Consider the following 115,343-nt stretch of genomic DNA (forward strand, 5'->3'; position numbering starts at 1 on the left):
AAAGGGTTGTGTCGACAACTTCACTTTAGAGACCTGCTGGCCGGTCATGACTGCCTTGATGAAGCCGGCGGGCGCTACGCGCCCTTGTCTCCATCAAGGCAATGTGGCCCTTCAATAGGCCGCTTCCCAATGTGCTATGGCCCCGAGTTCGTCGCCCATGCGGTGCGTGAATGGCTGGGCAGGCTCGGCGTCACCACGCTTTACATCGAGCCAGGCAGCCCCTGGGAGAATGGTTACATCGAGAGCTTCAATGCACGCCTGCGTGATGAACTGCTCAATGGCGAAATCTTCTACAGTCTGGAGGAGGTCCGCTGCGTCACCGGCTGGTGGCGCGATCATTACAACCGATTGCGCCCGCACAGCAGTCTTGGCTATCGCCCACCAGCCCCGGAAACGATCAAAATGCCAGCCTGGCCGCTCGGCTCCGCTACGCTTCGCCTCCCGCCCAGGCTGGCATCAGAAATGCGGATCAGCTAATCATGAAACCGGACCAATCATCGCGGGCAGTCCACTAGCGGCGCTGATCGCGGAAGCGCTGTCCAATCCAAAGCGCTGGTTTGTGCTGACAGTGCTTGCGATCGGCGTGGTCGCGACATTCGCCCTCGGCTTTCTGGACATGAAGGCCCAGGCATCGGCCGAGCGCGTCGAGTCAGCGCGGTTCGGTGCCCTAACATCGCAAGGGGCGCAAACGTCCTCCGGTGTGGCCAAAGTTGAGCAGCGCGCCGTGGCCGTGGGTGCCGAGCTTGAAGACGCTCATGCCCGGCTTCGGCAGGTGCAGGCGGTCGCCGATACGCTGCGTTCGGATAACACAGCACTGATACGCCAGAACGCCGACCTTCGGGTTGATGTCGTGAACCTACGTCAGCAGCTACTAACGATGGAAGGCCAGATCAGTCGGGATTCGTCCGAGTTCAAGGCCGCTCAGGCGGCATTCGCGGAGGCCCAGCGCGAACAGACGAAGGCTGCGGTATACGCAGCGCGGCAGGCGCATTGCGAGACGACGATTAAGAGATACGATGGCGGCTACACGGAGACGCCGGCCGACCCGAACATCATCACGGAGGGGCGGTGCTTCCATGGCCGCTACTATCCGCCGGGAGAGTAAGACGATGGGCTTGATTGAAACGCTTAGAAGCGCGCTCGCCGGGCGTTACGTCACGCCGCCGCAGCCACCTAGCGCAATTTTCAAAGAATTTGTTCCGGAAAATGAGCCAGAAGAATTTATCGAGCCGGCATCGATAGCGCCTCGTCTTGAGAACATCGAAGGCGTCGCCTGCGCCATTTCCTATACCGACAGCGGAGGCAGAGTGTCGGAGCGAACGATCACCTGCAAGCGGTTGGACCGCAAGGGTGGCACAGCATACCTTTACGCTTGGTGTCACGTCCGTGAGCAGGTTCGCCAATTTCGAACGGATCGCATCCGGGAAGTCTACGACATCGAATCGGGGGAGGTTATCACCCCACACCACTTTTTGCGCGCTTTTCCGGATCAGATGGCGCTTCACCCACAAATCTGTGGGGACTTTCTGTTGCTCACCGCGCGGACCTGCTCGCCGGATTGAACATTCTGACATTCATTGCTCGTTGCGATCGGGACTTCCATCCAGACGAGTTGGAGACTGTGACGGACTATGTTGACGATTGGGCTGAAGCTCACCACTGTAGTGACCGACTTCCAGTTGATGACGTGTCCGATCATGTCGCCCGGCTGGCGCCGGACAGCGAACAGTTCGTAGTGTCACTTGAACGGGTTGTGGATCGCGGTGGCACAAACCTTGCCTTAATCGGTGATTATATGGACGCTGTGATAGCCGCTGACGGGGTGTTGCACCCAAACGAGGCGCATTGGGCCTATGTTGCTCGCCGCTTAATCTCTGAGGCCGGGTAACGCGAAAACTCGCAGGTGCATTAGATGCTGCCTCTTGCGTTCAAAACATTTCGGAAACGGAGGCAAACGTCACGAGATCGTCAGGAAACGCACGGGCTGCGGCCACTTTTTTGTCGTTAAGCTCCATCTGAGACGGCTCCCACGCCTCCGGGGACATCTTCGGCGCTTCCTGTACACACTGGCGTTACGTCTTGCATATCGCCGTTCGCTTGCACATTCTCTTGGTCCTGCGGCTTTCGTTTTTGCAGGCTTCAGAAGGAGGCTTCGTGGGCGACGAGGTCATTGATCTGCTGAACAAAGTTTCCGTCGAGCCCGAGCTTCTCCATGAGCTGGCGACGGTTACATGGCCTACCGCGGATTTCCTGGAGCCGAGCGTTGAGCGCAGCCGGCGCGTCTGCGAAGAGGTCTGGCAGTTCCTGGTTCAGCATGACCGCTGCGCGCCAGAGACCGACCCGATGGACATGGCGTTGGCGATCACGGCACGTATCTTCGCGCTGCACTGGTGGGTAGGTGAGCATAGGCCGGATGCCCGCTGGTACGGGCACGAGGCGCTCTTCAAAGCAGCTTGTACGGAGCCGTTGTGCCCGATCGACGGACAGGCTTTATTTGACCCCGAAAAGTTCGAGGAAGCTTTAGCGTTGAGCAGCGGCGCGCTTTAGCCAAACGCGAGAAATTCTGCATTCCTTCAGATATCGAGCCGTCCAGGCATCAGCTGCAAGCCCGGTTGAGGGCGGTGTCGAAACAAGACGTTGATTATGAGCTCAACACTTTCTGATTATCCCATAGTAGCTATGCGCGGGGATAGTACGGGTGTGGGTTGAAACCTTTTCATTTCAAACGGTTCGCCTTCCGACTTCCTTACGCCTTTATACCGCAACAATGTCGTGATCACTTTATCAACTGTTGATAAGATGCTATTCTCCCTGTGAATGGAGTCTCAATATGATTAGCGCGGATCTTGGAAAGCAGCTTGAAAATTTCGTCGCCAGCCTTGTCGCGACGGGTCGGTACAACTCAAAAAGCGAGGTTTTACGTGAAGGCGTGCGCCTAATTCACGATAGGGAAACTCGTCTCGCCGCTCTCGATGCCTCGATAACGCGGGGTCTTGCAGATGCGGACGCAGGACGCACAGCGCCGGCTGATCAGGTGTTCGACCGCCTAGAGGCCAAATATCGTGCCATGAGCGCTGGCAACGAATGATCGTCCATTTATCGGCTGAGGCCGAGTATGACCTCGAGACGATTGGTGATTATATCGCCCGCGATAATCCGGCACGAGCGTTGAGTTTCTTGGAGGAGCTACGTTCGAAATGCTCGGACTTGGTCGATATGCCGAAACGCTTTCCACTTGTGCCGCGCTATGAGGCGACCGGTGTGCGGCGGCGTGGCCATGGTGATTATTTGATCTTTTACCGGGTCGAGCCGGAAAGAGTGATCGTTATTCACATTCTGCACGGTGCTCAGAACTACAACACCATCCTCTTTCCATCTTGAATCGCCGATTTAGCCGTCGTTCCGTGTTGCGAACGTCTCCGTCGGAAGCTGTCGCAGTTCACCTATGGCGGCCGCTCGCTCGATATCGCGCGTCTCCGCCGCGCCGTCGGCGATCCGGACATCTGCGCAGTGACGTAGGGCTGCATTCCGGTCAACCTGTTCGGCGGCCCCGGCAGCATCACTGAAGCTATGCTGCACTCGATCACGTCGGACCGTTTCCGCGATGTCGATGCCGAGCTGAAGGCGGTGGTCGGCAACGTCACCGGCAAGCTGTTCGAACTGCCCGCCGGCGACGTCAATATTGCGCTGGGCACCGAGTACCGTACCGAAAGCTTCTCGCAGATTCAGGACAACGCACCGGAAAAGACGACCCCGACGCCGCCGTTCCTGCCGCCGACGCGGAAGATCTACGAGTTCTACGCGGAAACCTCGATCCCGCTGCTCAAGGAAATCCCGTTCATCTACAGCCTCGATGTCGAGGGCGCGGTCCGCTACTCTCACTACAACGCCTTCGGCTCGACGACGAACCCGAAGGTCGGCGTGAAGTGGCGTCCGTCCAGCGATCTTCTCGTTCGCGGTTCGTGGGGCACCGGCTTCCGCGCGCCGAACTTCACGGAGGCGAACAGCACGCAGTCGCGCGGCTACCGCCCGGTCACAGACCCCTGCTACACCGCCGCTTATACGACGTTGCCGGGATGTAACGGGCGCCAGCCCGCGACGATCCTCACCGGTACCTTCGTCACAACCGGCGGCAACCCCGATCTCAGGCCCGAAACGGCGGAGACGCTCACCGTCGGTCTCGTCTGGACGCCCGACTTCATCCCCCGCTTCTCGGCCACGATCGACGTCTACCGCATCACCAAGGCCGACATCATCGGCGCCGCTGACGTCGATTACATCATCATGCAGAACGCGATGGGAACGGCTTTCGCGGGCCAGGTGGTCCGCAACGCGAACAACGAGATCATCGACGTGTTCGCCACGCGCGACAACCTTCTGGACCAGACCATCAAGGGCATCGATTTCGGCCTCGAATACACCACGGCCGAAGCCTCGTGGGGTAGCCTCAACCTGCGCACGGACGCCACCTACATGGACACGTACAAGCTGTCCCCGGCGCCTGACACGCCCGCCGTCGAGCGCGTCGGCTCCTACACAACGGCGCTCGGCACGATCCCGCACTGGAAGGCGACGGGCCGCGTGACATGGACGTTCGGCGACCTGTCGGCGACGTGGGGCCTGCGCTACGTGGGGCCGGTTCGCAACGATGCCTCGCTGCTGGTCGCGGGGGAGCGCATGCGCGCCGAATCCTATCTCCAGCACGATGTCGCGGTCACCTACAACATCGAGCCGCTGGCGATGCGCGTCACCGCGGCGGTGGACAATCTCACCGACGAGATGCCGCCGTGGCTTGAAGGCAACTACTTCAACGGCTTCGACAATCTGACGTTCAACTCGCGCGGCCGGTTCTTCTCCTTCCGCGTGGTGAAGGACTTCTGATCGGCAGCGGGTTTGGTATCCCCCACAGCATCACCGGTGCGGCAAGCGCGGCGCCGGTGATGCCATTTCCGGGGGGCAGCGAGACAGGGGAGAACGTCAGATGAGGCAATTCGGAATCGCGGCGGCAGCCATCGGCCTCGCCTTGCTCGCCCAGCCCGTCGTGGCGGCCGCGCAGGACGCCGCCGCGCCCGATCCCGATGCTGAAGCCAAGGCGATCACCGCGCAGACCCGCAAGATGGGCGGCGTCATGCCCGCCGAACAGCTTGCATTGTCGTTCCAGCATCTCGACCTGTCGCTGAAGGTGTTTCCGGACGAGAAGCGCATCGAAGGCGACGCGGTCCTCACGCTGCGCGCCAAGTCGGCGGTGCCGGAGCTCGTCCTCGATTTCTATCCCCGGTTCCAGATCGCCTCGATCACCCTCAATGGCCGCAAGGTGGCGCCCGCCGATTACAGCAACCCCGAAGGGCAGCTTCGCATCAAGCTCGCGCGGCCACTCGCCGCCGGCTCGGTCACCAAGGCGCGCATCGTCTATTCGGGCACGCCGCCGCTCGCCAAGCGCCCGCCGTGGGAAGGCGGCACGACCTGGGCGAAGACGCCGGATGGCCAGCCGTGGATCGATACCTCGCACTGGGGCGGCGGGTGCGATCTCCTGTATCCCTGCATCGATCATCCCACCGGCAAGACCGAGGTCGCCGATCTTCACTACACGGTGCCCGCGCCGCTCGTCGCGCCGGGCAACGGCACCTTCATGGGCATGACCGAGAAGAACGGCTGGCGCACCTACAACTGGCGCGCGCGCAGCCCGCACACCTACGGCCTCGTGCTCGATGTCGGGCCGTTCAAGGTGCTGGAGGCGGACTACAAGAGCCGCTTCGGCAACACGATTCCGATGCGTTTCTGGTATCTGCCGGGTGAGGAGGAAAAGGCCGCCGAGCTCTTCAAGGAGTTCCCCGTCGCGCTCGATTTCTTCGAATCGCAGATCGGCCCCTATCCGTGGGGCGACCAGAAGATGGGCGTCATCCGCGTGCCCTTCTCGGGCCTCGAGAACCAGACGCTCAACGGCTACAGCATCGATTACACGAAGACGATGTACGGCTTCGATCCGCTGATGCACCACGAGTTCTCGCACGAATGGTTCGCGAACCAGCTTTCGGTCGCCAACTACGACGACCTCTGGCTGCACGAGGGCATCGGCTCCTACATGCAGCCGCTGCTTGGCCGTTATCTGCACGGCGACATGGATTATAATGCGCTGCTGAAGTCGCAGCGCGCCGGCATCCGCAACGAGAAGCCGCTGGTCAGCGGCGAGGAGCGGCCCGAGAACTGGGTCTATGCCGATCCCACCGGCCCGCGCGGGGATATCTATCCCAAGGGCAGCTGGGTGATGCACACGCTGCGCGGCCTCATCGGCGACGATGCCTTCTACGAGGTGATCCGCCGTGTCACCTATGGCCGTCCCGATCCCCGGCCCGGCAACTTCCAGCCGCAGTTCGGCACCAGCAAGGGTTTCATGGCCACGGTCAACCAGGTGACGGGCGGCGACTACGACTGGTTCTTCAACATCTACCTGTACCGCGCCGGCCTGCCGAAGCTGGTCGACACGCGCGCGGGCGACACGCTGACGCTGCGCTGGGAAACGCCGGACAACCTGCCGTTCCCGATGCCGGTCGATGTGCGCGTCGATGGCAAGACCGTCACTGTGCTGATGACCAGCGGCACGGGCACGCTGACCGTGCCGGCTTCCGCCACGGTCACGCTCGATCCGGGTGCGAAGATCCTGCGGCAGCTCGATTATATCGATCGCTTCCAGGCGTGGCGCGCCACCCAGCCCGATCAGGGCCGCCGCCGCTAGGCTTGTGCCCGGGGCGAACGAAAGGCGCCGGGTGCAAAGGAAGCATTGGAACCCACCGTGCGGCTCGGCCTACTTACGGGGCCGGACCTCGAAAGCCTGGCCTCCGCCGGCGTTCGCAGCACAAGGAGCAGAATCGTGAAAGCTGAGATGTTCATAGGCGCGTCGGCCGTGGTCGGCACCAACGGCCATGTTTCGGGCGTGAACCCGGCGACCGGCGAGACGCTGGAGCCGCCGTTCGGCGGCGCGACGCTCGCCGATGCCGACAGGGCCGCCGCGCTCGCCGACGCGGCGTTCGATGCCTACCGCGAAACCGCGCCGGAAGCCCGGGCGGTGTTTCTCGAAACCATCGCCGACAATATCCTCGCCATCGGCGACGCGCTCATCGAGCGCGCCATGGCCGAAACCGGCCTGCCGCGCGCGCGGCTGGAAGGCGAGCGCGGCCGCACCATGGGCCAGCTCCGCCTGTTCGCGGACATTGTGCGCGATGGCGGCTACCTCGGCCTTCGCGTCGATCCGGCGATGCCGGAGCGTCAGCCGCTGCCGCGCTCGGACCTGCGCCTGCGCCACATCCCGCTCGGGCCGGTCGTGGTGTTCGGCGCCTCGAACTTCCCGCTCGCCTTCTCCGTCGCCGGCGGCGACACGGCCTCGGCGCTCGCCGCCGGCTGCCCGGTGATCGTGAAGGCGCATTCGGCGCATCCGGGCACCTCGGCGCTGGTCGGCCGCGCCGTCCGCGATGCGGTCGCGGCCTGCGGTCTTCCCGAAGGCGTCTTCTCGATGATCTTCGACAGCGGCCGCGCGGCGGGGCAGGCGCTCGTCGCCGATCCGCGCGTCAAGGCGGTGGGCTTCACCGGCTCGCGCGGCGGCGGTCTGGCGCTGGTCGCGATCGCGCAGGCGCGTCCCGAGCCGATCCCCGTCTATGCGGAGATGAGCTCGATCAACCCCGTCATCCTGCTGCCGCAGGCGCTCGAGGAACGCGCCGAGGCGATCGGCAAGGGGTTCGTCGCGTCGCTCACGCTCGGCGCCGGCCAGTTCTGCACCAATCCCGGCCTCGTCATCGCCGTGGAAGGCCCCGCGCTCGACCGCTTCGTCGCCAGCACGGCGGAGGCGCTCGGGATGGTCCCCGCCGCCACCATGCTCACGCCCGGCATCCATGCCGCCTATGCGCGCGGCGCGGCGGCGACGGCGGACAACCCCGCGGTCGAGGTCGCCGCGCGCGGCCAGGGCGGCGGCGGATGCGCCGGGCAGGCGGCGTTCTTCACCACGAGCGCCGCCGCCTTCCTCAAGGATCGCAGCCTTCAGGAAGAAATGTTCGGCGCCGCCTCGCTGCTCGTGCGCTGCGCGGACGCGGACGAGCTTGCCGCCGTCGTCGCCAGCCTCGAAGGCCAGCTCACCGCCGCGCTGCATCTTGCGGACGGCGATCACGACGCGGTGCGGGCGCTGCTGCCGCTCCTCGAACGCAAGGCGGGGCGCATTCTCGTCAACGGCTTCGGCACGGGTGTCGAGGTGAGCCACGCCATGGTCCACGGCGGCCCGTTCCCGTCCACTTCGGACGCGCGGACGACCTCGGTGGGCGGTCTCGCCATCCAGCGCTTCCTGCGCCCGGTCTGCTATCAGGATATGCCCGACGCGCTGCTCCCCGATGCGCTCAAGGCGGCCAATCCCCTCGGCTTCGACCGGCTCGTCAACGGCAAGCGTTAGCCGTGATCTCGATGGTTCAGCACACGCTCTTCCTCCTGCTGATTGCGACTGAAGTTGCCCCGGCCGCCGCGGATCCAGGCGTGGTTGTCCGGTTCGAAACCTCGAAAGGGAATATCGACGCGCGATTGGCGCTCTCAGATGCGCCGGTTACCGTGTGCAATTTCCTGCGCTATGCGCTTGGCGCGCATTACGATGGCGGCCGCTTCTTCCGCACCGTCCGGAGCAATGAGAATGCCAGCAATCCTGTACCGATCGACGTCATTCAGCTTGAGGCGCGCGACGGTGAGGAGCACGACGCCTTCGGTCCCATCCCGCTGGAGCGCACATCGGTGACCGGGCTGACACACCGCACGGGCGCTCTCTCCATGGCGCGCTGGGGGCCGGATACTGCCACCTCGAGTTTCTCGATTGTCGTGAAGCCGAGCCCCGCCATGGATTTTGGCGGTACGCGCAACGGCGATGGCCAGGGCTTCGCTGTGTTCGGCTATGTGATACGCGGCATGGATGTGGTCCGGGCCATTCATCGAAGCCCCGCCGTCGCGGAAAAACTGCGGGAACCCGTGGCGATCAGGCGCACGGTGGTGAGTAATGCGCCGAAGATCAGGGAAAGCATACGGAAGACGTGCAGTTCGGTCGTTTCCACGAACTGAATGTAGTTGCAGACAGCACGAAAGCGAGGAGAGTTACGTTGGCCCGGGCAAAGCCAAAGATGTGTATCGTGAACCCGGAATTTGTTGCCGATATCGCACCCTTGACCGGATCGCAGACCGAAATCATGCGCTGTATTGGTATCAGTTGGAACAGCTGGATCAAGATATGCGCCGGACTGCCGATTCGCCTTTCGGTCGGGCGCCGTCTGCGGGACCGGCTACTTGCCGAGGCGCCCGAATCGGCAGGCTTGCGGGGCAGGTTCTCGCACATCGCATCCGGCATCGAAATCCGCAGGAGGGCGCGCGAGGTCAATTTCCTGCTGCCAGCGAACACAACAGACGAAACCTCCCGGAGCATGCCTCAGCTTCGCTCCGTCGGCCGTGCACTAAAGATGCTGTCGGCGAAACGATCCGGTCTTGAGGTTGGTGTCCATCCCTGATTGACGTCCGACCGGTGCGCGATCAGGCTCCGCCGGCAATTTTATCGCCGCGCTCGCTGACGATCCGCTCACCCGATTAAAGCGCGCATTTCTCGGATCCCGGTATTCGTTCCCATTGCCATGTGTGAACGACTTCTCCGCGTGGCAGATAGGATGATCGGAATAGTCCTCTCTCCGCGTCGAACGCTCAGCTTCAGAAACTGTGTCTGCTCACCTTGAATGCTGTCCTGAGGAACGGGAATCACGATCTCGTCGCCGTTCCGGAGACCCGCGATCGCGGCTGCGGTGGTCGGTGTGCCCGATCCGCTTTACGGCGAGATCGGCCATGCTTGGGTTCTGCCCGATGCGGCGGCAGGCGAGGCCACGCCCGACGCGGAGGCGCTTGAAAGCTACTGCCGCGACCATCTGACGAACTACAAGGTGCCCAAGCGGTTCCATGTCCGACCCAAGGGGCCCACTCTAATGACCGGACCGAAGATAATCGAGTGGGTGGATGTGTCATACATTCACAACCTGATTGCGACCTTCGGTGAGGTAGGGATAGCGCGATACCGTGGCCCTAATTTCCTTCATAACACCGGCGAAGTCGCCCCACTGCACAGTTACCGGGACAGGGTCAGACGCCGAACGGCGCGATATGATTGTCCATCCGTCGCGCGTTCGCGGTGAGTGGGGCTTCATCGAGAACGAGTGTTGGCGTCGCTAGGCGCGAGGAGATCGCGGAATGCGCAGGGGCGGGGCGCTGAGCTGCCGACGGAGTATAACGCAACGCGTCGACGTTAAAAAGTTAAGCAAATTCAATGTGATATTCATTTATATCGAAATCAAAATATATCTGTGTACAAACATATCGAAATAGATATAGTTTTAGCACTTGGTAAGCGTGCCGCCAAAAAAACGCAAAAATGCGGTAGGATTCTTGGGAGGGGAACGGATGAAAATTCAATCTTCGATTCGCTGCGCTTTGGTATCTGCAACCGCGATGGTGACCATTTCCGCCATCTCGCCGGCATGGGCGCAGGAGGGTTCCGACGACCGCCAGATCGGTCTCGATGAAATCGTTGTTACGGCCCAGAAGCGCGCTGAGAACCTGCAGGACGTGCCGATTGCGGTCAGTGCGATCAACGCCGCTCAGATCGAGCGGACGTTCAGTCGGAATATCTCGGAACTCGGCTCGATGGCGCCGAACCTCATCGTTGACACGATTTTCGGCGTGGCCACGCCTGCAATCAGTATCCGCGGCTTGCAGCTGAACGACGGCGAGAAGTCGTTTGATCCTGCGGTCGCAGTGTATCTCGACGGTGTCTACCTCTCGACCACGACCGGTGCTCTGCTGACGACATTCGATGCCGAGGCCGTGGAAGTCCTGCGCGGCCCGCAGGGAACACTGTTCGGTCGCAATACCATCGGCGGTCTCGTGCACGTTCGCCGCGCAGAGCCGACGGGTGAGCTCGGCGGCAAAGTGGCGGTGACCTACGGCCGGTTCGACCAGCTCGACGTCAAGGCTGTGCTCAACCTGCCGTCGATCGCGAATGGCGCCATTGCCGCCAAGGTCGGCGTGATGAGCCTGAATGGCGGTGGCTATTTCCACAACATCACGCGCGGCAAGCGCGAAGGTAACAATGACTTCATGATGTATAGCGCGGCGCTGAAGATCGAGCCCTCGCCGGACTTCAAGCTCAACCTCGCCTACGATTATATCGACGACAAGACCAATACGCGTCCCGTCACAGCGCTGACGTCGCCGACGGAAACCTTCTGCGCGATCACACCTGCCGGATTCCCGTGCGGACAGCCGGCAGCGAACGCTTCATATCACCGTCACCCAATTCAGAATTTCGTGCAGCCGCAAGGCCTAAAAGGGCACTCGCTGATTGCGAATGCCGAGCTGAACCTCGCCGAGGATCATGCGCTGTTCGCGGTTGTCGGCTACCGGGATGCGAAGGAATATTCGGTTCAGAAGTGGGATGGCATTCAGCTGCCGTACTTCTTCACCTACCGTCCGCAGAAGCAGGACCAGTTTTCCGCCGAGCTGCGTTATCAGGGCGAAGTCGGTATCGTGAAAATGGTTGCTGGCGCCTACTATTATGAAGCCGGCTACACCAACCACCAGCAGACGTTCTTCTTTACGAGCAATTTCCCGACAAACGCGTCGGAGAAAGAGGTTCTCGCGGGCATCCGCGCCGGCTGGCCGGGCGAAGTTCCGGGTACCGACACGGATCAGGACAGCAAGAACTATGCGTTCTTCGGTCAGCTTGACTGGGAAATCGTTGAAAATCTGAATGTGTCCGCCGGAGGCCGCTACACGAAGGAGACGAAGCACTTCTGCGGCGCGAACGCGCTCGGTCCTGTGGGTTCCCGCGTTGTCGTCGGCTCGTTCGGCGATTGCCCGGATTCCTGGCGTAGCCAGCCCACCTACATGCCGAATGCGGTCAATCCCACCACAGGAGAGGTTTTCGAGCAGACCGGCCGCGACAGCTGGTCCCGTTTCACGCCGCGCTTTGGTGTGGACTACAAGTTCGACAACGGCATGGTCTACGCGAGTTATTCGAAGGGCTTCCGTTCCGGCGGTTACAACGGCCGCGGTACGGACTCCTTTAACATGGGGCCCTATCAGCCCGAGACGGTCGAAAGCTACGAAGCGGGCTTCAAGACTCAGTGGGCTGACAACCGCGTCCGCTTCAACCTCAGCGCCTTTTCGATGAACTACTCGAACAAGCAGGAAGACGTCGTGTTCCCGGATCCGGTATCGGTGACAGTGACAGTCGTTCAGAACGCAGCGCGCGCCCGCATCCGCGGTTTTGAAGCCGAGTTCCAGGCTGTGCCTGCGGATGGGCTGACCTTTGGTGTGAACGTCGGTCATTTGAACGCAAAGTATCGTAACTGGCAGGATATCGGCTTCAACCTTGATCCGGCCACTGCGGCAGCAGATCCGTTCGTTACTATCGATAAGTCAAACTTCAAGCTGCGCCGCGCGCCGAAATGGTCGCTCGATGCCACGATGAACTACCGGCATGAACTTGAAAACGACCATGCGCTCGTCTTCGATGTCGGGGTGCGTCTGAAGTCCGATTACTACATCGTTGCCAACACGCTGACCCCAGCAAACCCGAACAATGGGCTCGTCAAGAGCTTCGCGCTCCTCGACGCCAGCATCTCTTATGATGCTGACAACTGGCGTCTCTCATTCTTCGGCAAGAATCTCACCAACCACGACTACTTCTCCCATGTGTTGGACGTTGGCACCAGCTACGGCGCAACGCCGACGAACTCCACGCCGGTGCCACAGCCCGGGCTGTTCACATACGGCTCGATTGCGCCACCGCGCACGTGGGGTATCGAGGCGCTGTTCAAGTTCTAGGGTTCCGCGTTGCGAGGGGGCGGGCTGCCGCAAGCCTCATCGCACGCACAGCAGGCGAAACGCAAATGGCTGTTTTCGATGCCAATATCGCGGTGGCGCAAAAGATGTACGACATCGTGCGCGCCGGCGACTTTTCGAAGCTCGATACCATCGTGACCGAGGATTTCGAAATTGTCGAAGCGGACGGCCTGCCATTTGGAGGTGCCTCCCGCGGGCGTCACGCTCTCCGCGAGCTGCTTGAGCGGATTATTCCTATCCTTCGTCCCAGTGACATCAAGTTGAAGTCTATCACCGCCAACGAGAACGAGGTTGTGGGTCTGCTCGACCTCATATTCGCTGACGGGGACGGGGAGTTCATCATGCCTGTCGCCGAGTATTTCGAGATACGTGACGGGCACATCAGTCGCATCGTACCGTATTTTTTTGATACACCCGGGCTTACGCAGTTCATCGCGCGCAGAGGATGAGGCCACCGGCCGGGTAGAGTGTCAATTCCAATGATGATTGCTACAGTCAGCCTCATGAACGTCCGTCGTCAGTATCTGCTGGGCGAGCGGGCGAGTGGAAACGTACTCAAGGCGGGTTACGGGGAGGCGTCGTGATGGCAAAAATACGTGTGCAGGTGAACGGTCGCGAGACGGAAGGCGAGGTCCCTGACCGTATGCTTCTCATCCACTTCCTGCGCGATGAACTGAGGCTGACAGGGGCGCACGTCGGCTGCGATACGAGCCAGTGCGGCGCCTGCACCGTGCATCTCGACGGCCAGGCTGTCAAAAGCTGCGCTGTGCTCGCCGTGCAGGCGGATGGGCGTTCCATCACCACGATAGAGGGCTTGTCTGCAGGGGGAGAGGCTCTCCACCCGATGCAGCAGTCGTTTCATGACAATCACGGCCTCCAATGCGGCTTCTGCACGCCCGGAATGGTCATGACCGGCATCGATATCGCGCGTCGTCACGGCAGGCCTGACGAAGCGACGGTCCGGCGTGAACTCGAAGGCAATCTCTGTCGCTGCACGGGCTATCAGAATATCGTGAAAGCGATTCTGGACGGCGCCGAGCGAATGGAGGCGGGCGCATGAACCAGCCGTTTCACGGAAAGACGTTCGGAAAATCGGTCAAGCGCAGTGAGGATGGACGGTTCCTTCGCGGTAAGGGGCGCTACGTCGACGATGTCATTCTTCCCGGCCAAGCTTATGCGGCGTTCGTCAGGTCTCCATTCGCTCATGCGCGCATCGAAAACATCGACGTGTCGGCGGCCTTGGCGATGCCCGGGGTGCAGCGCGTGGTGCTTGGTCAGGATATGGTCGAGGCAGGACTGCCGCCGCTTCCGTGCGGATGGATGATCCATTCCTCGAACGGTGAGCCGATGAAGGTTGGTGTGCGCCGGGCGCTTGCGGTCGATGCCGCGCGCTATGTTGGCGAGCCCGTGGCGCTCGTCATCGCAGATACGCGCGATCTGGCCCGCGATGCTGCCGAGGCGGTGCAGGTCGATTATGCCGACTTGTCGATCGCTGGGCAGATGCCTGATGCGCTCGCTCCGGGAGCCGTGCAGATCCACGACGACATTCCCGGAAACCTTGCGTTCGACTGGGAAATCGGAAACCGTGCGGCTGTTGATACAGCGTTTGCGAGCGCCGCCGTCACCGTCCCGTTGTCGCTTGAAAACAATCGTCTCGTGCCGAACGCGATCGAGCCGCGTGCGATCAACGCGCACTGGGATGCCGTCGATGAAAAGCTGACGCTTTACATGACGCACCAGAACCCGATCGGCATTCGTATGTTCCTTGCCGCTCATTACCAGTTGGCGGCTGAGCATAAGCTTCGGGTCGTTTCTCCGGATGTCGGTGGCGGCTTTGGTTCGAAGGCGCCGAACTACCCCGAGGAGGTCGCTGTCGCCTTTGCGGCGAAACTCGTCGATCGCCCGGTAAAATGGACGGCGGACCGAACAGAGGCGTTCCTTACCGATGCACACGGGCGGGATCATCTGAGCGACGCGGAACTCGCGCTCGATGCCCACGGCCGCTTTCTTGCGCTGCGCGTCGACACACGCGCGAACGTCGGCGCCTATCTTAGCGCATCGGCATCGCTGGTGCCGACCTACATGTACGCAACGATGCTGTCGGGGCAGTATGTGATCCCCGCGATCCACGCGCGCGTCCGTGCCGTTTACACGAACACCTGCCCGGTTGATGCATACCGCGGCGCAGGTCGGCCGGAAGCCGCCTATCTGATCGAGCGCATCGTAAATGTCGCCGCGGAAACCATGGGGATCGATCAGGCGGAGATCCGCCGCCGGAACTTCATCCGGCAGTTTCCGTATCAGACACCCGTCGTCTACGAATATGATTCCGGCGACTATGAAAAGACGCTCGATGCTGCATTAGAGCTGGCGGACTATTCGGGTTTCGAAGCCCGCAAGGCGGAATCCGCCGATCGAGGCAAGCTGCGCGGCATCGGTGTGTCAGCCTATGTCGAGGCGTGCGGCATCGGACCTTCGGCGAAACTCGCAGCGCTTGGCGGCGGGGCGGGGATGTGGGATTCTGCGGAGGTGCGTGTCCATCCCGCAGGTACAGTTGAGGTGCTGAGCGGCGCGCACTCGCACGGTCAGGGGCACCAGACGACGTTCGCACAGCTTGTCGCGGACCGCTTCGGGATTCCGTTCGAAAACATCAGCGTCGTGCAGGGCGATACCGACCGTATTCAGGCGGGGACGGGCACATACGGGTCCCGCGCGTCCGTGGGTATGTCTGCGGCTCTTCGGGCGTGCGACCAAATCATTGCCAAAGGCAAGCTGATCGCTTCGCACATTCTTGGCGTCGATGCCGATCGCGTTGATTTCGAAGACGGTATTTTTCTCAGCAAGGATAGCAACAGCACACTGAGCTTTGGAGAGATGGCTTATGCTGCCCACATGGCAGCTGCCTTCCCGACAACGGAAATTGAACCGGGGCTCGTCGCGACGAGTTTCTTCGATCCGCCGAATTTCACCTACCCGGCGGGCATCTATGTTTGCGAGGTTGAGATCGACCCTGGCACGGGTGTTGTCGACGTCGTTTCGTTCGCGGCAGCGGACGATTTCGGCTTCGTCGCGAATCCGATGATTGTCGAAGGCCAGGTGCATGGTGGCATGACGCAGGGGATCGGCCAGGCGCTTTGGGAACACGCCCGCTACGACGCGGAAAGCGGCCAGCTGGTGACGGCATCCTACATGGACTACGGCATGCCGCGCGCAGGCAGCGTTCCCAACTACAATCTCGTGTTCAGTTCGACGCCGTCTCCTGTCAATCCCCTCGGCATGAAGGGCTGTGGGGAGGCAGGCGCGATCGGGGCGCCACCTGCCGTCATCAACGCGATCTGCAATGCGCTTGATGTCCGGCACGTGGAGATGCCGGCAACACCTGAGAAGATCTGGAAGCTCTGTGCCGAGAAAGGTGTGCTCTGATGTACGACTTCACCTATCGGCGCCCGGCGAATCTTGCTGAAGCGACTGCGTTTCTGCGCGGAGCCGCCGATGCGCGGCCGCTGTCAGGGGGGCAAACGCTGCTTCCGGTCATGCGTGCGCGTCTCGCCGCGCCATCGGACGTGATCGATGTCTCGCAGCTGAGTGAACTGCACGGGATTTCGGAGCAGGACGGCAGGCTTATCATTGGCGCTGCGGAAACGCATGCTGCCGTGGCGTCGAACGCTGTCGTCCAATTCGTCGTTCCGGCGCTTTCCGAACTGGCTGGCGGTATCGGCGACGTTCAGGTGCGGCATCGCGGAACGATCGGCGGATCGGTTGCGAACAATGATCCGGCTGCGTGCTATCCGTCCGGTTGCCTTGCGCTTGACGCCGAGATCGTCACCGATCGCAGGCGGATTGCGGCGGCTGATTTTTTCACGGGCATGTTTTCCACCGCGCTCGAGCCCGATGAACTCGTAACAGCGCTCAGCTTCCCGAAATGCGACAACGCCTATTATCTGAAGTTTCACAATCCGGCGTCGCGCTTCGCATTGATCGGCATTTTCGCGGCGCACCTTTCGGGAGAAACGCGCATTGCCGTCACCGGGAGCGGGACGGGCGTGTTTCGCTGGCGCGAGGCGGAGGCGCAGATCGATACCGGCGGCGCGCGGGATTTCAGCCAGACTCCGCTCGATGCATCGCTGTTCACGGGCGATCTTCATGGCAGCGCCGATTACCGGCAGCATCTGGTCCGCGTGCTATCGGCACGTGCGCTCGATCATTTGCGCTAAAGCTTGTTGGGAAGGCTCCGCAGACAATGGATATTCGAGGCGATTACCTGCTGCCGTGTTCGATCGATCGAGCGTGGGAAGCGCTCAACGATCCGGAGATGCTGAAGGCTTCGCTCAAAGGGTGCGAAGTTTTGGAACGCATCGACGATCACAGCTTCAAGGGGACAGTTTCCGCCAAGATTGGGCCGGTGAGCGCCCGTTTCTCCGGCACAATGGTACAGAGCGAGCTGGATCCGCCGCGCTCATGTCGGATGACGTTCGAAGGTCAGGGTGGTGTCGCGGGCTTCGCGAAGGGCGGCGCTTTGGTGACCTTGACGCCCGAGGACGGCGGCACGCGCCTCGCTTATGACGCGAGTGCACAGGTGGGGGGCAAGCTTGCGCAAATGGGCGCCCGTCTCATCGAAGGTACGGCGCGCAGCATGGCCGATGATTTCTTCGCGAAGTTCGCTGCGGCCGTGGCCTTGCAAGAATCAGCGGCCCCAGCAGCGCCCGTTGTCGCTGCATCGCCGGAGCCGATGGCGGGCGATGGAAAACATGTTTGGCTGATCATTGCCGCGATCATTGCGGTCATCGCCGTCATTGTGGGGATATGGTTGTGATGCGCCGCAGCCGTATCGAGCCAGCCGACATTTTTCGCTGAAGTCCCGGCGTTTCAGACGCCGCAGGGGGCGATAGAAGTTGCAGATATATTGAAATCAATATAAATTGAAGATCAGGAGGGATGGAGACAACTGATGAACACAGGCTCGGCACAAATGATTCCGACACTGATCGAGAATGGCCGGGTCTTCGGCGCGGACACGCTCGAAAGCCGCGTGCAGCCGATCGTGTTCGCAGAGCGCATCGTCGCCACAGGTGCCGATGCATTGGCCTTTGCCGAGCAGCAGCCCGAGATTCATCGTATCGATGCATCGGGCATGACGGTCATGCCTGGGCTGATCGACGCGCATTGCCACATCAGTTTCGATGAACCGCACAGCAACGACGAATTGTTTTTTCACCGCCGCGAGGGGCTGGCGGCGATCGTTTCGGCCTATAACGCCCAAAAGCTGCTTCGTGCGGGCGTGACGAGCATTTTCGACGCCGATACCATCTTCAACGTCTCGCTCGATCTTCGAGACGCGATAGAGGCAGGGATCACGCCCGGCCCGCGCATGACGTGCGGTGGCAACGCACTGTTCACATCGGTCGGCGGCACGGCGGGAATGCTCGTCCCCGATGAAGGCGCTGTCGGCTATCTCAAGGTCACGCGGACGCGCGACGAGATCGTCACCGAAATTCGGCAGCAGGCGAAGCGCGGCGTCGACTGGATCAAGATCCACGTGACAGGCCTTATCCCGCGTCAGCGCGGAGAAGGTGAAATTCAGGTCTGGAATGCCGAGGAGTTGAAGCTCGCGGCGGACACTGCACATGAACTCGGCCTTCCCATCGTCGGGCATTGCCGAAACGCTTCAAGCACGCGCGATGCCGCGAACGCCGGTTTCGACATGATTCTGCACGCCACCTACATGGATGAGGCCGCGCTGGAAGCCGTGGTGAAGGCCAAGGTTCCGATCGTTCCCACACTGACGTTTCAGGCGGTGCTGGCCGATCATGGGCCGAAGGTCGGCGCAAGCGCATTCCTTCAGGATCTTTTCGCACGTGAGGTTGCGGAAAGCAGCAAGCAGCTTCGCCGCGCATGGGACGCCGGGGTGCCGATCCTCTGCGGATCGGAAAGCGGATTTTCCATCACGCCCTATGGTGAATGGCATTGGCGCGAGTTGCAGGTTCTCGTGGAAAACCTCGGTCTCAGCGCGCCGGAAGCGCTTGTCTGCGCGACACGCGAAGGCGCGCGCGCGATGCGCATGGCAGATCAGATCGGCACGTTGGAAGTCGGGCGTCTTGCGGATGTCATCGTGGTGCGGGGCGATGTGACGACCGACGTCACCTTGCTCGGCCGCCCGGACGGAATGGCCCATGTGTTCAAGCAGGGGCGCCGCATCGACATCGAAACACCGCTGCCGGAGCGTCTGCCGCTCCCGTCGTGGCGCGTCTCAACCTACTCGCAGATCGCGGCAACACGAGCCGCTGTGCAGGACTCGTGAAAGAAGCGGGGGAACAATGAAAGAGTACCACATCGCCAGCTTCGATGGCTGCAGCCATGCCTTGAAGCAGAACGATCTGCGGCAGGCGCTGTATGATCAGGCATCGCTGATGATGGAGCACGCGCTCGTCAATCTGCACGGTGCCGAACATCGCGCGCGGCGGAATGTCGAGGCAACCGTGTTCCGCAAGAACATCTTTCTGGACTACGAAAAGAATGTGCTGCCACGCACGCTCGACGAAACGCTCGCCCCGTTTCTTAAGATCGGTCACGGTGATCTCGTAGATATCGGCTACCGCATCATGATGAACCTGACGGCCGACTTCGCGGGGATCGATCGGCCGGAACGCAGCCCGGAAGAAACCGAGGAACTCGTCCGACTGCTGAAGGAGTTCAGCCTCGCGCCGGCGCTTGGGCAGTCGCGCCCTGAGGACGTTGCCGAGAAACGGGCGCGCATCGAAGCGGCGATGGCTGAGTTCAACGCGGCGTTTCTTGCGCCGTCGATCGCGCGTCGTCGCTCTCTGCTGGCAGAGCGTGATGCGGGAACGCGGGATGATGCCGATCTTCCTAAGGACGTGCTCACTGCGCTCATTCGCGAGCAGGACAAGCTTGCGATGACCGACGAGAAGTTTCTGCAGGAAGGCATTTTCTACGCGCTCGCAGGTGCCCACACATCAATCCATTCGCTCACACATGCGGTGAATGAGCTTCTGCAATGGTTGAAGGCGCATCCCGAAGACGTCGAAACGCTTCGAAGCGATCCGTTCTTCGTTCAGCGCTGCGTATTCGAAAGCGTACGACTGCATCCGTCGAGCCCGGTCGCCAAGCGTCGTGCGCTGTGTCCGATCACGTTGGCGGACGACATCAAGGCGGACGAAGGCGATATCGTGGTCGTTAATCTTCATGCGGCCAATCGGTCCAGGGATTTGTTCGGAGACGATGCGGACAGCTACAATCCCCACCGCGAAGTGGGTGGACCGCTCGCGCCGCACGGCATTTCCATGGGGCTCGGCATGCACGCGTGCCTCGGGCGCAATCTGGCAATCGGCGTCGAACCGCGCGCCGACAGCGAGCCCGAGACGCATCAATACGGGACGGTGCCGCTTATCGTGGAAGCGCTGCTTCGCTGCGGAATTCAGGCTGACCCTGACAAACAGCCTGCAAAGGACGAAGGCATCACGCGCATCACCTTCGCAAGCTATCCGATCGTATTCCGCCCTGATGAGGCGCCGATCGCATGAGCGTGCATCGTTTGGACGCGTTTCAAGCGTGCGAAAGCGCGCTGCGGAAACGGGATTTGAAGCAGGCCCTTTACGACGCGGGAAAGGTCGTCATGGACGGCGTTCTCCTGACGCTGCACGGCGATGCGCACGTGGAACGACGCGGGGTCGAGGTTCGTGTGTTCCGGCGGAATTTCTTCAAATATTACGAGAAAGAGGTTTTTCCGGTCACGCTTGAGCAGACATTGGCGCCCTACATCGCGTCGGGCGGCGGCGACCTTGTGGAAATCGGCTACCAACTCACCGTGAACCTGACGGCAGACTTCGCGGGTATTGATCGACCGCAGCGCACGGCGCAGGAAACCGAACGACTGATCGCGATTACCAAGAAGCTGAGCGAAGGCGCCACGATGGTGCACTCGACGCGCGACAAGGCTGAGTTGGAAGCGGAGGTCGGCGCGGCACTGACTGCGCTCGACAGTGAATTCCTCCAGGCATCCGTCGTTCGTCGGGAGGCCTTGCTGCGAGCAGTTGCAGCCGGCGAAATTGCCGATACCGAGTCGCCGCGTGATGTTCTGACCGTCATCCTGCAGGCACGCGACGAGTTGCAGATGGACCATCCGCAGCTCGTGCGGGAAATCGGCTTCTACATGCAGGCTGGCGCGCACTCGACCGCTAACTCCGTGATTCACGCGCTCCACGAGATCGAGCAGTGGGCAGGCGACGATGCTGACCGCTGGGCGCGGCTCGGTGATCCGATCTTTGTGCAGCACTGCGTACACGAAAGTCTCCGTCTCCATCCGGCAAGCCCGGAGGCTTGGCGCACGGCGACCTGTCCGATGCACGTCGGCGCTGATGACGTGGCGACCGGCGCCCGGATCGAGCTCGATCTGTTTCAGGCGAACCGAGACAAGTCGGTTTTTGGTGCGGACAGCGAAATCTTCGATCCCGACCGCGCGGTGCCCTCCAACGTATTGCGCTCGGGGCTCACCTTTGGGATCGGCCTGCATACATGCCTTGGCCGCGAACTCGACGGCGGTGTCGTTGCGAAAAAGGGCGCGGACATTGAATCCTGCCAGTTCGGCATTGTGACGCTGATCGTCATTCGCCTGCTCGCGCTCGGTGCCCGGACGATGCCCGATGATCCGCCTCAGCCGGATACCAAAACCACGCGGCCGAACTGGGGCCGCTTCCCCGTCACCTTCACGAAGGTTTGAAACACATGAAAACTGCGGTTGTAACGGGTGGCGCGGCGGGGATTGGCGCGGAAATCGTGCGCCTTCTTGCCGAAAACGGCTACCGTGTCGGCATTCTCGACGTTGACCCGCAAGCGGTCGCGACGGCATGCGCACCATATCCGAACGCTGTCGCAATGCCTGCTGACGTGACGGACGAGGCTGCGGTGGCAGCAGCGTTCGACAGGCTGGAGGGTGCGCCCGATCTCGTCGTCAACAACGCAGGAATCGTTCGCTTCGGAAAGCTCGCGGACCAGACAGTTGCCGATTTTCGCAAGGTCATCGAGATCAATCTCGTCGGCGTCTATATCGTGACGCGCGAGGCCGTGCGGCGCATGGCGCCCAGGGGAAGTGGTCACGTGATCGGGCTTACGTCGATCAATGCCTATGGGCCGGGGCCGGGATCGGGCGCCTATCCGGCCGCGAAATGCGGCGTCAAACAGCTGATCAAGCAGTTCGCGCTCGAATATGGCGATCAGGGACTGCGCTTCAACAGCATTGCGCCCGGCTTCATCGTTGGCGGCATGTCCGCCCCGATCTATGCCGATCCGAAAGTGCGCGCGGCGCGCAGTGCCGGTGTGCCGCTGGGCCGTCTCGGCACGCCTGCCGACATCGCCAACGCGGTACTCTTTCTGGATGGCGAGGGCGCGGGATATATCACCGGGCACGATCTCGTCATCGATGGAGGGGTGAGCCACGCCGTGCTGCGAAACCTGCCACGGGAATGAGGGCTAAGCCTTCCGCGCTCATCTATTCGGGCGGCTATAGCCATCCGTTCGCGGAGACGACGTCCGTCCTCTCCGGCTATGCTGAAATGTCGGGCTTCGCTCTAGTCGTTGAAGAGGATATCGACGCCGCCATCGCGCGTCTCGCAGAGGTCGACCTGCTCGTTGTGAATGCCCTCTACTGGGGGATGACGCAGTACGAACGATACGCGCCGCACCGCGAGAGGTGGGCTTATGTACTCCCGGACACGCACATGGCCGCACTTCGCAATTTCGTGGTGCGCGGCGGTGCGCTTCTCGTCATGCACACAGGAACCATCTGCTGGGACACGCAGCCGGACTGGATCCGGCTGATGGGCGGCGGTTGGTCCTGGGAACGCTCGTATCATCCGCCGCTTGGCGATGCGGTCGTCGAACTTACGGCGGAGGGACGCCGCTACAGCAATGGGCCGTCCCACTTCGCGCTGGTTGACGAGGTGTATCATCGTCTGGACCCTTCAACCGACTGCACAGTCCTTGCGAACGGCGATGTCGGCGAAGGGGCGCAGCCGGTTGCGTGGGTGCGGCGTGAAGGGGCGGGGCGAGTGGCGGTCGATGCGCTCGGCCACGATGCGCGTTCGCTGACCGCGCCCGGACATGCAGCGCTGATCATGGGCCTGCTTGCGTGGCTGCGTGTTCGAGCGACAGGGGAGGGTGAGGATGCGTGATCCGAAGGGCATGAGCGTGCTGATCACCGGCGGTGGATCGGGGCTCGGCGAGGCGACGGCACGCCATCTTGTGGCAGAGGGTGCGCGTGTCACGATAAGCGGCCGCAGGGCCGACAAGGTGAAAGCGGCCGCTGAAGCGATGGGCTGCGCCTGGGTCGCGGGAGATGTCAGCGTTGCGGCGGACCGCGAGGCGATGATCGCGGCGGCGCTCGCGCATAGCGGCCGACTGGATGCGTTGGTCAACAATGCCGGCAACATGTACCGCGGCCCAATCGAGAAACTCGAAGAGGCGAAGCTGCTCGAGATATTCCATACCAATGTCGTTGGCGCGATGATGCTGACCGGGCTTGCTGTTCCGCATCTGGAGGCAAGCGGCGGCGCGGTGATCTTTATGGGCTCTTCGCACACGCGGCGCAGCTTCCCGGGTGCCTCGCCCTACGCGGCGACAAAGGCGGCGGTGCAAACGCTGACACAGGTTCTCGGCGCCGAACTCGGGCCGCGCGGCATCCGAGTCAATTGCGTGATCCCGGGCGGGGTCGTCACCGAGATCAACGTGCGCGCGGGCCTCATGTCCGCAGACGAAGCTGCAGCGCGCCAGACGGCCATGCTGCCGATGCAGGCCATCGCGCATGCAGGCACGGGTGCGGACATTGCGGAGGCCATCGATTATCTGATCCGGGCCGAGTGGGTGACGGGCGCCATTCTTGATGTTGATGGCGGCCTCGGCCTCGGTGTCACGCAGGCCTGAAGCGTTCAGGCTCTGAGGAGCCGCCGCGCGTTGTCGGCAAGCGGAGCGTCGCAGCGCGGGCTTTCGAAGCGCTCGGGCGCATCCCAGCCTGAAAAGTTCGTGCCGTAAACGAGGCGCTCCGTGCCGACGCGCTCGACGAGCAAGTCGACCGCGCGGTCGTCGTGCACGTGGATGTCATACCAGATGCGCTGGAGCTCAGCGGCAAACGCGCCGTCCGCTTTCAGGTGGTCGGGCGCCCAGCGCCGCTTGTGCGCGGCATGTTCAAGCCGTCCCCAGAGCAGCGCGATTGCGCCGCCGCCATGGCTGATGCAGATGTCGAGTGTCGGATGCCTGTGCAGTACGCCGCCGTACACAAGTGTGGCGAGCGCAAGCGTTTCCTGCATCGTGAAGCCGGTGGTGATGTCGAGTTCGTAGCGCGACATGGCCGCGCTTGCCTTCGGGCCGTCGATCCCGGCGGGTGCCGGGTGGAGGAACAGCGGCACGTCGAGCGCTGTCACGGCTTCGTAGAAGGCGTCCATCTCGGGGTCGTCGAGGCCACGGATGCCATCGGTTCCGATATAGGCTGCGCGCATGCCAAGCTCGCCAACCGCGCGCCTGAGCTCCGCGATCGCCGCATCGATGTCCTGCATAGGAAGAGCCGCGGCGGCACCGAGCCGATCCGGATAGCGAGCGACAAGAGCAGCGAGCGCATCGTTGTGGCGGCGGCAGAACGATGTCGCCTCGGCGGCGGGAATGTAATGGAAATAGGTGAGCGGATTGGGCGACAGCAATTGCCAGTCGATCCCCGACCGGTCCATCGCCGCGATACGAAGGTCCGGGTCCATGAACGGGCTGCCGCGATAGCGCACGCCGCGAAGGCGATAGCCGCCGATGCGGAAAATCGGGGTTCCGTCGGCGTCGTCGTAAAGCTCGGGGCCATAAGCGCCTGCCGTTCCGAAGGTCTCCTCCAGAACCGCGTGTGCGTGAATGTCGATTACCTTCGCGTCGTGAATGCTCATGCGTAACCCTGCGTTATCCCGCCATCCACCGCGATCGCGGTGCCTGTGATGTAGCTTGCAGCTTCAGATCCCAGGAACACGATCAGGTTCGCGATCTCCTCCGCCTCGCCAATGCGGCCAAGCGGGATCTGGCGCGCGATATCCGCCTCGATATCGTCGGCGCTACGTCCGCTCGTCCCCGATTGCTGCGAGACGAGGCTCTCGACCCGCGCGGTGCGCGTCCAGCCCGGGCAAACGGTGTTGACGAGGATGTTGTCGGCTGCGACCTGGGCCGCAAGCGTCTTGGCCCAGCCGAGGACGGCCATGCGGATGCTGTTCGAAAGCGTGAGGCCGGGAACCGGCTGCTTCACGCCGTAAGACGATACGTTGACCACGCGGCCCCAGCGCCGCGCCCGCATCATCGGAAGCACTGCGCGCGTGGCCCGGATCGCGGACATGAGCGTGAGGTCGGCTGCGCGGTGCCAGTCGTCGTCACTCAGACTTTCGAAAAGCCCTGCGGGCGGCCCGCCAGCGTTGTTGACGAGGATGTCGATGGTGCCGAAATGTTCGGCAACGCGGGCAACCGTCCGCTCAATATCTTCCGCGATGAGAACGTCGGCCTGCAAAGCGAGGCATCTGGGCATACGCGCGGCGGCGGCATCAAGTCCCGCCTGAGAACGCGCGCAGATCGCGACATTCGCACCCGCGGCGCGAAAGCCCTCGGCAGCGGCAAGTCCGATGCCTTGGCTTCCCGCCATCACGAGCGCTGTACGCCCCTCCAGCCCTAGTCGCATCGATCAGGCTCCGCCGCCGCCGATACCGGCCGGCCATTGCGCCTGGTACGACGCGAGATCGAAATAATCGCGCCATTCGCAAATGAGCCCGTCCCGCACGCGAAATGTTCCCATCACCGGCAGAACGATGTCGTGCCCTGCGACCTTCATGCGATCCACTCGCTCAGTCAGGACATACTCCCCGGCCTCCGCGATGTGGAGCACATCCCAACGGCAGTCTTCGAAGGCAGCGGCGCCGAGCAGATAGGCGGAAACATCCGCCTTTCCGCTCAGCGGCTGCATCGGAATGTTGTGATAAAAAATATCGTCCGAAAGCATGGTGAGCGCGCTGTTGACGTCCGGCCCCGTCCACGCATTGCAGAACGCCATCACCACGTCGGTATTGCTCATCGTTCGCGGTCCTTTCGAAGGGAGCTCACACCCTAGACTCGCTGCTTGACATCAACGACCGGCTTTGTGAAGCATCGATTTCGATATAAATGCGGGGTGGTGAGGTGAATTGGCCTTTCAGCAGCGCGGCGCGGCAGCGCTTCGTTCAGAACGCCTATCATGTGGGCGATCTGGATGAGGCGATCATGCGCTGGCATCGCCTGTTCGGCATCGGGCCGTTTATCGTGCGCCGCAACATCGCACTCGGCAGCGTGCACTATCGCGGTGCGCCGTCCGAACTCCACATCAGCGCGGCGCACGCGCAAGCCGGGCCGGTGCAGATCGAACTCATCGTCCAGCATTGCGATACGCCGTCGACATTTCGGGATATGTACAAGGGCGGAGAGGAGGGCATTCACCACGTCGCGCTGTTTCCGGAAGATCATGACGCGATGGTCGCGCATTATGCCGCGCAGGGATGCGCGGTGACCACCGATATCGTCACCGCCGAAGGCCGGGGTGCATCCTATGTCGATTGCCGGCAGCAGATAGGCCACATGATCGAGATTTACCGTGTCAATCAAAGCCTCTTCGATTTTTATGACACGATCGCCGATGCCGCCGCCAGGTGGGACGGGCGCCAGCTGGTGATCGAATATTGATGAGCCGGATGCCTGCGGGCGGGATCGACGAATTGCTCGGAGGCTGGCGTCTGCTGATTGCGTGTGCCGTCGGTGTCGGGTGCAGCGCAATTGCGCTGCCTTATTATGCGATCGGCGCGCTCACGCGGCCCATTGAGGATGCGATGGGGTGGGCGCGTTCCGATATTCAGTTCGCGATCCTGTTCAGCTCGGGGGTCGGCGCGCTGTCGGCGCCCGTCACCGGCTGGATGATCGAAAAATTCGGAACCCGTGCGGTGGCGCTGCCCTCGTTCTTTGGCGTGTCGGCAGGCCTTTTCGTTGCGGCGAGCGCGAACACGATCAGTATGTTCTATGCGGGCTTCGCGCTCGCGGCGATCCTTGGCGCAGGGACAAACCCGGTGCTCTGGTCGCGGGCGATCGCAGGGAGCTTCGATAAGGCGCGCGGCACCGCGCTCGGGCTGGCGCTCGTCGGAACGGCGTTTGCCGCGCTCGCGCTGCCGAGCATGGTGACCGCGCTTGTCGAGGCAAGCGGATGGCGACATGCGCTTCGCGGTGTCGCGCTGCTGCCGCTCGTGCTCGCATTGCCGCTCGTCTTCCTGTGGCTCAGGAGCGGCAGCGATGGAGTGTCTGGCAGCGATGCAGTCGCGCACGTCGGGGTCAAGGTCGGCGAAGCGGTCAGCCATTATCGCTTCTGGCTTCTGGGCCTCTCGATCCTCGCGGGCTATCTTGCGATCTCGGGGTTGCTAACCGGCTTGATCCCGGCGCTTACCGACCGCGGACTGAGCGCAGCGTCGGCATCGGCCATCGTGGGTATGATCGGCATTGCGATGATCCCCGGCCGCATTGCGGTGGGCATCGTGATCGATCGCATCTGGGCGCCTGCGGTTGCCTGCGTGTTGCTGCTGCTCTCGGCAATCGCCTGCCTCGTCCTGCAGCAGACTACGGACACGGCGCTTCTTCTTGCCGCATGCGCGGTCTTGGGCCTCACAGCGGGTGCAGAGCTTGATCTGCTCGCCTTTCTCACCGCGCGCTATTTCGGTCTTACTCAGTTTTCAAAGATTTACGCATTGCTCTACGCCGCGCTCGCCACGGGGAGCGCTGTTGCGCCGGGGATGTTCGCGTTCCTGCGCGAGAAAACGGGCTCTTATGACCTTAGCTTCAGCGTTGCCGCTGCGCTATTTGTGGTCGCCGCGCTGCTCTTGCCGATGCTGGGCCGCTACCCTAATTTCACGCCTGAAAACCAATCAGCTCAACCAGAAAGCGCGTAACCCATGGCTGAACCGCTCGATTCAGATGCTCAGCCGATCCTGAACCGTGTGTCGTTCATGATGCACCGGATCAACGCGCACATGCTGCGCATCTGCAACCCTTATTTCCAGGATTGGGGGGTCGATCTGGTCACGTCGCGAATGCTGGTCGCGCTGCTTGAACGCGGGCCAATGTCAGCCGGCGAGATCGTGCGCATCATGGCGCTGCCGCAGTCGACGATTTCGCACCAGATCAAGCGCCTCGAAAAGCTCGGCTATCTCACGCGCACGGCAGGTTCCCAGGATTCTCGCATCGTCATCGCCGAACTCACCGATCACGGGCGCGACATCGCGAACCAGGCCAATGCGCTCAGCCGCCGCGTCACCGATACGTTGCTGCAGGCGATCGGGGACGACGAGGTTGAAACGGTGCGCGCCGCGCTGAAGCGAGTCGACCAAGCGCTTGAAGCCATGCGCTAAGTCACGGGCGGGATGCCCTTTATTGCAGGCCCGCAGCCATTTTTTGCGATGGCAGTGCCCTGCCGGGCTCGCAGTCGCAGCTCCGCGGCCATCGCCGCCTGTCGGAACGTGCTGAACACCTTGTAGAAGCGCAGATCAGTAACCTCGGGTATCCCATCTCTTCCAGACGGGCCTCGCGAGATAAGTGTCGTCCGGCAACAAATATTCCCGACGGGAGGCGCTAGCGTGATTGCCCAGGAGGTTGTCCTAGCGAACGACAATCCGATTCCGGCAAAAGCGGTTCTAGCAGGCTGTTGAGGCGGTCTGGGATCATTCGAGCTTCACCACCAACCGGGAGCGACTGCTTTCGGGAGAGATAGCGGCGAAGTTCCTGCGCCGTTCTGGCGCAACCGAATGTGAAGCGGCGGATCTCGAGCGATCATTTCTCAGTGGACGGCACGCTGATCGAGGCGTGGGCATCGACCAAGAGCTTCCGCCGCAAGGATGGGAGCGACGATGACCCTGAGGGGCCGGGCCGCAACGCGACACGCAACTTCCACAAGGAGAGACGCTCCAACGAGACGCATGCCAGCACGACCGATCCCGAGGCTCGGCTGTACAAGAAGGGCGACGGCCAGCCGGCCAGGCTTCGCCATATCGGCCACGTCATGATGGAGAATCGCAACGGCCTGCGCTACGCCCGGAGACCCGCCATACAGTGAGACAGGCTGTCCTGGAGAAGACCGGCGACTGCGGCGAATATTATGCGGTCAAGAAGCCCACGAACATCCGGGACGGCGGAAAGATGCTGGTGCATGTTGTGACAAACCACCCCGTTCCGGAAGCATGGCCGTCATTCTTGCGGTTTCGGCCGAACGGGCGGGCCTACTCGAACGACACCGGCGCTGGCCTGACCCGTCGCTGGTGTCTGGAGCAGGGCTTCGTGCGCGGCGAAGGCGATCACAAAGTGTCGATATGAGGCGTGCACGGCATCGAACGGCCAAGATTAGGGGGCTGCTGCTCTACGACCAAAGACATGCCAACGACGGGTCCCGGCGCGAGTGGATAATTGAAGTTCTGCGAAATGTCATGAGTTGGTCGAAGCGGTATCTTGCCGGGCTTGGCGCAGCGGCCGAGGTGCGACGTTGAGACTGGCGCCGATCATTGCGGTCCTCGCGGCGTGTATCGGCATGCCGGTATCGGCCGAGGACGTCGCGCCCAGCTTTGCCAGGGATGTTGTGCCGATCCTCAAGACGCGGTGCGTGGCATGCCATATGTCGGGCGCCGAACCGGGCAAAATGTCGCTCGTGCCTGCCAAGGCTTACGCCGCATTGGTCGGCGCGAAATCGACAGTTTCCCCGATGGTGCGCATTCAGCCTTCTGTTCCCGAGCGCAGCTATCTGCTGCACAAGTTGGAAGGAACGCATGTGAAGGCCGGCGGTTCGGGAACGCGCATGCCGCTTGGCGGTGCGCCGTTGCCCGCAGACAAGATTGCGCTGATCCGCAACTGGATTGTGGCCGGCGCGCCGAACAATTGATCGCGGGCGCCTGGAAATGGGGTTCGACCGCTTCCGCAATCGCTTCTGCACGATCGAAGAGCACGAATCCGCCTGCGTCGCCGAGGCTGCAGCCAGACTTTGATATGGAAACGCCACCGGCCCATGGGAAGGAGGGGCGGTGCCACAAGTGCTTCAGCGCGCCGCGCCGTCAGGCCACTACTTTTGTCCTGGCCTCTTAATCGGCAAGCGCCACGCCGTTTGTCATGCGCTGCACCATGCGATGATAGTGCTGGATGGCCGGCTCATTGCGACCGATCGTGAATGCCGTGTTCGCACCGGAATCCAGCCCGGACTGAATGCCGAACCCGATCGGATAATCCTCTCCATGCACCGCAAGCTTGGCCATCTCACTGAAGGCGACCGATCGGGCATGGTCTTCCGGCGTTTCGGGCTTTTTCGCAGAAAGGATGGTCTGGCGCGTCATCGTTTCACCGGCATTTGCGCCGGGCAGGATTTGACTGACCAGGCAGTGGTCACCGAGGATACCGGACAGCGACATGTTGGGGAAGATCGAGTGGATCAGGCGCAGGTAGGCGAGTGGCTGCCATTCGCTTTCGGGTAGTTCCTTCAGCTCTCCGAGGTTACGCCGGGCCATCGTCAGGCGCTGGTGCGGGCCGAAGGTATCGTGGACCAGCAGATTGCCGATGGTATGCAGGGCCAGCGTGTTCGCGTGCACATTGTCGTGATGGTAGGCTTCCAGATAACCGTCCATCGTGACCTTCCACCCCGGCCCGGGGATCTCCCGCTGATCGAACAGATGCCAGTTGTTGAGGTCCAGAGTTTCGAGTTCGGGGGCGAAATCCCCCAGCCATTCGTCGATATCAAACTCCGCGCCCGGCGTCAGGACGCCCCAGACGATACCCGCGCGCTCGGCACAAGGCAGGGCGGTCAGGCTCATATCGGCAGGGTCGATGTCACCGAAGCTGTCCTTGCCATACATGCCGACCAGCCGGCCCTCGCGGTCATAAGACCATGCGTGATACGGGCAGACAAAGCGCGGCGTCTTGCCGGACGCATCCTCGCAAAGCTTCGCGCCGCGATGGCGACAGACATTGAGGAAGATGCGAACCACGCCGTCCTTGCCGCGAACCATCAGCAGCGGCTTGCCGAGGATCGTGCGCGCGACATAGCTTCCGGCCTCCGGCAGCTCAACCGACAGCAGCAGACCTTGCGGCCTGCGCATGAAGATGGCGTCGAATTGACGCTTGAAAAGTTCCGGATCGGCATAGCTCTCCAGCGACAGCGGCAGCGTGGCTGGTGCCTGATCAGTCGTTCGGGAATCCAGATGGGCGATGGCCCTGCGCGCCAGATCAATTTCACGGGAAGTGCTGCGCACAACGTCTCTCCAATTCTCGCGTGACAGCCTGCAAATTATATCGATATCGACATATAATCAAGCGCGTAATTGTTGGTGGATGCTACGTCGTTTTGTGTTTATCTATCTGAAATTATTTGAAATTGCGGCAAAGATTGACCATCGGGCAAGTCCTGCCAAATGACTGAGACGCGTGCGTCGATGGTGATCGCGTCTATCGCGCTTTCCACAACGTTGCTGATGAGTCGGACGCCATCAGCGCCGTCCAGCGTGATGATCGCCGGCACGTAGGGAAGCGATTCTTCCATGCCTGGAAAGATCGCGCGTGAGACGATGGTGTAGCTGTATACCGAGCCGGTCCCAGGCAGTTTTACCCAATCGATCTCTTGAGACTGACAGGTGGGGCAGAACGGGGTCGGCGGCATGCGGAATGTGCCGCAATCGCTGCAGCGTGACGCGACGAATTGGTGACGCGCGGCGGCTTGCCAAAACGGCAAGGTCCAGACATTGGTCTCGATCTCCGCCAGCGGCAGCGGCGGACGTTTGGCGATCAGGCTCATGGCGCGCGCTCCAGCAACAGGCCGCTCACGGGGATGACGGAAGGGCCACCGGTAACCAGCGCGACGGCAGCGTCCGGCACCTGGTTCACTGCGGTTCCGCGCAGCTGTTCCACGGCCTCGCGCACATGCGTCATCCCCCAGGCATAACCGGCGGAAAGCTGGCCGCCATCGGTATTGGTCGGCAAGTTCCCGCCAAGGCCGATCGCGCCGCTGGAAACGAAAGGTCCGCCTTCGCCCTTGGCGCAGAAACCATAATCCTCGATCTGCATGATGACCTGCGAGGAGAAATGATCGTAAACCTGCAGAGTGTCGACGTCGGACGGTCCGATACCGGCGGCAGCGTAAAGATCGCGCGCCACCGATGCGTGCCCGGATGAAGCGAAGGTTTCGTCCGGCATGTTCATCCAGTAGATGGAGCGCCCCCAATCCCGCGATCCGCCCTGCGCGCTCGCCAGGATGTTTACCGGCCGCTGGCGCAAATCGCGGGCGCGCTCGCTGCTGGTGACGACGACGGCGACAGCGCAGTCGGTCTCCAGGCAAAAGTCGAACAGGCAATGCGGGTCTGCCAAAAGCGGCGCGGCGAAATAGGCGTCACGCGTGAGTGGCGTGCGCATGATCGCATCCGGATTCGCCAGAGCATGATTGCGGATCGTCATCGCGACATCGGCGAAATGGTCGCGGGTCGTGCCGTAGAGATGCATGTGTCGGCGCGCCAGCAATGCGAACATGTGGCCGGGGCCAACAAGACCGCTGGTGCCGAAGAACGCGTTCTCGGGTGTCAGCGGATAGGACGAGGTGATCGCGCCGAACCGCTGCGCACCCTGCTGGTTTCCGCCAACGCAAACGATCGTCTTGGCAAGGCCCGCATGGACGGCTGCGGCGGCAAGCCCGACCGCGCCTGCCGATCCGCCTCCGGTTCCGGTCAGTGACGCGGTGAAGCGCACTTCGGGAATGCCTAGCATCTCCATCAGCATTGGTGTGTCGAAGCCGCCTGCGAAATAGGCGAAGCCATCGACATCGCGAATGGAAAGGCCTGCATCTTCCACAGCGGCCAGGATGGACTTGCCCACCAATTCGTCCAGCGTCTGGGGAAGCGATTGCCCACGCTTGTAATAAGGCGTGTAGCCAAGTCCGGCGATCGCGGCGCTACGGCGCATGGTGCGGTCGTTCATTCAGCGATTCTCCTGCCGATCAATTTACTCTCCGTGAGTCGATTTTTACACTGTAAAAAAATAATTCTGATATAAGAATTTTCATCCTGAATTCTTGGAGAAAACGCCAGAATTATTCTGATACAAGAATAATAAACTATATTCAGAATAAATTATTTGTCGATTCGTATGCGTTGATGCACAAAGACGTCGATGCATGCTCGGCATGCGCAGGGTCAGGAGAGTGTCATGGATTTCCAGCTCAACGAACAGCAGGTGGAACTGCAGGAAGCCGCACGTCGCTTCGCACGCGAAACGCTGCCGACACTTGCGCAGGAACTCGAAAAGACGAACCAGCCCGTGCCGCATGAGATGGTGAAGCGGTACGGAGGCCTTGGCTTTCTGGGGATCAATGTCGATCCGGCCTATGGCGGGTTGGGCCTCTCCAATCTTGAGGCGCTGCTGGTGGTGGAGGAATTCGCCAAGATTTCCGGCGCGGTCGCGTTTCCGGTATTCGAAGCGTGCGCAGGGCCGGTGAAGGCAATCGAGCGCTTCGGCTCCGAAACGCTGAAACAGCGGGCGATACCGCCAGTCTGTCGCGGTGAGGCTATTATTGCGATTTCCATGTCCGAAGCGGAAGCCGGAACCGCGCTTACCGATCTACGCACGCGCGGCACAATCGAGGGCGATACTGTCGTGCTGAATGGCGCAAAGCGCTGGTGCTCCGGCGGTGGCCATGCCGACGCTTACCTTGTCTACTGCCGTCTTTCCGATGCGCCGGGCGCGAAGGGCATTGGCGCCGTTTATGTGGAAAAGGACACGCCGGGCCTCAGCTTCGGTCAACCTGAAACGCTGATGGGCTTCCGCGGCGTGCCGTCGAGCGACATCTATCTGGAGGACGTGCGCGTTCCGCTGGACAATATGGTGGTTCCTGCCGGCGGTTTTTCCAAGCTGATGGAAGCGTTCGATCTGGAACGCTGTGGCAATGCTACAATGTCGTTGGCGCAGGCGGCTGCGGCGCTTGAGGACGTGCTGGAGTATGTTCAGGAGCGCAAGCAGTTCGGCCGTGCGCTGGTTGAATTCCAGGCGGTTCAGATTCGCCTGGCCGAGATGAAGATGAAGGTGGAGGCCGCCCGTCTTCTAATCCATCGCGCGGCAGCCAATGCGGCCAATGGGCATCCCAGCATTCTGGATTCATCGCTGGCCAAATGCTACGCGAACTCGATTTCGCGGGAAGTGACCGGCGATGCGATGCAGTTGATGGGCGCTTATGGCTATTCGAGCGAGTTTGCGATGGAGCGGCGGCTTCGCGATGCCTGGGGTTGGGGGATCGCCGGTGGCGCGATCGATATCCAGAAGGTCAATATCGCATCGGCCATGGTTGGACGCCGGTTCGACCAGCGCCGCGCCTGATATGCGCCGGGCGGTGGCGGCGCGATGAGCACGGAGGAACGCCGGCCGACCGGTATCGTCGTTCGTCCGGTGGTGAATGCGGTTGCGATACTGCGTCACCTTGCCGATACGCCGGGGCCTCACACCGCAACCACTGTGTCCCGGGCCTTGTCGATCAACCCGAGCACCTGCTTCAACATCCTGCGCACCTTGCTGGGTGAGCGGGTGATCGATTTCGATCCGGTCACGAAGAGCTATTCCGCCGGTCACGGCCTCGCCAAGCTCGCGCGGAACCTGCCGCAGGATGCCGGGCTCCAGGCCGCGCGGCCCTTGCTGCGACAACTGGCCGATACGTATCGCCTTACTGTCTGCCTGTGGCAGCGCGTTGATCCTGATCGGATCGTGGCGGTTCTGGTCGAACCGATCGCGTCCGATTTCCGCGTTCATTGCCGGGTCGGTCAGCGATTGCCCTTGCTGATGGGGTCGGCTGGCCGTGCACTCGGCCCTTATCTCGGTCTGGATGAAGCCGCGCTCAAGCGCGCATTCTCGGAATTGCGCTGGGCAAGGCCGATCAGCTTCGACAGCTACTGGGCCGAGATGGAAGACGCGCGCGCGCTCGGATACGCCATCGACGATGGCCATTTTGCAAGTGGTCTCGTCACGATATCAGCCCCCGTTCTCGACCGTGGGAGTGTCGCGCGTTACGCCGTCACCAGCCTTGCCTTCCGTAGCGAATTCGATGCGGAGGCGCGCAAGGCGCTGGGCGAAGATCTAGCATCGCTGAGCCGCGAACTGCGCGATATCCTGTTCTAAATCCTGTAGGTTTCCGCTGCCGTCTTGTAGAACAGGGCCGCCTTTTCGGTGTGGTTTGCGCTGGCTGCGATATGCTTGAAGGCATTCCAGATGGTGCGGTAGTTACCTGAAACACGGTCCACTGGATAATTGCTTTCGAACATCGCCCTGTCGTGGCCAAATGCTGTGATCGCAGTCTCGATATACGGTGCCCAGGCGGCGGCAAGTTTCCGTGATCCCGGCGGCGTTGGCTGTTTGCGGAATCCGAACCCTGCCAGCGCCATGCCAAGCCCGCCGAGCTTCACCCTGACATTGGGGCGCTGCGCGAGATCATTCAGCGCGCTAGACCACGCCGCGAACACCTCCGCGCGCTGATCCTTGTAGGGGCCGATGCCGATCACGCCGCCCAGATGATCGAGGACGAAGATCGTGTCGGGGCAGGCATCCGCTGCGGCGGCGACCTCGTCCAATTGCGTGAAATAGGTCCAGACATCGAATGTCAGACCCATGCGGCCAAGCGTGGCAATGCCGTCGCGCACCGCCGGCTCGTTCAGCATATGTGCCCGCGTCGGATAGGCGCCGTGGAGCTTTTCGCTTTCGTGCCAGGCGGTGGCGTGGCGCACACCGCGAAATCGCTCCGGCGCGGCGGCGATATGCGCGGCGAGTACAGGCTCCACGCCTGCGCCCAGCGTTAGATCGGCATAACCAACGATGGCAGCCGCAGCCGCGATGGGGCCAGCCGCGCCGGACAGCGGCTTGTGCAATGTCTCGACAACGAAATCGGTTTCACCGATGGGGCGCAGTTCCATCGGGCCGTCCGGCCGGTAGCCCGACAGGCATTCGACATAGCCCGTCGCAACGATCCTGTGCCCGCAATCGAGATCTGCCAGCAACGCGGCGGCCAGATAGGTGTGGCCGCCGCGATCCCAGAGGTGATGATGCGGATCGATGATCGGCAGGTCGGGAGCAAGGATCGGTTCGGGCGGCGTGAGTGCCAGCCAGTTGTCGAGATCCTGAGGCGAGGATGCTCTCAAAGCATGCGTCCGCCATCGACGACAAGCGTTTGGCCATGGATGTAACTCGCGAGCGGCGAGGCAAGGAACAACGCGGCTCCCGCCATGTCGTCGGGCGTGCCGAGCCGGTTGGCCGGAATGCCCTTCAGCCGCGCGGCGAGGCGGTCCGGATCGTCGACCGTCACCTTGGTCAGCCGCGTGTCAACCAGGCCCGGCGCGACGGCGTTGACGCGGATGCCTTCCCGCGCCCACGCCTGAGCGAGCACGCGCGTAAGGCCGAGTGCGCCTGCTTTCGAGGCGGCATAGGCAGGGTTGCCGCGTGTCGGCCGGAATGCGCCCACCGAATTGATGAAGATCACCGATCCGCCCACCGCGGCCAGCATCTCGCGAAATCGGGATGCGCAGTTCATCAGGCTGTTGAGATTGACGTCAACGACCTTGCGGAAGGAATCGAGATCGAATTCCTGCCTTTGATACAGTGCCAGCCCCTGTGAGCAGACGAGCACATCGAGCCTGTCGAACGGCGCTTCATACGCCATGACCGCATCCGAATTTGCCGCGTCCATCTGGCCATAAGCGAGGCCGGCAAGATCGCCATCTTCACCCGCGTAATCAGCTGGGCTGGAGCGCCTGCCCCAGATGTGAGTTTCCGCGCCGGCATCGCGCAGTGCGCATGCAATGCCGTTGCCGATCCCTGTCGTTCCGCCCACCACCAGCGCAACCTTGCCGGTGAAGTCGAACGCCTTTGCGAGGTCGAGGCTCACAGCGGGGTGTTCGGGTTGAAGGAGGGCGGACGCTTCTCGAGGTGTGCGGCAAGGCCTTCCTTCACTTCTGGCCCCGCGAAACCAAGCATCTCGAGCGCGAGGCTGGTTTCGAACACCGGCCATGCCATGCGCATCCAGTTGTTGAGCGAATGCTTGGTCCAGCGAATTGCCGATGGCGCAGCCTGCGCCAGATCGAGCGCGACTTCGAGTGCGGTTTCCTGCAACTTGTCATCGTCGACACACATGGTGATGAGGCCGATGCGCTCGGCTTCCTCGGCGGTCAGTGCCTTGCCCGACATAAGATAATATTTGGTGCGGGCCATGCCGCAAAGCAGCGGCCAGATGATCGCTGCATGATCGCCCGCCGCGACGCCAAGGCGGACGTGGCCATCGGCCAGCTTTGCCGAACGCGCCATGATCGTAACGTCGGAAAGGATCGCCGCCGCAAGACCGCCGCCCGCCGCCGCGCCGTTGATCGCCGAGACGAGCGGCTTTGAGAAATTGAGCATGTTGAGGACGAGATTGCGTCCGTCCTTCCACATGCGGGCCTTCCAGTCGAAGTCGTTGATGACCGCATCTTCCAGCGCGAAATCGCCGCCGGCGGAGAATGCGCGACCTTCGCCGGTCAGGATCGCCACGCTGGTGTCGGGATCTTCCTCGACATGCCTCCAGATCTCGGAAATGGCGTGATGCATGTCGAAATCCATCGCGTTCATTTTCCCGCGCGACATAGTGATGCGCAGGATGCGGTCGGCAGGACGGTCGAGTTTCAGCGATTCATATTCAGGATACTGATAGGCCATTGTTTGTCCTTGTCGGAGGCTGGGAGGCGGCCGCAAATAATCAGGATTGCGGCCAGTAGGGATCGCGAAGTGCGCGCTTGAGAATCTTGTCGTGGGTCGCGCGCGGGAACGTCTCGCGGAACTCGACGCGCGAAACGCGCTGCCAGTGCCCGAGCTGGGGATTGCCCCATTCGCGCAATTCCTCTTCGCTGATGTCATGCCCTTCGCGCTTGATTGCGAGCAGCAGCGGCGTTTCCACCCAGCGCTCGTGCGGGATGCCGATGGCCGCGACCTCGGCCACAGCCGGGTGGCGCATGAACACGTCCTCGATATCGGACGCGTAGACGTTGATGCCTCCGGACTTAATCATGTCCTTCACGCGGCCTGCGATATACAGATAGCCATCTTCGTCCATGCGCCCGAGATCGCCGGAGCGCAGAAACGTTCGGCCTCTGTGGTCGTGCCACGTCATTTTGGCGGTTGCCTCGGGATTGTTGTAATACCCCGTCATCAGCGCCGGACCGTATCCGGCGATATCTCCGACTTCGCCCGGAGGCAGCACATTTCCGTCATCGTCGAGAATGACGAGTTCGCCCCCGAAGAGAGCGAGGCCGACGGTCTTGCCCTTGCCGGGCAGCGCCTTGTCCTCGGGCGATGCGAGCGTGCTGAAGCCTTCGGTGATGCCGTAGCATTCATAGAGTCGGACGTGCGGAAGCTGTTCCTGCAGAAGATCGACAGTCGTCGATGCGATGGCCTGCCCGCCGCTCATCAGCACCTTGAGCGAAGACGTATCGTAGTTGCCAACGACGCCGGACTCGACGAGCACGATGAACTGCGTCGGCACCGCGAAGGCGTGCGTGCAGCCGTGATCCTGGACCGTCTGGAGAAAGGCGTCCGCCGAAAACTTCTTCATCAGTACGGTGGTGCCGCCAAGATATACCGCCGGCAGCATCGTGATCCACGTGCCGTTGGTGTAGAGCGGCGTGGAGCAGAGCGGCACGGAAAACCGCGTCATCTCAAGCCCTGGACCGAAACCCAGCGTGTAGATGTGGCGCGCAAGCTGGCTGTGCTCGATGCCCTTCGGTGCGCCGGTTGAACCAGATGAGTAGATGATGTTCATGGGGTCGGCCATCGTCAGGCCGACATCGGGTTCCTGCTCCGATCCGGTCGCAAGGATAGGTTCCGCGATGCGCCAGCCTGGCGCCTCTCCACCCACCACAAAGAAGCCGTCCGCATCAACCTTGCCGAGTTCGCCGCGCACCGCGTCGACGCTTTGCGTCGCGTCTGCGTCGGCGAACAGGAAGCGCGCGTCGCAATTGTTGATGGTCGCGGCAAGGCCGTCCGCCGACATCATGCGATTGAGCGGGACGATCACGCCGCCGGCCTTCACCGTGCCCCAGATCAGCTCGAACATCAGGATCGAGCTGTTCATGACGAGGCAAACCTTGTCACCCTTCTTCAGGCCAAGGTCGATCAGCGCGTTGCCGACCACGTTGGTGCGGCGGTGAAAGTCTGTCCAGCTGAGCTGGTTCTCGCCGCAGATCACGGCGGGTTTATCCCGGAAACGTGCGGCGTTGATCCGGATCATGTCGGTGAAGAGCAAGCCGGGTTGATCCAGAATTGCGCCCGATGACATGCTCATTCTCACTCCCATTTGCCCCTTGGCAGTCATGTTGTGTTTGCAATTACGCCATGATACATATAAAATCTGACACGGCAAAATATATTTGGAGGTGGATTTGAGCGCCGATTTGCAGTACGAAATGGTCCGGACCGCGCGTGGGGCGGTCATAGCGGTCGATAGTGCTGCCGACATTACCGAGGTTAATCGCGGCTCGGATGTCATGGTGACAGCCTCGTACATTGGCGTTCTGCCTGCCCGGCTGGCGATGGATCATGCGCCCCGTGCAGTGCTCGGCTTCGATGGCGGGGTGGGGCCGGAAGGCGCGGGAATGGCCGGGGTTTGGTATTATGAGGCGCTGAACGTGCCGGCCGCCGCGATAGACGTCATGTCGATCATTCTGGGCGATGGCGTGGATGCCTATGAGAACGGTGTCGTCAGCTTCGCTAACCGACCGGCGCGTGACTGCGGGGTAGAGGTCGGCATGGCGGTCAGCACCGCCGCGCGGCTCATGCTTGATAATGATCCGGGTTTGCCGAGCGCGTATCAGGTGACCAATCGCACCAGCGTTGAACAGGGGCCGGACGGTCGCGAGGTGATCGTCACGGATTCCATCGTCTTTGGTATCGAGGCGGACAAACGCAATGTGCTGGTGACGGCGGGGCACACCGGTCGCAGCGGCGCGCGGCATATCGAGACGGTGCGTCCGTTCGGCTTCATCTGTTCGGATGGCGGCCGTGGGCGCAATGATTCCGGCATGGCGGGTCTGCCCATCGTCAATGCTGCAGGCATCGCCGGTGCGACGGTGGATGCGCGGCTGGCGCGATTGGGCGACGGCATGAGCACATACCGCGACGGCATCATCAGCGCGGCGAACGAACTGGCGCTGGCGTGCGGCGTGCGGATTGGCATGGCCGCGCGTGAAGCGGCGAGCCTGCTCGTAAACCGCAAGGCAGACTGAAATCTGAACCACTATCCTGACGGGCAGCCGTCACCCACGATACAGGAGAGAATGCCCATGGCAGTACGTCCCGCCCTTCCGACCATTCCGGGGCTCGACAAGGTTTTCATCGGCGGGCGCTGGCAGGAATCGCGAGGCGGCGGCCTGGTCGACGTTATCTGCCCGGCGGACGAGGAAGTCGTCGCGCAGGTCATGGACCCGTCCATCGCTGACGCTGACGCGGCAGCGTTGGCCGCGCATCAAGCCTTCGATACAGGGCCGTGGGCGCGCATGTCGGTGCAGGATCGTGCGACCGTTTGCGAAAGGCTGGCCGATGCCATCGAGAAGCGCCTCGGCCTGCTCAATACGGCTTGGCTGCTCGAAGCCGGTGCGCCGATCGCGCATGGCGAGATGATCAACAGCGGTGCCGGCACGATGATCTGGCGCAACGCCATCGCGCAGGCCCGCGCCGCGAAGTTTGAAGAACGGCGGAGCGGTCCGCTGGGCGAAGCGGTCATCATTCATGAGCCGATCGGCAGTGTGCTCGCCGTGCTGACGTACAATGGGCCGGTTGTGCTGATGGGGATGAAGGTCATACCGGCGTTGCTTGCGGGCTGCACTGTGCTGATAAAGCCGGCGCCGGAATCTCCGCTGACGTCGCGCCTCATCGCCGATGCGATTGAAGAGGCTGATTTCCCTGAGGGTGTGGTCAGTGTGCTGGCGGCGGGTACGGCCGTGACGCAGCATCTGGTGGAGCATCCGCTGATTGACATGATCGCGCTGACCGGCGGCACTGCGATCGCGGTGGACGTGGTGAAGCGCAGCGCTGCGCGCCTTGCGCGCACTGCGCTTGAGCTTGGCGGAAAGTCCCCGGCGATCATCGCCGACGATGCGCCGCTGGAAACCGTCCTGCCGACGCTGATGGATGGCATGACGGGCTTTCTCGGTCAGGTCTGCGTCTGCCGCTCCCGCGTGCTTGTGTCCGAGCGTCGCTACGAGGAAGTGATTGACGCCTTCGGCAGCGCCTTCCGTGATCTGAAGGTCGGTCTGCCATGGGATTCGGACGTCGACTTCGGACCGCTTGCCGTGAAGCGTGGCCGGGACCGTGCCGAGGCGATGGTGCAGCGCGCCCGGGAACAGGGTGCCGAGGTCGTGGCCGGCGGTCGTCGCCCCGCACACATGAATAGGGGCTGGTATTACGAGCCGACGCTTCTGCGCAATGTCACAAATGATATGGAAATCGCCCAGGAAGAGGTCTTCGGTCCGGTGATCGGCGTCATTGCTTATCGTGATCTCGACCACGCGATCGACATTGCCAATGACAGCAAGTTCGGCCTCGCTTCGTCCATCTACACGGCCGATCCGGATGTGGCGATGAACGTGGCGCGCCGTATCCGGTCCGGAGGGGTCGCGGTCAATAATGCAGGCGTTTCGCTGACGGAGCCGTTCGGGGGATTCAAGCAGTCCGGCTGGGGTCGCGAATGCGGCGTCGAAGGCATCTTCGAATTCACCGACACCAAACAGGTGCTGCTGAGCGGAAGCTATCTCAATGCGTGACGCGGGCGCGACCGAGGCGGACGGCGGCCAGTTCGATTATGTGATATGCGGTGCGGGCGCGGCGGGCTGCGTCGTGGCCAACCGCCTTTCCGCCGATCCCAGGATCAGCGTTCTGCTGATCGAAGCGGGGCCATCCGACAAGGGTTGGCTGACCGACATGCCGCGCGGGTTCGCGAAGCTGCTGCTGAATCAGCGCCGTGCGCGCTATTTCCAGACCGGTCCTGACAACGGTGCGAAGCCTGGCGGTGAGATGTGGTCGCGCGGACGGATGCTGGGCGGATCGAGTTCGATCAACGGCATGCTCTATTTCCACGGGCTGCCGCAGGATTATGACAATTGGGAAGCGCTCGGCAACGAGGGTTGGGGCTGGGATAGGATCGGCGCGATCTTCCGCCAGATGGAAGATCATGTGCTGGGCGCGGGCGAGGCGCGCGGCGCCGGCGGCCCGGTCAAGGTCACGATCAACCCCGAGCGCAGTCCGCTGATGGACGAGGTCATTCGCGCGGGCGGCGCGCTCGGTTGGGACATGGTCGACGACCTGAACGAACCGGCCGGCGACCGGATCGGCTACACGCCGTTCAATATAGGCAAGGCGAAGCGATCGGGATCCTCGCAGGCGTTTCTGCATCCGGTGATGAGCCGCCCAAACCTGACCGTGCTGACCGGGACGCTCGTCCAGCGCGTGGTGTTCGAAGGGCGGCGCGCAGTGGGCGTCGTTGCCGATGGCGGCAGTGGGTCCACGCGATATCTCGCAGGCCGCGAGGTCATTCTGGCGGGCGGAGCATTGCAGACGCCCCAACTGCTGGAGCTTTCCGGCATCGGCTCGGCGGAACGCCTGAAAGAGCACGGGATCGAGGTTCTTCACAACAGCCCCGGCGTTGGCGAGAACATGCGTGAGCATTGCCTCATCATCATGCAGCGGCGTCTCAAAAAGGAATGGAGCCTCAATCGCGAATTCAGCGGCTGGCGCGCACCATTTAACGTGGCGCGCTGGTTTGCGCTGCAGAATGGACCGATGGCGTTTCCGGGCTTTGATGCGGCGGCGCTGATCGCCTGCGATCCGGCGGCAACCCATCCCGATTGCCACCTGATCTTCTCACGCACATCAATGGACCTGCGTTCGTGGGATGGCTGGACCAAGGGGCCGCAGCTTGAGGCACTGCCGGGTATGCAGCTGATGGGCTATCCCAGCCAGCCGCGCAGTCAGGGCAGTGTGCACATCACGTCGGCCGATCCGGCGGCTGCGCCACAGATTCGGGTCAATTACCTGACAGACGAATACGACCGGCAGGTCAGCATCCACATGTTCCGCAAGATGCGGGCGCTGATCGAGCATCCCAGCCTTGCCGATATCGTCGGCGAGGAGACGATACCGGGCGCAAAGGTTGAGAGCGACGACGAGATCCTGGATGCCTTTGCTACCTATTCAGGGCCAGGTTATCACGCCTGCGGAACAGCGCGCATGGGCAGCGATCTCATGGCCGTGGTTGACAACCGACTGCGCGTGCACGGTGTGGAGGCGCTGCGCGTGGTGGATATCTCGATCTTCCCGACCCAGACATCGCAGAACACCGGCGCGCCTGCCATGGCTGTCGCCTGGCGTGCGGCGGACATCATAAACGAAGACAGGCAACGGGCGGCGTAAGCGATGAACGAGGCGTTGCAGCGAGAGATGGCGAGAACGGACCGGGGCAGAGTGATGGCGGCGGATTCCGCCTATCATGTCTTCCCGGAAAACCGCGGACGCGATGTGATCGTCAACGCTTCCTATTGCGGCGTGCTGCCTGCGCGCTTTCTGGGCGCGCAGGCGCCGCGCGGCGCGATAGGCGTGGATTGCGGCGTCGGGCCGGCCGGCGCCTCCATCGCGGGGCTGTGGTATCTTGAGGCGCTGAATATCCCCGCGGCTGTCGCGGATGTGATGACCGTTCAACTGGGCAATGGTGTTGACCTGTATGACCGTGGTGTCATCAGCTTCGTCAACCGACCCGCTCAGGATTGCGGGGTACAGGCTGGTATGAAAGTCTCCGAAGCGGCGATGCTGATGCTGATTGCGGACCCGGCTTCGCCTGACGCCGCCGAGGTGACCAACCGCACGCTCGTGGATACCAGCCCGTCGGGCCGGAAGATATTCTGTACCGATTCAATCGCTTTCGGTTTGCCAGAGGATGTCGAGAACGTGCTGGTGACGGCGGGGCACACCGGCCGCAGCGCCGTGCCTTATCTACTCAAGGTGAGGCCGTTCGGCTTCATTTGTTCGGATGGCGGTGGGGGGCGAGACGCGTCAGGCCGGCTCGGCCTCGAGATGGTTGAGAATGCAGGCCTTGCCGGCGCTACGGTGGATGCGCGCCTTGCCCGTATGGGCGATGCCCTTTCCAGCTACCACGACGGAATCATCACCGGCGCCAACAGCCTGGCACGCGCCGCTGGCGTTGACATTGGAATGTCGGCTAGGGTAGCCGCACGCATTCTGGCTGAACGCAATATACTCTGAGGAGGTCGGAGGAATACGGAATGAAGGCCGATCTAGAGCTTGATACCAAAGCCGGCAAGCAGGCTGGCACTGAACGGCCGAAGGGCAAGAAGGCGCAAGCCCGAGTTACGCACGCCAGCGCGGTTCGCATGGCTATCGAAAGCGACATCTTCATGGGCAAGCTCCTGCCGGGGACGCCCATCGACGAAGACGAACTTGCAGAGCGTTTCAATGTGTCGCGCACGCCGGTTCGCGAAGCCATGTTGCAATTGTTGCAGAGCGGGCTGATCGAAAAGCTGCCGCGCCGTCCCGCCATGGTCGCCCGGCTGGATCTGCCACGCTTGATCCACATGTACGAAACAGTGTCCGAACTGGAGGCGCTGTGCGCGCGCTATGCCGCAACGCGGATGACCACGCGCGAACGCGATGCGCTTGTAAAAGTGCACGAACTTTCGGAACTCGCGCTGCAGGCCGGAGACACTGCGGGCGTCGGCCGGCACGGTCGCAAGTTCCACTCGCTCATCATCGAATCCACGCATAACAGCGTATTGATTGAAACGACCACCAAGCTCGCGCTGCATACGCTGGCCTATCGCCGCTTTCAGCTCTCGCGGCCGGGCTTTTCCGAACAGAACCAGCATTTCCATGCTGCGATCCTCGAAGCAATCCTTGCCGGCGACAATGTTGAGGCCTTCGAGCAGATGCGGCGCCACGTTACCGTGCAGGGCGATGTTCTGGCCGATTATATCTCAATGGGCGAAGACAACGTCAATCTGTCGGACGACCTGTAAGGGTGTGCACGGCTCCGCCCGGTTTGGGCGGAGCGCTGCATTCCCGGAAGGTCTCAGCCGCGCATCTTGCCGGCAATGAGATGGCGTCCCACCACCAGTTTCTGCACTTCGGACGCACCCTCGTAGATCCGCATCGGTCGTGCCTCGCGGTACAGCTTCTCGACCAGGTTGCCGCGCGTGACGCCGGCGCCGCCGCACAGCTGCACTGCACGGTCGACAACTCGTCCCGCCGCTTCGCTGGCGACCAGCTTGGCCATGCAGGCGTGGTAGGGCGTCGCGTCACCGCGAACGTCATGAACCCAGGCGGCGCGATAGACAGTGAGCGCAGCGGTGTCGATGTCGCTCGCCATGTCGGCAAGGCCCATCTGCACGCCTTGTAACTCGCCCATCTTTTTGCCGAACAGTTCGCGAGCGCGTGCCCGCTTCAACGCTTCGCCCATCGCACGGCGGGCTAGGCCAACACCGGCGGCACCGACCGAAGGCCTGAAGATGTCGAATGCGCCCATGGCGACCTTGAAGCCCTGTCCAGCTTCACCGATCAAGGCATCGGCCGGAATGCGGCAGTCGGTAAAGGTCATGCTGGCGGCAGGATGCTCGGCGATGAACTCGATCGGATCGCTGCATTCCAGCCCCGGCGTATCGGCATCGACGAGGAACACGGACAGTCCGCGCGAACCGGGCGCTTCGCCAGTTCGCGCGATGACCAGATAGTGATCGGCAAAACCGGCGTTGGAGATCAGCGTCTTCGCGCCGTTCAGCACCCATCCACCGGCAACGCGTTCAGCTGTCGTGGTGGTCGCGGCGACGTCAGAGCCGCCATCGGGTTCCGTTAGTGCGAAAGCGGCAACGGCTTCACCGCTGCGGCAGCGCGGGAGATAGCGCTGCTTCTGTTCCGGCGTGCCATAGTTCTGGATCGCCAGTGTGCCGATGCCCTGCATGGTGAACATCGCATCGAATAGCGCTTCTTCATATGTCAGCGCTTCGCGGATGAGGCAGAGCGAGCGCACGTCGAAGGGCGCGCCTTCGTCGGGGATGAGATACTTCAGGAAGTCCGCCGCGCCCAACGAGGCGACGATGGCGCGGCATTTCTCCGAAAAGTCTGCGATCTCAGCCTTGTGGTGTTCGGCCTGTGCCCATGCTGTGACGGCCTTCGCCAGCTCATGATGGCGAGGCTCGAAAAAGGGCCAGTCCCACAACGCCCAATGCTGATCGGTTACTGCCTCGCTCATGGCTTCACGGCCTCCGGATTGCCTTTGAAATTGGGATCGTAGCGCGATCCCGCCGCGCCCCCGATCGGCAACAGTGCTTCGAGCGTCGCCAGGTCAGACGGATCGAGCGCAACCTGCGACGCCGCTACATTCTCTTCCAGATACTTGATCCGCTTCGTGCCGGGGATCGGCACGATATCCCGGTCCTGGTGTAGCAGCCAAGCAATCGCGATCTGGCCCGCCGTGCATCCTTTGCGCTGCGCAAGGTCATTTACATGCGCGACGATGGCGAGGTTTCGATCGAAATTGTCACCCTGAAAGCGAGGCGAAGTCAGGCGGAAATCATCTTTGGCGAGATCGTCGGCCTTCTGGATCGCGCCTGTCAGGAAACCACGGCCGAGCGGGCTGTAAGCGACGAAAGTGATATTGAGTTCGCGGCAGATCGGCAGAACGTCCCGCTCCGCCTCGCGTGTCCACAGCGAGTATTCGGATTGCAGCGCGGCTATGGGATGCGTTGCATGCGCGCGGCGCAGCGTGTCGCCATCGATTTCGGATAGGCCGATCCCGCGGATTTTTCCCTCCTCCACCAGGCGCGAAAGTGCGCCGACAGTGTCTTCGATCGGAATGCCCGGCGCGGCGCGATGCACATAATAGAGATCGATCACATCGGTGCCGAGCCGCGCCAGCGATTCTTCGCAGCACTGGCGCATATAGGCGGGCGAATTGTCGATATCTCGATCGTATGTGCTGCCCTGTGTGCCGCCCGGGTCGCGTACCACGCCGAACTTGCTCGCCAGCATCACGCCATCGCGCTTGTCGCGGATAAAGTCTCCGACAAGCTGCTCATTATGGCCACGGCCATAGACATTCGAAGTGTCGAAATGCGTTACGCCCAGCTCAAACGCTCGTTCCAGCGTGGCGCGGGACTGCACGTCGTCCCGCTCTCCATAGAACTCGGACATGCCCATGCAGCCGAGGCCCATGATGGAGCTTTGGATCCCGGAAGCGCCCAGGGTTATGGTCTTCATGGTGAGGTTCCTCAGTCCAGTCGCTCTATCACCGTCGCGGTACCGAGTCCTCCGGCACAGCAGATCGCCTGTGCGCCATAGCGTGCGCCGCGCCGCTCCATCTCGTTGAGCAAGGTCGTCATGATGCGTGCGCCGCTTGCCCCGAGCGGATGGCCGAGCGCGATGGCGCCGCCATTGACGTTGAGCTTGTCGTGGCTCACGCCGAGTTCCTTCATCCAGACGATGGGCACCGAGGCGAAGGCCTCGTTTACCTCGAACAGGTCGATATCGGCGATCGTGAGGCCGGCGCGATCGAGCGCTTCGCGCGTGGCCGCGATAGGCCCGGTCAGCATCAGCTCCGGATCGGAACCGACGACGGCGGTGCTGCGAATCCGTGCGCGGGCGCGCAGGCCGAGTTCGGCCGTCTTTTCCGCAGACATCAGTAGAAGCACAGACGCGCCGTCACAGATCTGCGAGGCATTCCCGGCGGAGACGCGGCCATCTTCCGGCCGGAACACGCGCTTCAGCGTATCGAGCTTCTCGCGCGTCGTGTCGCGGCGGATGGTCTCGTCGCTGTTAAACACGCCGCGTGGCTCGTCAGCGCGGGCTTCGGCAAGGGCGTCGATATCGATCGGCACGATCTGGCTGTCGAACCAGCCCGCATCGGCGGCGGTCGCTGCACGGCGATGGCTTTCCATCGCGAAGTCATCGTGATCGGCGCGCGAGATATCCCAGCGGTCCGACAGCACTTCGGCCGCCTCGCCCTGCGAGGTCAACGCGAAGCGCTCGTTGAGCATCCACCCGAAGGTTTCGCCATGAACGTCGCGGTTGCCACCCATCGGTACGCGGGTCATGCTTTCAGCGCCGCCCGCAACGACGATGTCCGCCATGCCCGATGAGATAAAGGCGAAGGCGGTGTGGATTGCTGCCTCGGCTGAACCGCATTTGCGATCAACCGTCATGCCTGGAATGGTTTCCGGCCACCCGGCCGAGAGCAAAGCTGTGCGCGCGATGTTTCCGCACTGTTCGCCGACCTGGGTGACGCAGCCGAAGATCACGTCGTCGATCTTCGCCACGTCAATCCCGGTGCGACCCGGCAGGGCTTTCAAGAGCGCGGCGGCGAGGTGATCGGCGCGAACGTCCTTCAGCGCGCCGCGGAAGCGGCCGGTCGGCGTACGAACGGCATCGACGATGACGACATCTCTCATCGCACGGCCCTCAGGCCCGAACCCGGTACTTTCGCACCATTCTCGTCGTATTCGTAAACGCCGCGTCCGACTTTGCGGCCATGACGACCAGCCTTCACCATCTTGATGATGAGCGGGCAGGGTCGGAACTTCTCGCCCATCACACCATGCAGATATTGCAGCACGCGAAGGCGGGTATCCCAGCCGGTCAGGTCGCCCAGTTCCAGCGGTCCCATCGGGTGATTGAACGCCATACGCAGCGACTTGTCGATATCCTCAGCAGACGCGACACCCTCCGCGAGCATGTACATCGCCTCGTTGCCCATCATCGCCGACATGCGGCTGGTGGTGAAGCCGGGCGCTTCGTTGACGACGATATGATCCTTGCCGAGCCGCTTTACCCAGTCGATCGCCTGCACAAGCGCTTCATCGCTGGTTTCCAGTCCCCGAATGATCTCAACGAGTTTCATCTTGGGCACGGGATTGAAGAAATGCATGCCGATCACGCGGCCGGGCGTATCGATGACCGAGGCGATTTCGCTGATCGACAGTGCCGAGGTGTTCGTGGCGAGAAAGGCGGTGGAAGGCAGAAGGGCAGCGGCGTCCTTCAGGATCGTATGCTTGATCTCGATATTCTCGACCGCCGTTTCAACGAGCAGCGCGGCATTGGCGAGGCGCTCGTCCAGAGTTGTGGCGGTGGTGATGCGCGCCTTCGCGGCCTGCGCATCCGCCTCCGCCAATTTGCCGCGGCTGACACCTTCGTCCAGCAGCTTGCCAATGGACTTCAACGCTTTGTCCAGAGCGCCCTGCGCAGGATCGATCAGCAGGACATCACATCCCGCGACGGCGAAGCCGTGCGCGATGCCGGTTCCCATAAGGCCTGCGCCAACAACCGAAACTTCATTCTTACTCGACATGTAGAGTCCTAACATTGAATCTCTGTTGAGAGCTCAATTCCCTGTAAAATTCGGTGGTCGCTTCTCGCGGAATGCGGCTGCAGCTTCGGCGCGGTCGCTGGTGCCCATCAGCAGCGTGAACAAACTCTTTTCAAGACGCAGCCCGCTTGCCAGATCCAGATGCGCGCCGCTGATCGCCGCTTCCTTGCAATAGGCGACGGCAGCAGGCGGCCGCGCCGCGATGGTTGCAGCCAAAGCGAGGGCATGGGCGATGGCATCCTCGCGGTCCTCGGCCAGACGCGTGACGATGCCAAGCCGGTATGCTTCTTCTGCCGGGATCTTTTCGGCTGAAAGCAGTAGATCGAGCGCGGGCCCAAGCCCGATCAGGCGCGGCAGGCGCTGAGTGCCACCGCCGCCCGGTATCAGCCCGAGCGCGGTTTCGGTCAGTCCGAAGCGGGCGTCGCGTGAGGCGATGCGAATGTCGCAGGCCAGCGCGATTTCCATGCCGCCGCCAAAGCAGATGCCATGGATCGCGGCGATGACCGGCTTTGACACCCGGTCAAGCGCCTCGATCCAGCTGTGCGGCATGAAGCGGCGGCGTTCGGAAACGAGCGATCCAACCTGGCGGCTTTCCTTGATATCGGCGCCCGCACAAAATCCACGCTCGCCCGCCCCGCAGAGCACAAGCGAGCGGATTGCCGGTTCCTGCTCTATCGCGGCTAGCAGTTGCGGAAAGGACTGGCGAATATCCTCGTTGAAGGCGTTGATCTGCTCGGGGCGATTGAACGTCACCTGCGCAACGTCACCATGGTGTTCGATGAGCAGGGCGGGCGTCGGCGAGGTGACAGTCATTGTGCTGCCTCGCGCCGCGTGGCCGGGGCAAGCCGGTCCCAGGTCCGCTCGCCGATGCCGCGTTCGCGCAGCGCCTTCTTGCGCACTTTCTCTGTTGCGGTTTGCGGCAGGGCGTCGACGAATTCGAGATAGCGCGGCACCATAAACGCGGGCAGAGCCACATCGCAGGCAGCGATAATGTCTTCAGGTGCTGCGCTTTCACCTTCGGCGAGCACGATGAAGGCCATGACCTCATCTTCGCCTGCATCCTCGTCAGCCCGAACGCCGACCACGGCGCATTCCGCGACCGCCGGGTGCTTGCGCACGCCGGCCTCGACTTCGAACGACGAGATATTCTCACCACGCCGGCGCAGCGCGTCCTTCACGCGGTCGACGAAATAGTACCAACCCTCTGCATCGCGGCGCAGGCCGTCGCCGGTGTGGAACCACAAGTCGCGCCAGGTCTCGACCGTCTTTTCGGGCATGCCGAGATATTCGCTGCAGATGATGCCAGGCGCCTTGGGGCGGACGAGCAGTTCGCCCGACTCTCCTTCCGGCACATCCTCTCCGGTCTCGGGGTCCGCCAGCCGAACTTCGAACCACTGGTCGACCAGAACGCCGGACGCGCCATCGGGGCGCTTTGCGCCGTGCGGTGTCATGAAGACGTTGGAAATCTCGGTTTGGCCGAAGCCGTCCACATAGTCTGAAACCCCGAAGCGTTCCGTGAAACGCCTGCCCAGTTCGGGCGCGAGCGGAGCCGCGTAGATCGTCCGGACGTTGTGCGTGCGGTCATCCTCGCTGGGCGGACCGGCGAGAATGAACGCCATCGTCGCGCCAAGCAGGTTCGTGACCGTCGCGCCGGAGCGCTTTGCCCGACCAGCCCAGTCGGATGCTGAGAACCTGGGGTACAGTACAACCTGCGCGCCGGCGATCAGGCTCGGATAGACGGTAAGGAACTGCGCGTTGCCGTGGAACAGCGGGAAGCCCGTCATATAGACGTCGTCTTCAGTGAGACGCATCAGTTGTACGTCTTCCTCGGCGAAGAAGTAGAACTGCGAGTGCGGCATGACCACACCCTTTGACACGCCGGTCGTACCGGATGTCATGAGCACGGCCGCCGGATCGGACGGCTTCACTGCGATACCCGGATTGCTCTCGTTTCCCGACCGCAAGACGTTGAACGGGTGAACTGCAATGCGGTTGAAGTGCGGGGCGGATGCCTCGCCTTCAATCAGGAAAAGAGCTTCCAGTGAAGGGAGCTTGTCTTCGATCTCCGCAATACGTGTAGCCAACTCAGGGCTTGTGACGAGGATCTGCGTCTGGCTCAGGTTGATTGGATGCGCGAGGAAGTCCCCCTTGTACGCATCGCTGATTGCAACCTCCACCGCGCCGAGTTTGGCGAGGGCGAACCATGTCAGTACGAACTCAAGGCAATTCGGCAGAAGAATGCCCACCATGTCGCCCTTGCCGACACCAAATCCGGCTAGTCCATGGGCCAGGCTGTTCGCGGACGCATTCGTCTGCCCGAAGGTGAGCGGCGTGCCGGCATCAGTCCATCTTATATAGGGCCGATCCGGGTGTGCGGCCGACTGATGTTCGAGCACGGCGGGCAGCGTCCAACTTTCGCGGGGGAAACGGGATTGGAAATGCGGAAACGTCAGCACGATTGAAGTGTAATCCCTATTTGAAGCCGCAAAAATATTTTGTTCAGCTTTTAATATATATACGTAACGCCCAATGCAAGTATGTAGCGGTCGATCCCATAAAACTCCTACGATCCCGGGGATTCTAAGCCGGATTAACGTCCGTTTTACCCCTGCCGTCGACCGTGGATCGAAGGGCCAGGGTCGCCTTCTTGTATTAAAAAACCATATTGCAAATATATATATGGATGAGTATCTTTGAAATAATTCTGGCGGCCCTGGTTGTCGGAGTGCGCAGAAGTGGCCCATTTTCAAGGGCGCCAATATGCAGGGAAGGAAAGCCAAATCATGAGTTCCAGGTCAATTTGTCGGGTTCTGTGCGGGTCTACCGCGCTGAGCACAGCGCTGCTGCTGGCTGGAGTGGCGCACGCGCAGGGTGTCGAAAACGCGACGGCGGCAGAAACCGCCGTTCAAGGCGGCGTAGAAGATATCGTCGTGACTGCGCGAAAGCGCGAAGAATCGATCCAGAACATTCCTGTCGCTGTAAGCGCCTTCTCGCAGGCCCAGATCGATCGTGCTGACCTGACCAGCGTTGAGAAGATTGCGGCCTCGACGCCTCAGCTTACCGTCGGTCGCGCTTCCAACGGTTCGGGTGCGCAGATCAGCATGCGCGGTATCGGCTCGAACTCCACTTCGCTCGGGATCGAACAGTCGGTCGCGGTGATCGTGGACGGCGCTTATTCGGGGCAGGGCCGCGTTATTAATGAAGGCTTCTTTGATCTTGCGCGTGTCGAAGTTTTGAAGGGGCCGCAGGCGCTGTTCTTCGGCAAAAATGCGACAGCAGGCGTCGTTTCGCTGACGACCGCCGATCCCACGGACGAATTTGAGGGGCGCGTGCGCGCTGGTTACGAATTCAAGGCAGAGCAAGCCGTTCTCGAAGGCGTCATCTCCGGTCCGCTGTCCGACACGTTTGGTGTGCGCTTTGCCATACGCGGTTCAAAAATGTGGGGCGGCTACTACCGCAACGTTTCAGAGGCTTTCGACTATCCGACGACCGACTTCGTCACGGGCGTGACCACGCCGCATGAAGCCCTTCCCACGCCGAACAATCAGCCGCGCGAAAAGGAACTTCTCGCCCGCCTCACGCTGAAGTGGGAGCCGACCAGCCGTCTGACTGTGAATGTCAAAGGCACGATCAATTACAACCGCAACAATAACAACAGCTGGAACTACGTGGCGTTCGGCTGCCAGTCCGGATTCAGCACCGTAAATCCAACAACTGAATGCCGGGACGACAATTTCGTCAGTCACATGAACAAGTTTCCGGTTGCGTTGGGTGAGGAAACGCCATTCGGCAAGGATGACGGTTCGCTGTATAACTATTACCGCGCCTGGGGGCTGACTGGCCAGGTCGGTTATGAACTGGACAATATCACCATTACCTCGGTGACCAACTATAGCCGGAACAAGAACAGCTGGGCCTGCTCGTGTGCGTATCAGGCGGCCGGTGTCTATGCGACCGAAGGCACGACCTGGCGCTCATTCTCGAACGAAACGCGTGCGCTGACATCATTCGACGGTCCGGTGAATCTGATGATCGGGGCGCTCTACCAGAAGACGAAGCGTGTGTTCGACCAGAATGTGGTGTTCGCTGGTGTCGAAAACAGTGCTGCCCCGGCTGGTATGCGCTATGTCGCCTATTCCAAGAATTCCGAGACAGAGGGCGAGACGATCTCTCCGTTCGCGCAGGTGATCTGGGACGTTACTGACGCGCTTAATTTCACCGCAGGCGTGCGCTATACGCATGAAACCAAGGACAGCTATTTCGTCCAGCCATACGTCAACCCTAGCCTGACCGGGCTGTTCGTGCCGAACGCCACCGTCGCGGCCGATCAAACTTTCACCAACTGGTCGCCAGAAGCCACGATCGCCTACAAGGTTACGCCCGACATCAACGTCTACGCCGCTTACAAGACGGCCTACAAATCGGGAGGCTTGTCCAACTCGGGCATCTATTCCGGTCTGTCGACGACGCCTGACGAGGACTTCCTGTTCGATCCGGAAAAGGCGAAGGGCTTTGAAGTCGGCTTCAAATCGACGCTGTTCGACCGCCAGTTGCGCTTCAACGTCACCGGCTATCGCTTCAAGTTTTCGAACCTGCAGGTCGACTTCTTCAACGCGCCGACATTCGCCTACCTCACGATCAACGCGGGTGCGGCGATTTCGAAGGGCATCGAGACCGAATTCGAATACGCTCCGCACGGTGTAGAGGGCCTGACGCTGCGTGGTACGCTGAACTACAACAGCTCGAAGTACCGCAACTTCCTCGGCCCGTGCTTCGCCGGTCAGACGATTGCGCAGGGCTGCCCCAGCCCGACCGGACCTGGCGGCTTCCCGCTCCAGGACCTGAGCGGAAAATCAACCTCGGTCGCACCGAAGTGGACGGCGACTTTGGGTGGCTACTATGAAACCGACATCGGCGCCGACACCACGTTCGGGATTGGCGCGGATGCCCGGTACAGCGGTAGCTATCTCGCCTCGGCCTTCGGCAATGAACTGTCACACGTTGACAGCTACATCACGTTCGATGCCTCGGCGAAGGTCGGCTTCCAGGGCGGGCGCTGGGAACTCGCTGTGCTCGGGAAAAACCTGACCAATCGTCAGTACTTCCTTGGTGCGCATGCGGATGGTCCGCTCACCGGCTCTGGCACGGGCACTGCTGCCGGCATCAGCGCCGACCAGATCGGCTTCGGCACGATTCCCCGGACGGTGATGCTGCAGGCGACGTTCAACTATTGATAGCTGATATGGTGCCGCGCCGCAGCGCCGGCGCGGCACCAGAAGTCATCGATGAAAGACTGGTATGCCTGTTTTTAGCGGTGGACACTTTCTGACACGCAGACTGGAGATGGCGCTGGGCGCCGCGCTCCTGCTCGCCCTCGCTGGTTGTGGCCAGCAGGGCAGTGAACGCGAGCAGGCCAAAACTGCTCCCGCAGGCCAGCTTTCCGATTCCAGCGATGGCGAGGATTGGCCCGCCTACGGCCGCACATACGGCGAACAACATTTCAGCCCTCTCGACGCGATCGATGTCGACAACGTTAAGCGCCTGGGCCTTGCTTGGACGCTCGATCTCGGGCCGGGCAATAGTGTAACGGCGCCGATTGCTGTTGGCGGAACCGTGTATTTCGCCAATGCCTACAGTCACGTCCATGCCGTGGATGTGGAGACGGGCAAGCTGCTGTGGGATCACGACCCCAAGGCTGCGGAAGCGGCGGGGCGCCGGTTACGCCAGGGCTGGGGCAGTCGCGGTCTCGCGTGGTGGAACGGCAAAATCTACACCGGCACGCAGGATGGCCGGCTGATGGCGCTGGACGCCAAAACGGGCAAGGAACTGTGGAGCGTTCAGACTCTGCAGGAAGGCGATTACCGCTTCATCAGCGGTGCCCCCCGGATATTCGGCGGCAAGGTCATCATCGGCCACGGCGGTGCGGATGCATCGGATGTGCGCGGCTATGTGACCGCTTATGATGCCGAGACAGGAAAGCAGCTCTGGCGGTTCTACACCGTCCCGGGCAATCCGGCCGACGGTTTCGAAAACGACGCCATGAAGATGGCGGCCGAGACATGGTTTGGTGAGTGGTGGAAGTACGGCGGTGGCGGAACCGTGTGGAACGCCATCACCTATGACGAGGCGCTCGACCAGATCTACATCGGCACCGGCAACGGCGCGCCCTGGAACCACAATATTCGCAGCGAAGGCAAGGGCGACAACCTGTTCCTGTCTTCCATTGTCGCATTGGATGCAAAGACGGGTGCCTACAAATGGCACTACCAAACCAACCCCGGCGAAAGCTGGGACTACAACGCGTCCATGGACATGGCGCTGGCCGATGTGAAGGTGGACGGAAAGCCGCGTCAGGTACTGGTGACGGCGCCCAAGAACGGTTTCCTTTACACAATTGACCGGACAAGCGGAAAGCTTGTTTCCGCCAAGCCCTATGTGCGCGTAACCTGGGCTACGGGCGTCGATCTCAAGACCGGTCGCCCGATCGAGGCTGCCAATCTGCGCGATGCCAGCAAGCCGTTCGAGATGGCGCCGGGAACGTTCGGTGCGCATTCCTGGTTGCCGATGGCCTACAGTCCGCGCACCAACCTCGCCTATATACCGGCAATCGAGCTATCGACGACGTTCGATCAGCGCGGGATCGAGACGAAGGGCTGGAAGCGCGCGAAAGAGAATATCCTTGATGTCGGGACTGCGGCAAGCTTCCCGCTCGACGCTGAAGGCGCGAGCGCACTCGTTGCCATCGACCCGGTCACGCAGGAACAGCGCTGGCGTATCCCGACACCGGGCTACATGAATGGCGGCGTCATGGCGACAGGCGGCAACCTCGTATTCCAGGGCCAGATCGACGGCAGTTTCAACGCCTATGCAGCGGACGACGGCAAGAAGATCTGGAGCTTTGATGCGAAATCGCCGGTCATTGCGCCGCCGATCACGTACCGGGTCAAAGGCAAGCAGTATATCACCGTGCTGACAGGCATGGGCACCGCCGGCGCCTATCTTGGCCCTCTGCTTGAACGCTTTGGTATCAACCCCGCCACGCAGGCGCGCCGTGTGCTGACCTTCGTTCTGGATGGCAATGCGAAGCTGCCACCGACCGAGCGCGGCCCCGTGGAAATTCTGGATGATCCGGAATACAAACCTGACGTGGCGTCCGAGACGCGCGGCGTAGTCCTCTATGGCCAGCGTTGCGGCGTGTGCCACGGCTTCCGCGCTGTTGGGGTTGGTGCCGCGCCGGACCTGCGCGCTTCGGGTATGCCCCGTTCCGCCGAAGCCTTCACTTCGGTGTTAAGGGATGGGCTGCTCGTTTCAGGTGGCATGCCGCAGTTCGATGAACTGACTGAACAGCAGCGCGATGACATCCGCCAGTACATCCGCATGGAGGCGCACAAGGCGCTAAAGCGCAAATAGGCCGCAGCCTGTCAGGCGCTATCCGCGCCGTCGTTCTCACCCAGTTGCGACAGCGCGCTCAGGATTTTGGCCGTGCCGGACTGCATCGCTGCGATCTCCATCGCCGTCAGGCTGGCATGTACGGCTTGATGCACAGCGATACTCAGTCTTTCACAGGCCTGGGCGACTTCGTTGCCCTTGGACGTGAGGGTCAGCGTGATCGCGCGGCCATCGACCTTGGAACGGGCGCGCATCACATAGCCGTGGTTCTCGATGCGCTGGATCTGATGGGCAAGGGTGGAATGGGGCAAGTGCATAAGCTTGCGCACGCGCGACACTTCCAGAACGTCCGCCTCGAGCGTAAGCACAAGAATCCGGGCGCTGATGACATCGATGCCATAGGACCGGAACAGCGGATTGCAGATACGCGCCATTTGGGCAGTGATCTGGTGGAAACTGAATGAGAGGCGGTCCTCCAGCGGGGGAAGATCGGCAGGAAGCACTTTGGGCATTGTCTGGCTCATCGCGCGACTGTGGCAGAAATGTAGGCGTTTAAAAACGCGCTTTCGTGATGTCCTACTGGACTTGTTGAGTGTGAATTTATATCAATATCGATATAAATTTCTGTGATAGCGGACCGCCGGGAGAATGGAAAAGCCATGACACTGTCACTCGAACGCCGGCTCGATCGTCTGGAAGCCCGCGCGGAAATCGCCGAGCTTTGCACCAACTACTGCATCGCATGCGACGACCGCGACCTGGCGCTGCTGGAAAGCTGCTTCACCGCGGATGTGCGCTTACTTTCGCTCGACCGCTTGTTAGACGCAAATGGCCGCGACGAGGCGATGACGATGTTCCGCAACATCCTTGGCATCCGGGGACCGGGATTCCACTGGACGCATGACCGCATCATCCGGTTCGACGATGCCAATCCCGATCGCGCCGAAGGGCTCGTTCTGGCGCACGCAGAAACCACGCCGCACGGCAAGGCCAGCATCGCCGGCATCCGGTACAACGATGCCTATCGTCGGGAGGGTGGGCGCTGGAAGTTCGCGGCGCGAACGCTGTCGTTCCTGTATTACATGGAGATGGCCGACTTCATCCAGCATTTCCCTACGCGCAAGCGGATCGGCCTTGGCGGCAATTGGCGCGAGGCGGATTTTCCTGAAAAGCTGCCGAACTGGGCAACTGCCCCGTCTCTGGAACAGTCGGGCGGTTAGCGTATCGCGCGAAACATGTCGCGAATATCGGTGCGGACGATACGAAACTGTTCGTGACCCAGTAGAGCATCGTCGTGATCATGAAATCGCGATCGAACACCGTATCTTTTGCTGCTGAAATATATCTGAAATTCTAAATCTGGTGATCCATCCTGAATAAGCCGTGGTGTTTGCCGGGCTGTGTCTGACGATCGAAAAGAGGACAAACATGAAGGCAATCGTATCACGGCATCTGCTGGCGCTGGACGGTTATAGGCTCGACAACGTCGAGGTCAGGGAGCCTGAGCGTGATGAAGTCAGTGTCAGAGTGCACGTTGCGGGCGTCAGCTTCGTCGATGTGCTGATTGCCTGCGGAGGACATCAGAACAGACCGGCCTTGCCTTACATTCCTGGCAGCGAATGTGCGGGCGTAATCGAGGCGGTGGGGCCGGAGGGAGATCAATCGCGCATTGGCGAGCGGGTCTGCGTGATGCCGCTTGGCGGGGCATATGCGGAGCGCGTCGTAGTGCCTGGATCCGCAGCGCTGACGATCCCGTACGAGATGAGCTTTTCCGAAGCGGCCATTGTGCAGGTGAATTACATCACTGCATATCATGCGCTTGTAGAACGCGCGCATATCGGGCCGCAGGAAACGGTTCTGGTGCTGGGCGCTGGCGGCGGCGTTGGTTCTGCGTCGGTGCAGCTTGCCCGCGCGTTGGGCGCGCGGGTCGTAGCGTCGGCCTCGAGCGCAGAGAAGCGCGCTGCAGCCCTGTCCGCAGGTGCGAGCGTCACGATTGACAGCAATCCAGCCGGTTGGCGCGACGCCGTTCGCGATGCCACCGATGGCTGCGGTCCCGACATCGTGATCGATCCGGTCTGCGGGAATTTGTTTGAGCTTGCTTTCCGGTCTTTGGCGTGGGGTGGGCGACACATGGTGGTAGGGTTCGCAGCCGGGACTATACCCACCCTGAACGCCAACCTTCCGCTTCTGAAGGGCGCCTCGCTCATGGGCGTGGAATCGAAGCAAGCGCTGGACCGTGATCCTGGGCTGCGGCCAAGAGCGATGAACTGCATGTTCGACTTTTTCAGGAACGGGCTGATCAGGCCGCGCGTCGGAAGGCTTTTCGAGTTCGATGAGTTCGCAATGGCCATGAAGCAGGCCTCATCGGGACAATCTGCCGGACATATGGTTCTCAAAACAATAGCGGAATAAGGCGCCCTGTCGCGGGGTAAGCGCGGGTACGACGATCCCGCGCCGGTTGACAAACCGCTGCGTCTTCATCGACGTGGCTCCTCATCAAGGAAAATCCGTCGGAAATACTAACTTTGCAACTGGACCACTTTCACAATGTCACCTCAGCCTCCCTTGGTGCGTTTGCTACATAATGCCGGAAAAGTCCTTGTAAGCCTTAGGCTTCAACCATGCGCCGGGGTCGTTGTTCCCTGGGTCCGAACGCGCTGCCGCGTCAGGCGCGCAACACCATCAGTTTCTTCTCCGTGAGTTCGCTCACCGCGTCCGCGACGCCTTCGCGGCCCAGCCCTGCCGCGCCGATCCCGCCAAAGGGCATCGCGTCGATGCGGAAGTCCGTGGAGTCGTTCACGATCAGAGCGGCGGCGTTCACGCGCTCGTGCGCGGCCATGGTCAGTCCCAGCGATCCGGTGAAAAGCCCCGCATGAATCGCATCCGCCGCGCCGCCCAGCCGGTCGAGCAGTGCCGCATCGTCTGGCACGGTTTCCAGCGTCGCGACCGGGCCGAAAATCTCGTGCGTCATGAGCGGATGGTCGGTGGACAGACCGGCAAGCCAAGTCGGCTGCACATGCGTGCCGTGCGCCTCTCCGCCGATCAGGAGCCGCGCGCCCGCCTGCCGTGCGTCGGCGATCGCGGCGGCGACGCGCGTCGCTGCCGCCTTGTCGACCATCGGGCCCATGTCGGTCGCATCGTCGAGCTTGGGGCCCAGTGACATCGCTTTCGTCAAGGCGATTAGTCGCTCCGTGAGCGGCCCGGCCATCCTGTCGTCGACGATGATGCGCTGGGCATGGACGCAATTCTGCCCCGCCGCCCAGAAAGCGCCGGAATGGATGCAGGCTGCGGCGCGGTCCAGATCGGCGTCCGCCGCGACGGCGACGGTACCCACTCCGCCCAGTTCAAGCGCCAGCCGCTTGATCCCCGCGCGGCGCGCGATGGCGCCCCCCGCCTGCCGACCGCCGGTGAAGGAAATGACGCGCGGACGACTGTCGACCACCAGCCGGTCGCCCAGATCGCCGCCGCCGATCAATATCTGGATCATGTCGGCCGGTGCACCGGCGGCATGGAAATGTTCGACCAGCCGCAAAGCCGAATAGGGCGTCTGCGGATGCGGTTTCAGGATGACGGGCGCGCCGACGGCAAAGGCTGGCCCCAGCTTGTGCGCGACCAGGTTGAGCGGGTCGTTATAAGGGGTGATCGCGACGACCAGTCCGGCCGGGCGGCACACCCACCAGCCGGTACGGCCAGCACCCGAGGGCGCCTGGTCCATCGCAACCGTGCCGCCCGCCAGCCGCTTTGCCTCTTGCGCGGAAAGCCGAAGCGTTTCGGCGGCGCGCAGCGCTTCCCCTCGCGCCTCGTGGATCGTCTTCACACCTTCGGTCGCGATCAGGACGGCGTGCGCTTCCTGATCGCGCGCAACGCGGTCGGCGACGTCGTTCAGGATGCGGGCGCGTTCGTGCGCGGGTAGCAACGGACGGCGCAGCGCCGCCATGCCCGCCGACAGCGCGCGCTCCGCATCGGCGGCGCTGCTCAGCGGCACTTCCCCGACAACCGATCCGTCATCGGGGTTCAGCACTGTAAGCATGTCGTCGACCGCCAGCACGCTCACCATGTCAGAGCGCATTTTCCCGAGTGAGCTGATCGACGACGGTATCGACCGACGCCTTAACGATCGCGACGATTTCGTCGGCGTCGCCCGGGGTCAGGACCAGCGGTGGCGCGAAGCCGAGGATGTCACCATGCGGCATCGCACGCGTGATCAGGCCCCGCCGCCGCGCTTCCGCCGACAGCCGTGCGCCGACTTTCAGTGCCGGGTCGAAGCGGCGCTTCGCCTGGCGATCGGCAACGAATTCGACCGCCGCCAGCATCCCGATGCCGCGTACTTCGCCAACCAGCTCATAGTCGCCCACCGCCTTGCGGAGCTGTTCGAGCAGATAGCCGCCGACGCGCTCGGCATTGCCGGCCAGGTCTTCGCGCTCGACAATGTCTAGGCAGACATTGGCCGCCGCAGCGCCGAGCGGATGGCCGGAATAGGTGTAGCCGTGGCTGAACGCGCCGACCTTGTCCGCGCCGTCGCGAACAACTTCCCAGACGCGCTCGCCAATGATCGCGGCCGACATGGGCACATAGGCGCTGGTCAATCCCTTTGCGCAGGTCACCAGGTCGGGTTCGATGTTGAAGCGATGGCTGCCAAAGGGCGTGCCGATGCGCCCGAAGCCGCAGATAACTTCATCGGCGATCAGCAGCACGTCATGCTTTTTCAGCACGGGCTGGATGGCATCCCAATAGCCGGCGGAGGGCGGCGTCAGCCCGCCCGTGCCCAGCACCGGCTCCGCGATGAACGCGCCGACGGTGTCCGGTCCTTCGGCCTCGATCTGCGCGTCCAGTTCGGCGGCGCGGCGCTTGGAAAAGGCTTCCTCGCTCTCCCCTTTATGCGCGCCCCAATAATGGTGCGGCACGCCGGCGTGCCGGACGATCGGCAGCGGCAGGTCCATATAGTCGTGATAGAAGGACATGCCGGTCATCGAACCGGAAATGACCGAGCAGCCATGATAGCCGCGCTCGCGCGACAGGATTTTCTTCTTCTTCGGCTTGCCGCGCAGGTTGTTGTAATACCAGACGAGCTTGGCCTGTGTTTCGTTGGCGTCGGACCCGGACAGGCCGTAGAACACCTTGCTCATGCGGCCCGGGGCCATTTTGACCAGCCGGTCGGACAGGGTTGCCAGCGCTTCGGTCGTATGGCCGGCATAGCTGTGGAAATAAGCGAGTTTGTGCACCTGTTCCGAAATCGCCTCCGCCACTTCGCTGCGGCCATAGCCGACGTTGACGCAATAGAGGCCGCCGAAGCCGTCGATCAGTTGCGATCCGTCGGCACCCCTGATGCGCACGCCCGACCCGGTCTCCACGACATAGCAATCGCCCACACCGGCGGCGAAATCCTTCGCATGGGTAAAGGGGTGTAGGACAGTCGCCCGGTCCATCTCCTTGATCGTGTCGAGTGCCGTCATGTGAAATCTCCTCGTATTTCGAGAGAAATTAGCACATCACGCAGCAAGCAATTCGCATAAGCGCGTGTTCGGCAATAATGTTTATCGACTGAGAGGTGCTCGATGACAAAGACTCTAAGCCTTGATGCGGTCGACTATCGCCTGCTTGAAGCGTTGCAGGCCAATGCCCGCGCGTCGGCGGAGGAACTGTCGGAAATTGCGCGGCTGTCCGCACCGGCCTGTTACCGCCGCATCCAGCGCCTGCGCGCGGGCGGGGCGATCGAGCGCGTAGTCGCGATCGTCGCGCCCAAGACAATGGGCTGGCCGCTGGTGATGATCGTGCTGGTCGCGCTAGAGCGGGAACGGAGGGAGATCATTGACGGGTTCATCCGCAAGCTGGCGGCAGTGCCCGAAATCGTCGAGGCCTGGTACGTCACCGGCGATCATGATTTTGCCTTGCGCGTGCTGGCGCGCGATATGGAAAGTTTCGAGGAAATGACCCGCCGCGTGCTCTACGGCGACGAAAATGTGAAATCGTTCAAAACGCTGGTCACGATGCGGCAAGTGAAGAAAGCAAGTCCCGTGCGGCTGGCGGACGACCTTGCCGTCGACTGACGCGGGCGGGCGCCCGGGACGCGCCCTCGCACTTTCCTTTGCCGCGAGCGGACGCGCCAGACGATTCTTCTCGCGCGCGCCCGTCGCAAGAAGCCGTCCTTTTCCGTCATCGCCTAATGTCGTCGATGATTTCGACATTTGCGCATGGGTGACATTGTGCGGCTCTACATTTCGGCGGACATCGAAGGCATCGTTCACGTCACGTCGGCGGCGCACACCATGCCCGGCGCATCGGAATATGACTCCGCGCGCCGGTGGATGACCAACACCGTGCTGACGGCGGCAGAAACGGCGCATGCTCATGGCTGCGACGAGATCATCGTGTCGGATTCGCACGGCAATGCGCAGAACATCCTGCCCGATGCGATGCCAGATTATGTCCAGCTTGTCCGCGGATGGCTGCGACGGCTGTCGACGATGGAAGGGATCGACCACGGCACTTTCGACGGTGCGATATTCCTAGGCTACCTCGCCGGCGGGATGAGCGTGGGCGGCAGGTCCAGCCGCGTGCTCGATCAACTATTGGTCGCGCTTCGTTGCAGTAAATGCCAGTGAGAAAGATGCGGAATCCCTTTCTCGTTTGAGCATCGTAACAGCTCTCGACAATATTGAGCATTATTTAAGTCAAAAATAGCACTCGTAAATGCTCATTAAAAATTTGAATTTCAAGGAAATTGCTATGAGTATTGTCGAATTGCCGAAGCGTCAAGTGAGAGACATCCCGCGCGAGGGCGCGGGGGGATTCTCTGAGTCATGGTATCCGATATGCTTATCTGGCGATGTAAATTCGAACGAAATTATTGGCAAACCGTTCCTTGATGGTAACGTCATTATCTGGCGCGAGAATGACGGGACTCCGCACGTCCAAAGTGGGTACTGTCTGCACTTTGGCGCGGGGCTGGCTCAAGGTAAAATTATCGATAATAAAGTCGTTTGTCCGTTTCATGCGTGGGAGTACGATCATACAGGTCGTTGTTTGAAAACTGGGATTGGAGATCGTGCGCCGAAGGATACCAAGCTGTTCGACTTTCCTACTGTTGAGCGTTACGGCATGATCTGGGCGTTCAACGGCCACGAATCAACGTGGTCACTTCCAGATTTTAAATATCCAGATGAAGAATTAAATGTTATTGTTCAATATATTGGAGAGTGGTCGATCGATCCCTGGATGGTTTGCTGCAACACTCTTGATTTTCAACATTTCAAACTGCTCCACGGTCTAGAGCCCGACGGAGATTGGCCTCGCAATGACGAAATTGAATGGACAGACAGTCATGTTGTCTATCCGTTCAAGGGCGCGCATTGGAATAAGGAGCCTATTGACTTTCGTTGGGGTATTTGGGGAACAACAGTATTCTTTCAAGAAGGTCTGTTTGACGGAAGGTGGTTCGGCTTATTAGCGCCACTTGGTATAGAGCGCGCAGGTTTCACAACAGGATGGTACATTTGTGTAACGCACTTGAAAGATAACACTATTTCTGCACGGCGCGAGGCGGAAAGTTGGGGGCGATGGGCGCTCGCTATGGAACAAGATTTTGCGATGCAGGATTTGCCGGTTTTCTCCTACGGGCATTTCCGTCCCGGCGTACTCACGGAAAGTGATAAGCCGCTTGCTCGTTTCTTTAATTATCTTCGGCAGTTTCCAAGATCGCATCACGCAAAGGAATTTTTATATTAATTAAAGAAAATATATAAGAAATATTATATATATTTCATAATTTATATAGTAATTATTTGATGTGATTTTTCGGGAATTTAAAAATGTCAAAGATTATTTTTGTCGTCACCTCAAATAATCGCCTTGGAAACACTGGTCGCTCAACCGGTCTTTGGCTTGAAGAGCTGGCGTCCCCCTATTTTGTTTTCCGTTCAGCTGGTTTGACGATCGATATCGCTTCTCCTTCTGGAGGAGCAGCGCCGATCGATGAACTAAGCCTAAGCAGCCCTTGGTTAAGTGAAGAGGGTAATCGCTTTATCAATGACCGAGCTGTGACAGCGCAATTGCAGAATACTCTCCGATTGGATGATGTAGATGCGAATGCATATGATTCCGTATTCTTTGTGGGTGGACTGGGTGCGGCTTGGGATTTTTTTCCAAGTGAAGCTGCTCGTTCGGTTACCGAAACAATATTCAACAATTCCGGCATTGTGTCAGGTGTATGCCACGGCGTGCTTGGATTGACGAATGCTCGCGCCGCCGGCCGCGAGAACCTTTTGAAGGGAGCTGCTGTTACTGCAGTAAGTAATGAAGAGGAACGGATGCTTGGGGTGGCGGAGATCGTTCCTGTTCTTCCCGAAGATCTGTTGAAGAGCCTCGGTTCCAAGTATTCTTGCGCAGCGCCGCTAGACCGACACGTGGTGGTTGACGGTCGAATAATGACCGGCCAGAATCCGGCTTCGGCAGCACCTCTTGCGAGGGCGGTACTTGTGGGCTTGGGCTGCTCATAAATACAGATGTCATATCTGCAAACTTTTGCTGACCGAACAGATTCCTTGGAGCGTGTGCTTTGGGAGCAAACTAGCGGTGAGCCGGAGATTTCAGCCGGCACTCTAGAGCAGACCCACACTACGGAAGTGGCGATTGTCGGCGGCGGCTATACGGGACTGAGTACAGGGCTCGCGCTGGCGGAAGCTGGTGTGCCTGTCGCGATTATCGAAACCTACGCACCAGGATACGGCGCTTCAGGACGAAATGCGGCTGGTGTTGTGGGTATCTGGCCGGCCAGCTCTCCCACCCAGGTCGTCGCTGCATACGGGAGCCATAGAGGGGCCCGGATGAACACGATGCTGGCAGGAGCGGTCCCTCTGCTGGATTGTATCATTCTCAAATATGGCATTTGTTGCGATTGGACTCCCTGTGGGATTGCAATGGTCGCGCAAAAGCCGGCTGTTGTTCCGATGCTGTCGTATCTCGCTGATGACTGGGCGAGATACTCCAATCCGGTCCGGGTACTAGACGTCTGTGGCGCTGCCGAGGTTACCGGTACGAACCGCTTTTTTGGTGGCATTCTTTTCGAAGCAGCAGGACGCCTGAATCCGTTATCTTACACCAGGGGTTTGGCTCGCGCCGCCGTGCAAAGGGGAGCCGCACTTTTCTGTGGGCAGCAGGCGCTGTCAGTCGAACGTACAAAGGGGCGCTGGACTATAAATACTGAACGCGGAAGCGTCGTCGCTCGATCGCTGTTGATAGCTACTGACGCCTACTCAAATGGGCTCTGGCCCGTATTGAAGAAATATTTTTATCGCGTCCCACTCTCCATGGTGAGCACGTCGCCGTTATCGGACGAAATTGCCAACCGACTAAACCCAGTAGGAATGCCCTACACAGATGCAAATTTGAACAATCTGTTCTGGGTTATGGTCGAGGGAGGCAATCGTTTAGTTACCACTACAGTTCCACCGCGCTTGCGACCGGGCGACCCGGCTCGAGTGGCACAACCTTTCGAGCGTAAACTTCGGCGAGTTTATAAAAATCTCCCGGAACTTCACTGGGAACACGCGTGGTCAGGCTATGTAGGCGTAACGAAAGATCGCCTGCCAAGGATACTGCGCCTTGGCGATGATGCTTACACCATTTATGGCTATTCGGGTCAGGGTATTGCCAATGCAACTGCGATTGGAGCGGAGGCTGCTAATCTTCTACAATATGGTCCTGATAATTGCGCGATGCCAATCACTGAGCCATCAGTCGTAACGGCTCCCGAATTGACAGCGTTCGCAATGAGAAACTTTGCGTTTCCTGCCATTCGGTTGCTTGATCGGTATTATTAAGTATGTGGACTGTAATGGAGAAATATAATCCTCTCCCATCGGGATACCCCGGGTCACGGCAATCTCTGTAGTGATCTTCTCCGCGGGCAGGATTCCACCTTTCCCCGGTTTTGCGCCCTGCGTTCGGAGGCAATGCTGTGTCGATAATTGGAGGTGTATGGACAAAGTAACCTGTAGAAAAAGTTGTTAACTTTCTTACAGCAGATTTTGACTTGGTATTATTTGCCAAGAATGGTCTATTTTTAGTATTGCAATTCGAAGTCGTTGATTTATCCTGAGCTGGCGCTGCCGGATACTGCGGCGCCGAGGCGTGAGAACCTCGCTTGAGTCCAGTAGCCGGAATTCTGCCGGGTGGTTGGCGCGTATGTACAGGTCCTTGCGGACTAAAGGCGCCGACGCATGCCTCAAGCATGTTCTCATCACCCGGCTTTTCGCCGTGCCTCGCAAGGGAGGCATCGGATCGTGGCAAGGCAGCGGGAGAGCAGGGAAGGCGGGCGGGAAGCCGGCTGCGGGGTGGCTCGATGCAGCTGAATCTCTGGAGTGCACCCGATCCCGCCGATGACGAATTTCATGCGCGCGTTGCAGAAGCGAAGGCCGCAGACGTAGCGGCGCTTTATCGCGAAGAAGCGCCGCGCCTACGTCGTTTGTTCGGGCGCCGAACCAGACAGGCAGACGCGGTGCAAGACCTCGTCCAGAGCGTTTTTGCACGTTTTCTCGGTCGCTCTGCAGGCACGCAGCATGTCCTTGACGAACCGCGCGCCTATCTGACGCGTATTGCCTGTAACTTGCTGCGCGATACGGCGCGGCAGCAGGCACGGAGAGGAGATCGGGCTTCCGTAAGTATAGAGGAAATTCCGGGGACGGAGAACCCGCTCGCCAGACTCGAAGCACGGGATATGCTTCGCCGCGTGGATGCTGCTATTCTGGCGCTCCCTGAACGAACGCGCGAGATTTTCATGGCCCATCGTTTCGAGGAGCTGACCTACCCCGAGATCGCGGCGCGCATGGGCGTTTGCGTCAAAACCGTCGAGAAGCATATTTCGCTCGCGCTGCGCGCGCTTCACCGCGAACTGGGCAAGGCGGAGTGACGCCCCGGTCCGTGGATGGCGACAACCGCGTCGCCGTGGCAAGCGACTGGTATGCGCGCATGCGCGGCCCCGAAGCTGCGAATGACCGCCTGGCGTTCGAGGCCTGGTACGCGGTTCCTGAAAACGCGAGAGCCTACCGCGAGATCGAGGAGATCTGGAACACAGCCGGCCGCAGCAGCCTTCGGAAGCAGCCGGCAGACAGGCGAACATCCGTGCGCTGGAAACCACTGGCAGCCGTGGCGGCGATCGTTCTCCTCCTGCTCGGCGTCAGCCTGTTGTCGGCCGGATCGCCCGTGCTGCCCGAACAGGCCCCGGCGCACGTTCTTGCGCTTGCGAGCGGCGATCACGAACGGCGGGCATGGGGGCTCGCGGACGGCTCGTCCGTGCTTCTGGACGGTGGCGGCGCGCTTGCCGTGGAATATTCAGACGCCGAGCGCCGGATCCGGCTGGATCGTGGCCGGGCGCGGTTTGTTGTTGCGCACGATGCCGCGCGGCCCTTCGTCGTGTTTGCCGCCGGCACCCGCGTCGTGGCGCGGGGCACCGTCTTCGACGTCGCGGCGGGTGATACCGGCGCCGAAGTGACGCTTCTGGAAGGTGTGGTCGATGTCAGCGCGGCGAACGCATCAAAACCTGCGACGCTGAACCCGGGCGAGCGTATTGTGGCGAAGGACGGGAGGGCAGGAATCAGGCCAGTTCCTGCGGCCACCGCGCGCTGGACCGAGGGCCTTCTGGTGACGCAACGCCTGCCGCTTGGCCAGCTTGTTGCGGAGGCCAACCGGTCGCCGGGCGCTCGCATCGAACTGGCCGATCCGGCGCTGGGCGCGCTCAAGGTCTCGGGTACCATGCGCCTTGGCGATCCGCGCCTTGCCGACAAGCTTGCCGCAACGCTCGATCTCGCGGTCGTTCGCGAACCGGGCGGCATTATCCGGCTGCAGGCACGAAGATAACGAAAATCGCGTAGGGGGTTTGCCGCCCCCGGCGTCAACCGCCCTGAACGCTTCATCCCGAGGCGTCCACAGGGAGGAATAAATGACGCAGAAGAAACGGCAGAGAACTGCCGTGAGGCAGGGCCTGATCGCGCTCTGGTTGCTGGCGGGCAGCGCACCGGCGCTCGCGCAGGGACCGTATGCGCAGACCTACGATATGCCCGCGCGGGCGCTTGGTGCTGCGCTCGGCGAAATCGGAACGCGGTCGGGCACCGAAATCATCGCGCCGGCGGCGCTCGTCGAGGGACTTGCGGCGCCGGCGCTACGCGGCGCCTATGCGCCCGACGCCGCCGTGCGCGCACTGCTTGCGGGAACCGGGCTTGTTGCAGAGCGTGTGAACGGCGCGCTCGTAATCCGCCGCGTCGATGAACCGATCGTCGTCACGGGCACGCGGATTCGCGGTGCGCCCATTGCCTCGCCGGTCATCGCGGTCAGCGCCGACCAGATGCGCGCGGCGGGGCAGGCGGGTCTCGCCGACGCGATGCGGGCGCTGCCGCAGAATTTCGGGGGCGGACAGAACCCTGGCATCGGGAACAATGTGCCCGAAGCCAGCGGCGTCGACATCGGCGGCGGCGCGTCGCTCAACCTGCGCGGGCTTGGCAGCGATGCCACACTGACGCTCCTCAACGGCCATCGGCTGTCCTATTCGTCGGCGCTGCAGAGCGTCGATATCTCGGCGATTCCCTTCGATGCCGTCGACCGCATCGAGATCGTCGCGGACGGCGCATCGGCGCTCTACGGCTCGGATGCTGTCGCCGGTGTCGCGAACATCATTCTCCGCAGCGATTTCGACGGCCTTCGCACGCGGGCGCGCTGGGGCGCATCGACCGACGGCGGCAACGGGCAGCAGCAGTACGGACTTCTGGCCGGCCGCACCTGGGACAGCGGCGGTCTCATGGGCGCCTATGAATTCTCGCGCATCTCGCCGATTGTCGCGCGGCAGCGCGGCTATGCCGCCGACGTCACACCGGGTGTGACGCTGTTTCCGTTTCTCAAGCACCACAACGGGCTTGTGAGCGGGCATCAGACGATCGGGGACAAGGTCACGCTCGCCTTCGATGCGCTTTACAACAAGCGCTGGAAGGCATCGATCTTCCCGCTGAACACGGCCGGTGACCTTGACGTGAGCCGCGCGGAAAACCGGACGCGGAGCACATCCTTTGCCATCGCGCCCGCGCTCAAGGTGGATCTCGGCAGCTGGCGCGCCGGCCTCTCCACCATGTACGGCGAGGACCGCGTCCATTTCACGATCGCCAACATCCTTGGCGACAGCGTGCTGCTGAACGGCCCCAATTGCTATTGCAATTCCGCGACGTCGATCGAACTTGCCGCGGATGGTCCGTTGTTTTCGCTGCCCGGCGGCAGTGCACGTCTCGCGGTCGGCGGCGGTTACCGGCAGAATGCATTCGAACTGCGCCGCGCGCTCGCACCGCAGCTCGACATCGACGAAACGCGCGACAGCAACTTTGCCTACGCCGAACTCAATCTGCCGTTCGTCGGTCCGGCCATGGCTATCCCGGGCGTCCACCGCCTGAACCTCAGCGGTGCGCTGCGCTACGAGCATTATCCCGATATCGATACGGTGGTGACGCCCAAGCTCGGCCTCATCTACGCGCCCTTCGCCGGTGTGACGCTGAAGGGTAGCTGGGGCCGGTCGTTTCGCGCGCCGACCTTCCTGCAACTCTATCAATCTCCGTCCGCGACGCTCGTCCCCGCAACCCGCCTCGGCGGCACCGCAACGTCCGGCGCAACCGCGCTGCTGCTGATCGGCGGCAACACCGCGCTCGCACCCGAGCGTGCCCGAACCTGGTCGGCATCGGTCGTGCTCGAACCTGCTTCGATCGCAGGCGCACGGCTTGAGCTCGGCTGGTTTGAAACGCGCTACCGGAACCGCATCGTCACACCGATCGTGACAACGGCGCAGGCGCTCAGCGATCCCGCCTACGCCGATCTGGTTTCGCGCGATCCGGACGTGGGCGCCGTGAATGCAGCAATCGCCTCGGTGGACAGTTTCTTCAACAGCACGGGCGGAGACTTTGATCCGGCTTCGGTGACTGCGATTGTCAACAACCGCTACGTCAATGCCGGGCATCAGACGATCCGCGGTTTCGATGCACTGGCCAGCTACGAAACCCCCATGGCCGGAGGCGTGCTCAGCCTTTCGCTAAACGCGACCTGGCTCGAAAGCACGCAGCGGCGCACCGCACTACAGCCCGAGGTCGCGCTCGCAGGCCGGCTGTTCAACCCGCCGCACTGGCGTGCACGCGCCGGTGCAAACTGGAGCAAGGGGCCACTCGGGCTGAACGCGCATCTCAACTATACCGGCGGGGTTACCGACGTGCGGCAGATGCCTGCCGATGATGTCGAGGGGATGACAACGCTCGATCTCGCGTTGCGCTTCGAGACACCGCGTGGCGGCGGTCTCCTCGGCGGTCTTGAGTTTGTGCTTGCCGCCGAGAATGTCCTCAACGCGCGTCCCGATCCGATCCGGACGACGCTCTACTACGACACGCCCTACGACTCGACGAATTACACCCCTATCGGGCGTTTCATCAGCCTTGGAGTCAGCAAGACATGGTAAGCCTTCTTCGCACGCTTTCAACGCGTAGCCGGATCCACGCATGCGCTGTTGGCGCAGCTCTTGCCGGCGTGCTGGCCTGCAGCGGTGCAGAGGCCGGAACGCCATGCGCTGACGTTCTCCCGCAGGCGTCCGCGCCTGCCGCTACAATGCGCGACTTTGTACCCGACGACCTGATGCGGCTGCGTGACATTGGTCTTCCCGAAGGTGGCATGGCCTCGAGCCACAGCCCGCTCTCGGTCTCGCCCGATGGGCGCGCGCTCGCGTTTGTCGTCAATCGCGCCCATCCCGAAACCAACAGCTACTGCCGCGCGCTGGCCGTTCTCGATCTCGCGAGTGGACGAGTCCGCATCGTCGATCGTGGCGGCGAACTCATCACGCTCTCCTACATCCTGCGCGGCATGCTCGAACAGCCGGGCTTTCCGGATCTCGTCGTGCCGTTCTGGTCGCCCGACGGACGCTGGATCGCCTACCGGAAGAAGCTGGACGGCGTCGTGCAGGTCTGGCGCGCCGCGGCGGACGGAAGCGGTGCCAATGCGGTCACGGCGCTTGCCGACGATGCCGAGACGGTCGGCTGGACCGCCGACGGTGCGCGCGTCCTTGTCGGTATCCGCCCCGGGATCCGGGAAACGCGCACGCGGATCGCCGAAGAAGGACGTTCGGGCTATCTCTACGATGACCGCTTCAATCCGACGACCGGCGCCTTCCCGAAGATCACCGGCGAGCATCCGCGGGTGATCCTGTCGGCAGCGCCGGACGGAAGCGGAGTTCGTACCGCGGACGCGCGCGAAGCGGCGCAGATGGGACCTGATGTTACGCTTGGTGCGCGCTCCGAATTCGATGCGCGATCAGCGCACGGCCGCGCCTGGACCACGCGCGAGGGTTTCCTTGGGCCGCTTCGCGTCCATGTCGAGAACGCCAGAGGTGAGCGGATCGCGTGCGCTGCCGAGGCCTGCTCCGGCAAGATTGCCGGGCTGACCTGGCTCGGCGACAGCCTGCTTATCGTTCGAAAGCAGGGACGGGCGCATAGCGACATGGCAGTCTGGCGCTGGACGCCCGGCAAGGGCGATCCCGTACAGCTGGTGGCTGGCGAGGACGTGCTGCAGGGCTGTACAGCCGCATCGGGCAAGCTCTACTGCCTGCGCGAGAATGCAGTGACGCCGCGCCGGATCGTCGCCATTGACCCGGCAACAGGCGCGTCGACCACCGTGTTCGATCCGAACCCGGAATTCCGGAACATCCGCCTCGGCACGTCGCGGCGGCTGTTCTTCACCAACAACGTCGGTCTCGACACGTGGGGCGATCTCGTGCTCCCGCCGGGCTACAAGGGAGGGCGCCTGCCGCTCGTCGTTGTCCAGTATCACAGCGACGGTTTCCTGCGCGGCGGGACCGGAGAGGATTATCCGGTGCACGCCTTTGCTGCGCGCGGATTTGCCGTGCTCAGCTACGAACAGACGCCATTTTACGCGACGTCAAAAGCGAACCCCAAAGATGATAACGAGCTGATGACGATCAACAACAAGGACTGGGCCGAACGGCGCAGCCTCCTCTCGGGGCTTGAGACCGGTGTTCGCAAGGTGATCGACATGGGCATCGCCGACCCGGCCCGCATCGGGATTACGGGGCTCAGCGACGGTGCCAGCACCGTCGCCTTCGCGCTCATCAATTCCGATCTTTTTGCTGCTGCAGCGATGAGCAGCTGCTGCATCGAACCCGAATCGGTGAGGACCTACGGCGGTCCCGTCTGGGCGCGGGCGATGCAGGGGCAGGGATATCCGAAAGCGACGAAGCCTGACCCGGAATTCTGGGCACCGGCATCGATCGCACAGAATGCTGCGCGCATCGATACGCCGATCCTGATGCAGCTCGCCGACCAGGAATATCTGCTTTCGCTTCAGGCGTGGACGGCGCTGACCGAACTCGGAAAGCCCGTCGAGATGTACATCTACCCCGATGAACGCCACATCCGGTGGCAACCTGTCCACAAGCAGGCAACGTGGGAACGCAGCCTCGACTGGTTCGATTTCTGGCTCCGCGGCAAGCGCGATGACAGTCCTGCGAAGGCGGCACAATACAGGCGCTGGGAGGCAATGCGCCAGCCTCCGAAATAGCTCCTGAGGGCGCAGTCGGCCTGGGTGACGCGTCAAAAGGCGCGCGCCCAGGCCTCGACATCTGCAAGGGCGAGAATGCGCAGATGGTCGTGCCCCTTGACGGGCGTCGTATCGCGGAGGGTGTTTTCGAGTGCTGCCCGGTCCAGAATGCCCTCACGAACGAGAACGCCGTCCAGCAGAAATTCGGAAAGCATGCTTCGGCGTGTCTCGTACAGCGCCGCGGAAAAGCTGTCCGGCGTACCTTTCGAACGCCGCGCCGTGATCATGCGCGGGAGCCTCTCTGCAAATGCCTGCCGCGCCGCCCATCGGTTGTGGCCGGCGTGAACCCATTCCCAGCTCGGGATACCGAGACAATGCTCGATGAGCGGCTGCGCCATAAGCGGCGCCAGTTCGGGCAGCGGACCCGGCCACGTTTCGATGAGATTCTCAACTGCAATCATAAGGGCTACATGTGCCGCGCGGCCTGGAAGCGCGCCGCGCGGCGCCTTGAGCCACCGGTGCGCCGCAAGCGCTGATGCAGTCCTTGCGACATCGTCCGACAGAAAGCGCAAATCCGGCTGCCACCGATAATCCGGCGGTCTGAACCATGCGCGCGCAATGCCATGCGCTGCGACGGTCAGCACATTGCTCTCCGCGAGCTCCGCAATGTCGAGCGCTGTCCGCCATACCGACGGGCCAATCCCCCGGGCGCGCAACCGGTCGGCGAGCGGCGCTGCAGATTGAAGCGAACAGAACAGATTGTCGCCGCCGCCGCCATCGAAGACGGCATCGGCGCCGATACCTGATGCGGCCTCGCGCTTGCACGCGCGGATGGCCTGCGCGAACGCGCGGGCAATCGGGCGGGGCAAATGCGCGGCGGCGGACCGGCTGATATCGACCGCCTCGAGTGCGAGCTCTGCGGTGACAAGCGGAATATCGAGATGGGCCGAAACCGTTTCGGCGTAGCGGCGTTCATCGCCGCTCGGATCGCCGGTGGTGAACGTCAGTGCGCTGAGCCGCGCACCGCTCTTGGCAGCGGATGCAGCGAGGATAGACGAATCGAGCCCGCCCGACAGCATGATGAGGACATGTTCGAACGGCGCGGCGCGCGCGGCGATGCATGTGTCTGCAAGCTCGCGAAGACGATGCGCATTTTCCTCGATGGTGAGCACTCTTTCGGGCTGCGTGAAATCCCAGGGCGACCAGAGCGTTTCCGTACCGATGCCCCCCGGGCTGGCCACAAGGCATTCGCCGCCAAGCAACTCGCGCACGCCCGCAAGGCAGGTGTCCGCCCCGCGCAGGCCCCGTCCCGCGAGATGCGCGGCAACGTGCGTCCATGCGCATGTAAAGCGCGCCTGAAGCGCGGCTTCCAGAAGTGCAAGGTCGGAGGCGATGACAACGCCGCCGCGGTGTGCGCTGTAAAAAGCATCCTGATCTCCGAACGGCGCGCGCAGGGCTCGCACCTCTGCGCCATCCGACCAGAGGGCGACGTAATTTCCCCAATGGGACGCGGTGAGGCAGCGCCCTTTCGTGGCGAGAATGGCGCGCGTGTCAGGCGGCCCGGCATTGCGCAGGGGATGGGGATGAAGCAACCCGAGGATAACACCGGCGTCGTTCTCGAGAGGGCACATCTCGATACCACCCGCGAACACCTGCAGACGCTCGGAAGCGAGAATGCAGGCAAGCCCGGCATCCTTCATGCGTGCGGCGATCCGGTCATCAGGCGACGAGGCGCGGATGTTGGCAAGGAAGCGCGGCATCATCACACGACACGGATCGGCGTGAAATTACGCACAGTATCGAGCTGGTCATTGAGGACCGTGTCCCCGAGCTGGACCCATGCGTGCGCGCTGAACGGGCGCAGCCGCGCGCCGAGAACGACGTCGACAGCGAATCCGCGGCGGCGCAAATAGCGCCCGAGCGCGAGCGAGCGTACCAGACATTGTTCGTGCGGTGTTGCGAGCATGCCCAGCCGCTCGAACGCCGCGACAACAGGGCCAGCATCCGCATGGGCGTCCAGCGTCGACAGGGCAGGGATACGACGTGACAGTCTGCGGAGTGTCCGATCGAGCCCGATGAGACGAAGAGCAAGTGCCGTTCGTGCAAGTGCGATGGCAAGTCCCGGCACATGACGATTGTCAGGCGCGGGGGGCTGGTCGAGGAGACTGGCGCGGAGGTCTGCAGATTTGCAGGGTGACAGCGGCTGGCCCTTCGGGCCCTCGACAAGCAGACCTGCAGACACGAGCCCGGGTGGTATGTCGGAGGGCGCGCCGAAGATGGTCTCGCCTGCCATCAGGCGGCGGAATACCGCTTCCGCAGCCCCAGGGAGACTAAGGTAGAGGTCGGCGGCGCTGTCGAGAAAGACGAGCCGGCCGTGAACGTCGCAGAAGCTGACGCTTTGAGGCAGGGTCCAGACCATGTTGCGGAGATCCGCCGGAAGGCTGGACGCGCGGCCGCATGGCCGCGCGTCCTCACCCTCCTGTCAGTCGCGGCTGAGGCCGGCCGGGTCGCGGGCGAGCTGCGCGTCGCCGTTGAATCCCACCGGGCCCTTCGTCTCGACGCTCGCCTTGCCGAGCGTACGGACATCCGTCTTCTGTGTGCGTTTCATGGATGCTCTCCTTCTGGTTTCGTCGCAATCCAGCGACAGGATCCGAGAGTAGAACGACCGCACCATATCGAAATTTTATACGGCGCATGCAGAACGAATATCAGCGCGCCTGTCCGCAGGCGCTGCAGATCGCCGCCACCGCGCGGATACGTCGCCGGTGATAGCGCGCGATCGCCTGATGCAATGGCGCGCCTTGCAAATTGCGGCGGGCAGCGGAAAGCGCCCGGAATTCCAGTTCGACATCATCGAAGACATGCGCCTCGGCATGGCGGACCGCATGCAGCCGGTCGCCGGTGTTGATGATCGCGGCGTGCCATTCCTCATTACCGGCGCGATGCCCCAGCTCCGCGAACAGCTGCGCGACGGCGTGAGGGATATCGGGAGCGCCCGGGCCGGGCGCCTGCTCGGGTAGAGCGGCATTCGACGCTGCGCGTAATTTCAGGGAGGTCACCAACAGGGTCTGGTTCCACGTATAGAGATTGCGGAGCCGGGATTCCGATACCGCGGGCACATGAAAGCCCTCGTGCGGCCAGCCCTCGACAAGGCGCTCGCCCATCAGCCGGTGCAGCGCATCGCGCACCGGTGTCGTGCTCGTGTTGAGTTCGACGGCAAGGCGCGCGGGATCGAGGCGCTGGCGCGGGAGCAGCGCGCCCGACATGAGGTGCGTCTTAAGCGCGTCGTAAACGCGCTCCATCGTCAGGCCCGGGCTCATACCGCGCTGTCGCTGGCCGCCTGTGCTGTCGCATTCTCCGAGGCTGCGCGGCGCGCATAAGCGGCGATCATCTCCGCCTGCTCCGGCGTCAGCGCATCCATCGCGGCAAGCGGCCCGGGCGCGCCGCCGCGCAGTAGCACCGACGGGCATTGGCCTTCATAATTATTGAGGTTGGGGCGATGCTGGCGATAGCCGATGAGCGCCTGCAGGCTTTCCGGGAACTGCCGCGCGATCTCCGGCGGATAGGCAAGCCAGGGGTTCTCGTAAGGTTTGAGCCAGCCGAGCGAATAGCCCACGACGATGCCGCGCCGCGGCGTTGCCGTCCGGTTGGCGCCGCCGCCATGCAGAACGGATCCCAGAAACACGATCGCGTCGCCGGGTCCGCAGCACGCGGCAATGCCGGCGTCGCCGGGCAGTTCGGCGTTCGCAGCCGCGCCGTGGGTGCCCGGCCAGATCCGTGTCGCCCCATTGTCCTCGTAAAAGGTCTCCAGCGGCCACATAACATTGACGAGATATTCCATGCGGCCTTTCTCGCACGGATACATATCCTGATCGCGGTGCGGCATCTGCGCAGGCTCGCCGGGATGAATCTCGATCGCCTGCATGAGATTGAGCTGGATGTGATCGCACCAGGACCCGAGAATATTCTCGACGACACCGAGCACGGTGGGATGTTCTGCAAGGCGCCTTGCCGCCGGCGCCCGCACAAGAAGCCGGCCAAAGCGTTTGGTGCGCGCGCCGAAGAAGCCGCCGATCGAGAACGGCGTTTGCGCAAAATCCGGATCAAGCGCGGCATTGAGCGCCGTGATGTCGTCCTGCGGAAGCAATCCCGGGATGATGCAATAACCTTGCGATGACAATCGGCCGGTCCAGTCGTCGGCGCCTTGCAGGGCAAGAACAGGTACGGGCATGGCAGATCTCCGGTTGAAAAGCGGGAGGGCTCAGGCGGCGCGCTCGAGGGAAGGGTGGTCGGGGGCGTTCCAGATCCCCGTTGCGGCGAGACGGGCGGGTGTTTCGGCGTCGATGTCGATCAGGAGCGCGGCGATATCGGCGTTGGCGTACCGCTGCACCGCCCCGAGCGAACGGCAGGTCCAGCCGAACGCCTGGATTTGTTTCAGCCATGCCTGTTCGGCGACCGCTGTGTATCGCCGCACGCCCTGGTCCAGCGCATATGCAGCAAGTCCGCTGACAAGCCGGTCGCGGGCACTGCGCCGCGCATGCGCCTTGAGGCGGCGGTCGAGACAGAAGCGTGTGATCTCGCGTGTATCGTGGGCTCGCGGTACGGCGCCTTCGCAGAGCGCGGGGAATAATGTGCCGAGAATATGCGGGCGAACGGTTTTCAGTAGACGTGCCGAAGCGAGGTGCGCCCCCGATGCGTCGGTCAGGACCAGATAGGCGGCATGGCCGTCGTCGAACTCGTCAATCTCGAACGTGCCGCCGATCACGGGTACGTCCCATTTGAGCAAATCGACGAAGACCTGTTTCCGTGCCTCGAACATCGCGCGCAGAACATCGCCGCTCGCGCCGCTGTTGTGGTCGATCACATGTAGCATCGCCCCTGCTCCCTCGCCTCGCTTCGGATGCGGACCAGTTGAGCAGAGGGCCGTAGCGCCGTGCATCCCTAGACCTGGGGAGGAAGTTTCTGTTGAGATCGAGTGGTGCGGGCAGGCAGACAATTGGTCTACGGGCGGGACGTTGCGCGGGCGGGGCGTCTTCGGATCGGGTGCCTTTGCTTCGCCAGGGCCAGCACGTTGCCCACCAGAGCGGGCCTCAAACGATAAAGATACGTTTGCAGATCATGTCATTCGGAAATGATCCGTAGGCAGATCATTCTGCCATGCTGACAGGCCGTGAGATCTGATCAGCGGGCATTCAAGCCTCGCAGATGTGGTTTCGGCACATTGCGCCATTTGCAATTTCGGCGCGCATATCCATGGATATGAGAACCATCCGGTGCGCGGTAATCGTTACACGATGCGGCGTTCAGGTCTCAGGACATCGTCAATGCAGAGCGCACCGTCGGCAATCAGGCGAACGACGAGTTCGGTTCTGGTATGCACGCCAAGCCGGGCCCGCGCCTCGCGCATATGTTCGAGCACCGTCTGCTCACCAATCCCGAGTTTATGCGCGATCTCATGATTGCGCAGGCCCTGGCCGGCAAGCGCTATGCATTCGCGCTGACGGTCGCTGACCTGCGCGCGGGGAGCGCGGCGACGCTGTGGGGAAAGACGGCGGGCACCCTCAAAGGCAAACAGCCCGATCATCTGGGCCCATGGCAGCACGTCGTCGGGCAGCGCTTCATCCGCGACCGAAACGAAGGTGCATGATCCCAGTGCCTCTCCCGGCACGTGGGCGGGAATCGTGACACCTTCGCCAAGCCCGATCTCTCGCCCGCGTGCCAGCACGTCGTGGTCGGCCCGGGTCAGTGGAATGAGCTGCGGCACATCGCGCCACAGAAAGCCCTGTGCCGTCCGGTGGCTTGCGCGGTGGATCGGATCGGAGAGCCCGAGTCGGTTCGCATCGTACCAGTCCTCCCACCCGGGCGGATAATTATGAATGCGTACCGCGCGCGGCGATGCAGAAAAATCAACGTGATGTGAAAGCGCGAAATAGCGGATGCCCATGCGGTCGCAGGTATCCGCGAGGGCGTCACGAAGTGCACCGTGCGTCTTCACAGTGGAAATCCTGCGCGCGAACGCGGAGGCAGCAAGCAGAGGCATGGCCCATGACCGGCCCGGCGACCCGGCATTCTCATCGATGCCAGAACTCCCGGCCGCCTTCTCACACGCCGGCAGCACGCCTCAAGCACACTTGCCGAACCCGTATGATCACGGCTCTGCCCGGGTGCGGTTGGACAAGTAATGTCCGCGACCTCGCCCGTCCGGTCAGGAATGTCGAGAGTAAATTCACATGATCAGATAAAGCAAGTATATTCTCTTTATTTTTGGGAAGGTGATTGCGGTGCTTCCAGAGGGGCGCAGGGGCCGTGTTGACGAAAGCGCAACGTCGTTGGCGCTACCTGATCTTCATCGAAGGGTGGGGGCACCGGACTTAGCTCTGGATGTCGCTGGCACGTTTGCGGCAAGCGTGGCACGTGCCGGGACGCTGCCGGCGCTTGCTGCGCTGCTTGGCGCGGCGGCCAGCGATCTCGGGTTTTCCTTTTTCGCGATCGCCGAACATGCGAACCTCGCAAGGCCGCCCCCCGATCTTCTTCTTCTCCACAATTATCCACCCGGCTGGGCCGACGCATTCATGCTCGGTGGCTGGCGCCACGATCCCGCCTGGCACGCGGCCAGTCGCCACGTTGCAGGGTTCCGGTGGAGCGAACTGCCTGCGCTCATGCGTTTGACGGATAGGGAGCGCGCGCATCTTGCGGCTGCCCGCCGCGCCGGACTCGGCACCGGCTACACGGTGCCGTTGCACGCGCCCGGTGGGCGTGCCGCGAGCTGTTCCTTCGCCGTGGCGCCGAGGCACCGCATTGCAGCGCATACCCTCCTTGCCGCAGATATCGTCGCGCAGCGGGCGTTTCTTGCCGCATCCACAATTCTTGGCACCCGGTCCCGTCGTCCGCATTTGAGTCCGCGCGAGCATGAATGTGTGGTGCTGATGGCGCAGGGCAAGACCGACTGGGAAATCGCACGGATTCTTAATCTCAGCGAGGAAACCGTGACACGTTATCTGAAGACGGCGCGGCAGCGTTTCGGGGTCACGCGCCGGACGCAGCTTGCGCTCGCCGCAATGAACGCGGGCCTTATAGAGATGCGCGACTGCATTTCCTGGGCGTAGCCACTTTGCGGTTCTGGTTCACCGCCGCATCTAAAACATCCTCGGCCGCGCGCGCCCGGTCCGGGGGAGGGTGTCCACAATCGTGGTCGATAATGTCCTGTGTACTGAACGTTGTGCGTCTTTGTGTGCATTATACTGGACGCTACGGTCTGGCGCTGAACCCCGCGGAGGGGTTTGTTCTGCAGCGCAGAGGCAGATGACCTCCTGAAGGCAAGGAACGGGGGGCGACCGGATTTCGGGACGCGGCGAGAATGTCACTACATGACGTGAAAGCCGCAGGCTAACGGTTCGGACGAGCCCACGGCCTGGTCCGCTGCGCTGTATTGCTGTGAAATCGACTTCGGCGAGCTGCACTCCTGGCAATAGCCCCTTTGGGGGTTGATGGCGCCGCCATCCCCTTCCGGCATCGTGTGCGCGAGCCGGAGGCGCCTGTGGAAAAGCTTTGGACAGAAATCGCATGCGCCTGCCGTGGGCATCGCAACCGTCCAGGCGCGTGGGGTCCCGCTATCCGCCCGGTGCCGAGCAATGCCCCATCGGGGCATCCCTGACTGGCGCTCCAATGCGCCGTATCGCGCGCTTGCGGCGTGCGACGCGCCGCTCATCGCCTGGGAATGGCTGCGCCGCGACCCCGCATACCGTTTCGCCGCAGCGCGCGGCGAAACGGATGCCGGATGCTTCGGTCTTCACCGGTTCGAAGATCCGGCGTGCAGCAGCGCGCTGGCGCGGGTCTGGTGGCGCAGGGACGTTGATCCCTTCGTGCTGACTGCCGCGGCGGCGCCCTGCGCCGGCAGCGAAGCGTTCTCTCCGGACCTGCTGCCTGTCGCCGCTACGATAGAACGTCTGGCCGGCGCCGAGCGGCTTCTCGTGACGGACGGCGCGCGCAGCCTGCGCGTCGATATCGTCGCGGGCACGCTCCTCGAAGGCCCCGCCCATTTGACATGGCAGCTGCCCGGACTCGTAGCCGCGGCCGCGCCGATGCACGCGCTCGCCCGGTTTATTGCGCTCTGCCGGACCGGCGTCCTGAGGCGCGGCACGTGTCCATCGCCCGCCGGCGCGCGGCGGTGGGCGCTGCTGCTGCGGGTCAGCGATGCGCTCGATGCAGGTGCCACGCAGCGCGACATTGCGGAGGCCTTCTTCGGCGAGGAAGCCATTGGTCGACGATGGCGCGTCAATGCTGCCGCACGCAGGACGCAGATTCAGCGTCTCGTCCGGCAGACCCGGTGGCTTCGTGCGCAGCCGGCAGCGCGTCTTCTCATGCCGGGGGCACTCGGGCGGCACTGAGCGTCTGCCGCGGGGGGCATGAGCCTTGTCTGATTCGGGAGGCGAGTATCGCTTACGGGAACAGCACATTTTCAAGCGTGTCGACCAGCGCGCGCCGCCTGTCGGCGGTCAGCCGGTCCAGATTGAGAAGTTTCCACAGGACGGCGGGCAGGTGTTGCGCATCGGCTATGCCCAGCAGATCCCAGTCCGGTTCCCCGCGCTTGAATCCGAGAAGAAAATGCCGATGCGCATCCGGCATGCCAGCGACCATTGCGGTGATGATCGCTTCGCGCGCCTCCTCAAGTTCGGCGAGGTCGATCGGTTCCTGCGTCATTCCGGCAAAGCCGCGTGCGAACTCATCGCCCAGCGGCTTGCGGTTCGGGGCAAGAACTTCGGCCATCGGGCGGGGGTGGCTTACCAGATAGACGAGGAAGGCGCGCCGCAATTCGTTGTCGATGCCTTCGTTCGCCAGCAGATCTCGCACGTCAAAAAGGTCGCGGGGATGCTGACGGTCAAGTGCGGCCACGATCTTGCCCGCGTAGAGATCAGAAAAGGACACGACCTGAATCTCGGCAAAGCCGAAAGCATCCTCGACCGCAGGCACCACGCTGATGAGGCGAGGGGCATAGACGGTGCCGCGCAGCACCGGCGTCACCTCGATCTTGATCTGTACATCGCCGGCGCGCACGATCAGCTTTGTGACGATTTTCTCATCCGCCGATCGCGAGACATTGGCCTGCGCGCCGGGGATACCGCGCTCGATCCTCGCCTTGATCCGCAGCATCGCGGCATCGATTGCAGCAAGCGAGGAGCGACGGTCCGCAATCGGCAGCCAGGTGAGGTCGATGTCCACCGAAAGGCGCGGCATGTCGCGCACGAACAGATTGATCGCCGTGCCCCCCTTGAGGGCAAAGGCGCTCTCCCCGGCCACGAAAGGGAGCGTGCGAATGAGAAGCGCAACCTGCCGCCGATAGATGTCGAGAAAGGCCATGACGATCAATGCGCCCCGAATTCGGGCGGAACGGTGATATTGTAGCGCGGGTCGAGCTTGCCGCCTTTGACAAGGACGCGCTTGCCCGCGCCAAGGTTCACACGCGAGGTGTCGAGCCGGGCGAGCCATGCGTGGCTATGGCGACTGGCGAAGAACAGAAAGAGCCGCTTCACCTTGACACTGGTGCAAGCCTCAAGGAGCGTTTGCAGGCGGCGCGGACTTAGATCACTGAGGCCCTCCATCAGGGCATCGACCTGCTGGAAGCTCTCCCGTTCGGGCAGTTCGTCGAGCAATTCGAGAACGGCGCGCTCCTTGCTGGAGTAGCGGACGGGCAGGGTCAGGCCGCCTGTGCTGACCATGACGGGACTCGATTCAGGCGACGCGTCGACATCGCCGGGAAACAGCCGCAGGCTGTTATGCCAGCGAAACGCGAGATCGAGCGGCAGGCTCGCCAGCCAGGTCGGCGGATGCGTCGGCCCATAGAGATGAACCTCGCGCAGCGCGGAGGGCAGATAATGCGCATAGCCCTGCTGTTCGAGTGCAGTGCGCCCGCCGACGGCAAGTGGAAGGTCGAGCACGGTCTGGAGCGAAACGACAACCTGCTGCCATGTCAGCGGTGAACGCGAGCGGCGATAGACGCGCCGCGCCGGACTTTCGAGCCAGCCGGCGCGGACATACTGGCTACGCAGCGCCGATGAATAGCCCTGGGCTTCCATCCAGGCGGCATCGGCAAGAAGCCCCTCGGGAAGTTCCTGCTGGAGACGGTTTAATTTTCCATCAAAACGCATAGTCATGCTTGGTCTTTTGACATGTTTGCAAACCATTGTCGAGTTTATAATTATTCTAATTCACTAAGTCATACTTAGTGTTTTGCGAAAAAAGTAAACCTGGCTGTTGTGAACTCCCTATATTCTGCGGCGAATATGGCCAACAATCGCTGCAGTTGGACCCGATGGGCAGGCAGGCGCCTTCGCCGGCTTGCTGATCGCCAGCCTGCTGATCGTCGGCGCGATGATCGTTGGTGCTCCAAATACGGCGAAAACAGACATTGCCTTCGCGCTGTACCTTTCATGCTGTTGCCTAAACCGTTTTCTGTCCCCTGGTGCCGCCGGTTCGGAAAAACATTTCCCGAGCCCGATACCACCGGGTCCCCTCCGGCGGGCTGGCCGCCGTCCTGAAGCTCGCGTTCGATACCGGGCCCTGACGAATGCCGGGGATCCCTCGCGGCATAGCGCCGCCGCTGCGTCTGCCTGGCCGTGTCCGGATTCTCTTCCCCAGGGCGTCTCCCCGTACCCTTGACCCGGCGCTTGGGGCATTGACCTGGACCAGCCGCCTTGTCCCGAAACCTTCCGCCCTTCCCGGCTTCTTTCCCCGCCCGTGCCGGGCTCCTCGCGGCCGCTTCGCTCCCAAACAAGCCGGGCGTCAGGTCCGCCGCTCACGCTCCGGCCCTTGCGGGTGCGGGACTGCGGCTCGGGGCCGGTCCGATGGTCTGCCCATCGCCCGGAACGGGTTCGGGCGAGACACGAAGGAGAAATGAAATGCCTGCAATCGGACATGTGAAGCGCAGCGGCGAGGGCTACAAGGGCGAGCTCAAAACCCTCTCGATCCGCGCCGGGATCGAGATCATCCCCAACCGCACGAAGAGCGGCGACGCCCAGCCCGACTACCGCGTGCTGACCCAGGGCATCGAGGTCGGTGCCGGCTGGATCCGCACCGGCGAGACGTCGGGCAGGGACTATGTGTCGCTGAGCATCGCCGCGCCCGAATTCGGTCCGCGCCGGCTCTACGCCAACCTCGGCCGCGTGCCGGGCGAGACCGACGAAACGTTCGCGGTCATCTGGAACCCGTACGACTAAGCGGGTTCGGCCCCGCGCCGCGTGCGCGGGGCCACCTTTCCTGCAGCAGACGGAGGGTGCGCGGGCTGCCGGGCTTCCGGTCGCGCCAGGCTCGAATTCGCGATTGGCGATTTTCGAGCCTCTGCACGGCTTGTCCCTACTGGCACCAAAGGCACGCCGCGCCGCGTGCGGCGCCGCGCTGGCTATGGAGGCGCGCTCATGACGCAAAGGGAACCCGGACGAGAACGGCCCACGCGGCCGCGGTCGCCGTACCTCAATCCGGCGATGGCCGCAGCGTGGCTGGGAATCTCGCCGCGGGCGCTGCAGGCCCATCGCAGCAACGGCACGGGGCCGCGCTTCCGGCGGCACTTCCGCAATCTCATGCGGTGAGGTCGCCGTTCCCCCTAATATACTGCCACCTAGTAAACTAGTGATTCATACCGTCGGAAAGGCGCAAAGTCATTTTTCTGGGATGATCGGGAGCGTTCGGCGCGTTCTCGGACGGAATTCCCACAGGCCGATGGCCCCGCCTGGACCGTCCGGGCGGGGCGTCCGAGGTGGCTCAGTCGCCATTGCGGCGGCTGGGGCGGGACCAGATCAGGCTGTAGCCCTCGCCGTCCTCGTCGTCGAAGAGGTTGGCGAAGATTGGGGCGGTGAAGCTCGGGTCGTCGAGCTTGAGGCCCAGATAGTCGCGGCCCTCGTTGGAGCGCTTGGACCAGGCGGCTCCGATCTCGACCCGGCCAACGTAGACGCGGTGGCTGGGGGCGTTCTCGCCGGTGGCGCGCGTGTCGGGAACGATGCGGACGTTCTTGGCCTGAACGCTGAGGGTGACGATTTCGCCGCTGAACTCGTTGTTGCCGGTCTTCTTGAAGGTGCCGATGGTCGCCATGTCAGTTCTCCTTGATCACTGTCTCGAGCCCGCACCATTGCGGCCTCGATGGCGATCGGCAGGCCGGAGGCGATCGACGGCGCACCCCGCAGGGGCTCGACAGCAAAGGAGGAACTTTCTTGCCTCGCGAGGAATGGGCGTGAGCCCAGGGGAAGAAAGTTTCGACGCCGCTGTTGCGCCATAGGCGATGGAGGCTTCAGCCGGCCTACGGCTAGATCAGGCCATTGAAGAGGCCGCTTGGGTGCGCTCGATACGCGCAGGGATCACGCATGGAGAACTTGGCGACCCGTCGCGACCTCCAGGAAGCGACCACGACGTTCAGAGCATCGGCTTTCCGCCAAGGACGGGCAGGCACGCCGTATCCCGCCGATAGGAACACCACAGCGCGGCGCCTCCATCCTGCGGCCTTGACCGACCGTCGAGTGGGCGGCCTGGGCTGCGAGCGCGTCGAGGGCACGAACTTCCACGCCTCGAAAGCCGTGGGCCTGACACCGTCCGATGATCGACAAGAATACCGACGGGAACGGAGCGGCTTGGGACTGCCTTGGTCCGCCCGCGCGTCAATGATGTTCACGCCGTGGCGATGTCCTGTCCGGACGGTCCGGGCGAGGCCTTCGTCGTTATCCGAACGAAGGCCGTGATGCCGACCGCAACCGCGCCGATCACGGAGAAGACGAGCTGCCAGGTTTCGGACGGCATGGTGTGCTTCACGATGCCGTGCGTCGCGTGATAGCCGGCGATCACGGCCGGCGCGACGAAGGCGAGCGCGACCAGAAGCTTCAGCCACATCGGACGGACGAAGGCGAGCAGGAGCTGGCCGATGCCGAGAATCACACCGGCGGCAACAACGCCGATGGCGATGGCTCCGAGGGCGCCGGCGCCGGTCTGATGCGCCCAGACGCCGATGGTCACGCCGGCAAAGGCGGGCAGCGCGAACACGGCGAGCTTGAAGAGCAACCAGCAGAGCACGCCTATGGCGGCGAGCGATCCAAGGATGGCGAGGATGATCATGGTGGTGGTCTCCGTGAGAATGAGTCTGACGGTTGCGCCTTCCACCACCACCGCGGCGCGATCGGCAGCATAGCCGAAGTCGGCTCGCTTCGGGAGCGGAAATCGAACCGACCTCCGCCCGCGAAAGCGGTTCGCCTCCGGTCAGGAGGCGAAGGGATCGATCTCGGCCACGATTTCCGCATCGCCGTCGAACTCGTTGGAGGGGACGACGGAGAGTGTGCCGTCTCCGGCCCTGAAGATGACGATCGCGACCATCAGCGTGGTGGCGAGGCTGAAGGCGAAGGCTTGAGCGTCGGTGAGAGTCATTCGTTCCGGCTCCTGTCTGGAGGCGGGGGACCATCCCCCGCGCGACAGGCGCCCGATGTGTCCGGCCGAGGCCGCAATCACCGCGGAGGCGGAGCCTCAAGGCCGCACGCTCGCGTAGCGGACCCTTCACGGGTTGATGGCGTCAGGCCATCGGCTGGACCAAGGATCAGCGCATAGGAAGCGGGGTGGTCTGTCGCGGAAGCGGAGGCCGGACCATCCAAAACTAAGCGCGATTGGGGCGAGCCGTCACGGCGACCACCACTTCTGCGGGCCAGCAGCTTTCAATGAAGGGGGTTCGACCTGTCAGAAAGAAGCGATCCAGTTCAACATCGCCACGTGATTCAGGTCGATATTCAGAGATTCTACTCGTAATTTTACAGTGCCTGAGTGAAGAATCGCGGGCAGGTGGCTGCTGCAGCTTGACTGGGCAGTCCCGAGGACGGGGGGCGATAACCCAAGGGGGGATCTGAATGTCGGAAGTGCTGGGATGCAAGTCGTTCGCCTGAAAATCTCCGGCTTCCGAGGCGTGCGTTCGGCGGACATCGTATTGGGCCGCCATACCGTACTGGTGGGGCCAAACAATAGCGGCAAAACCACCGTGATCGAGGCGCTGGCGTTGCTGTTCGGGCGCGATCGTCTGGTGCGCCGCCTCACCGAGCATGACTTTCATGGCAGCGCGCCCGACGAAACCGCCCGCATACTGTGCATCGCCACCATCACGGGCTTTACGCCCAACGACCCGCACCACCATTCGTCTTGGTTCAGCCCCGAACGCGGCGTCGAGAAATGGTTCGACCCGAAAGCCAAGACGTTGAGCGCCGCGCCGGATGTGCAGCATACCGATCTGGCCGTGCAGATCGGTTTCGCTGCGCGCTTCGACCTGGACGAACTGGAAGCCGAAACGCTCCGTTTCTTCGTGGATGACGAGGCCACGCTGGGCGATCCGTTCGCGGAAGACGCGCACCTGCGCACGATCCACACCAAGGTGCTCCAGGAGTTGGGCTTCTTTCTGGTCCCGGCCTCGCGCACATGGGACCGCTGGATTTCCTTTTCCTCGGAGTTGTTCCGCCGCGTCGTGGCGACGCGCGGGGACATGCCCGCACAGGCAGTGCGCGCCGAGCGCCAGAGACTCTGGACTCCACCGGACGGTGCGCGGCTCGAAGACCAGCCGGGGCTTTCCGAGATCGTCGGCGCGGCCAATGACGAGTTGCGCGCGCTCATGGCCAGCGCGCCCAGGCTCCAGTTGCGACTGACAGCGACTGACAGCGACTCAGTTTTGGAAAGCGTGGTGCCGCACTTCGTGCAAGGCACGGGGCCAACCCTTCCCTCGCAGCGGCAGGGCACGGGCCTCGTCTCCCTTCAAAGCCTTCTATTGCTCATGCAGTTCGGCAAGGCGCGCGCGGAAACGGGCCAGTCCTTCATGCTGGCCGTCGAGGAGCCGGAATTGCACATCCAGCCCTCGCAGCAAAAGCGGTTGGTCAACCGCCTCAATGCACTGTGCAACCAAACGATAGTCACGACGCATTCGCCGATAGTGGCCGCAATGTTTCCAGCTCCCGATACGCTCTTTATCGAAACGCGCGAGGGCGCGTTGAGCGCCAAGCCACTGATGGACGCTGTGCCCGCACAGCCTACTAATCACCAGCAGCACTTGCTCTACGCATGGCGGCAGAAGCTGGTGGCCGCGCTCATGCACGAATGCGTCCTGATCCCCGAAGGGGTTTCGGACGTGGCATGGCTTGAGGCGCTGCAAACCGCTCTTGAGCAGCATCAGGGTTGGGATAACGCGCAAGCGAATACGCCGCTTCTCTCCACCTTCGTTGGCATCGTGCCGACCATCGACGCCAAGATTGCCGACACCTTCGCGCTGGTCAGCGCCGTTCACGCACGGCCCTGCATCCTTGTGGACGGGGACAATGACGGCCGCGGCTACTTCGATGCGGTGAAGGGCAGCAATCCGCCGCCGCGCTGCGTCGTGTTCTGGCCGCAGGGCTGGGCGATGGAGCATGTGGTTTCGTGGATTGCGGGCGCGGATGAAGCCGCGATACTGACCGCGCTCGGAACCGCGCTGGGTGCTCCTTTCGCCGACCGTGAGGCGCTCACCGCACATTTGCTTACCCAGAAATCCTACGCGCCGACCCATGAAAGCGCCGCCGTCACGCTCATGGCGAATGCGGCCTGCCGGGTGCGCGCCGCGCAGTTGCTCAATGCCCTGTGCGACGTGCTGCGCGATCCCGCCAACGCCAATACGCCGCTCTTTGCGCGCATCCCGGCGGATTCGACCGCCGACATGCACGTCTTCCGGTTCGTGCCCACATGACGTTCGATTTTTTCGAGGGCGCAGCGGGCACGGGCAAGACCCACAATCTCGTGGCTCGCGCGGGAGAGATCGTTGGGGGCGGCGCGCTGGGCGAAGGGCACAAGCTCTTGGCGCTCTCCTTCATGAACGGTGCGCGCCGACGATTGGATGCGCGCCTTGGTGAGAACCCGGCGTTCCGCAGGCGTTTTGATTGCCAAACCTTCGATGTGTTTGCGCGAACACTGGCCGCGCGGCGCAGAAGCCTGATTGCGCCAGCGATGCAAGAGCAGGCCATTGCACTGAACGAATTTGACGGGCCATGCGCTCTGGCGGCCGGGCTTCTGGATCGCGAGCCTGTCCGGCAATGGGTGGCGAGAACCTTCCCGCTGGTCCTTGTTGATGAAGCGCAGGATCTCGACGAGCACCGCATGGGCATCCTTCAGGGGCTTTCACAGTCCTGCTGGATCGTCGCGGGGGCGGACGCCTTTCAGTGTCTTCACGATGGGCGTGATACCGCGCACCTGATGGCGTGGCTTGAGGGCGCAGGACACACCCACCACCTCACTCAGCCTCGGCGTACCAATCAACAGGGTCTTCTTGCCGCCGCGCTCGCTGTCCGCGAAGGACGCGACATCAAGGCCGTTCTTGCGGCCAACACATTCAACAACAGGACAACATGGAACGGCGCGGGTTTCCGTCTTCTGGAAACGCCTGCCACCCAGCATAACACTGGGCTTCTGGCATGGGCGATTGCCAATGACTTTTCGCAGCGCCAAGGCGCGGTTGCCGTTCTGACGCCCGATGCGGGCAATGCCATCATTCGCGCGGCTCTCGCCACGAGTCAGACGAGGCAGTGGACACGTAATAACGGCGCGACTTTCGGGCCATATCCGCACACATGGGATCGTCACGACAACGAAGAGGCCGACGCCTTGCTGGGCAATATCGCCTTGCCGGAGGCAGCGTCTTGCGCCGATCTTCGCGCGCTTCTAACGCCCTTGGCTGGACACGCCGCCATCGCGCAGGCCATCAGCCGCATGGACCGCCTGCGTAGGGCGCACGGGCAAGCGGCCTTCACCGCCGCGCAAGTCACCGAGTTCGTCCGGGATTCCGTGCGCAATCGTTCGCGTCTGGGCTTTCGGCAGCAACACGGCCATCTCGCCATGACGATCCAGCGCGCCAAGAACCGCGAGTTTCCGAACGTCATCGTACTATGGCCGCACACTGCTACAGGCAGCGCGGAGCATTTGCGAAGGTTGCTCTACAACGCCATCACGCGCGCGCGGAACCATTGCACCGTCATCGTCCTTGGCCAGGGACGGCTGAACGCTCCGCCCTTCGCATAATTCACCATCAGATAGGTTGTTGAGGTGTCGGCCTGTCTGGACGAACTGGCCAGTGCATTGCATCAAAGAGGCGGCGCTCACGCCCCGCCGAACCTCCAGACCGGGATACCGAGCTTTTTGGCTTTATCGGCGAAGTTGTCCTGGATGCCGGTGCCGGGGAAGACCATCACGCCGATCGGCAGCACTTCGAGCATCTGATCGTTGCGCTTAAAGGGCGCGGCGCGACCGTGCTTTGTCCAGTCGGGCGCGAAACCGATCTGCGGCACTCCGCGGTGGTCGGCCCAGCGGGAGGCGATTTTCTCGGCGCCCTTCGGCGATTTGCCGTGCATCAGCACCATGTCCGGATGCTTGGCGTGGACTTGGTCGAGCTTTGCCCAGATCAGTCGGTGATCGTTGAATTCGAGCCCGCCGGTGAAGGCGATCTTCGGCCCCGGGGGCAGGAGCACTTCCTGCTCGGCGCGTTTCCTGGCGGCGAGGAAGTCTCGGCTGTCGATCATCGCCGCGGTGAGATTGCGGTGGTTGACCTTCGACCCGTTGCGCGGGAGCCAGGGCTTGCCGGCGTGACGCTCGTAGTGCTCGCCGGCCTGGTCGCGCATCAACTCGAACGCATCCTGCCGCTCGACCAGCGTCCTGCCTTCCGCGATGAGCCGCTCGAGTTCGACCGATTTGATTTCGGTGCCATCCTGCTCCCGCTGGGACCGGCGCTGCGCCTGCTCATTATCGTCGAGGTCGCGCTCGATCCGCTCGGCGGCGCGGTGGAAGACGTTGACGGTCGACCAGAGGAGATCGTCCAGGTCGGGTTCGAGGCGGGTGTCGCCAAGGGTGGCGATCAGGGCGTCGAAGATGTCGGCGATGGCGCCGGCGACGGCGTTGCCTTCGGGCAGTGGCCGCGGATCGGGTTCGTCCTCGTAGGGGCGGTAGCCATAGAGCTGAAGCTCGGTCAGGGCGTGGTCGGTCGGGGAAGAGGTGTGCTGCGGTTCATGGTCGTCATGCTCGCTCATGGGATGCTCCGTCGGATTTGGACCGCGACCGTCGCGGCCTTCATGGCGACGAAGCCGTCGGGCGGGCCGGACTGGCACCCGGAGCGGCAGCGCAGGGCCGAAGCGCAGCGGAGGGCCGAAGGGGCCGACTATTTTGGTTCGCGATGGAAAGGCCCGAAGGGCCGCCGGAAAATAGTCGGCCCCAAGGTTGCCTGGCCGGACCGTTTGACGGCCGATCGCCCTCTCGAAGGCCGAGGCGCGGGCCTCTTGCGATGGGGAGCATCCGGCGACGCGGTCGACGACGAGCCGCCCCGCATCCCATTCCGGCTACGCTGCCAGCTCCATGAAGCGGGCGACGTCCTGCGGCGCGATCTGGACGCGGATTCCTGACCGCAGAGCATCGATGCCGAGCATCCGCAGATCCTCGTTGAAGTCCCCGAGCGCCGGCGACAGCACGATCGCCTCGATCCCGGCCTGTTCAGCCCGGTCGATCAATGCCGCCATCGCGCCGTCTCCTGCCGGATCGTCGTCGCGCGCGATGTAGAGCCGGCGCAGCACGTCCGGAAAGAGGATGGCTGAGAGATGGGCGGCCGAGAGCGCGGCCACCATCGGCATGGTCGGCAGGGCGCATCTGAGCGACAGCATGGTCTCGATGCCTTCACCTGCCGCCATCACCGAGCCCGCCGCGCCGAAGCGCACGGCATGACCGAGAAGATCGCCCATCGCCCGTCTCGGCGTGTCGATCGGGGCCTTGCCGAGTGTCGCTTCGCTGAAGCCGTCGGGGTCGAGCCAGGTGCGATGTGCGCCGGTGAGCTTGCCGCCCAAGGCGGTGACGGCGGCGATCATCGCCGGCCACGTCTCGGTCGGCGAATGCTCGTCGGGCCGGTAGAAGCAGCGCGGATGGAAACGCAGCGAGCCGGTTTCGTGCAAAGCCGTAATGCCGCGTTTGCGTAAATACGTCTCTGCGAGAGTGCGTGTCATCGGCTGCGATATGGCAAAGAGCCGCCGTGCGGCCTCCGGCGATCCGGTCGGTGCGTTCGGCTTGCGCGTCCGGCGCTCGTCGGATTCCGGTTCGGGATGCGGCAGGCTGAGAAAGCGCCGAGCCTCGTCAGCGACATCCTTGAAGTCGAGGAGGCTGCACGCCTCGCGGATCACGTCGAGCAAGTCGCCATGCTCGCCGGTCGCCGCGTCGGTCCATTTGCCGGCCGCGCCCTTGCCGGTCTCCGGTCCCTTGAGACGCACGAACATCGAACGGCCCGGCGTGTTGCGCACGTCGCCGACCAGCCAGTAGCGGCCCTGACGGAAGCCGGAGGAGAGATAGTGCCGGCACACCGCCTCGGCCTGCCGGCCGAGACGCTGCGCCAGGTCGGAAGCGTCGTGACGGACCATCACGCAGCCTCCCGTTCGGAGACGCGCTCAACGGGATAGCGTTCCAGCACTTTGGCCAGCACGCCGGCACCGTTCGCGTCGGTCGGCACGAACATGCGCAACTTCCACGAAATGATCTCGTGAAACAGGCCATAGGCGCGCAGGCGGTCGCGCATGGTGTCGGTGAAGCCCGATAGTTCGATGCGATGGGCGCCCATGACGCGCACGCGGCGAAGCTGGAGCCCTTCCGCAAGGTCGAGGATGGTGCTGCCGTCCAGCAATGCCGCGAAGGCATCGCCCGCCGTCAGCGTGCTGGGGCCGGTCGCGAGCGCGCCCGCGACCCAGGCGGGAGAGACGCGGCGGCCGATGATGCGTTCGCCCTCGTCGGTCTGGAGCCGATAGACCCGCGTCGACTCGTTCGGCAGCCGCTTCCAGATCGGCAGCAGGAGGCCGGCGACGATGTGGATCGTCGAGTCGGAGAACTCCGGCACCTGCGCCACTTCGCGATTCCAGGCGGCGGCGAAGGCGTCGCGATCGGCTTCCTGCCAGTGGCTCTCCGCCATCATCTTCAGGGAAGCGTGATGATGCTCCATGGGCCGAAGCAATCGCACCCGGCGTTCGATCTCGCCGTCGTCGAGCATCACGCTGGGCGCTGGGATCTGCACCGCAGGGCGCCCCGAGCGCTCGTTGACGAGCAGGACCGCGCGAGGATCGGAGAGGTGGTCGAGCGCCTGGCCGAGGGCCAGCGGCCGGTTGCGCTCGCGCTGCGCGATGGTGAGGAGGCGCGTTTCGGCACCGGTTGCGGGATGGGTGTAGATGGTGCGCCGGTCGGCGACGACGAAGCTCTCCGCTTTCAGCGTCTCCAGTCCGATATCATAGGTCCCGCTGGTAATAGCGCCCTCGATCCTCGCATTGAGGAGCTGCTCGAAGGCCGTGAACAGCACGCCCTGCAGGTCGATGGTGAGCGCCAGCAGCCGGTTGAGGAAGGTGGTGATCGGCGGCAGCTCGTCCTTCAGGCCGCCATCGTCCATCAGGGAGAGGCCCGTAGCGCTCTCGAATGTCTGGAGCGAGCAACCCTCGACCTTGCCGCGCGCGATCAGCATATAGAGCTGCCGCAGCGCGTCGCGGGCGTAAGGGCTTTCCAGATTGTCCTCTGGCCGAAACAGGCCCTGACCGCCGGTCTGGCGCTGGCCGCGCGTGATCGCGCCCAGCGTGTCGAGCCGGCGGGCGATGGTGGAGAGAAAGCGCTTTTCGGCCTTCACATCGGTCGCGATCGGACGGAACAGCGGCGGCTGCGCCTGGTTCGTCCGATTGGTGCGGCCGAGACCCTGGATAGCGGCGTCGGCCTTCCAACCGGGCTCCAGCAGATAGTGGACGCGCAGGCGCTGGTTCTTCGCCGACAGCTCCGCGTGATAGCTGCGCCCGGTGCCGCCGGCATCGCTGAACACCAGCACGCGCTTCTGGTCGTCCATGAAGGCGGCGGTCTCGGCGAGGTTGGCCGAGCCGGCGCGGTTCTCGACCATCAAACGGTCGCCCTTGCGGACAATGCGGCGCGAGCGTCCGGTCACTTCGGCCACTATGTCGGTGCCGAAGCGCTGGACGATCTGGTCGAGCGCGCCGGGAACAGGTGGCAAGCTTGCGAGCTGCTCGATCAGCCGGTCACGCCGAGCGACCGCCTCCCGGCTCTCGACCGGCTGGCCGTCGCGATAGACCGGCCGGGAGGAGAGATTGCCTTCAGAATCGGTGAAGGGCTCGTAGAGCTGTACCGGGAAGGAATGCTGAAGGTATGACAGGACGTATTCGCGGGGCGTGATGTCAACGCGCACGTCATTCCATTCATCGGTCGGAATCTCGGCCAGTCTTCGTTCCATCAGCGCTTCGCCGGTCGAGACGATCTGCACAACACATGCGTGGCCGTCCTCGATGTCGCGCTCGATCGAGCGGATGAGCGTCGGCGTCTTCATCGAGGTGAGCAGATGTCCGAAGAAGCGCTGCTTTGTGCTCTCGAAGGCCGAGCGCGCCGCCGACTTCGCTCGGGCGTTCAGCGTGCCGGTCTCGCCGGTGATGTTCGCCGCCTGCATCGCGGCGTCGAGATTGTTGTGAATGATCGCGAAAGCGCCAGCGTAGGCGTCATAGATGCGCCGCTGCTCGTCGGTGAGCTGGTGCTCGACCAGCTCATATTCGACGCCGTCATAGGAGAGCGAGCGCGCCGTGTAGAGGCCGAGTGATCGGAGATCGCGGGCGAGCACCTCCATTGCCGCGACGCCGCCGGCCTCGATCGCCTCCACGAACTCCGCCCGTGTGGCAAACGGAAAATCTTCGCCGCCCCACAGGCCGAGCCTCTGGGCATAGGCGAGATTGTGAACGGTGGTGGCGCCGGTCGCAGAGACATAGACGATACGCGCATTCGGCAGGGCGTGCTGGAGCCGGAGCCCCGCGCGACCCTGTTGCGATGGGGCGACGTCGCCCCGTTCTCCCTTGCCACCGGCGGCGTTCTGCATGGCGTGGCTTTCGTCGAAAATGATCACTCCGTCGAAGTCAGAGCCCAACCATTCGACGATCTGCCTGACGCGCGAAACCTTCTCGCCGCGCTCGTCGGACCGTAGCGTGGCGTAGGTGGTGAATAGGACGCCTTCCTGAAGCGTGACGGGCTTGCCCTGCGGGAACCGCGATAGCGGCGTCACCAGCAGGCGCTCCATGCCGAGCGCGGACCAGTCGCGTTGCGCGTCCTCGATCAGCTTGTCGGACTTGGAGATCCAGAGCGCCTTGCGGTGCCCGCGCAACCAGTTGTCGAGGATGATGGCGGCCGACTGGCGGCCCTTGCCCGCGCCGGTGCCGTCGCCCAGCATGAAGCCGCGCCGGAAACGGACCGCGCCCTTCGCATCGTCGGGTGCTGCCGTGACGAGATCGAAGGTGTCATCGACCGTCCAGCAGCCTGCCAGATAGTCGGAATGCGCCTCGCCAGCGTAGATCACGGTTTCGAGCTGGGCATCGGACAGGATGCCGTCGGTGACGAGGTTTTCGGGCAGGCGCGGACGATAGCTGGGCTTGGGCGGCGCGACCGAGGCCATCGCCGCCGACTGCACGAGCTTGGTGGGATGCGCCTGAGAGCCGGGAATACGGATCGCCTGAAGTCCGTATTCTTCGTAGATCGCATCGGTCAGGCGTGTGCTCTCGGCCGGTGCCCAATCCACGGTCTCATAGCTGAGGTCTACGCCCTCGGGTTCGGCGAGCGAGGCGTTCGCCGCCGGCGTCGAGGCGGCCCGTGCGAGATAGCCGCGCACGGTCTTCGGTACAGGACCAGATGCAACGGGAGCGGCGATGGTCGCGGCTACGGCAGGACGAGGCGGCACATGCTCGGCGATCCAGCCGATGAGCGTTACGACATCGGGGGCGATGCCCGGCGATGCGGGGAATGCGGCCGGGTCTTCGGCCGGCGCCTTGTCGATGACGGTGAGCCGCGTCTCGATCGTCGTGCCATGCTTGGCATAGACCGCGCCGTCGATCGCAGCGGTGAACACCACGCGGCCGCGCTCCTGCAGACGGACAAAGGCGTCGCGCCAGGCCGGCGCATCCGGCGAGAAATTGGTGCCGGTGATGGCGACCAGGCGCCCGTCATCGGCAAGGCGCGCCAGTGCCGAGGTGACATGGCGCAAGGCGGCGTCGACCATTCGGCCGGAGACGTTCGCCATCACCGAGAAGGGCGGATTCATCAACACGACGCTCGGGTTCACCGACGGATCGAGATGATCGTCGATCTGCGCCGCGTCGAAGCGCGTGACGGGCGCAGCCGGAAAGAGGGAGGAGATGAGGCCGGCGCGGGTGTCGGCCAGCTCGTTGAGGGTCAATGTGCCACCGGCAATCTCGGCCAGGATGGCGAGCAGGCCGGTGCCGGCAAGGAAACCAACCGCATTGTCGAAGAGGTACTTCCCCCGCCAGCGTGTGGGGGAACTGCACGCCGGCGCGGACGCATGACCGGCCGCCAGCGACGACGCAGCTTGCTGCCGGTGACGTCGCCGGCGCGATGAAGATGGCGCGCGCATTAGGCCGCCTCCCGCTCGCCGGTGTCGACGGACACCGCGAGCTGGTCATGTTCGGGCATGAAGCTGAGCAGGTAATCGGCGGCCTTGCTCGCCTGGGACGCTGCGCGGACTATGGCACGATTGTCTTCGCGCAGGACGTCAGCCCATGAGGCGATGTAATCGGCGTGGCGCACGGTCGGCACGATGCCGAGTGCAGCACAGCAAAATGCCGCTGAAATCTCCGCGACCAGCTCCTCGAAGGCGTACTTCCGGGAACCGAAGGAGCCCGAGAGGTCGCGGTTCAGGCGGTGCGGCGCCCCACTGGCGTGGGAGCATTCATGCAGCGCCGTTCGATGCCAGTTGATCGGCTCGAAGAATGCCTGGGACGGCGGGACCATGACATAGTCGAGCGCTGGCACATAGAAGGCGCGGTCGCCGCCGATGCGGAAGTCGATTCCGCTTGCCTTGATGAGCGCCTCGACCCTTGGCTCGACCAGGCCGGGCGCGGGCGGCGGAGCGGCAATGGCGAGGTCTTCGGGCAGGCCTTCGCATTGCGCCAGGTTGAAGACCGTGAATCGCTTGAGAAAGGGGATGGCCTGGGCGTCCTCGCCGGTCTCGCGGGCGCGCCGCTTTTCGTCATCGGGAACGAAACGGTCGGCGTAGACGACGGTGATGCCATGCTCGCCCCGGCGGACATGGCCGCCGAGCGAGAGGGCCTGGCGGAAGGTCAGCCAGGTTTGGCAGGGGAAGCCGTGCTGGATGACGGCGCCCCAGAGGATCAGAACGTTGATGCCGGAATATTGCCTGCCGGTCGCGGCGTTCTTCGGCATGGCGAGTGGCGCCTTGGCCGCTGCTGTTCCCCAGGGCTGGACCCAGGGAAGCCGGCCGGCTTCCAGCTCGGCGAGGATCCTGCCGGTGACTTCATCATAGAGGCTCGTCCGGTCGGGGCCGGAACGGGCGCGTGTATCGTGTCTGGACATCGCGGGTCTCCGCGACGGGCGCCGGAGGCCTCTCCTCCAGCCCTCAACCCGTCACGGAAAACCCGGCCGGCACTCTCACTCTTGGGGGCGTTGCGGGGTCTCCCCGCAGAAGGGGTCGGCCGAGACGACAGGCTCGGCCGCAGGGGAAGGCTTTCCCCACCACCCATTTCCAGATCACGGCTTTGGTGATCCCAGTCTACAGGCCGCTCACTTCCAATTATCAAGCATCATAGGTCCAATCGTCATACGCTGCCGATGATCCGCAGCTTCATCGCGCGGGTCTCCAACAGATACGTCTCGACCCCGGCCAACAGGTGCAAGCCCTCTTCGGTGATTGCTGCGCGGGAGAGACCCGGCTGCACAATCCTGACGTCGAACTCGTAGCGATAGTCCTGCCAGCTCGCTTTCAACTTTTTGAGGAACGCAGCGGTGCCTTGCTCGAAGCGTGAGCTTTGCCCCTTGTCCAGGCGCAGCTTCTCGCGCTTCAGCATGTGGGTGAACATGCGGTTGGGACGGTCTCGCCAGCGCGCCGACTTCTGCGCCTGTCCGCAGACCTCATAGAGATCCTTGACGCGGGCGCCGGGCGTCGCAGCGCTCGAATATTTGCAGTGATGCAGCGTGACCTGCACAAGGCCCTCGGTGACGCGGAGCGTGACCACATCGGCGATTTCCCCGGCGCCGTCGTCGTCGAAGATCAGGTCATAGGCGTCGCCATCGGCGAGCAGCGTGTCGATCACGCGCCGCTGGACGGAGTCGGCGCGTTTCTCAGGGCCTTGGGATTCGGCTCGGATGTTGGTCTTTGACCAGTCCCACACCTCGATCCGGTCGGCGGGATAGGGCTCGACCGCTTCACCCTCCGGCAGCGCGTAGAGATGGCTGTAGATGAGGAGAGAGCCATCGCCGAAGTCGATCTGGGGGGAATCGTCACCGAAGGACTCGGACAAGGAGTTTACCTTGCCGCCGATCCTGATGGTGGCCTTGGGACCGGCGCGCTGCGGATAGCGGGCGCCGCCATCGCTGAACACGATCTCGAACTCGGCGACATGGGCGTCGCTGCGTACCGCGAAACGCAGCGGACCGTTTCGTTCGTGATCAAGAAGCTCGATGTCGCATTCGGTGAACAATACCGGCTGATCGCCGAAGCTGATCTCGACGCGATCCTCTAGCTGCACCAGCAGCGACTCCGGCCAGTGAATCGCGACGGGTGGAACAGCGGGTCGCTCGCTGATCTGTCGAGGCCGCATGGCGCTCTTGAAAACACCATCCGTCGTGATGCCGGGGTCGTTGACAGACCGGCCGATGTCCTCGCACCATTCGATCCAGTCGGTGAGATCGCGAACGGGCGAAATCGACCAGAACTTGCCCTTTGCCGAGCAGCCATGGGTGGCCGGCACGCCGTCGAGAAAGCCCGTCGCGAAGACATTGTTCTTGATTCTGGACTGGGACTTGGCGGTGTCGAGGCCATCGGCGACGTCGACGCCCATATACATGGAGTAGCGCACGCCGCGCCCCTGATGATGGGTGAGGCCGAGGTTGCGCAGGATCAGGCGCTTGAAGCCATGCAGGCTGCGGAACACCTCTTCGCCTTCGACACGGCGGGTGGATTCGCCGCACACTGTTTTGGCCAGCTTGTCATAAGGCGCCTTCGCCGAGCTGCTGATGTAAAGGAGGCCCTTCGTCTGGTCCCAATGCATCATGTGCAGGTCCCAGATGACGTTGGTCGCATGCTGCGCGGTCGTCCATCCGGCCTGCTCCTCCGAACGGGTGACGAAGATGGCCACGCGCTGGTGCGGATTGATCTTCATGCCGAGATAGACGCCGGGATTGTAGAGGTCTTCGGCGCGCAGCGGCTCCCAGGCGTCGCACGAGGTTCGATAGACCACGGCATTCATCTTCGGTTCGAGCGTTTGCAGCGGAATGTCGCTGAGATCGCCGACGAAACCCTTGAACATCTCGGCACGCCGAGCTTGCCGCTCGATGCGCGCGCTGCTGAGCGCCTCGACCAGCGCGTTCCAGTCTGCATCTTCGGCGTAGAGTTTCGCCAGGGAGCGGTCGATGTCGTCAACGCCGGTATTGGCGATCACTGTCGCGTCCCCGAGCGTCGGATCCTGGCGGGTGAAGCGACCAACGAACTGGATGGTGACGGCAATGCTCTTGTGTGGGTCGTGGAGCCCCGCGATCTTGAGTTCGGGCAGATCGAAGCCTTCACCCAGCATGTCGACGCAGACGATGAGCCGGCTGTCGAACCGCCGAAGCGCGTCCAAATTCGCGCGCCGCTCGCGCGTCGCCTGCTGGCTATGAACGAGGACAGGCCGAAAATCCGGAAACAGGGCGGTGTAGAGCTGATGCAACGCCTTGGCGCGGTCGATCGTGGAGCAGCGCGCCATGGCGAGATGATTGAGGCCGGAATCGAGATCGGCTCGTAGAACCTCTCCGAGCTTTTCGGCGATCGCCTGATCGGCATCGGCCTGATCGAGGCCGAAGACAGCCTCGAAGCGGATCGGTTTGAAATAACCTTCGGCCTGCGCCTTCTTGAGGGGGTAGGTGTAGATGAACTCGCCATCGACCCGCCGGCCATCTTCGCGAAATGGCGTGGCGGTGAACTGAACGATGGGCAATGGCGGGTCACGATCGACGAAAAGGCCGCGAAAGCGCGCCCAGGTCGGCGCGCCAATATGATGAGCCTCGTCAATGAATAGGGCCGACGCGCGGGCCGCCATTCGCTCCTGAACGGGCGCTTCGGCGCGGCCGGCGATCTGCATCGTGGTGACCACGACATTCGCACTGTCGAATATCTGGTCCACGTCCGCGGCGCTTGTCGGGATATGGGAGAGGCGCATGACTACCGGGAAAGCGGCGGAAGCGTCGAGGCAGTCCTGGTGCTTGAGGACGCCGAAGGTCTCGAATTTTCGGGCGATTTGCTCGCGCAGCGCATCGGTCGGGACGACGACCAGCAAGCGCTCGAACCGCTGATGGGCGTTGAGCGCGAGCATCGTTTCCGTCTTTCCGGTGCCCGTCGGCATGACGATGGTGGCGGGCTCGGTCGAGCGTGTGGCGTGGGCAAGCGCGGCATGGAGCGCGCCGATCTGTGGGCGGCGCAGCCCGGGCACCGCCGGTCGGCCGTTCTCGGCGGGGCGGCTTTCCCGCAGGTGGAAAGCGTCCTGCCATGAGGCCGCGACAAGGGCGAGGCGTTCGCCGCGCGCGGCCGCATCGAGCGCGGCGATGTCGGTCGGCGTGATGTTGATCCATCGGCCTTCGCCGAGTTCCAACGCCTCGGCGATCTTGGAAGGCTCCGACGCGCCCGGCACCAGGAGGATGAGGTCGGCTTCCAGTCGCGTGGCTGTCCTGGCGCTGATGATCTTCAGCGTTTCGCCGGATTTCAGGCTTGCCTCATATCCGTTGACACGTCGGATCGAAAATGGCCGGAGCCGGCAGGTTTCGCGCAACGCGGGGACCGCCAGTTGCCGCACCGGGCTCCCAAGCACCCTGCCGTCGATCGCAAGGCGCGGGGGAAGCAGCAGCGAGACCTCCTCGTGGAAGAGGTCGTCCTGGACGGAACTGGCAGGACGGTTGCGGGGTGCCATCGATCGCCCTCGCTTCAGGCCGCCATGGCCTGGGCCGAGGGCGAGACGGTGATGATGGCACCGGTCGTCATCAGCACGATCAGTCCGCGCTCGGCGCCGGTCATGTCGAGATAGGCGCGGACTTGCGAGCGATAATGATCGAGCGTCTGGGGATCGGGGTTCACGTCGCTCTTCCAGTCGATGATGACGACTGGGCGACCCTCGGCAGTCAAGGTCAGCGCGTCCGCGATGCCAGCGGTCGCCGTCTCCTCGCTCTCATCCGCGCGGGCGGCGTAAACGGGGAACTCGGCCAGAAGCGCCGGGCGCAATGCCGCGATCTCGGGCAGAGCCAAGGTCCGCATGACACAGCCCGCCAGCTCCTCGGGTGAAAGACCCGTCGCCGGATCGGCAACGGGCGAACGGCCGAGCGCCCTGATGAGCACGTCGGCGCGTTCGGTAAGGGCCGGCGCGACCGCATCGGTTTCTCCGGTCAGGACTTCCTCCATGAGCTTATGGAGGATCAGCCCGCGCTGGCGGCCGCCCTGGACCGCGACTGCCGCCTCAAGTTCACGCGGCTGGTCATCGCCCGAGCCCATCCAGATTCCGGCCTCTTGCTCCTGGAGCAGGGCGCCGGACGCGCTCTCGTCGCGGCTCGGCGCCAGCCAGACGAGGCGCGTCTGCCGGGCGGCGATGGCCGCAGCCTGGGCCACGAAAATGTCGCGCGTCTGGGTGTTGCCCGCGCCAGCGCCGGCGACTGCCTCCCCGAGCGGCAGATGCGAGACATCGAGGCCGGGCAGATCGGCAAGCGACAAATCGAGCAGGCCGATCCAGGCCGATCTTGAGGGTGTCGTATCGAGCCGTGGCAGAACGAGGAGTTCGCGGGCGCGCGTCGCCGCGACATACCAGAGCCGGATGCGTTCGCGATCCAACTCGTCCTTTTCCGCCTGGCGCGCGGTCTCATAGCCCTCGGGCGCGACGCCGAGAACCGGGCAATAGAATGTGTCGGTCAGGCGGTCGATCGCCGCGCTGTCGGGCGCCATGACGCTCGTCATGGTGTTGACGGGGATGACGATTGGCCATTCGAGGCCCTTGGCCGCGTGCATGGTGAAGAGCGCGACGGCTTCTTCCTGCGCGTCGGGCCGGCCTTCCACGGCGCGCGCCTCGTCGGTCCAGGCTGCGGTCATCGCTTCGGCGAAGGCGCGAAGGCCGCGCACGGCGTAACCCGTCGACAGGCTCAGATACAGATCGACATTGGCGAGCGCGCGTTCGGCCTGGCCGCGATGACGCTCGAGGAGGAGGGGCCGAACCCGCATCACGTCCACGGCCTGCGAGAGAAGCTCGTGCGGCGTCGTGCTGTTGCTGCGGCGGTAGAGCGCCTGCAGCTTCTCGATGATCTCGCGTGCGAGCGGATGAGCGATGGCGCCAGGATCGACGCCGAGATCGAGACGAGGAATCCGGTCGGGCTGTTCGTCGGAACGCGGCAGCGCCCAGATGATATCCAGAAGTTCCTCTTCTGTGAGGCCGACCAGGGGGCCGCGCAGCAGCGCGCCGAGCGCCAGCGTATCGCGCCGGTCGGCGAGAACGCGGGTCAGCGCGATCAGGTCCTGGACCTCCTGCCGGCGGAAGAGACCCTTGCCGGCCTGTGTCGCCACCGGAATGCCGCGACGCTCCAGCGCCTCCTCATAGCGCCACAGTTCGGCGCCGGTCGGCGCCAGCAGAGCGATGTCGCCCGGCTGGCAAAGACGTTCCGCGCCGCTGCGCCGGTCGATGATGGGCTGGTTGCCGATCAAGCGCGCGCACAGTTCGGCTACGGCGTCGGCTTCGGCGTCGCGCTGCTGCTCGGCACTGGCCTTGCCGTTTTCGTCGGCGACAGCGATGTCGAGCGCCGCGACGCACAGGCCGTCGCCGGGATCGTCGTGAAACGGGTCGAGGGCGGTGAAACCGGGTTGGCCATCCGCCGATAGCACCGGCTCGAAGCGCTCATTGACGAAAGTGAGGATCGACGCGCAGGAGCGGAAATTGGTGGAGATCGACAGCAGGCTGTCGGGATCCTGAGCATGAAAGGCGTCGCGCGCTTGCACATAGGCGCCGACATCGGCGCCGCGGAAGCGATAGATCGCCTGCTTGGGGTCGCCGACGAGGAAAAGTGCACCCGGACGGATCCGGAACCGGGTCCAGTCAGGATCGCCATCGACCGGCTCGCCGCACAGCCGCCAGAAGATTTCGGTTTGCAGGGGATCGGTGTCCTGGAACTCATCGACCAGGACGCGCGCGAAGCGCTGTCCGAGTGCGCGGCGGACATCATCATGGTCGCGCAGCAGATCGCGCGCGGCAAAGATCAGATCATCGAAGTCGAGCTGGGCGCTCGCGCGCTTGTGGTCGCGATAGCGCTGCAGGATCGGACGCGCCTCCTCGATCAGCGCCGCCAGAACCTGGCTGGCCGCCGCCTGAAGAAGCGAAGTCCAGGCATCGCAGCAGGCGGTGTAGTGGCCTTCGGCGGCGATGTTCAGCCGCTCACCATCTGCTTTGGAGAGGCCCGCGTGCTTCGCTGCTTCGGTCCATTTGCCCTTCTTGCGATAGCAGGCGAATGTGCCTGCCTTGGTGCAGAGATCCGAGTGCGGACGCGAGGTCAGAAGCCCAACCAAGCCCGAGGGCGTCGTGGGATCGGGACCAACCGTCAGCGCGGTCGCCATCTCGGCCAGCCGCTCGACGATCACGACGGTTTCCGGCTCGGTCTCCGCCGCTCCGCTCATGAAGGCCGCGAAATCCGCCGTCGCCTGCCGGAACGCCGTCAGATGACCGTCGAGCGGGGAGACGGGCGGCGCCGCGAGGGTGCGGCGGCGCCGCATATTTTCGGCGATCTTATGGACGAGCGCCACGGTTTCACCGGGGCTGTGGAGCACCATTTCGGCAAGGATGCCGCCTTGGTCGCCGGACAGACGCTCCCGCAGCCAGCCATCGACGATCTCAAGGAAGGTGAGATCGGCCTGATTGCGGTCCATGACGCCGGCGCCGGGATCGATGTCGGCTTCGGCCGGGTAGGGCTTGATCAGGCGCTGGCAGAAGCCGTGAATGGTCGAGCAGGTGATTTCGTCGATCGCGGCGCTCGCGGTCGCGAGATTGTCGCGCTGCACCCGCGACAGGCCTTCGGGCAGCGCCACGCGCAGCTCGGCCGCGATGTCGCCGGCCGAGAGGTCGGCGACAATTTCGCGGACGCGCGAGAGAAGCTCGCTGGCCGCCAGCTCGGTGAAGGTGACGGCGGCGATGGCCCGCGGAGCGACGCCCTCGGCGAGCATGATGGCGATGCGTCCGGCTATGACGGCGGTCTTGCCAGAGCCCGCGCCGGCTTCGACCAGGATCGACCGATCATGGAGGCTGATCGCGTCGCGGCGCGCGCCGTCATCCTTGAGGGCCACGCTGCTCATCATTCCGCCTCCCAGATTTCAGCGACTTGACCGAGCCGTTCGGTCGCAGCCGGCAGCTTGCGTTTGCAGTAAGTGGCGCTGGCGTTCGCCGGCAGGGCGAAGGCGAGGTCGTCATAGTCGCCGCCCGTGTCGGGGCCTGGCAGCGCGGCGCCGCCGGCGAAACTGATCCTGGCCGCACCCAGATAGCCGGTGATCTCAGCGAGCACCGCCTCGGGATCTTCGAGCTGGAGGTCGACCTGTTCGCGCGGGAACAGCAGTGAGGCGCTGATCGCGATATCGTCGCCCAGCAGCGCCTTCACCGCGAAGGCGTAGAGGCAGCGCTGAAGCTCCCGTCCGCCGTTCAGCCGGATCGCGGCCCGGGGAGCCCGGCCCGTCTTGTAGTCGCGAACGAGCGCGCGCTTGCCGTCGCCCGCGATGTCGAGCCGGTCGATATAGCCGGCGATATTGAACCCTGTATCGGGGATCGTGACTGGCACGGCGGGATCCCACGGGGTCTCCGCGTCCGACTTGGGCTCAGCCCCGCCGAAGGGCACCTCGCCATAGGAGCGGGCACCCGGCAGAAGCGCATCGCCATATGCAAGAGCCCGGCCTGCCAACAGCCGGGCATCATCCAGGGTGCGCCCCCAGATGACGGCCGGCGGGACCGCGCGTTGGCTCTCCCAATCGGCGGCGACAACCCCTGCGGCCCGGTCCACCGCCGCCGTGATCTTTGCGGCGTCGGCGGATGCCAATCCCCCGGCGCTTTCCAGGTCGCGCAAGGCGCGGTCGAGAACCACGTGAACCAGATCGCCGACGCCCAGCGCATCGAGCACGAGCGGCTCGGCGCTGCTTTCGGGCACGTGCCAGCCGAAGGCATAGACCCAGGTGAAGCTCAGCGGATTGCGCAGCAGACGCCGGAGCGAGCTAGCCGACTGGGTACGGGCCAGGATTGCCAGAATGAGCGGATGATCGCGCCGGATGAGCCCGTCATGCGCCGTGATCTCGGTGCGCCGCCAGTCGCGCCAGCAGCCTTGCGCGCTGACCGCCTGCGGATCGGCGCTGAACTCCTGCGGCCGGGCCATGAGGCGGTCGGTTTCGCTGAAGGCGTGGGCCGGCACGGCGTTGCGGCGGAGATAGACCTCCTCGCCATGCCCGGCGAGCAGCGGGCTGCGTCCCAGCAGGCGCCCGTCGCTGTCGCGCCGGGCGCGCGAAAGGACGACTTCGCCGTTCGTGGTCGCCAGGATCGTCTCGAAATCGCGGCGATCGGCGAGGCTCGCCGGAAGCGGGTCGAGCTCGGCCGTCGGGATGATATGGTCCGGGATCAGCCGGTCTTCGGCGATTCCGCGCGGCCAGCGCGAGGAGTTGAGGCCGATCAGCCGCACGAAGCGGCGCGGCGAGGCCGCGAGCGCACTGGCCGGCATCCAGGCGACGGACACGCACGCGTCCAGCCCGTCGTCCTGCTTCAGGGTTTTGAGGGTGGCGTCGATCGAGGCCGCCGGCCCGGCGAGAAGGGCCTTGCGCCAGATGGCGAGCGCGCGGCCGGTGAGGAAGGCCTCGCCGATCTCCGGCGCTGCGGCCGGCCCCTTGGCGAGCAGGTCGATGGCTGCGCGCAAGGTCGGAGCGTGATCCGCGCCGTCCGGCCAGTCCTCGGGCTTCAGTCGCGCCAGCAAGCGGTTCCAGGCGTTCGGCGTCGACATCGGCGCATCGGCCGGCAGGACGCGCAGCCAGCCTTCGGGAAGCGACTCAAACGGCGCGGAGTCCCGACACAGGGCGGCGAGGCGGCGGAGCCGGGACTGCGACAGGCCGCGAACCGCGATATCGGCCAGCGCGGCGGCCGCCTGGCCTTCACGAGTGGTGACGGCCCTGACGCCATGGACGAAGTGCAGGTCGATATTGGCGTCCGCGCGCAGGGCGAGAAAGTGATCGTCATAGTCGGCGGGCGAGGCAGTGGCGATCGCGATGTCAGACGGCGCCGCCCGCCCGGAGGCGAGGAGCGACCGCGCCCAGCGCACGGCCTCGATGGCTTCGTGATAGGCCGTCGCGGCGCTGACGGCGCTGACCTGCGGGGTTTCCGAGGGTGCGCGCAACACCGCGACGCCGGTGCTTTCCAGCCAGGCTGGCGCCGGCCTCGGCCCGGCCGTCCATTGCACGGGAATGTGCGCGGTGAGCGCCCCAAGGAGCGGCCGCCAGATGGGCGAGAGTTCGGTGAGGCCGGCGATCTCCATGGGGCCGAGAACGGCGGGCGCATGGGCGATACGGCTGGTCGCGGCGGCGACGATGTCGATGGGACGGGTCATGCCAGCGGGAAGCTGCGTCAGGACCGCCGCCTCCAACCGGGCGATGGCGTCGAGTCGCGGATGCTCGGCCGCGCGCGCCGCAAGGTCGATACCGGCGCGCCAGGCCTTGTGCAGGGTGTCCGCCGCCGCGTCGATCATGCCGGGCAGCGACTTGATGCTCTCGAGCTCGCCCATCGGCGTTGACGGCAGGGCGGCCTGGATCGCCGCGCGCAGGCTTTCGTCATCGATTGGCCGGACGAAACCTCCGGCGAGCCGCACCGCCGCCTGCTCGAAGGACATGACCTGCAGGCCATGACGGCCGGCGCGCGCCGCCGCGAGGCGGCGTTCCCGCATGGCGAGGCGGCCGTGAACGATGAGGGTGGATCGACTCGCGCCGGCCATGGCCGCTCTCCTGCCGGGGATTACTTCTTGTTCGGACGCTGGGTGAGCGCCGATGCGGCGGCTGTCTTTGCGGCCTTACTGCTCTTGGGATTCCGCAGCACCTTGGCGGCAGCGCTCGCCGCCCGCTTGCTGGTGACTTCGCACTTGGAACCACGTTTCGGCATGGTCTTGCCCCCTGAAATTCGCGCCGATCACCATTGACTGGCGCTGCAGATGGGAATAATAATTACACGGATCGCGTCGGTATGTCCATATACTTTTTATCCCCATCGACGCGCGGAGATGAAAAGCAATGTTGGAAGGCGCTGCGGCGTTGAAATGGGGTGTGGAGCGGCGGCTCGAGTTCATCGAGTTCCGGCTGTTCTGGGAGGGCGGGGTCAACCGCTCCGACATCATCGAGATGTTCGACGTGTCCGTGCCCCAGGCGTCGAAGGACCTGACGCTCTATCAGGAGCGCGCGCCCCACAACGCGATCTACGACAAGAGCGCGAAGCGCTATGTCGCGAGTGCGCAGTTCTCGCCGATCTTCCTGAAGCCTGATCCCGACGGTTATCTGTCTCGCCTGCGCTCGCTGGCGGAGGGGCTCACCGAGCCCAGCGAATCCTGGATCGCACATCCGCCCGAGACGGACATCGCCTTGACGCCGCGCCGGGCGGTCGACTCAGGCGTCTTGCAGGCGATCCTCAGCGCGGTTCGCGAACACCGCTCGATCGATGTCCATTATCAATCGATGAGCGGCAAGCGGGCCGACCCCATGTGGCGGCGGATGACGCCGCATGCTTTCGGCTATGACGGCCTGCGTTGGCATGCACGCGCCTATTGTCACATCGACAGCAAATTCAAGGATTTCCTGCTGCCTCGGATCCTCGGGGTGCGTGACATGGATCGTCCCGGACCCGGCGGCGATCAGGATACATTGTGGCAGGAGACCTTTGACATCGAGATCGGTCCTCATCCTCGCCTGACACCGAGCCAGCGTGCGGTGGTTGCGAAGGATTACGGGATGACGAAGGAGCGGGCGGTCTTAACGGTGCGCTACGCGATGCTCTTTTATGTCCTCAAACGCCTTGGCCTTCTAAGCGATGCCAGTCAGCAGGATCCTCGCACCCAGCATATTGTCGCGCTCAATGCTGCAGAGACCGCACGCGCCCTAAAGCGCGCCGAATTCGAACTCGATGAGGCCGAGCAGGCTCCCAAGGTCAGGGGGCGCGCTTGAAGGAGAGCTCGGAACAGCGCCCCTATCTTATGTCCTTCGGAACGGGTGGGCTTTTCATCAACGAGAGCGTGGCCGTTGCTCGTCAGCATGTTGCCGGCGCCGATTGGGACTCGACGTTGGTCGCTGCGCAAGAAAGCGGAGCATTCCCGGTCCGCAAGGCAAGTTCGGCGCGACGTTCAATTCGGGAGATCGTTAATCGGTTGAAGCGCCTGTCTCCAGACGAACTGGCGCTGTTCATAGAAGGGGACCGGAGCGAGCAGGCCGCACTGTTATGGCTCGCAGCCTGCCGCGCTTACAGGTTCATCGGTGAATTCGCGGTTGAGGTGCTCAGCGACAGATTCCTGTCGTTGCGGACCGACCTGACCTATGCCGACTTCGACACGTTCCTGTCCGCGAAGGAGGAATGGTCTCCTAAGCTCGCGGCGCTGTCGGCCTCGACGCGTGCCAAACTCCGGGCCGTGCTTTTCCGCCTGATGCGCGAGGCTGAAGTCCTGTCACAGGATAACCGGATCCTCGGGGCGATGTTGTCGCCGCGCGTGTTGGCCGTGATTCAGGCCGGCAATCCCGATGAGCTCCGCTACTTCCCCGGTGCAGAACGACAGTCGGGGAGGAAGTGACAATGGCGCGACAGAGCAAGACGGCGAGCCCTAAAAATCGCTTCGATCACCTGCTGAAAGTGATCGCGAGTGAGCGCTTTCTGAAAAAGCAGGGCCTCGGCAATGAGGTGCCATTCTTCATCTGCCCCTATCCAGCAGATGAAGCCGTCGGCATGGAGGCGATGCGCGCCAGCCTCGTGAAGCAGCTTGAAAATCGAGGCGTGCGCGTGATCGAGATCAATCTCTACGATCTGAGCATCGCCTTACTGCGTGACCGTGGCATCTGGGATGAGGTTCTCGCCGCGGAACAGGGCATCAGGAAGGACGAGTTGAAAGAGCTTCTTCAAGGGGTTCTCGATCCCGAGACGCATCTCGTTCCTGAAATCGGTGCGCGGCTCTTAACCCAGGAGTTTGATGTCCTGTTTCTGTCGGGTGTCGGCGAGGTCTATCCTTTTATCCGTTCCCACAATGTGTTGAACAACCTTCAGAGCACCGCCAAGGAAAAGCCGACGGTGATGTTCTTTCCGGGAAAATACACGCACAGCCTGGCCACCGGAGCGTCGCTCGATTTGTTCGGAATCCTGCATGATGACAAATATTATCGGGCCTTCGACATAACGCATTACGAGATCTGAGGGGGGCATGAGCAAACTTCGCGAAATTTTTGAGAAACCTGTCGATCGCGCGATCGAGGGGGTCATCAAGGCGGATGACGAGGCCAGCCTTCGGGTTGAACTCGAGGAGTATGTCATCACCAACGAGATCGAGCGGCAGCTCGAACGGTTCCTCGACGCCTACAACAATTATGGCACTGCCAACGGTGTGTGGATCTCCGGGTTCTTCGGCTCGGGCAAGTCACACCTGCTGAAAATGCTGGCGCTCCTTCTGGAGAACCGGGACGTGGGCGGAAGCCCGGCCTATGAGCTTTTCAAACAGAAGTGCGCTCACAATGAGATCCTCGCGGCTGATCTGCGCAAAGCCGTCTCGATCCCGTCGAAGAGCATCCTGTTCAACATCGACCAGAAGGCCGATGTGATTTCGAAGGAGCAGATCGACGCCCTGCTTTCTGTGTTCCAGAAGGTCTTCGACGAAATGTGCGGCTACTATGGCAAGCAGCCTCACATTGCGCAGTTCGAGCGTGATCTGGACAGCCGCGGTCTGCTCGACACGTTCAGGGCGGCATACCAGTCCATCGCCGGCAAGCCCTGGGACCGCGGACGCGAACAGGCTCTGCTGGAGAGCGCGAATGTAGCCAAAGCCTATGGTCAGGCTACGGGTGCTGATCCATCTGAGGGACAGGGCATCCTGACGCGATATCGTCAGGATTTCCGGTCATCGATCGAGGACTTCGCCGACAAGGTGAAGGCCTATATCGACGCGCAGAAGCCGGGATTCCGGCTCAACTTTTTCGTCGATGAGGTCGGTCAATACATCGCCGATAACGTCAAGCTCATGACGAACCTGCAGACGATCGCGGAAAGCCTGAACACCAAATGCCGCGGCCGGGCCTGGCTTATCGTGACGGCGCAGCAGGACATGGCCTCCGTCATCGGCGACATGAACCAGCGGCAGGAGAATGACTTCTCCAAGATTCAGGCGCGCTTTGCGAACAGGATGCCGCTTAACAGCGCCGATGTCGCCGAAGTGATCCAGAAGCGTCTGCTCAAGAAGACCGACGCCGGTATCGAGGCGCTGTCCGCGCTTTATCATCGCGAGTCGAACAATCTGAAGACCCTGTTCGACTTTTCGGATGGCTCAATCCGGCTCGAGAACTTCCGGGACCGTGATCACTTCATTCACAGCTATCCATTCATTCCGTACCAGTACCCGCTGTTCCAGTTGGCGATCCAGAACCTGTCCCAGCACAACGCTTTCGAGGGCAAGCACAGCTCGGTCGGTGAACGGTCGATGCTGGGCGTCTTCCAGGAGGTTGCGGTAAGGCTTGCGGATATTCCGGTTGGGGGGCTCGCGACCTTCGACCAGATGTTCGAAGGCATCCGCACGGCGCTCAAATCGAATGTCCAGCAATCAATCCTGATTGCCGAAAAGAATCTCGGCGACGACTTCGCCACGCGGATTCTGAAAGCCCTGTTCCTGGTCAAGTATGTCAAGGCGTTCAAGCCGACGGCCAGAAACGTCGCAATCCTGATGCTGGACAGGTTCGACACGGACCTGACGAAGCACAAGCGGCGTGTCGACGAGGCGCTCAGCCTGCTTGAACAGAACACCTATATCCAGCGCAACGGCGAGCTGTTCGAGTTTCTGACCGATGAGGAGAAGGACGTCGAGCAGGAGATCAAGGCGATGGAGGTCGATACGGCCGAGATCGCCAAGGAGCTGGAGACCCTAGTCTTTGATGGGGTCATCAAGAACCGGAAGCTCCGGCACGAGTCGTCGTCCCAGGACTATTCCTTTGCGCGCTATCTTGATGACCGGCCGCTCGGTCGCGACTACGAGCTTTCGATCAATGTCATCACGCCATTCCACGAGCAGAGCGGAAACGCCGAGGCGATCGCGATGCGCACGATGTCGAGGGACGAGCTCGCCGTTGTCCTCAACGCCGACAGCCGCTTCGTCAGTGACTTGATGATGTTCAAGCGGACCGACAAGTACGTCCGCCAGGCTCGCGCGGTGACGCAGCAGCCTGCCATCGAACGCATCATCCGCGAGAAGGGCGAGCAAAACAGCAGCCGACAGCGCGACCTTACGCTCAAGGCCCGCACTTTAGTGGGCGAAGCTCGGCTTTTCGTGCGGGGAGAGGAGATTGAAGTTCGGTCGGAGGATCCGCAGGCCCGTATCGAACGTGCGTTTCAGACCCTCGTCGACAAGGTCCATGTCAACCTCGGCATGCTACGCGGCGTAGCCTACTCGGAGAACGAGATCGGCAAGTTCCTGGCGTATGGCAATGACGGCATGTTCGGCGAAGACGCCGCGAATCTCACGGAGGCGGAGCAGGAGATTCTCAACTACGCGCAATCGAACGCCCGCAACGGCATACGGACGACGGTGAAAGCCGTCGTCGAACGGTTTGAGCGCAAGCCTTATGGTTGGTCCTATGCCGCGATCCTCTGCACCACGGCCAGCCTGCTTGGCCGCGGCAAGATCGAAGCACGTTCGGACGGCGCTCCGTTGGAGGGGGAGGCCCTGCAACGAAGTCTTCAGAACGCCCATGCACTGGCCAACATCGTGCTCGAGTTGCAGGTGGAGTTTACGCCAGCGCAGACGCGCAAGCTCAAGGAGTTCTATCGCGAGTTTTTTGACGCGCAGCCGGCCGGTTCCGAGGGAAAGGCGCTCGGGATCGAAACGGGCGAGGCCTTTGCTGCTCTCAAGAATGATCTCGCGGTGCTGGAGGCACAGTCGTCGCGCTATTCCTTCCTTACCGCATTGAGTGATGTGCGGGAGGCGGTGCGCGAGGTTACAGGCAAGCCATACGCCTGGTATCTGCAGGAGCTGAGCCGGCACGAGGACCGACTGCTCGATTTGAAGGAGGGCATTCTCGACCCAATCCGGCGATTCATGGGTGGGGCGCAGAAGGCGATCTATGACGAGGCGCGCGCCTATCTGTCCGACCAGAGTGCCAATTTCGGCTATGGCGGCGATGAAAAGGCCAACGCTATCCGTGCGGTTCTGGACGACCCGAACTGCTTCAAGGGCAACACCATCCAACAGATAAAGGGCACCCTCGATGCCCTGAAAGCAGAGGTTGATACCCGGATCGCGACAGAGCGCAAAACGGCGCTGTCCGATGTGGAAGAGCTTCGAGAGAAGCTACGGGCGCTCCCCGAATTCGCCTCTCTCACGGATTCCGACCGCGGCGAAATCGATGCTGCCTTCACGGGCATTCTGGAGACAGTCGCAAACAGCAAGCTGATCGCGGTGATCCGTGAGCGGGTGAGCGGATTCAGGTCATCCACCTATCCGGCGCTGCTCGGCCGTGTAACGGCGCCTCCTCCAGCGCCGCCCGGCCAGAAGGGCGATGAGGAGGCTGAACGGCAAAATTTCAAGGATGACGCAAGCTCCCCGCCAGCGCCCGTCCAACCGGAATATGTGGCTGCGGGCGCGCTCCGCGTCACCTATGCCAAGCCGTATCTCGCCGATGAGAAGGATGTCGATGCCTATCTGGATACTCTGCGCGACACGCTGATTGCGGAAATCCGCGCGGGCAGACGGGTCACCGTCTGATGATCGCTGGCTTCGAAATTCAGAACTTCACGGCATTCGGTAAACTGGAGATCTCGCTCTCCCCGCGGGTGAACGTGATCATAGGCTCCAATGGGACCGGGAAGACACATCTCCTGAAAGCGATCTACGGCCTCGCGATTGCCGGCCAGAGCGCATCGGATTCAGATCGCTCGAAAAAGAAGTCAGAGGCGGAGCTAACCAAGAAGCTCCTGCGCCTTTTCTCGCCCGAGGAGAGCAGGATCGGCACGTTGCGGGCCAGCGGTTCGACGGCGCCGACCCGGCTGTGTCTGAGGGGCAGCGACGACTCCAGTGTGGCGATCTTATTTAACGGCACTTCCAAGGTCGCACGGCTTGAGAAGAACGCCGGCCTGGAGGGCTATGAGACGCAGCCCGTGTTCATCCCGACCAAGGAGATCCTGTCGCTCGTTCGTGGCATGCGCCATCCAGAGCATGATCGCGCCACCGTCGAGATGATCTTCGACGACACCTACATCGATCTCGCGGAATTCCTCGTCCATCCCGGATTCGAGGATGAGGCTGCGAGCCTCGACGAAGATCCCAGGCTTTCGAGCATCATCCGTGAATTGGTCGCCCTGGTCGGAGGGCGATATCGCTGGACGAATGATGGGGCCTTCCGCTTCGAGCCGGGGAGCTATGAGGAGAAAGCCGATCCTGCCCGGTCGAAGTCGAAGACGGCGCAAATGTATCAGGATTCTACCATCGTCCGCTTCGTTCCGAAGGGCGGGCAATCGCTTTCGAGCAGCATGACTGCTGAGGGATACAGGAAAATCGGCGTGCTGCACCGACTGCTCTGCAACGGCTCGATCAATCCCGGCACCACCGGTGTTCTCCTGTGGGATGAGCCAGAGGCGAACCTGAATCCGAAACTGATGAAGAAGCTCGTTCAGGTCCTTCTGGAGCTGTCTCGCAACGGCCAGCAGATCGTCCTCGCCACCCACGACTATGTCCTTCTGAAATGGCTGGACCTGCTGCTCGACAAGGGGAAGGAGGATCATGTCCGGTTTCATGCCCTCTATCGTGATCCGGACACTCAGAGAATGGCGGTGGAAAGCGCCGACAGCTACTCGCTGATCTCAAAATCCGCGATCTCTGACACATTCGCCGAGCTGTTCGACGAAGATGTGGCGCGGGCGCTGGGGGGAGCGAAGCCATGAAGCTGTACAGAGCAGAGCCCGACGCCGATCTGGAGTTCTCATTTCCCGACGCGCTCGTTTGGGAGGAGTTGGACCGACAAGGTGTGAAGCTGCCGGTGCAGATGAAGTTCGTCGATCTCGTCATCGAAAGGGACGAAGATGTTCTGCTGGTCGAGATCAAGGATCCGTCGAACAAGAGAGCGCCAGCCGCGGCGCAGCAGGACTACTTCAAGCGACTGTCGGACAATTCAATCGTCACGCAGGAGCTGACGCCGAAAGCGCGCAGCTCCTACACGTTTCTCCATCTGATGGAGCGTGACGTTAAGCCATTCAAATATGTGGTCCTGCTCGGTCTGGATGCCTTCGATCCGGAGCAACAGAAGGCGCTTCTCACCGGCTTCAAGGATCGGCTGCTGGCCGACATCCGGTGCGAGACCGACACGCCCTGGCGGCGACAGCACATCGCGGACTGCGTCGTGCTTTCCGTGGACATCTGGAACAAGACATTCGCCGACTGGCCCGTGATCCGGGTTCCCGCAGCGGCCGCAAATGGGGAGGCAGCCGCCTGATGGACACCTCGAAGCTCAAGAAGTTCGCCCAGTTCGCCCGCCGCACCCTGATGGGGCAGGTCAGCGCCAAGCTGGACTCCGTGTTCGCGGAAGGCGCCGCCGCGCGGCGCGAGCATCCGGAGGCGATGAAGAAGCTCGAGGCGGCCATCGTGCGGGACGGCAAAGGGCAGGTGATTGAGCGGGTGGCCTATATCTGGTTCAACCGCTTTTCGGCCCTGCGCTTCATGGACGTGAACGACCTCAACCCCGTTCGCGTCGTCTCGCCCTTGTCCGGTC

101 protein-coding genes and 1 pseudogene (1 of these 102 running past the window's edge) are annotated in these 115,343 nt (G+C 62.8%); 62 read left to right on the top strand and 40 right to left on the bottom strand.

The genetic code is table 11. The features are described 5' to 3' along the window. From DFR51_RS19395 to DFR51_RS14810, 24 genes are all read left to right on the top strand, one after another. A partial coding sequence (locus DFR51_RS19395; RefSeq protein WP_243446570.1) for an integrase core domain-containing protein occupies window positions 1-477 on the top strand: 477 nt, incomplete at its 5' end. Window positions 478-559: 82 nt separating this feature from the next. Continuing rightward, a complete protein-coding gene (locus DFR51_RS14690; RefSeq protein WP_121052563.1) occupies window positions 560-1,105 on the top strand; it encodes a hypothetical protein in 546 nt (181 codons plus the stop codon). Window positions 1,106-1,109: 4 nt separating this feature from the next. Beyond that, the gene (locus DFR51_RS14695; RefSeq protein ID WP_170151788.1) at window positions 1,110-1,562 is read left to right on the top strand and encodes a WYL domain-containing protein; all 453 of its coding nucleotides are present in this window, start codon (window positions 1,110-1,112) and stop codon (window positions 1,560-1,562) included. 592 nt (window positions 1,563-2,154) lie between these two features. Beyond that, window positions 2,155-2,547, top strand: coding sequence for a hypothetical protein (locus tag DFR51_RS14705; RefSeq protein WP_126494969.1), 393 nt, complete (start codon window positions 2,155-2,157; stop codon window positions 2,545-2,547). A 283-nt stretch (window positions 2,548-2,830) separates the two neighbouring features. Further along, the gene (locus DFR51_RS14710; RefSeq protein WP_121052572.1) at window positions 2,831-3,088 is read left to right on the top strand and encodes a type II toxin-antitoxin system ParD family antitoxin; all 258 of its coding nucleotides are present in this window, start codon (window positions 2,831-2,833) and stop codon (window positions 3,086-3,088) included. Continuing rightward, on the top strand, window positions 3,085-3,381 hold the full coding sequence (locus DFR51_RS14715; RefSeq protein WP_121052574.1) for a type II toxin-antitoxin system RelE/ParE family toxin: 297 nt from the start codon (window positions 3,085-3,087) through the stop codon (window positions 3,379-3,381). The genes DFR51_RS14710 and DFR51_RS14715 overlap by 4 nt, the downstream gene beginning before the upstream one ends. Before the next feature lie 189 nt (window positions 3,382-3,570). Then, on the top strand, window positions 3,571-4,881 hold the full coding sequence (locus tag DFR51_RS14725; protein WP_121052578.1) for a TonB-dependent receptor domain-containing protein: 1,311 nt from the start codon (window positions 3,571-3,573) through the stop codon (window positions 4,879-4,881). A gap of 100 nt (window positions 4,882-4,981) precedes the next feature. Continuing rightward, complete coding sequence (locus DFR51_RS14730; protein ID WP_121052580.1) at window positions 4,982-6,733, top strand: M1 family metallopeptidase; 1,752 nt, start codon at window positions 4,982-4,984, stop codon at window positions 6,731-6,733. 147 nt (window positions 6,734-6,880) lie between these two features. Next, window positions 6,881-8,431, top strand: coding sequence for an aldehyde dehydrogenase (NADP(+)) (locus DFR51_RS14735; RefSeq protein WP_121052582.1), 1,551 nt, complete (start codon window positions 6,881-6,883; stop codon window positions 8,429-8,431). 80 nt (window positions 8,432-8,511) lie between these two features. Continuing rightward, window positions 8,512-9,081 carry a peptidylprolyl isomerase gene (locus DFR51_RS14740; RefSeq protein ID WP_170151789.1) on the top strand — a complete coding sequence of 190 codons (570 nt, stop codon included), beginning with the start codon at window positions 8,512-8,514 and terminating at the stop codon, window positions 9,079-9,081. A gap of 38 nt (window positions 9,082-9,119) precedes the next feature. Next, a complete protein-coding gene (locus tag DFR51_RS14745) occupies window positions 9,120-9,521 on the top strand; it encodes a hypothetical protein (RefSeq protein WP_126494967.1) in 402 nt (133 codons plus the stop codon). Between the two features lie 294 nt (window positions 9,522-9,815). Beyond that, the gene (locus tag DFR51_RS19610; protein WP_160119269.1) at window positions 9,816-10,190 is read left to right on the top strand and encodes a hypothetical protein; all 375 of its coding nucleotides are present in this window, start codon (window positions 9,816-9,818) and stop codon (window positions 10,188-10,190) included. A 214-nt stretch (window positions 10,191-10,404) separates the two neighbouring features. Continuing rightward, window positions 10,405-12,882 carry a TonB-dependent receptor gene (locus DFR51_RS14755; RefSeq protein WP_243446575.1) on the top strand — a complete coding sequence of 826 codons (2,478 nt, stop codon included), beginning with the start codon at window positions 10,405-10,407 and terminating at the stop codon, window positions 12,880-12,882. Between the two features lie 65 nt (window positions 12,883-12,947). After that, window positions 12,948-13,349 carry a nuclear transport factor 2 family protein gene (locus DFR51_RS14760; RefSeq protein WP_121052593.1) on the top strand — a complete coding sequence of 134 codons (402 nt, stop codon included), beginning with the start codon at window positions 12,948-12,950 and terminating at the stop codon, window positions 13,347-13,349. A gap of 134 nt (window positions 13,350-13,483) precedes the next feature. After that, the gene (locus DFR51_RS14765) at window positions 13,484-13,960 is read left to right on the top strand and encodes a (2Fe-2S)-binding protein (protein WP_121052595.1); all 477 of its coding nucleotides are present in this window, start codon (window positions 13,484-13,486) and stop codon (window positions 13,958-13,960) included. After that, window positions 13,957-16,323, top strand: a complete 2,367-nt coding sequence (locus DFR51_RS14770) for a xanthine dehydrogenase family protein molybdopterin-binding subunit (protein ID WP_121052597.1) — start codon at window positions 13,957-13,959, stop codon at window positions 16,321-16,323. Before DFR51_RS14765 ends, DFR51_RS14770 begins: the two co-directional genes overlap by 4 nt. Further along, window positions 16,323-17,114, top strand: a complete 792-nt coding sequence (locus tag DFR51_RS14775; protein ID WP_121052599.1) for an FAD binding domain-containing protein — start codon at window positions 16,323-16,325, stop codon at window positions 17,112-17,114. The genes DFR51_RS14770 and DFR51_RS14775 overlap by 1 nt, the downstream gene beginning before the upstream one ends. Before the next feature lie 26 nt (window positions 17,115-17,140). Then, window positions 17,141-17,713, top strand: a complete 573-nt coding sequence (locus DFR51_RS14780) for an SRPBCC family protein (protein WP_121052601.1) — start codon at window positions 17,141-17,143, stop codon at window positions 17,711-17,713. A gap of 135 nt (window positions 17,714-17,848) precedes the next feature. Further along, entirely contained in the window at window positions 17,849-19,198 is a 1,350-nt protein-coding gene (locus tag DFR51_RS14785) for a metal-dependent hydrolase family protein (protein WP_121052603.1), read from the top strand. Window positions 19,199-19,214: 16 nt separating this feature from the next. Then, on the top strand, window positions 19,215-20,438 hold the full coding sequence (locus tag DFR51_RS14790; RefSeq protein ID WP_160119268.1) for a cytochrome P450: 1,224 nt from the start codon (window positions 19,215-19,217) through the stop codon (window positions 20,436-20,438). A gap of 92 nt (window positions 20,439-20,530) precedes the next feature. Continuing rightward, window positions 20,531-21,634 carry a cytochrome P450 gene (locus DFR51_RS14795; RefSeq protein ID WP_160119267.1) on the top strand — a complete coding sequence of 368 codons (1,104 nt, stop codon included), beginning with the start codon at window positions 20,531-20,533 and terminating at the stop codon, window positions 21,632-21,634. 5 nt (window positions 21,635-21,639) lie between these two features. Next, on the top strand, window positions 21,640-22,380 hold the full coding sequence (locus DFR51_RS14800; RefSeq protein WP_121052609.1) for an SDR family NAD(P)-dependent oxidoreductase: 741 nt from the start codon (window positions 21,640-21,642) through the stop codon (window positions 22,378-22,380). Continuing rightward, a complete protein-coding gene (locus DFR51_RS14805; protein WP_121052611.1) occupies window positions 22,377-23,084 on the top strand; it encodes a ThuA domain-containing protein in 708 nt (235 codons plus the stop codon). Before DFR51_RS14800 ends, DFR51_RS14805 begins: the two co-directional genes overlap by 4 nt. Beyond that, window positions 23,077-23,832, top strand: a complete 756-nt coding sequence (locus DFR51_RS14810; protein WP_121052613.1) for an SDR family NAD(P)-dependent oxidoreductase — start codon at window positions 23,077-23,079, stop codon at window positions 23,830-23,832. Before DFR51_RS14805 ends, DFR51_RS14810 begins: the two co-directional genes overlap by 8 nt. 5 nt (window positions 23,833-23,837) lie before the next feature. On the opposite strand, the gene DFR51_RS14815 is transcribed toward DFR51_RS14810, so the two are convergent. Genes DFR51_RS14815 through DFR51_RS14825 form a run of 3 tightly spaced genes read right to left on the bottom strand, consistent with a single transcriptional unit; the run spans window position 23,838 to window position 25,993 of the window. After that, window positions 23,838-24,830 (bottom strand): amidohydrolase family protein, encoded by a 993-nt coding sequence (locus tag DFR51_RS14815; protein ID WP_121052615.1) that lies wholly within the window; start codon window positions 24,828-24,830, stop codon window positions 23,838-23,840. Next, window positions 24,827-25,603 carry an SDR family oxidoreductase gene (locus tag DFR51_RS14820; protein WP_121052617.1) on the bottom strand — a complete coding sequence of 259 codons (777 nt, stop codon included), beginning with the start codon at window positions 25,601-25,603 and terminating at the stop codon, window positions 24,827-24,829. Before DFR51_RS14820 ends, DFR51_RS14815 begins: the two co-directional genes overlap by 4 nt. A 3-nt stretch (window positions 25,604-25,606) precedes the next feature. Beyond that, entirely contained in the window at window positions 25,607-25,993 is a 387-nt protein-coding gene (locus DFR51_RS14825) for a limonene-1,2-epoxide hydrolase family protein (RefSeq protein ID WP_121052620.1), read from the bottom strand. A 104-nt stretch (window positions 25,994-26,097) separates the two neighbouring features. Between DFR51_RS14825 and DFR51_RS14830 the strand changes: the two genes are divergently transcribed. From DFR51_RS14830 to DFR51_RS14855, 6 genes and pseudogenes are all read left to right on the top strand, one after another. Then, window positions 26,098-26,634: a VOC family protein gene (locus DFR51_RS14830; protein ID WP_160119266.1), complete on the top strand. Its 537-nt coding sequence runs from the start codon at window positions 26,098-26,100 to the stop codon at window positions 26,632-26,634. After that, a complete protein-coding gene (locus tag DFR51_RS14835; RefSeq protein WP_121052624.1) occupies window positions 26,634-27,881 on the top strand; it encodes an MFS transporter in 1,248 nt (415 codons plus the stop codon). The genes DFR51_RS14830 and DFR51_RS14835 overlap by 1 nt, the downstream gene beginning before the upstream one ends. Before the next feature lie 3 nt (window positions 27,882-27,884). Further along, the gene (locus DFR51_RS14840; RefSeq protein WP_121052626.1) at window positions 27,885-28,340 is read left to right on the top strand and encodes a MarR family winged helix-turn-helix transcriptional regulator; all 456 of its coding nucleotides are present in this window, start codon (window positions 27,885-27,887) and stop codon (window positions 28,338-28,340) included. A 295-nt stretch (window positions 28,341-28,635) separates the two neighbouring features. Beyond that, window positions 28,636-29,011: pseudogene (locus tag DFR51_RS14845) on the top strand (transposase); the annotation flags it as partial. Between the two features lie 26 nt (window positions 29,012-29,037). After that, on the top strand, window positions 29,038-29,298 hold the full coding sequence (locus DFR51_RS14850; RefSeq protein WP_121052628.1) for a hypothetical protein: 261 nt from the start codon (window positions 29,038-29,040) through the stop codon (window positions 29,296-29,298). 211 nt (window positions 29,299-29,509) lie between these two features. Then, entirely contained in the window at window positions 29,510-29,857 is a 348-nt protein-coding gene (locus DFR51_RS14855; RefSeq protein ID WP_121052631.1) for a hypothetical protein, read from the top strand. A 196-nt stretch (window positions 29,858-30,053) separates the two neighbouring features. On the opposite strand, the gene DFR51_RS14860 is transcribed toward DFR51_RS14855, so the two are convergent. From DFR51_RS14860 to DFR51_RS14870, 3 genes are all read right to left on the bottom strand, one after another. Beyond that, window positions 30,054-31,214 carry an aromatic ring-hydroxylating oxygenase subunit alpha gene (locus DFR51_RS14860; RefSeq protein ID WP_121052633.1) on the bottom strand — a complete coding sequence of 387 codons (1,161 nt, stop codon included), beginning with the start codon at window positions 31,212-31,214 and terminating at the stop codon, window positions 30,054-30,056. Window positions 31,215-31,312: 98 nt separating this feature from the next. After that, window positions 31,313-31,753 (bottom strand): Zn-ribbon domain-containing OB-fold protein, encoded by a 441-nt coding sequence (locus DFR51_RS14865; RefSeq protein ID WP_121052635.1) that lies wholly within the window; start codon window positions 31,751-31,753, stop codon window positions 31,313-31,315. After that, window positions 31,750-32,925, bottom strand: a complete 1,176-nt coding sequence (locus DFR51_RS14870) for a thiolase C-terminal domain-containing protein (RefSeq protein ID WP_121052637.1) — start codon at window positions 32,923-32,925, stop codon at window positions 31,750-31,752. Before DFR51_RS14870 ends, DFR51_RS14865 begins: the two co-directional genes overlap by 4 nt. Window positions 32,926-33,153: 228 nt before the next feature. On the opposite strand from DFR51_RS14870, the gene DFR51_RS14875 reads away from it, so the two are divergent. Further along, on the top strand, window positions 33,154-34,317 hold the full coding sequence (locus tag DFR51_RS14875) for an acyl-CoA dehydrogenase family protein (RefSeq protein ID WP_121052639.1): 1,164 nt from the start codon (window positions 33,154-33,156) through the stop codon (window positions 34,315-34,317). Window positions 34,318-34,341: 24 nt separating this feature from the next. Beyond that, window positions 34,342-35,109 carry an IclR family transcriptional regulator gene (locus DFR51_RS14880; RefSeq protein WP_121052641.1) on the top strand — a complete coding sequence of 256 codons (768 nt, stop codon included), beginning with the start codon at window positions 34,342-34,344 and terminating at the stop codon, window positions 35,107-35,109. Here the strand turns inward: DFR51_RS14880 and DFR51_RS14885 are convergent. Genes DFR51_RS14885 through DFR51_RS14900 form a run of 4 tightly spaced genes read right to left on the bottom strand, consistent with a single transcriptional unit; the run spans window position 35,106 to window position 39,289 of the window. Next, entirely contained in the window at window positions 35,106-36,122 is a 1,017-nt protein-coding gene (locus DFR51_RS14885; RefSeq protein WP_121052643.1) for an amidohydrolase family protein, read from the bottom strand. The genes DFR51_RS14880 and DFR51_RS14885 overlap by 4 nt on opposite strands. After that, window positions 36,119-36,865, bottom strand: coding sequence for an SDR family NAD(P)-dependent oxidoreductase (locus tag DFR51_RS14890; RefSeq protein WP_121052645.1), 747 nt, complete (start codon window positions 36,863-36,865; stop codon window positions 36,119-36,121). The genes DFR51_RS14885 and DFR51_RS14890 overlap by 4 nt, the downstream gene beginning before the upstream one ends. Further along, window positions 36,862-37,668: an enoyl-CoA hydratase/isomerase family protein gene (locus DFR51_RS14895; protein ID WP_121052647.1), complete on the bottom strand. Its 807-nt coding sequence runs from the start codon at window positions 37,666-37,668 to the stop codon at window positions 36,862-36,864. The genes DFR51_RS14890 and DFR51_RS14895 overlap by 4 nt, the downstream gene beginning before the upstream one ends. Before the next feature lie 40 nt (window positions 37,669-37,708). Then, window positions 37,709-39,289 (bottom strand): class I adenylate-forming enzyme family protein, encoded by a 1,581-nt coding sequence (locus DFR51_RS14900; protein ID WP_160119265.1) that lies wholly within the window; start codon window positions 39,287-39,289, stop codon window positions 37,709-37,711. Between the two features lie 97 nt (window positions 39,290-39,386). On the opposite strand from DFR51_RS14900, the gene DFR51_RS14905 reads away from it, so the two are divergent. Genes DFR51_RS14905 through DFR51_RS14925 form a run of 5 tightly spaced genes read left to right on the top strand, consistent with a single transcriptional unit; the run spans window position 39,387 to window position 45,026 of the window. Then, the gene (locus DFR51_RS14905) at window positions 39,387-40,229 is read left to right on the top strand and encodes a hypothetical protein (protein WP_197723641.1); all 843 of its coding nucleotides are present in this window, start codon (window positions 39,387-39,389) and stop codon (window positions 40,227-40,229) included. Window positions 40,230-40,286: 57 nt separating this feature from the next. After that, on the top strand, window positions 40,287-41,765 hold the full coding sequence (locus DFR51_RS14910) for an aldehyde dehydrogenase family protein (RefSeq protein ID WP_121052652.1): 1,479 nt from the start codon (window positions 40,287-40,289) through the stop codon (window positions 41,763-41,765). Beyond that, on the top strand, window positions 41,758-43,410 hold the full coding sequence (locus DFR51_RS14915; RefSeq protein WP_121052654.1) for a GMC family oxidoreductase: 1,653 nt from the start codon (window positions 41,758-41,760) through the stop codon (window positions 43,408-43,410). Before DFR51_RS14910 ends, DFR51_RS14915 begins: the two co-directional genes overlap by 8 nt. A gap of 3 nt (window positions 43,411-43,413) precedes the next feature. Then, window positions 43,414-44,256, top strand: a complete 843-nt coding sequence (locus DFR51_RS14920; RefSeq protein ID WP_121052656.1) for a hypothetical protein — start codon at window positions 43,414-43,416, stop codon at window positions 44,254-44,256. Between the two features lie 20 nt (window positions 44,257-44,276). After that, window positions 44,277-45,026, top strand: coding sequence for a GntR family transcriptional regulator (locus tag DFR51_RS14925; protein ID WP_121052658.1), 750 nt, complete (start codon window positions 44,277-44,279; stop codon window positions 45,024-45,026). Between the two features lie 53 nt (window positions 45,027-45,079). Here DFR51_RS14925 and DFR51_RS14930 read toward each other — a convergent pair whose 3' ends face one another. Genes DFR51_RS14930 through DFR51_RS14955 form a run of 6 tightly spaced genes read right to left on the bottom strand, consistent with a single transcriptional unit; the run spans window position 45,080 to window position 51,819 of the window. Continuing rightward, the gene (locus DFR51_RS14930; protein ID WP_121052660.1) at window positions 45,080-46,255 is read right to left on the bottom strand and encodes an acyl-CoA dehydrogenase family protein; all 1,176 of its coding nucleotides are present in this window, start codon (window positions 46,253-46,255) and stop codon (window positions 45,080-45,082) included. Further along, on the bottom strand, window positions 46,252-47,262 hold the full coding sequence (locus DFR51_RS14935; protein WP_121052662.1) for an aldo/keto reductase: 1,011 nt from the start codon (window positions 47,260-47,262) through the stop codon (window positions 46,252-46,254). Before DFR51_RS14935 ends, DFR51_RS14930 begins: the two co-directional genes overlap by 4 nt. Window positions 47,263-47,273: 11 nt before the next feature. Beyond that, the gene (locus DFR51_RS14940; RefSeq protein ID WP_121052664.1) at window positions 47,274-48,449 is read right to left on the bottom strand and encodes a thiolase family protein; all 1,176 of its coding nucleotides are present in this window, start codon (window positions 48,447-48,449) and stop codon (window positions 47,274-47,276) included. After that, on the bottom strand, window positions 48,446-49,345 hold the full coding sequence (locus DFR51_RS14945) for a 3-hydroxyacyl-CoA dehydrogenase (RefSeq protein ID WP_121052666.1): 900 nt from the start codon (window positions 49,343-49,345) through the stop codon (window positions 48,446-48,448). The genes DFR51_RS14940 and DFR51_RS14945 overlap by 4 nt, the downstream gene beginning before the upstream one ends. Before the next feature lie 33 nt (window positions 49,346-49,378). Continuing rightward, window positions 49,379-50,176: an enoyl-CoA hydratase/isomerase family protein gene (locus tag DFR51_RS14950; RefSeq protein ID WP_121052668.1), complete on the bottom strand. Its 798-nt coding sequence runs from the start codon at window positions 50,174-50,176 to the stop codon at window positions 49,379-49,381. Further along, a complete protein-coding gene (locus DFR51_RS14955) occupies window positions 50,173-51,819 on the bottom strand; it encodes an AMP-binding protein (protein WP_121052670.1) in 1,647 nt (548 codons plus the stop codon). The genes DFR51_RS14950 and DFR51_RS14955 overlap by 4 nt, the downstream gene beginning before the upstream one ends. Before the next feature lie 261 nt (window positions 51,820-52,080). On the opposite strand from DFR51_RS14955, the gene DFR51_RS14960 reads away from it, so the two are divergent. Together DFR51_RS14960 and DFR51_RS14965 are read left to right on the top strand one after the other, a co-directional pair. Further along, window positions 52,081-54,597, top strand: coding sequence for a TonB-dependent receptor (locus tag DFR51_RS14960; RefSeq protein WP_243445450.1), 2,517 nt, complete (start codon window positions 52,081-52,083; stop codon window positions 54,595-54,597). Window positions 54,598-54,706: 109 nt separating this feature from the next. Beyond that, window positions 54,707-56,773, top strand: coding sequence for a PQQ-dependent dehydrogenase, methanol/ethanol family (locus DFR51_RS14965; RefSeq protein ID WP_121052674.1), 2,067 nt, complete (start codon window positions 54,707-54,709; stop codon window positions 56,771-56,773). 11 nt (window positions 56,774-56,784) lie between these two features. On the opposite strand, the gene DFR51_RS14970 is transcribed toward DFR51_RS14965, so the two are convergent. Further along, the gene (locus tag DFR51_RS14970; protein ID WP_121052675.1) at window positions 56,785-57,264 is read right to left on the bottom strand and encodes a MarR family winged helix-turn-helix transcriptional regulator; all 480 of its coding nucleotides are present in this window, start codon (window positions 57,262-57,264) and stop codon (window positions 56,785-56,787) included. Between the two features lie 147 nt (window positions 57,265-57,411). Here DFR51_RS14970 and DFR51_RS14975 point away from each other — a divergent pair, with 147 nt between their 5' ends. Together DFR51_RS14975 and DFR51_RS14980 are read left to right on the top strand one after the other, a co-directional pair. Continuing rightward, a complete protein-coding gene (locus tag DFR51_RS14975) occupies window positions 57,412-57,972 on the top strand; it encodes a nuclear transport factor 2 family protein (RefSeq protein WP_121052677.1) in 561 nt (186 codons plus the stop codon). 208 nt (window positions 57,973-58,180) lie between these two features. Then, complete coding sequence (locus tag DFR51_RS14980) at window positions 58,181-59,164, top strand: NADPH:quinone oxidoreductase family protein (RefSeq protein ID WP_126494962.1); 984 nt, start codon at window positions 58,181-58,183, stop codon at window positions 59,162-59,164. A 253-nt stretch (window positions 59,165-59,417) separates the two neighbouring features. Here the strand turns inward: DFR51_RS14980 and DFR51_RS14985 are convergent, their stop codons facing one another. Together DFR51_RS14985 and DFR51_RS14990 are read right to left on the bottom strand one after the other, a co-directional pair. Continuing rightward, on the bottom strand, window positions 59,418-60,821 hold the full coding sequence (locus DFR51_RS14985) for an aldehyde dehydrogenase family protein (RefSeq protein WP_121052681.1): 1,404 nt from the start codon (window positions 60,819-60,821) through the stop codon (window positions 59,418-59,420). Continuing rightward, window positions 60,811-62,205 (bottom strand): aminotransferase, encoded by a 1,395-nt coding sequence (locus DFR51_RS14990; RefSeq protein WP_121052683.1) that lies wholly within the window; start codon window positions 62,203-62,205, stop codon window positions 60,811-60,813. The genes DFR51_RS14985 and DFR51_RS14990 overlap by 11 nt, the downstream gene beginning before the upstream one ends. A gap of 102 nt (window positions 62,206-62,307) precedes the next feature. On the opposite strand from DFR51_RS14990, the gene DFR51_RS14995 reads away from it, so the two are divergent. The 5 genes from DFR51_RS14995 to DFR51_RS15015 all read left to right on the top strand — a co-directional run bounded on the left by DFR51_RS14995 (window position 62,308) and on the right by DFR51_RS15015 (window position 66,570). Continuing rightward, window positions 62,308-62,799 (top strand): Lrp/AsnC family transcriptional regulator, encoded by a 492-nt coding sequence (locus tag DFR51_RS14995; protein ID WP_121052685.1) that lies wholly within the window; start codon window positions 62,308-62,310, stop codon window positions 62,797-62,799. Between the two features lie 144 nt (window positions 62,800-62,943). After that, window positions 62,944-63,354 carry a M55 family metallopeptidase gene (locus DFR51_RS15000; RefSeq protein WP_121052687.1) on the top strand — a complete coding sequence of 137 codons (411 nt, stop codon included), beginning with the start codon at window positions 62,944-62,946 and terminating at the stop codon, window positions 63,352-63,354. A 124-nt stretch (window positions 63,355-63,478) separates the two neighbouring features. Next, entirely contained in the window at window positions 63,479-64,477 is a 999-nt protein-coding gene (locus DFR51_RS15005) for an aromatic ring-hydroxylating oxygenase subunit alpha (RefSeq protein ID WP_160119264.1), read from the top strand. A gap of 83 nt (window positions 64,478-64,560) precedes the next feature. Further along, window positions 64,561-65,247: a type 1 glutamine amidotransferase domain-containing protein gene (locus DFR51_RS15010; protein ID WP_121052691.1), complete on the top strand. Its 687-nt coding sequence runs from the start codon at window positions 64,561-64,563 to the stop codon at window positions 65,245-65,247. A gap of 6 nt (window positions 65,248-65,253) precedes the next feature. Further along, window positions 65,254-66,570, top strand: coding sequence for an NAD(P)/FAD-dependent oxidoreductase (locus tag DFR51_RS15015; RefSeq protein ID WP_121052693.1), 1,317 nt, complete (start codon window positions 65,254-65,256; stop codon window positions 66,568-66,570). Here the strand turns inward: DFR51_RS15015 and DFR51_RS19615 are convergent. Then, window positions 66,484-66,735, bottom strand: coding sequence for a glutamate synthase-related protein (locus DFR51_RS19615; protein ID WP_420853123.1), 252 nt, complete (start codon window positions 66,733-66,735; stop codon window positions 66,484-66,486). The two genes, DFR51_RS15015 and DFR51_RS19615, sit on opposite strands and share 87 nt — an antisense overlap. A 356-nt stretch (window positions 66,736-67,091) precedes the next feature. Here DFR51_RS19615 and DFR51_RS15025 point away from each other — a divergent pair, with 356 nt between their 5' ends. The 4 genes from DFR51_RS15025 to DFR51_RS15040 all read left to right on the top strand — a co-directional run bounded on the left by DFR51_RS15025 (window position 67,092) and on the right by DFR51_RS15040 (window position 73,333). After that, the gene (locus DFR51_RS15025; RefSeq protein ID WP_160119263.1) at window positions 67,092-67,658 is read left to right on the top strand and encodes an RNA polymerase sigma factor; all 567 of its coding nucleotides are present in this window, start codon (window positions 67,092-67,094) and stop codon (window positions 67,656-67,658) included. Beyond that, a complete protein-coding gene (locus DFR51_RS15030; protein WP_121052697.1) occupies window positions 67,655-68,605 on the top strand; it encodes a FecR family protein in 951 nt (316 codons plus the stop codon). Before DFR51_RS15025 ends, DFR51_RS15030 begins: the two co-directional genes overlap by 4 nt. An 82-nt stretch (window positions 68,606-68,687) precedes the next feature. Then, window positions 68,688-71,225 carry a TonB-dependent receptor plug domain-containing protein gene (locus tag DFR51_RS15035; RefSeq protein ID WP_121052699.1) on the top strand — a complete coding sequence of 846 codons (2,538 nt, stop codon included), beginning with the start codon at window positions 68,688-68,690 and terminating at the stop codon, window positions 71,223-71,225. 146 nt (window positions 71,226-71,371) lie between these two features. Then, the gene (locus tag DFR51_RS15040) at window positions 71,372-73,333 is read left to right on the top strand and encodes an Atxe2 family lasso peptide isopeptidase (RefSeq protein WP_160119262.1); all 1,962 of its coding nucleotides are present in this window, start codon (window positions 71,372-71,374) and stop codon (window positions 73,331-73,333) included. Between the two features lie 32 nt (window positions 73,334-73,365). On the opposite strand, the gene DFR51_RS15045 is transcribed toward DFR51_RS15040, so the two are convergent. From DFR51_RS15045 to DFR51_RS15070, 7 genes are all read right to left on the bottom strand, one after another. Further along, window positions 73,366-75,075 (bottom strand): asparagine synthase-related protein, encoded by a 1,710-nt coding sequence (locus DFR51_RS15045; protein ID WP_121052703.1) that lies wholly within the window; start codon window positions 75,073-75,075, stop codon window positions 73,366-73,368. Then, a complete protein-coding gene (locus DFR51_RS15050; RefSeq protein WP_121052705.1) occupies window positions 75,075-75,731 on the bottom strand; it encodes a lasso peptide biosynthesis B2 protein in 657 nt (218 codons plus the stop codon). The genes DFR51_RS15045 and DFR51_RS15050 overlap by 1 nt, the downstream gene beginning before the upstream one ends. A 63-nt stretch (window positions 75,732-75,794) precedes the next feature. Then, entirely contained in the window at window positions 75,795-75,920 is a 126-nt protein-coding gene (locus DFR51_RS19520) for a hypothetical protein (RefSeq protein WP_276330578.1), read from the bottom strand. A gap of 100 nt (window positions 75,921-76,020) precedes the next feature. Further along, entirely contained in the window at window positions 76,021-76,632 is a 612-nt protein-coding gene (locus tag DFR51_RS15055) for a GntR family transcriptional regulator (RefSeq protein ID WP_160119260.1), read from the bottom strand. After that, entirely contained in the window at window positions 76,629-77,543 is a 915-nt protein-coding gene (locus tag DFR51_RS15060) for a phytanoyl-CoA dioxygenase family protein (protein ID WP_121052709.1), read from the bottom strand. Before DFR51_RS15060 ends, DFR51_RS15055 begins: the two co-directional genes overlap by 4 nt. A 30-nt stretch (window positions 77,544-77,573) precedes the next feature. Then, the gene (locus DFR51_RS15065) at window positions 77,574-78,185 is read right to left on the bottom strand and encodes an acyl-homoserine-lactone synthase (protein ID WP_121052710.1); all 612 of its coding nucleotides are present in this window, start codon (window positions 78,183-78,185) and stop codon (window positions 77,574-77,576) included. A gap of 414 nt (window positions 78,186-78,599) precedes the next feature. Further along, window positions 78,600-79,352: a helix-turn-helix transcriptional regulator gene (locus DFR51_RS15070; protein WP_121052712.1), complete on the bottom strand. Its 753-nt coding sequence runs from the start codon at window positions 79,350-79,352 to the stop codon at window positions 78,600-78,602. Between the two features lie 367 nt (window positions 79,353-79,719). Between DFR51_RS15070 and DFR51_RS15075 the strand changes: the two genes are divergently transcribed. Then, window positions 79,720-80,418 (top strand): helix-turn-helix transcriptional regulator, encoded by a 699-nt coding sequence (locus DFR51_RS15075; RefSeq protein ID WP_126494960.1) that lies wholly within the window; start codon window positions 79,720-79,722, stop codon window positions 80,416-80,418. Between the two features lie 525 nt (window positions 80,419-80,943). Next, a complete protein-coding gene (locus tag DFR51_RS15080; protein ID WP_160119258.1) occupies window positions 80,944-81,699 on the top strand; it encodes a DNA -binding domain-containing protein in 756 nt (251 codons plus the stop codon). 52 nt (window positions 81,700-81,751) lie between these two features. Here DFR51_RS15080 and DFR51_RS15085 read toward each other — a convergent pair whose 3' ends face one another. Both DFR51_RS15085 and DFR51_RS15090 read right to left on the bottom strand, forming a co-directional pair. Continuing rightward, on the bottom strand, window positions 81,752-82,669 hold the full coding sequence (locus DFR51_RS15085) for a nucleotidyl transferase AbiEii/AbiGii toxin family protein (RefSeq protein WP_174234228.1): 918 nt from the start codon (window positions 82,667-82,669) through the stop codon (window positions 81,752-81,754). Window positions 82,670-82,674: 5 nt separating this feature from the next. Then, window positions 82,675-83,463, bottom strand: a complete 789-nt coding sequence (locus DFR51_RS15090) for a type IV toxin-antitoxin system AbiEi family antitoxin (RefSeq protein ID WP_121052719.1) — start codon at window positions 83,461-83,463, stop codon at window positions 82,675-82,677. A 744-nt stretch (window positions 83,464-84,207) separates the two neighbouring features. Between DFR51_RS15090 and DFR51_RS15095 the strand changes: the two genes are divergently transcribed. Continuing rightward, window positions 84,208-84,525, top strand: coding sequence for a DUF736 domain-containing protein (locus DFR51_RS15095; protein WP_121052721.1), 318 nt, complete (start codon window positions 84,208-84,210; stop codon window positions 84,523-84,525). A gap of 541 nt (window positions 84,526-85,066) precedes the next feature. On the opposite strand, the gene DFR51_RS15100 is transcribed toward DFR51_RS15095, so the two are convergent. From DFR51_RS15100 to DFR51_RS19060, 3 genes are all read right to left on the bottom strand, one after another. Continuing rightward, window positions 85,067-85,393, bottom strand: coding sequence for a DUF736 domain-containing protein (locus tag DFR51_RS15100; RefSeq protein WP_121052723.1), 327 nt, complete (start codon window positions 85,391-85,393; stop codon window positions 85,067-85,069). Window positions 85,394-85,963: 570 nt separating this feature from the next. After that, on the bottom strand, window positions 85,964-86,404 hold the full coding sequence (locus DFR51_RS15105; RefSeq protein ID WP_121053150.1) for a hypothetical protein: 441 nt from the start codon (window positions 86,402-86,404) through the stop codon (window positions 85,964-85,966). 141 nt (window positions 86,405-86,545) lie between these two features. Further along, window positions 86,546-86,710: a hypothetical protein gene (locus DFR51_RS19060; RefSeq protein WP_170151792.1), complete on the bottom strand. Its 165-nt coding sequence runs from the start codon at window positions 86,708-86,710 to the stop codon at window positions 86,546-86,548. Window positions 86,711-87,197: 487 nt separating this feature from the next. On the opposite strand from DFR51_RS19060, the gene DFR51_RS15110 reads away from it, so the two are divergent. After that, a complete protein-coding gene (locus DFR51_RS15110; RefSeq protein WP_121052725.1) occupies window positions 87,198-89,030 on the top strand; it encodes an ATP-dependent nuclease in 1,833 nt (610 codons plus the stop codon). After that, window positions 89,027-90,355, top strand: a complete 1,329-nt coding sequence (locus DFR51_RS15115; protein ID WP_121052727.1) for an ATP-binding domain-containing protein — start codon at window positions 89,027-89,029, stop codon at window positions 90,353-90,355. The genes DFR51_RS15110 and DFR51_RS15115 overlap by 4 nt, the downstream gene beginning before the upstream one ends. 77 nt (window positions 90,356-90,432) lie before the next feature. Here the strand turns inward: DFR51_RS15115 and DFR51_RS15120 are convergent, their stop codons facing one another. From DFR51_RS15120 to DFR51_RS19065, 8 genes are all read right to left on the bottom strand, one after another. Continuing rightward, window positions 90,433-91,356: a DUF2493 domain-containing protein gene (locus DFR51_RS15120; RefSeq protein ID WP_121052729.1), complete on the bottom strand. Its 924-nt coding sequence runs from the start codon at window positions 91,354-91,356 to the stop codon at window positions 90,433-90,435. A 306-nt stretch (window positions 91,357-91,662) separates the two neighbouring features. Then, the gene (locus tag DFR51_RS15125) at window positions 91,663-92,724 is read right to left on the bottom strand and encodes a DUF7146 domain-containing protein (RefSeq protein WP_121052731.1); all 1,062 of its coding nucleotides are present in this window, start codon (window positions 92,722-92,724) and stop codon (window positions 91,663-91,665) included. Further along, window positions 92,724-96,746, bottom strand: coding sequence for a strawberry notch-like NTP hydrolase domain-containing protein (locus DFR51_RS15130; RefSeq protein ID WP_243445448.1), 4,023 nt, complete (start codon window positions 96,744-96,746; stop codon window positions 92,724-92,726). Before DFR51_RS15130 ends, DFR51_RS15125 begins: the two co-directional genes overlap by 1 nt. Continuing rightward, a complete protein-coding gene (locus DFR51_RS15135; RefSeq protein WP_121052733.1) occupies window positions 96,746-97,705 on the bottom strand; it encodes an ArdC family protein in 960 nt (319 codons plus the stop codon). The genes DFR51_RS15130 and DFR51_RS15135 overlap by 1 nt, the downstream gene beginning before the upstream one ends. A 242-nt stretch (window positions 97,706-97,947) precedes the next feature. Then, window positions 97,948-101,289 (bottom strand): DEAD/DEAH box helicase, encoded by a 3,342-nt coding sequence (locus tag DFR51_RS15140; RefSeq protein ID WP_121052735.1) that lies wholly within the window; start codon window positions 101,287-101,289, stop codon window positions 97,948-97,950. A 14-nt stretch (window positions 101,290-101,303) separates the two neighbouring features. Then, window positions 101,304-104,696, bottom strand: a complete 3,393-nt coding sequence (locus DFR51_RS15145; protein WP_243445447.1) for a UvrD-helicase domain-containing protein — start codon at window positions 104,694-104,696, stop codon at window positions 101,304-101,306. Then, window positions 104,693-107,350 (bottom strand): PD-(D/E)XK nuclease family protein, encoded by a 2,658-nt coding sequence (locus tag DFR51_RS15150; RefSeq protein ID WP_121052739.1) that lies wholly within the window; start codon window positions 107,348-107,350, stop codon window positions 104,693-104,695. The genes DFR51_RS15145 and DFR51_RS15150 overlap by 4 nt, the downstream gene beginning before the upstream one ends. Window positions 107,351-107,370: 20 nt before the next feature. Continuing rightward, window positions 107,371-107,514 (bottom strand): hypothetical protein, encoded by a 144-nt coding sequence (locus tag DFR51_RS19065; RefSeq protein WP_170151793.1) that lies wholly within the window; start codon window positions 107,512-107,514, stop codon window positions 107,371-107,373. 128 nt (window positions 107,515-107,642) lie between these two features. Here DFR51_RS19065 and DFR51_RS15155 point away from each other — a divergent pair, with 128 nt between their 5' ends. The 7 genes in view from DFR51_RS15155 to pglX are tightly spaced (at most 29 nt apart) and all read left to right on the top strand, a layout consistent with a single transcriptional unit that may run on beyond the window. Continuing rightward, a complete protein-coding gene (locus tag DFR51_RS15155) occupies window positions 107,643-108,566 on the top strand; it encodes a BrxR family helix-turn-helix transcriptional regulator (protein ID WP_121052741.1) in 924 nt (307 codons plus the stop codon). A 29-nt stretch (window positions 108,567-108,595) separates the two neighbouring features. Next, the gene (locus tag DFR51_RS15160; protein WP_121052743.1) at window positions 108,596-109,183 is read left to right on the top strand and encodes a DUF1819 family protein; all 588 of its coding nucleotides are present in this window, start codon (window positions 108,596-108,598) and stop codon (window positions 109,181-109,183) included. A gap of 2 nt (window positions 109,184-109,185) precedes the next feature. Further along, window positions 109,186-109,797 (top strand): DUF1788 domain-containing protein, encoded by a 612-nt coding sequence (locus DFR51_RS15165; protein WP_121052745.1) that lies wholly within the window; start codon window positions 109,186-109,188, stop codon window positions 109,795-109,797. Between the two features lie 7 nt (window positions 109,798-109,804). Continuing rightward, window positions 109,805-113,344, top strand: a complete 3,540-nt coding sequence (gene brxC, locus DFR51_RS15170) for a BREX system P-loop protein BrxC (RefSeq protein ID WP_121052748.1) — start codon at window positions 109,805-109,807, stop codon at window positions 113,342-113,344. Beyond that, a complete protein-coding gene (locus DFR51_RS15175) occupies window positions 113,344-114,519 on the top strand; it encodes an AAA family ATPase (protein WP_121052750.1) in 1,176 nt (391 codons plus the stop codon). Before brxC ends, DFR51_RS15175 begins: the two co-directional genes overlap by 1 nt. Further along, window positions 114,516-115,067 carry a hypothetical protein gene (locus DFR51_RS15180; protein WP_121052752.1) on the top strand — a complete coding sequence of 184 codons (552 nt, stop codon included), beginning with the start codon at window positions 114,516-114,518 and terminating at the stop codon, window positions 115,065-115,067. The genes DFR51_RS15175 and DFR51_RS15180 overlap by 4 nt, the downstream gene beginning before the upstream one ends. Next, window positions 115,067-115,343 carry the start of a BREX-1 system adenine-specific DNA-methyltransferase PglX gene (gene pglX / locus DFR51_RS15185; RefSeq protein WP_121052754.1) on the top strand. It continues 3,260 nt past the right edge of the window, so 277 of the gene's 3,537 nt are visible here — the first part of the coding sequence; it begins with the start codon at window positions 115,067-115,069; its stop codon lies off the right edge, out of view. Before DFR51_RS15180 ends, pglX begins: the two co-directional genes overlap by 1 nt.

The organism is Sphingosinicella microcystinivorans (genome assembly GCF_003634215.1).
GTDB classification, from domain to species: domain Bacteria; phylum Pseudomonadota; class Alphaproteobacteria; order Sphingomonadales; family Sphingomonadaceae; genus Sphingosinicella; species Sphingosinicella microcystinivorans.

Bases quoted from the DNA above. Each gene is read 5' to 3' on its own strand.
- DFR51_RS14695 (WP_170151788.1), top strand. From the start codon at position 1,110: ATGGGCTTGATTGAAACGCTTAGAAGCGCGCTCGCCGGGCGTTACGTC.
- DFR51_RS14710 (WP_121052572.1), top strand. From the start codon at position 2,831: ATGATTAGCGCGGATCTTGGAAAGCAGCTTGAAAATTTCGTCGCCAGC.
- DFR51_RS14715 (WP_121052574.1), top strand. From the start codon at position 3,085: ATGATCGTCCATTTATCGGCTGAGGCCGAGTATGACCTCGAGACGATT.
- DFR51_RS14725 (WP_121052578.1), top strand. From the start codon at position 3,571: ATGCTGCACTCGATCACGTCGGACCGTTTCCGCGATGTCGATGCCGAG.
- DFR51_RS14730 (WP_121052580.1), top strand. From the start codon at position 4,982: ATGAGGCAATTCGGAATCGCGGCGGCAGCCATCGGCCTCGCCTTGCTC.
- DFR51_RS14735 (WP_121052582.1), top strand. From the start codon at position 6,881: ATGTTCATAGGCGCGTCGGCCGTGGTCGGCACCAACGGCCATGTTTCG.
- DFR51_RS14760 (WP_121052593.1), top strand. From the start codon at position 12,948: ATGGCTGTTTTCGATGCCAATATCGCGGTGGCGCAAAAGATGTACGAC.
- DFR51_RS14765 (WP_121052595.1), top strand. From the start codon at position 13,484: ATGGCAAAAATACGTGTGCAGGTGAACGGTCGCGAGACGGAAGGCGAG.
- DFR51_RS14770 (WP_121052597.1), top strand. From the start codon at position 13,957: ATGAACCAGCCGTTTCACGGAAAGACGTTCGGAAAATCGGTCAAGCGC.
- DFR51_RS14775 (WP_121052599.1), top strand. From the start codon at position 16,323: ATGTACGACTTCACCTATCGGCGCCCGGCGAATCTTGCTGAAGCGACT.
- DFR51_RS14780 (WP_121052601.1), top strand. From the start codon at position 17,141: ATGGATATTCGAGGCGATTACCTGCTGCCGTGTTCGATCGATCGAGCG.
- DFR51_RS14785 (WP_121052603.1), top strand. From the start codon at position 17,849: ATGAACACAGGCTCGGCACAAATGATTCCGACACTGATCGAGAATGGC.
- DFR51_RS14790 (WP_160119268.1), top strand. From the start codon at position 19,215: ATGAAAGAGTACCACATCGCCAGCTTCGATGGCTGCAGCCATGCCTTG.
- DFR51_RS14795 (WP_160119267.1), top strand. From the start codon at position 20,531: ATGGACGGCGTTCTCCTGACGCTGCACGGCGATGCGCACGTGGAACGA.
- DFR51_RS14800 (WP_121052609.1), top strand. From the start codon at position 21,640: ATGAAAACTGCGGTTGTAACGGGTGGCGCGGCGGGGATTGGCGCGGAA.
- DFR51_RS14805 (WP_121052611.1), top strand. From the start codon at position 22,377: ATGAGGGCTAAGCCTTCCGCGCTCATCTATTCGGGCGGCTATAGCCAT.
- DFR51_RS14810 (WP_121052613.1), top strand. From the start codon at position 23,077: ATGCGTGATCCGAAGGGCATGAGCGTGCTGATCACCGGCGGTGGATCG.
- DFR51_RS14815 (WP_121052615.1), bottom strand. From the start codon at position 24,830: ATGAGCATTCACGACGCGAAGGTAATCGACATTCACGCACACGCGGTT.
- DFR51_RS14820 (WP_121052617.1), bottom strand. From the start codon at position 25,603: ATGCGACTAGGGCTGGAGGGGCGTACAGCGCTCGTGATGGCGGGAAGC.
- DFR51_RS14825 (WP_121052620.1), bottom strand. From the start codon at position 25,993: ATGAGCAATACCGACGTGGTGATGGCGTTCTGCAATGCGTGGACGGGG.
- DFR51_RS14835 (WP_121052624.1), top strand. From the start codon at position 26,634: ATGAGCCGGATGCCTGCGGGCGGGATCGACGAATTGCTCGGAGGCTGG.
- DFR51_RS14840 (WP_121052626.1), top strand. From the start codon at position 27,885: ATGGCTGAACCGCTCGATTCAGATGCTCAGCCGATCCTGAACCGTGTG.
- DFR51_RS14855 (WP_121052631.1), top strand. From the start codon at position 29,510: ATGCCGGTATCGGCCGAGGACGTCGCGCCCAGCTTTGCCAGGGATGTT.
- DFR51_RS14865 (WP_121052635.1), bottom strand. From the start codon at position 31,753: ATGAGCCTGATCGCCAAACGTCCGCCGCTGCCGCTGGCGGAGATCGAG.
- DFR51_RS14870 (WP_121052637.1), bottom strand. From the start codon at position 32,925: ATGAACGACCGCACCATGCGCCGTAGCGCCGCGATCGCCGGACTTGGC.
- DFR51_RS14875 (WP_121052639.1), top strand. From the start codon at position 33,154: ATGGATTTCCAGCTCAACGAACAGCAGGTGGAACTGCAGGAAGCCGCA.
- DFR51_RS14880 (WP_121052641.1), top strand. From the start codon at position 34,342: ATGAGCACGGAGGAACGCCGGCCGACCGGTATCGTCGTTCGTCCGGTG.
- DFR51_RS14895 (WP_121052647.1), bottom strand. From the start codon at position 37,668: ATGGCCTATCAGTATCCTGAATATGAATCGCTGAAACTCGACCGTCCT.
- DFR51_RS14900 (WP_160119265.1), bottom strand. From the start codon at position 39,289: ATGAGCATGTCATCGGGCGCAATTCTGGATCAACCCGGCTTGCTCTTC.
- DFR51_RS14910 (WP_121052652.1), top strand. From the start codon at position 40,287: ATGGCAGTACGTCCCGCCCTTCCGACCATTCCGGGGCTCGACAAGGTT.
- DFR51_RS14915 (WP_121052654.1), top strand. From the start codon at position 41,758: ATGCGTGACGCGGGCGCGACCGAGGCGGACGGCGGCCAGTTCGATTAT.
- DFR51_RS14920 (WP_121052656.1), top strand. From the start codon at position 43,414: ATGAACGAGGCGTTGCAGCGAGAGATGGCGAGAACGGACCGGGGCAGA.
- DFR51_RS14925 (WP_121052658.1), top strand. From the start codon at position 44,277: ATGAAGGCCGATCTAGAGCTTGATACCAAAGCCGGCAAGCAGGCTGGC.
- DFR51_RS14930 (WP_121052660.1), bottom strand. From the start codon at position 46,255: ATGAGCGAGGCAGTAACCGATCAGCATTGGGCGTTGTGGGACTGGCCC.
- DFR51_RS14935 (WP_121052662.1), bottom strand. From the start codon at position 47,262: ATGAAGACCATAACCCTGGGCGCTTCCGGGATCCAAAGCTCCATCATG.
- DFR51_RS14940 (WP_121052664.1), bottom strand. From the start codon at position 48,449: ATGAGAGATGTCGTCATCGTCGATGCCGTTCGTACGCCGACCGGCCGC.
- DFR51_RS14945 (WP_121052666.1), bottom strand. From the start codon at position 49,345: ATGTCGAGTAAGAATGAAGTTTCGGTTGTTGGCGCAGGCCTTATGGGA.
- DFR51_RS14950 (WP_121052668.1), bottom strand. From the start codon at position 50,176: ATGACTGTCACCTCGCCGACGCCCGCCCTGCTCATCGAACACCATGGT.
- DFR51_RS14965 (WP_121052674.1), top strand. From the start codon at position 54,707: ATGGCGCTGGGCGCCGCGCTCCTGCTCGCCCTCGCTGGTTGTGGCCAG.
- DFR51_RS14970 (WP_121052675.1), bottom strand. From the start codon at position 57,264: ATGCCCAAAGTGCTTCCTGCCGATCTTCCCCCGCTGGAGGACCGCCTC.
- DFR51_RS14975 (WP_121052677.1), top strand. From the start codon at position 57,412: ATGACACTGTCACTCGAACGCCGGCTCGATCGTCTGGAAGCCCGCGCG.
- DFR51_RS14980 (WP_126494962.1), top strand. From the start codon at position 58,181: ATGAAGGCAATCGTATCACGGCATCTGCTGGCGCTGGACGGTTATAGG.
- DFR51_RS14985 (WP_121052681.1), bottom strand. From the start codon at position 60,821: ATGCGCTCTGACATGGTGAGCGTGCTGGCGGTCGACGACATGCTTACA.
- DFR51_RS14990 (WP_121052683.1), bottom strand. From the start codon at position 62,205: ATGACGGCACTCGACACGATCAAGGAGATGGACCGGGCGACTGTCCTA.
- DFR51_RS14995 (WP_121052685.1), top strand. From the start codon at position 62,308: ATGACAAAGACTCTAAGCCTTGATGCGGTCGACTATCGCCTGCTTGAA.
- DFR51_RS15000 (WP_121052687.1), top strand. From the start codon at position 62,944: ATGGGTGACATTGTGCGGCTCTACATTTCGGCGGACATCGAAGGCATC.
- DFR51_RS15005 (WP_160119264.1), top strand. From the start codon at position 63,479: ATGAGTATTGTCGAATTGCCGAAGCGTCAAGTGAGAGACATCCCGCGC.
- DFR51_RS15010 (WP_121052691.1), top strand. From the start codon at position 64,561: ATGTCAAAGATTATTTTTGTCGTCACCTCAAATAATCGCCTTGGAAAC.
- DFR51_RS15015 (WP_121052693.1), top strand. From the start codon at position 65,254: ATGTCATATCTGCAAACTTTTGCTGACCGAACAGATTCCTTGGAGCGT.
- DFR51_RS15025 (WP_160119263.1), top strand. From the start codon at position 67,092: ATGCAGCTGAATCTCTGGAGTGCACCCGATCCCGCCGATGACGAATTT.
- DFR51_RS15035 (WP_121052699.1), top strand. From the start codon at position 68,688: ATGACGCAGAAGAAACGGCAGAGAACTGCCGTGAGGCAGGGCCTGATC.
- DFR51_RS15040 (WP_160119262.1), top strand. From the start codon at position 71,372: ATGCGCGACTTTGTACCCGACGACCTGATGCGGCTGCGTGACATTGGT.
- DFR51_RS15045 (WP_121052703.1), bottom strand. From the start codon at position 75,075: ATGATGCCGCGCTTCCTTGCCAACATCCGCGCCTCGTCGCCTGATGAC.
- DFR51_RS15050 (WP_121052705.1), bottom strand. From the start codon at position 75,731: ATGGTCTGGACCCTGCCTCAAAGCGTCAGCTTCTGCGACGTTCACGGC.
- DFR51_RS19520 (WP_276330578.1), bottom strand. From the start codon at position 75,920: ATGAAACGCACACAGAAGACGGATGTCCGTACGCTCGGCAAGGCGAGC.
- DFR51_RS15055 (WP_160119260.1), bottom strand. From the start codon at position 76,632: ATGAGCCCGGGCCTGACGATGGAGCGCGTTTACGACGCGCTTAAGACG.
- DFR51_RS15060 (WP_121052709.1), bottom strand. From the start codon at position 77,543: ATGCCCGTACCTGTTCTTGCCCTGCAAGGCGCCGACGACTGGACCGGC.
- DFR51_RS15065 (WP_121052710.1), bottom strand. From the start codon at position 78,185: ATGCTACATGTGATCGACCACAACAGCGGCGCGAGCGGCGATGTTCTG.
- DFR51_RS15070 (WP_121052712.1), bottom strand. From the start codon at position 79,352: ATGCCTCTGCTTGCTGCCTCCGCGTTCGCGCGCAGGATTTCCACTGTG.
- DFR51_RS15080 (WP_160119258.1), top strand. From the start codon at position 80,944: ATGCCCCATCGGGGCATCCCTGACTGGCGCTCCAATGCGCCGTATCGC.
- DFR51_RS15085 (WP_174234228.1), bottom strand. From the start codon at position 82,669: ATGGCCTTTCTCGACATCTATCGGCGGCAGGTTGCGCTTCTCATTCGC.
- DFR51_RS15090 (WP_121052719.1), bottom strand. From the start codon at position 83,463: ATGACTATGCGTTTTGATGGAAAATTAAACCGTCTCCAGCAGGAACTT.
- DFR51_RS15095 (WP_121052721.1), top strand. From the start codon at position 84,208: ATGCCTGCAATCGGACATGTGAAGCGCAGCGGCGAGGGCTACAAGGGC.
- DFR51_RS15100 (WP_121052723.1), bottom strand. From the start codon at position 85,393: ATGGCGACCATCGGCACCTTCAAGAAGACCGGCAACAACGAGTTCAGC.
- DFR51_RS15105 (WP_121053150.1), bottom strand. From the start codon at position 86,404: ATGATCATCCTCGCCATCCTTGGATCGCTCGCCGCCATAGGCGTGCTC.
- DFR51_RS19060 (WP_170151792.1), bottom strand. From the start codon at position 86,710: ATGACTCTCACCGACGCTCAAGCCTTCGCCTTCAGCCTCGCCACCACG.
- DFR51_RS15110 (WP_121052725.1), top strand. From the start codon at position 87,198: ATGCAAGTCGTTCGCCTGAAAATCTCCGGCTTCCGAGGCGTGCGTTCG.
- DFR51_RS15115 (WP_121052727.1), top strand. From the start codon at position 89,027: ATGACGTTCGATTTTTTCGAGGGCGCAGCGGGCACGGGCAAGACCCAC.
- DFR51_RS15120 (WP_121052729.1), bottom strand. From the start codon at position 91,356: ATGAGCGAGCATGACGACCATGAACCGCAGCACACCTCTTCCCCGACC.
- DFR51_RS15125 (WP_121052731.1), bottom strand. From the start codon at position 92,724: ATGGTCCGTCACGACGCTTCCGACCTGGCGCAGCGTCTCGGCCGGCAG.
- DFR51_RS15130 (WP_243445448.1), bottom strand. From the start codon at position 96,746: ATGCGCGCGCCATCTTCATCGCGCCGGCGACGTCACCGGCAGCAAGCT.
- DFR51_RS15135 (WP_121052733.1), bottom strand. From the start codon at position 97,705: ATGTCCAGACACGATACACGCGCCCGTTCCGGCCCCGACCGGACGAGC.
- DFR51_RS15140 (WP_121052735.1), bottom strand. From the start codon at position 101,289: ATGGCACCCCGCAACCGTCCTGCCAGTTCCGTCCAGGACGACCTCTTC.
- DFR51_RS15145 (WP_243445447.1), bottom strand. From the start codon at position 104,696: ATGATGAGCAGCGTGGCCCTCAAGGATGACGGCGCGCGCCGCGACGCG.
- DFR51_RS15150 (WP_121052739.1), bottom strand. From the start codon at position 107,350: ATGGCCGGCGCGAGTCGATCCACCCTCATCGTTCACGGCCGCCTCGCC.
- DFR51_RS19065 (WP_170151793.1), bottom strand. From the start codon at position 107,514: ATGCCGAAACGTGGTTCCAAGTGCGAAGTCACCAGCAAGCGGGCGGCG.
- DFR51_RS15155 (WP_121052741.1), top strand. From the start codon at position 107,643: ATGTTGGAAGGCGCTGCGGCGTTGAAATGGGGTGTGGAGCGGCGGCTC.
- DFR51_RS15160 (WP_121052743.1), top strand. From the start codon at position 108,596: ATGTCCTTCGGAACGGGTGGGCTTTTCATCAACGAGAGCGTGGCCGTT.
- DFR51_RS15165 (WP_121052745.1), top strand. From the start codon at position 109,186: ATGGCGCGACAGAGCAAGACGGCGAGCCCTAAAAATCGCTTCGATCAC.
- brxC (WP_121052748.1), top strand. From the start codon at position 109,805: ATGAGCAAACTTCGCGAAATTTTTGAGAAACCTGTCGATCGCGCGATC.
- DFR51_RS15175 (WP_121052750.1), top strand. From the start codon at position 113,344: ATGATCGCTGGCTTCGAAATTCAGAACTTCACGGCATTCGGTAAACTG.
- DFR51_RS15180 (WP_121052752.1), top strand. From the start codon at position 114,516: ATGAAGCTGTACAGAGCAGAGCCCGACGCCGATCTGGAGTTCTCATTT.